This is a genomic window from Mycobacterium sp. NGS22 (assembly GCF_059813095.1).
On sequence record NZ_JCALDY010000004.1, the window covers coordinates 1 to 115343 of the forward strand.

Annotated in this window: 96 protein-coding genes, 2 pseudogenes and 3 riboswitches (1 of these 101 running past the window's edge); of the genes and pseudogenes, 38 read left to right on the forward strand and 60 right to left on the reverse strand. The window is 67.0% G+C overall.

What is annotated here, in order from left to right; all coding sequences use genetic code 11:
* Nucleotides 1-171 precede the first annotated feature (171 nt).
* The 9 genes and pseudogenes from blaI (at nucleotide 172) to AC5Y47_RS04640 (ending at nucleotide 12354) form a co-directional block, all read left to right on the forward strand.
* Nucleotides 172-588, forward strand: a complete 417-nt coding sequence (blaI, locus tag AC5Y47_RS04600; protein ID WP_499942391.1) for a transcriptional repressor BlaI — start codon at nucleotides 172-174, stop codon at nucleotides 586-588.
* A gap of 14 nt (nucleotides 589-602) precedes the next feature.
* Complete coding sequence (locus AC5Y47_RS04605) at nucleotides 603-1547, forward strand: M56 family metallopeptidase (RefSeq protein ID WP_499942393.1); 945 nt, start codon at nucleotides 603-605, stop codon at nucleotides 1545-1547.
* 104 nt (nucleotides 1548-1651) lie between these two features.
* The gene (gene gnd, locus AC5Y47_RS04610; RefSeq protein ID WP_499942394.1) at nucleotides 1652-3109 is read left to right on the forward strand and encodes an NADP-dependent phosphogluconate dehydrogenase; all 1458 of its coding nucleotides are present in this window, start codon (nucleotides 1652-1654) and stop codon (nucleotides 3107-3109) included.
* A 4-nt stretch (nucleotides 3110-3113) separates the two neighbouring features.
* Entirely contained in the window at nucleotides 3114-4550 is a 1437-nt protein-coding gene (locus AC5Y47_RS04615) for a GuaB1 family IMP dehydrogenase-related protein (protein WP_499942396.1), read from the forward strand.
* 7 nt (nucleotides 4551-4557) lie between these two features.
* The gene (locus tag AC5Y47_RS04620; RefSeq protein WP_499942398.1) at nucleotides 4558-5925 is read left to right on the forward strand and encodes a hemolysin family protein; all 1368 of its coding nucleotides are present in this window, start codon (nucleotides 4558-4560) and stop codon (nucleotides 5923-5925) included.
* A complete protein-coding gene (locus AC5Y47_RS04625) occupies nucleotides 5922-6986 on the forward strand; it encodes a hemolysin family protein (protein ID WP_499942399.1) in 1065 nt (354 codons plus the stop codon). The genes AC5Y47_RS04620 and AC5Y47_RS04625 overlap by 4 nt, the downstream gene beginning before the upstream one ends.
* Nucleotides 6987-7226: 240 nt before the next feature.
* Nucleotides 7227-9425, forward strand: a complete 2199-nt coding sequence (locus AC5Y47_RS04630) for a malate synthase G (RefSeq protein ID WP_499942401.1) — start codon at nucleotides 7227-7229, stop codon at nucleotides 9423-9425.
* Nucleotides 9426-9636: 211 nt separating this feature from the next.
* Nucleotides 9637-11493: pseudogene (locus tag AC5Y47_RS04635) on the forward strand (substrate-binding domain-containing protein); the annotation flags it as partial.
* Nucleotides 11494-11496: 3 nt separating this feature from the next.
* Nucleotides 11497-12354, forward strand: coding sequence for a haloalkane dehalogenase (locus tag AC5Y47_RS04640; protein ID WP_499942402.1), 858 nt, complete (start codon nucleotides 11497-11499; stop codon nucleotides 12352-12354).
* Nucleotides 12355-12358: 4 nt separating this feature from the next.
* Here AC5Y47_RS04640 and gcvP read toward each other — a convergent pair whose 3' ends face one another.
* The 12 genes from gcvP to AC5Y47_RS04700 all read right to left on the reverse strand — a co-directional run bounded on the left by gcvP (nucleotide 12359) and on the right by AC5Y47_RS04700 (nucleotide 25580).
* Entirely contained in the window at nucleotides 12359-15181 is a 2823-nt protein-coding gene (gene gcvP, locus AC5Y47_RS04645) for an aminomethyl-transferring glycine dehydrogenase (protein ID WP_499942403.1), read from the reverse strand.
* A 30-nt stretch (nucleotides 15182-15211) separates the two neighbouring features.
* Nucleotides 15212-15331: riboswitch (glycine riboswitch) on the reverse strand.
* Nucleotides 15332-15429: riboswitch (glycine riboswitch) on the reverse strand.
* Nucleotides 15430-15460: 31 nt separating this feature from the next.
* Nucleotides 15461-16084 (reverse strand): MerR family transcriptional regulator, encoded by a 624-nt coding sequence (locus AC5Y47_RS04650; RefSeq protein WP_499942405.1) that lies wholly within the window; start codon nucleotides 16082-16084, stop codon nucleotides 15461-15463.
* Between the two features lie 331 nt (nucleotides 16085-16415).
* Nucleotides 16416-16910, reverse strand: a complete 495-nt coding sequence (locus AC5Y47_RS04655; RefSeq protein WP_499942406.1) for a bifunctional nuclease family protein — start codon at nucleotides 16908-16910, stop codon at nucleotides 16416-16418.
* 51 nt (nucleotides 16911-16961) lie between these two features.
* The gene (ftsR, locus tag AC5Y47_RS04660; RefSeq protein ID WP_499942407.1) at nucleotides 16962-17702 is read right to left on the reverse strand and encodes a transcriptional regulator FtsR; all 741 of its coding nucleotides are present in this window, start codon (nucleotides 17700-17702) and stop codon (nucleotides 16962-16964) included.
* Nucleotides 17702-18163, reverse strand: coding sequence for a glycogen accumulation regulator GarA (gene garA, locus AC5Y47_RS04665; protein WP_499942409.1), 462 nt, complete (start codon nucleotides 18161-18163; stop codon nucleotides 17702-17704). The genes ftsR and garA overlap by 1 nt, the downstream gene beginning before the upstream one ends.
* 224 nt (nucleotides 18164-18387) lie before the next feature.
* Nucleotides 18388-18792, reverse strand: a complete 405-nt coding sequence (gcvH, locus tag AC5Y47_RS04670; RefSeq protein ID WP_499942410.1) for a glycine cleavage system protein GcvH — start codon at nucleotides 18790-18792, stop codon at nucleotides 18388-18390.
* 36 nt (nucleotides 18793-18828) lie between these two features.
* Nucleotides 18829-19611, reverse strand: a complete 783-nt coding sequence (locus AC5Y47_RS04675) for a DUF881 domain-containing protein (protein WP_499942412.1) — start codon at nucleotides 19609-19611, stop codon at nucleotides 18829-18831.
* Between the two features lie 28 nt (nucleotides 19612-19639).
* Entirely contained in the window at nucleotides 19640-19972 is a 333-nt protein-coding gene (locus AC5Y47_RS04680; protein WP_499942414.1) for a small basic family protein, read from the reverse strand.
* Nucleotides 19973-19991: 19 nt separating this feature from the next.
* Nucleotides 19992-20927 carry a DUF881 domain-containing protein gene (locus AC5Y47_RS04685; protein ID WP_499942416.1) on the reverse strand — a complete coding sequence of 312 codons (936 nt, stop codon included), beginning with the start codon at nucleotides 20925-20927 and terminating at the stop codon, nucleotides 19992-19994.
* On the reverse strand, nucleotides 20920-21543 hold the full coding sequence (locus tag AC5Y47_RS04690) for a CDP-alcohol phosphatidyltransferase family protein (RefSeq protein WP_499942417.1): 624 nt from the start codon (nucleotides 21541-21543) through the stop codon (nucleotides 20920-20922). The genes AC5Y47_RS04685 and AC5Y47_RS04690 overlap by 8 nt, the downstream gene beginning before the upstream one ends.
* A gap of 36 nt (nucleotides 21544-21579) precedes the next feature.
* Nucleotides 21580-23913, reverse strand: a complete 2334-nt coding sequence (secA2, locus tag AC5Y47_RS04695) for an accessory Sec system translocase SecA2 (protein ID WP_499942419.1) — start codon at nucleotides 23911-23913, stop codon at nucleotides 21580-21582.
* Between the two features lie 23 nt (nucleotides 23914-23936).
* Nucleotides 23937-25580, reverse strand: a complete 1644-nt coding sequence (locus AC5Y47_RS04700) for an acetolactate synthase (protein ID WP_499942421.1) — start codon at nucleotides 25578-25580, stop codon at nucleotides 23937-23939.
* 68 nt (nucleotides 25581-25648) lie between these two features.
* Between AC5Y47_RS04700 and AC5Y47_RS04705 the strand changes: the two genes are divergently transcribed.
* A complete protein-coding gene (locus AC5Y47_RS04705; protein WP_499942423.1) occupies nucleotides 25649-27574 on the forward strand; it encodes an ABC transporter ATP-binding protein/permease in 1926 nt (641 codons plus the stop codon).
* Nucleotides 27575-27601: 27 nt separating this feature from the next.
* On the opposite strand, the gene AC5Y47_RS04710 is transcribed toward AC5Y47_RS04705, so the two are convergent.
* From AC5Y47_RS04710 to AC5Y47_RS04760, 11 genes are all read right to left on the reverse strand, one after another.
* Complete coding sequence (locus AC5Y47_RS04710; RefSeq protein WP_499942425.1) at nucleotides 27602-28336, reverse strand: hypothetical protein; 735 nt, start codon at nucleotides 28334-28336, stop codon at nucleotides 27602-27604.
* 63 nt (nucleotides 28337-28399) lie between these two features.
* Complete coding sequence (locus AC5Y47_RS04715; protein ID WP_499942426.1) at nucleotides 28400-30139, reverse strand: asparagine synthetase B family protein; 1740 nt, start codon at nucleotides 30137-30139, stop codon at nucleotides 28400-28402.
* 9 nt (nucleotides 30140-30148) lie between these two features.
* Complete coding sequence (locus AC5Y47_RS04720) at nucleotides 30149-30658, reverse strand: hypothetical protein (protein ID WP_499942428.1); 510 nt, start codon at nucleotides 30656-30658, stop codon at nucleotides 30149-30151.
* Between the two features lie 12 nt (nucleotides 30659-30670).
* Nucleotides 30671-31489, reverse strand: coding sequence for a hypothetical protein (locus AC5Y47_RS04725; protein WP_499942430.1), 819 nt, complete (start codon nucleotides 31487-31489; stop codon nucleotides 30671-30673).
* Complete coding sequence (locus AC5Y47_RS04730) at nucleotides 31474-32499, reverse strand: hypothetical protein (protein ID WP_499942431.1); 1026 nt, start codon at nucleotides 32497-32499, stop codon at nucleotides 31474-31476. The genes AC5Y47_RS04725 and AC5Y47_RS04730 overlap by 16 nt, the downstream gene beginning before the upstream one ends.
* Nucleotides 32500-32712: 213 nt before the next feature.
* The gene (locus tag AC5Y47_RS04735; RefSeq protein WP_499942432.1) at nucleotides 32713-34206 is read right to left on the reverse strand and encodes an FAD-binding protein; all 1494 of its coding nucleotides are present in this window, start codon (nucleotides 34204-34206) and stop codon (nucleotides 32713-32715) included.
* Complete coding sequence (locus AC5Y47_RS04740) at nucleotides 34203-34703, reverse strand: VOC family protein (protein WP_499942434.1); 501 nt, start codon at nucleotides 34701-34703, stop codon at nucleotides 34203-34205. The genes AC5Y47_RS04735 and AC5Y47_RS04740 overlap by 4 nt, the downstream gene beginning before the upstream one ends.
* A gap of 112 nt (nucleotides 34704-34815) precedes the next feature.
* The gene (locus AC5Y47_RS04745) at nucleotides 34816-35508 is read right to left on the reverse strand and encodes a TetR/AcrR family transcriptional regulator (RefSeq protein ID WP_499942435.1); all 693 of its coding nucleotides are present in this window, start codon (nucleotides 35506-35508) and stop codon (nucleotides 34816-34818) included.
* A 68-nt stretch (nucleotides 35509-35576) separates the two neighbouring features.
* A complete protein-coding gene (locus AC5Y47_RS04750; protein ID WP_499942437.1) occupies nucleotides 35577-38474 on the reverse strand; it encodes a PE family protein in 2898 nt (965 codons plus the stop codon).
* Between the two features lie 388 nt (nucleotides 38475-38862).
* Nucleotides 38863-39519, reverse strand: a complete 657-nt coding sequence (locus tag AC5Y47_RS04755) for an Rv1815 family serine proteinase (protein WP_499942439.1) — start codon at nucleotides 39517-39519, stop codon at nucleotides 38863-38865.
* 97 nt (nucleotides 39520-39616) lie between these two features.
* Complete coding sequence (locus tag AC5Y47_RS04760; RefSeq protein ID WP_499942440.1) at nucleotides 39617-40573, reverse strand: sterol desaturase family protein; 957 nt, start codon at nucleotides 40571-40573, stop codon at nucleotides 39617-39619.
* A gap of 60 nt (nucleotides 40574-40633) precedes the next feature.
* Here AC5Y47_RS04760 and AC5Y47_RS04765 point away from each other — a divergent pair, with 60 nt between their 5' ends.
* A complete protein-coding gene (locus tag AC5Y47_RS04765) occupies nucleotides 40634-41545 on the forward strand; it encodes an alpha/beta hydrolase fold domain-containing protein (protein WP_499942441.1) in 912 nt (303 codons plus the stop codon).
* Nucleotides 41542-42717, forward strand: coding sequence for an NAD(P)/FAD-dependent oxidoreductase (locus AC5Y47_RS04770; RefSeq protein ID WP_499942443.1), 1176 nt, complete (start codon nucleotides 41542-41544; stop codon nucleotides 42715-42717). The genes AC5Y47_RS04765 and AC5Y47_RS04770 overlap by 4 nt, the downstream gene beginning before the upstream one ends.
* On the opposite strand, the gene AC5Y47_RS04775 is transcribed toward AC5Y47_RS04770, so the two are convergent.
* From AC5Y47_RS04775 to AC5Y47_RS04860, 18 genes are all read right to left on the reverse strand, one after another.
* Entirely contained in the window at nucleotides 42718-43446 is a 729-nt protein-coding gene (locus AC5Y47_RS04775; protein WP_499942445.1) for an MgtC/SapB family protein, read from the reverse strand.
* A gap of 103 nt (nucleotides 43447-43549) precedes the next feature.
* The gene (locus AC5Y47_RS04780) at nucleotides 43550-43840 is read right to left on the reverse strand and encodes a DUF732 domain-containing protein (protein ID WP_499942852.1); all 291 of its coding nucleotides are present in this window, start codon (nucleotides 43838-43840) and stop codon (nucleotides 43550-43552) included.
* 39 nt (nucleotides 43841-43879) lie between these two features.
* On the reverse strand, nucleotides 43880-45280 hold the full coding sequence (locus tag AC5Y47_RS04785; RefSeq protein WP_499942447.1) for a PPE family protein: 1401 nt from the start codon (nucleotides 45278-45280) through the stop codon (nucleotides 43880-43882).
* 32 nt (nucleotides 45281-45312) lie between these two features.
* Nucleotides 45313-46551: a PPE family protein gene (locus AC5Y47_RS04790; RefSeq protein ID WP_499942449.1), complete on the reverse strand. Its 1239-nt coding sequence runs from the start codon at nucleotides 46549-46551 to the stop codon at nucleotides 45313-45315.
* A gap of 329 nt (nucleotides 46552-46880) precedes the next feature.
* A complete protein-coding gene (locus tag AC5Y47_RS04795) occupies nucleotides 46881-47183 on the reverse strand; it encodes a DUF732 domain-containing protein (RefSeq protein ID WP_499942854.1) in 303 nt (100 codons plus the stop codon).
* 48 nt (nucleotides 47184-47231) lie between these two features.
* Nucleotides 47232-48602 carry a PPE family protein gene (locus AC5Y47_RS04800; protein WP_499942451.1) on the reverse strand — a complete coding sequence of 457 codons (1371 nt, stop codon included), beginning with the start codon at nucleotides 48600-48602 and terminating at the stop codon, nucleotides 47232-47234.
* 35 nt (nucleotides 48603-48637) lie between these two features.
* Entirely contained in the window at nucleotides 48638-49801 is a 1164-nt protein-coding gene (locus AC5Y47_RS04805; protein WP_499942452.1) for a PPE family protein, read from the reverse strand.
* A 529-nt stretch (nucleotides 49802-50330) separates the two neighbouring features.
* Nucleotides 50331-51530 (reverse strand): PPE family protein, encoded by a 1200-nt coding sequence (locus tag AC5Y47_RS04810; RefSeq protein ID WP_499942454.1) that lies wholly within the window; start codon nucleotides 51528-51530, stop codon nucleotides 50331-50333.
* A 357-nt stretch (nucleotides 51531-51887) separates the two neighbouring features.
* Nucleotides 51888-52061: riboswitch (M-box (ykoK) riboswitch) on the reverse strand.
* Between the two features lie 153 nt (nucleotides 52062-52214).
* Nucleotides 52215-53384, reverse strand: a complete 1170-nt coding sequence (locus AC5Y47_RS04815) for a PPE family protein (protein ID WP_499942857.1) — start codon at nucleotides 53382-53384, stop codon at nucleotides 52215-52217.
* Between the two features lie 66 nt (nucleotides 53385-53450).
* Nucleotides 53451-54722 (reverse strand): PPE family protein, encoded by a 1272-nt coding sequence (locus tag AC5Y47_RS04820; protein WP_499942456.1) that lies wholly within the window; start codon nucleotides 54720-54722, stop codon nucleotides 53451-53453.
* Between the two features lie 429 nt (nucleotides 54723-55151).
* The gene (gene eccA / locus AC5Y47_RS04825) at nucleotides 55152-56984 is read right to left on the reverse strand and encodes a type VII secretion AAA-ATPase EccA (protein ID WP_499942458.1); all 1833 of its coding nucleotides are present in this window, start codon (nucleotides 56982-56984) and stop codon (nucleotides 55152-55154) included.
* On the reverse strand, nucleotides 56981-58201 hold the full coding sequence (gene eccE / locus AC5Y47_RS04830) for a type VII secretion protein EccE (protein WP_499942460.1): 1221 nt from the start codon (nucleotides 58199-58201) through the stop codon (nucleotides 56981-56983). The genes eccA and eccE overlap by 4 nt, the downstream gene beginning before the upstream one ends.
* Nucleotides 58198-60057: a S8 family serine peptidase gene (locus AC5Y47_RS04835; RefSeq protein WP_499942461.1), complete on the reverse strand. Its 1860-nt coding sequence runs from the start codon at nucleotides 60055-60057 to the stop codon at nucleotides 58198-58200. Before AC5Y47_RS04835 ends, eccE begins: the two co-directional genes overlap by 4 nt.
* The gene (gene eccD, locus AC5Y47_RS04840; RefSeq protein ID WP_499942462.1) at nucleotides 60035-61546 is read right to left on the reverse strand and encodes a type VII secretion integral membrane protein EccD; all 1512 of its coding nucleotides are present in this window, start codon (nucleotides 61544-61546) and stop codon (nucleotides 60035-60037) included. The genes AC5Y47_RS04835 and eccD overlap by 23 nt, the downstream gene beginning before the upstream one ends.
* Before the next feature lie 264 nt (nucleotides 61547-61810).
* The gene (locus tag AC5Y47_RS04845; RefSeq protein WP_499942464.1) at nucleotides 61811-62713 is read right to left on the reverse strand and encodes an ESX secretion-associated protein EspG; all 903 of its coding nucleotides are present in this window, start codon (nucleotides 62711-62713) and stop codon (nucleotides 61811-61813) included.
* A gap of 134 nt (nucleotides 62714-62847) precedes the next feature.
* Complete coding sequence (locus AC5Y47_RS04850) at nucleotides 62848-63132, reverse strand: WXG100 family type VII secretion target (RefSeq protein ID WP_499942466.1); 285 nt, start codon at nucleotides 63130-63132, stop codon at nucleotides 62848-62850.
* 38 nt (nucleotides 63133-63170) lie between these two features.
* Nucleotides 63171-63467, reverse strand: a complete 297-nt coding sequence (locus AC5Y47_RS04855) for a WXG100 family type VII secretion target (protein ID WP_499942468.1) — start codon at nucleotides 63465-63467, stop codon at nucleotides 63171-63173.
* A gap of 320 nt (nucleotides 63468-63787) precedes the next feature.
* Nucleotides 63788-64087 (reverse strand): type VII secretion system ESX-5 target PE19, encoded by a 300-nt coding sequence (locus AC5Y47_RS04860; RefSeq protein ID WP_036361188.1) that lies wholly within the window; start codon nucleotides 64085-64087, stop codon nucleotides 63788-63790.
* Between the two features lie 834 nt (nucleotides 64088-64921).
* Between AC5Y47_RS04860 and AC5Y47_RS04865 the strand changes: the two genes are divergently transcribed.
* From AC5Y47_RS04865 to AC5Y47_RS04880, 4 genes and pseudogenes are all read left to right on the forward strand, one after another.
* On the forward strand, nucleotides 64922-65221 hold the full coding sequence (locus tag AC5Y47_RS04865; RefSeq protein ID WP_499942471.1) for a PE family protein: 300 nt from the start codon (nucleotides 64922-64924) through the stop codon (nucleotides 65219-65221).
* Nucleotides 65222-65265: 44 nt separating this feature from the next.
* Nucleotides 65266-65313: pseudogene (locus AC5Y47_RS04870) on the forward strand (hypothetical protein); the annotation flags it as partial.
* 34 nt (nucleotides 65314-65347) lie between these two features.
* Nucleotides 65348-66457 carry a PPE family protein gene (locus AC5Y47_RS04875; protein ID WP_499942473.1) on the forward strand — a complete coding sequence of 370 codons (1110 nt, stop codon included), beginning with the start codon at nucleotides 65348-65350 and terminating at the stop codon, nucleotides 66455-66457.
* Between the two features lie 27 nt (nucleotides 66458-66484).
* Nucleotides 66485-67633, forward strand: coding sequence for a PPE family protein (locus AC5Y47_RS04880; protein WP_499942474.1), 1149 nt, complete (start codon nucleotides 66485-66487; stop codon nucleotides 67631-67633).
* 29 nt (nucleotides 67634-67662) lie between these two features.
* On the opposite strand, the gene eccCa is transcribed toward AC5Y47_RS04880, so the two are convergent.
* Both eccCa and eccB read right to left on the reverse strand, forming a co-directional pair.
* Complete coding sequence (eccCa, locus tag AC5Y47_RS04885) at nucleotides 67663-71832, reverse strand: type VII secretion protein EccCa (RefSeq protein ID WP_499942478.1); 4170 nt, start codon at nucleotides 71830-71832, stop codon at nucleotides 67663-67665.
* Nucleotides 71829-73352 carry a type VII secretion protein EccB gene (gene eccB / locus AC5Y47_RS04890; RefSeq protein WP_499942482.1) on the reverse strand — a complete coding sequence of 508 codons (1524 nt, stop codon included), beginning with the start codon at nucleotides 73350-73352 and terminating at the stop codon, nucleotides 71829-71831. Before eccB ends, eccCa begins: the two co-directional genes overlap by 4 nt.
* A gap of 263 nt (nucleotides 73353-73615) precedes the next feature.
* On the opposite strand from eccB, the gene malQ reads away from it, so the two are divergent.
* The 3 genes from malQ to AC5Y47_RS04905 all read left to right on the forward strand — a co-directional run bounded on the left by malQ (nucleotide 73616) and on the right by AC5Y47_RS04905 (nucleotide 76612).
* Nucleotides 73616-75739 (forward strand): 4-alpha-glucanotransferase, encoded by a 2124-nt coding sequence (gene malQ, locus AC5Y47_RS04895; RefSeq protein WP_499942484.1) that lies wholly within the window; start codon nucleotides 73616-73618, stop codon nucleotides 75737-75739.
* On the forward strand, nucleotides 75736-76194 hold the full coding sequence (locus AC5Y47_RS04900; protein WP_499942486.1) for a nuclear transport factor 2 family protein: 459 nt from the start codon (nucleotides 75736-75738) through the stop codon (nucleotides 76192-76194). Before malQ ends, AC5Y47_RS04900 begins: the two co-directional genes overlap by 4 nt.
* Nucleotides 76195-76306: 112 nt before the next feature.
* The gene (locus AC5Y47_RS04905) at nucleotides 76307-76612 is read left to right on the forward strand and encodes a LapA family protein (RefSeq protein ID WP_499942487.1); all 306 of its coding nucleotides are present in this window, start codon (nucleotides 76307-76309) and stop codon (nucleotides 76610-76612) included.
* A 16-nt stretch (nucleotides 76613-76628) separates the two neighbouring features.
* Here the strand turns inward: AC5Y47_RS04905 and AC5Y47_RS04910 are convergent, their stop codons facing one another.
* Complete coding sequence (locus tag AC5Y47_RS04910) at nucleotides 76629-77057, reverse strand: type II toxin-antitoxin system Rv0910 family toxin (protein WP_499942488.1); 429 nt, start codon at nucleotides 77055-77057, stop codon at nucleotides 76629-76631.
* 91 nt (nucleotides 77058-77148) lie between these two features.
* Complete coding sequence (locus AC5Y47_RS04915) at nucleotides 77149-77712, reverse strand: hypothetical protein (protein ID WP_499942490.1); 564 nt, start codon at nucleotides 77710-77712, stop codon at nucleotides 77149-77151.
* A 210-nt stretch (nucleotides 77713-77922) separates the two neighbouring features.
* Here AC5Y47_RS04915 and AC5Y47_RS04920 point away from each other — a divergent pair, with 210 nt between their 5' ends.
* Both AC5Y47_RS04920 and AC5Y47_RS04925 read left to right on the forward strand, forming a co-directional pair.
* Nucleotides 77923-79764 carry a DUF4407 domain-containing protein gene (locus tag AC5Y47_RS04920; RefSeq protein ID WP_499942491.1) on the forward strand — a complete coding sequence of 614 codons (1842 nt, stop codon included), beginning with the start codon at nucleotides 77923-77925 and terminating at the stop codon, nucleotides 79762-79764.
* Nucleotides 79765-79924: 160 nt separating this feature from the next.
* The gene (locus tag AC5Y47_RS04925; protein ID WP_499942492.1) at nucleotides 79925-80371 is read left to right on the forward strand and encodes a DUF6941 family protein; all 447 of its coding nucleotides are present in this window, start codon (nucleotides 79925-79927) and stop codon (nucleotides 80369-80371) included.
* Nucleotides 80372-80406: 35 nt separating this feature from the next.
* On the opposite strand, the gene AC5Y47_RS04930 is transcribed toward AC5Y47_RS04925, so the two are convergent.
* On the reverse strand, nucleotides 80407-81621 hold the full coding sequence (locus AC5Y47_RS04930; RefSeq protein ID WP_499942494.1) for a cytochrome P450: 1215 nt from the start codon (nucleotides 81619-81621) through the stop codon (nucleotides 80407-80409).
* A gap of 185 nt (nucleotides 81622-81806) precedes the next feature.
* Here AC5Y47_RS04930 and AC5Y47_RS04935 point away from each other — a divergent pair, with 185 nt between their 5' ends.
* On the forward strand, nucleotides 81807-82370 hold the full coding sequence (locus tag AC5Y47_RS04935; protein ID WP_499942495.1) for a TetR/AcrR family transcriptional regulator: 564 nt from the start codon (nucleotides 81807-81809) through the stop codon (nucleotides 82368-82370).
* 5 nt (nucleotides 82371-82375) lie between these two features.
* On the opposite strand, the gene AC5Y47_RS04940 is transcribed toward AC5Y47_RS04935, so the two are convergent.
* Both AC5Y47_RS04940 and AC5Y47_RS04945 read right to left on the reverse strand, forming a co-directional pair.
* Entirely contained in the window at nucleotides 82376-83185 is an 810-nt protein-coding gene (locus tag AC5Y47_RS04940) for a DAPG hydrolase family protein (RefSeq protein ID WP_499942497.1), read from the reverse strand.
* Between the two features lies 1 nt (nucleotide 83186).
* On the reverse strand, nucleotides 83187-84527 hold the full coding sequence (locus AC5Y47_RS04945; RefSeq protein WP_499942498.1) for an FAD-binding oxidoreductase: 1341 nt from the start codon (nucleotides 84525-84527) through the stop codon (nucleotides 83187-83189).
* Nucleotides 84528-84593: 66 nt separating this feature from the next.
* Here AC5Y47_RS04945 and AC5Y47_RS04950 point away from each other — a divergent pair, with 66 nt between their 5' ends.
* A complete protein-coding gene (locus tag AC5Y47_RS04950) occupies nucleotides 84594-85340 on the forward strand; it encodes an IclR family transcriptional regulator (RefSeq protein ID WP_499942499.1) in 747 nt (248 codons plus the stop codon).
* A gap of 48 nt (nucleotides 85341-85388) precedes the next feature.
* Here AC5Y47_RS04950 and AC5Y47_RS04955 read toward each other — a convergent pair whose 3' ends face one another.
* The 5 genes from AC5Y47_RS04955 to AC5Y47_RS04975 form a co-directional block, all read right to left on the reverse strand.
* The gene (locus AC5Y47_RS04955) at nucleotides 85389-85697 is read right to left on the reverse strand and encodes an ANTAR domain-containing protein (RefSeq protein ID WP_499942501.1); all 309 of its coding nucleotides are present in this window, start codon (nucleotides 85695-85697) and stop codon (nucleotides 85389-85391) included.
* Nucleotides 85698-85862: 165 nt separating this feature from the next.
* Nucleotides 85863-87215 carry a wax ester/triacylglycerol synthase domain-containing protein gene (locus AC5Y47_RS04960; protein ID WP_499942859.1) on the reverse strand — a complete coding sequence of 451 codons (1353 nt, stop codon included), beginning with the start codon at nucleotides 87213-87215 and terminating at the stop codon, nucleotides 85863-85865.
* A gap of 117 nt (nucleotides 87216-87332) precedes the next feature.
* Nucleotides 87333-88625 (reverse strand): D-arabinono-1,4-lactone oxidase, encoded by a 1293-nt coding sequence (locus AC5Y47_RS04965; RefSeq protein WP_499942502.1) that lies wholly within the window; start codon nucleotides 88623-88625, stop codon nucleotides 87333-87335.
* Nucleotides 88622-89845, reverse strand: a complete 1224-nt coding sequence (locus AC5Y47_RS04970; RefSeq protein WP_499942504.1) for an amino acid deaminase/aldolase — start codon at nucleotides 89843-89845, stop codon at nucleotides 88622-88624. The genes AC5Y47_RS04965 and AC5Y47_RS04970 overlap by 4 nt, the downstream gene beginning before the upstream one ends.
* A gap of 25 nt (nucleotides 89846-89870) precedes the next feature.
* Entirely contained in the window at nucleotides 89871-91091 is a 1221-nt protein-coding gene (locus AC5Y47_RS04975; RefSeq protein WP_499942506.1) for a CaiB/BaiF CoA transferase family protein, read from the reverse strand.
* A 261-nt stretch (nucleotides 91092-91352) separates the two neighbouring features.
* Here AC5Y47_RS04975 and AC5Y47_RS04980 point away from each other — a divergent pair, with 261 nt between their 5' ends.
* From AC5Y47_RS04980 to AC5Y47_RS05010, 7 genes are read left to right on the forward strand one after another with little or no spacing between them, the layout of a single operon-like run.
* Nucleotides 91353-92291, forward strand: a complete 939-nt coding sequence (locus tag AC5Y47_RS04980; RefSeq protein ID WP_499942861.1) for a thiamine pyrophosphate-dependent dehydrogenase E1 component subunit alpha — start codon at nucleotides 91353-91355, stop codon at nucleotides 92289-92291.
* A gap of 14 nt (nucleotides 92292-92305) precedes the next feature.
* Nucleotides 92306-93316: an alpha-ketoacid dehydrogenase subunit beta gene (locus AC5Y47_RS04985; RefSeq protein WP_499942508.1), complete on the forward strand. Its 1011-nt coding sequence runs from the start codon at nucleotides 92306-92308 to the stop codon at nucleotides 93314-93316.
* Nucleotides 93309-93545, forward strand: a complete 237-nt coding sequence (locus tag AC5Y47_RS04990; RefSeq protein WP_499942510.1) for a lipoyl domain-containing protein — start codon at nucleotides 93309-93311, stop codon at nucleotides 93543-93545. The genes AC5Y47_RS04985 and AC5Y47_RS04990 overlap by 8 nt, the downstream gene beginning before the upstream one ends.
* 26 nt (nucleotides 93546-93571) lie before the next feature.
* Complete coding sequence (locus tag AC5Y47_RS04995) at nucleotides 93572-94444, forward strand: enoyl-CoA hydratase-related protein (RefSeq protein WP_499942513.1); 873 nt, start codon at nucleotides 93572-93574, stop codon at nucleotides 94442-94444.
* An 8-nt stretch (nucleotides 94445-94452) separates the two neighbouring features.
* Nucleotides 94453-95973, forward strand: a complete 1521-nt coding sequence (locus AC5Y47_RS05000) for an acyl-CoA synthetase (protein WP_499942515.1) — start codon at nucleotides 94453-94455, stop codon at nucleotides 95971-95973.
* A gap of 13 nt (nucleotides 95974-95986) precedes the next feature.
* On the forward strand, nucleotides 95987-97348 hold the full coding sequence (locus AC5Y47_RS05005) for an aromatic ring-hydroxylating oxygenase subunit alpha (RefSeq protein ID WP_499942520.1): 1362 nt from the start codon (nucleotides 95987-95989) through the stop codon (nucleotides 97346-97348).
* Nucleotides 97345-99045 (forward strand): FAD-binding protein, encoded by a 1701-nt coding sequence (locus AC5Y47_RS05010; protein ID WP_499942523.1) that lies wholly within the window; start codon nucleotides 97345-97347, stop codon nucleotides 99043-99045. The genes AC5Y47_RS05005 and AC5Y47_RS05010 overlap by 4 nt, the downstream gene beginning before the upstream one ends.
* Here the strand turns inward: AC5Y47_RS05010 and AC5Y47_RS05015 are convergent.
* From AC5Y47_RS05015 to AC5Y47_RS05025, 3 genes are read right to left on the reverse strand one after another with little or no spacing between them, the layout of a single operon-like run.
* Nucleotides 99042-99881: an enoyl-CoA hydratase-related protein gene (locus tag AC5Y47_RS05015; protein ID WP_499942528.1), complete on the reverse strand. Its 840-nt coding sequence runs from the start codon at nucleotides 99879-99881 to the stop codon at nucleotides 99042-99044. The two genes, AC5Y47_RS05010 and AC5Y47_RS05015, sit on opposite strands and share 4 nt — an antisense overlap.
* A 24-nt stretch (nucleotides 99882-99905) precedes the next feature.
* Complete coding sequence (locus AC5Y47_RS05020) at nucleotides 99906-100445, reverse strand: class I SAM-dependent methyltransferase (protein ID WP_499942533.1); 540 nt, start codon at nucleotides 100443-100445, stop codon at nucleotides 99906-99908.
* A 10-nt stretch (nucleotides 100446-100455) separates the two neighbouring features.
* The gene (locus AC5Y47_RS05025; protein WP_499942536.1) at nucleotides 100456-101553 is read right to left on the reverse strand and encodes an NAD-dependent epimerase/dehydratase family protein; all 1098 of its coding nucleotides are present in this window, start codon (nucleotides 101551-101553) and stop codon (nucleotides 100456-100458) included.
* Nucleotides 101554-101719: 166 nt separating this feature from the next.
* Here AC5Y47_RS05025 and AC5Y47_RS05030 point away from each other — a divergent pair, with 166 nt between their 5' ends.
* Entirely contained in the window at nucleotides 101720-102313 is a 594-nt protein-coding gene (locus AC5Y47_RS05030; protein ID WP_499942539.1) for a TetR/AcrR family transcriptional regulator, read from the forward strand.
* A 33-nt stretch (nucleotides 102314-102346) separates the two neighbouring features.
* On the opposite strand, the gene AC5Y47_RS05035 is transcribed toward AC5Y47_RS05030, so the two are convergent.
* The 3 genes from AC5Y47_RS05035 to AC5Y47_RS05045 all read right to left on the reverse strand — a co-directional run bounded on the left by AC5Y47_RS05035 (nucleotide 102347) and on the right by AC5Y47_RS05045 (nucleotide 108548).
* A complete protein-coding gene (locus AC5Y47_RS05035; RefSeq protein WP_499942541.1) occupies nucleotides 102347-103711 on the reverse strand; it encodes an HNH endonuclease signature motif containing protein in 1365 nt (454 codons plus the stop codon).
* Nucleotides 103712-103804: 93 nt separating this feature from the next.
* Nucleotides 103805-105031 carry a hypothetical protein gene (locus tag AC5Y47_RS05040; RefSeq protein WP_499942544.1) on the reverse strand — a complete coding sequence of 409 codons (1227 nt, stop codon included), beginning with the start codon at nucleotides 105029-105031 and terminating at the stop codon, nucleotides 103805-103807.
* 208 nt (nucleotides 105032-105239) lie between these two features.
* A complete protein-coding gene (locus AC5Y47_RS05045) occupies nucleotides 105240-108548 on the reverse strand; it encodes a LuxR C-terminal-related transcriptional regulator (RefSeq protein WP_499942548.1) in 3309 nt (1102 codons plus the stop codon).
* Nucleotides 108549-108699: 151 nt separating this feature from the next.
* Between AC5Y47_RS05045 and AC5Y47_RS05050 the strand changes: the two genes are divergently transcribed.
* The 6 genes from AC5Y47_RS05050 (at nucleotide 108700) to AC5Y47_RS05075 (ending at nucleotide 113101) form a co-directional block, all read left to right on the forward strand.
* On the forward strand, nucleotides 108700-109923 hold the full coding sequence (locus tag AC5Y47_RS05050) for a cytochrome P450 (RefSeq protein WP_499942551.1): 1224 nt from the start codon (nucleotides 108700-108702) through the stop codon (nucleotides 109921-109923).
* Between the two features lie 116 nt (nucleotides 109924-110039).
* Complete coding sequence (locus AC5Y47_RS05055) at nucleotides 110040-110447, forward strand: hypothetical protein (protein ID WP_499942863.1); 408 nt, start codon at nucleotides 110040-110042, stop codon at nucleotides 110445-110447.
* Between the two features lie 50 nt (nucleotides 110448-110497).
* Nucleotides 110498-111694, forward strand: a complete 1197-nt coding sequence (locus tag AC5Y47_RS05060; protein WP_499942554.1) for a cytochrome P450 — start codon at nucleotides 110498-110500, stop codon at nucleotides 111692-111694.
* Nucleotides 111691-111885, forward strand: coding sequence for a ferredoxin (locus AC5Y47_RS05065; protein WP_499942555.1), 195 nt, complete (start codon nucleotides 111691-111693; stop codon nucleotides 111883-111885). Before AC5Y47_RS05060 ends, AC5Y47_RS05065 begins: the two co-directional genes overlap by 4 nt.
* Nucleotides 111886-111929: 44 nt before the next feature.
* Nucleotides 111930-112718 (forward strand): heavy metal-binding domain-containing protein, encoded by a 789-nt coding sequence (locus AC5Y47_RS05070; RefSeq protein ID WP_499942557.1) that lies wholly within the window; start codon nucleotides 111930-111932, stop codon nucleotides 112716-112718.
* Nucleotides 112718-113101: a DUF5073 family protein gene (locus tag AC5Y47_RS05075; protein WP_499942559.1), complete on the forward strand. Its 384-nt coding sequence runs from the start codon at nucleotides 112718-112720 to the stop codon at nucleotides 113099-113101. The genes AC5Y47_RS05070 and AC5Y47_RS05075 overlap by 1 nt, the downstream gene beginning before the upstream one ends.
* Nucleotides 113102-113127: 26 nt before the next feature.
* Here AC5Y47_RS05075 and AC5Y47_RS05080 read toward each other — a convergent pair whose 3' ends face one another.
* Nucleotides 113128-114531: a WS/DGAT/MGAT family O-acyltransferase gene (locus AC5Y47_RS05080; RefSeq protein WP_499942561.1), complete on the reverse strand. Its 1404-nt coding sequence runs from the start codon at nucleotides 114529-114531 to the stop codon at nucleotides 113128-113130.
* A gap of 192 nt (nucleotides 114532-114723) precedes the next feature.
* On the opposite strand from AC5Y47_RS05080, the gene AC5Y47_RS05085 reads away from it, so the two are divergent.
* Nucleotides 114724-115343 carry the 5' portion of an antibiotic biosynthesis monooxygenase gene (locus tag AC5Y47_RS05085; RefSeq protein ID WP_499942563.1) on the forward strand. It continues 307 nt past the right edge of the window, so the window shows 620 of its 927 coding nt (coding positions 1-620); it begins with the start codon at nucleotides 114724-114726; its stop codon lies off the right edge, out of view.

A 115343-nucleotide genomic window follows, 5' to 3' on the forward strand; every position in this document is an offset into this window, starting at 1 on the left:
CCTTGTTGCTCGACCACAGTTAGCATAGGCAAGGCTGCCCTAATATTGCAAGCATTGATTGCGTAGGGTGTCTGGAAGAGTCGTTCAACGAAATGCCGATTCGCGCAACATCGGGTACGACACTCGGTAGTAAGCCGGAGTACGCTGGTACCAACGCTCAGGAGATGAACTATGGCCAAGCTGACGCGGCTGGGGGATCTGGAACGGGCCGTGATGGATCACCTGTGGTCCATGACCGAACCGCAGACCGTACGCCAGGTGCACGAAGCGTTGTCGGCGCGCCGCGACCTCGCGTACACCACCGTGATGACCGTTTTGCAGCGGCTGGCGAAAAAGAACCTGGTCTCCCAGATCCGCGACGACAGGGCGCACCGCTACGCCCCAGTCCACGGCCGGGACGAACTGGTCGCCGGGCTGATGGTCGACGCGCTCGCCCAGGCGCAGGACTCCGGCAGTCGGCAAGCCGCGCTGGTGCACTTCGTCGAACGTGTCGGGGCCGACGAGGCCGATGCGCTGCGCCGCGCACTCGCCGAATTGGAAGCGCACCACCGCAATTCGCCATCTGCTGGACCTCCGGCCGACGACTGAGGGACAATTACAGCGTGTCCGCGCTGGCCTTCACCATCCTCGCGGTGCTGCTGGCCGGCCCGACACCGGCTGTGTTGGCCCGCGCCGCGTGGCCGTTGCGCGCTCCCCGGGCCGCGATGGTGCTCTGGCAGGCCGTCGCGCTGGCCGCGGTGCTCTCGACATTCAGTGCCGGCATCGCCATCGCCAGCAGGCTGCTGATGCCCGGTCCGGACGGTCGGCCCACTGCCGGGATCCTGGACGCCGAGAGCCGCCTCGGGTGGCCACTGTGGGCCGCCTACCTCACCGTCTTCGCCCTGACCGTCCTGGTCGGGATCCGACTCATGGTGGCGGTGCTCCGGGTCGCCATCGCAACCCGGCGCCGACGGGCGCACCACCGCATGGTGGTGGATCTGGTCGGGCGGGATTCGGTGCGCGCCCAACCGTGTGCGCGCACCCGCGACCTGCGGGTGCTGGACGTCGAGCAACCCCTGGCCTACTGCCTGCCCGGGGTGCGCAGCCGCGTCGTGGTCAGCGAAGGGGCGCTCAACACGCTGACCGACGCCGAAGTCACCGCGATCCTGACCCACGAGCGGGCCCACCTGAGGGCCCGTCACGACCTCGTGCTGGAGGCATTCACCGCCGTACACGCCGCCTTCCCCCGTGTGGTGCGCAGCGCCAACGCGCTCGGAGCGGTGCGACTGCTGGTGGAATTGCTGGCCGACGACACCGCGGTACGGGTCACCGGGCGCACCCCGCTGGCCCGGGCGCTGGTCGCCTGCGCGTCCGGACGGGCGCCGTCGGGGGCGCTGGCCGCGGGCGGACCCAGCACCGTGGTTCGGGTGCGCCGGTTGTCCGGCCGCCCGAACAGTCTGATGTTGTCGGTGGCCGCTTACCTGGCGGCGGCGGCGGTCCTGGTGGTGCCCACCATCGCGCTGGCCGTGCCCTGGCTGACCGAGCTGCACCGATTGGTCAGCGTCTAGGCCGAGCCCACCCGTGTAACGCCGTCAGTCCGTTGTGACAGTGTGTTTCCGAACAGCTTCCGCACATGCTCGAGCAATAGTTCGCCAACCCCGAGAGGCAGGACATGAGTTCGTCGGATTCGCCAACCGCGACCGCGCAGATCGGAGTCACCGGCCTGGCGGTGATGGGCTCGAACCTGGCCCGCAACTTCGCCCGGCACGGCTACACCGTCGCGCTGCACAACCGATCAGTGGCAAAGACCGACGCGCTGCTGCAAGAGCACGGCTCGGACGGCAACTTCGTCCGCACCGAGACGATCCCGGAATTCCTTGCCGCCCTGGAAAAGCCGCGACGCGTCATCATCATGGTGAAGGCCGGTGACCCCACCGACGCCGTCATCAACAAGCTCGCCGACGCGATGGAAGAAGGCGACATCATCATCGACGGCGGCAACGCCCTCTACACCGACACCATCCGTCGGGAGAAGGCAATCCGCGAGCGGGGCCTGCACTTCGTCGGCGCCGGGATCTCCGGCGGCGAGGAGGGGGCGCTGAACGGACCGTCGATCATGCCCGGCGGGCCGGCCGAATCCTACGAATCGCTGGGGCCACTGCTCGAAGAGATCTCCGCGCACGTCGACGGCGTGCCGTGCTGCACGCACATCGGTCCCGACGGCGCCGGGCATTTCGTCAAGATGGTGCACAACGGCATCGAATACTCCGACATGCAACTGATCGGTGAGGCCTACCAGCTGCTGCGCGATGCACTGGACAAATCGGCGGCGGAGATCGCCGACGTCTTCGACGAATGGAACAAGGGCGACCTGGACAGCTTCCTGGTCGAGATCACCGCCAAGGTGTTGCGCCAGACCGATGCCAAGACCGGCAAACCGCTGGTCGACGTCATCGTCGACGAGGCCGAGCAGAAAGGCACCGGCCGGTGGACGGTGAAGTCGGCGCTGGATCTCGGGGTGCCGGTCACCGGCATCGCCGAGGCGGTGTTCGCTCGTGCGCTGTCGGGTTCGGTGGCTCAGCGCAAGGCGACCACCGGACTGGCTTCCGGCGAACTGCGCGACAAACCGGCCGACCCCGAGCAGTTCGTCGAGGACGTCAAGAAAGCCCTGTACGCGTCGAAGATCATCGCCTACGCCCAGGGCTTCAACCAGATCCAGGCCGGCAGCGCCGAATACGGCTGGGACCTCACCCCAGGCGATCTGGCGACCATCTGGCGCGGCGGCTGCATCATCCGGGCCAAGTTCCTCAACCGGATCAAGGACGCGTTCGACGAGGACCCCGACCTGCCGACGTTGATCGTCGCCCCCTATTTCCGCAGCGCGATCGAGGCGGCCATCGACAGTTGGCGTCGGGTGGTGGTGTCTGCCACACAGTTGGGTATTCCGATTCCGGGGTTCTCGTCGGCGTTGTCCTACTACGACGGGTTGCGGACCGAACGGCTGCCCGCCGCGCTCACCCAGGGCCTGCGTGACTTCTTCGGCGCGCACACCTATGGCCGCACCGACGAGGACCGAAGCAAGAAGTTCCACACCCTGTGGAGCGGAGACCGAAGCGAAGTTCCTGCCTGACACGATGAAGTTCCTTGATGGGCACCGCCCGACGTTCGACCTGACCTACAACGACGTGTTCGTGGTGCCGAACCGGTCGGAGGTGGCGTCGCGGTTCGACGTCGACCTGTCCACCGTCGACGGTTCCGGGACCACCATTCCGGTGGTGGTCGCCAACATGACCGCCGTCGCCGGACGCCGCATGGCCGAGACGGTCGCCCGCCGCGGCGGCATCGTGATCCTGCCGCAAGATCTGCCGATCCCCGCGGTGCAGCAGATGGTGCAGTTCGTCAAGAGCCGCGACCTGGTGCTCGATACGCCGGTGATGCTGGCGCCCGACGATTCGGTGTCCGACGCGCTGGCGCTGATCCACAAGCGCGCCCACGGCGTCGCGGTGGTGGTGTTCGAGGGCCGGCCGATCGGCGTGGTGCGCGAGGCATCGTGCGTGGGGGTGGACCGGTTCACCCGGGTGCGCGACGTCGCGGCCACGGACTTCGTCACCGCGCCGGTGGGCACCGAACCGCGCAAGATTTTCGACCTGCTCGAACACGCGCCGATCGACGTGGCGGTGGTGACCGGTCCCGACGGTGCTCTGGCCGGTGTGCTGACCCGCACCGGGGCGATCCGCACCGGCATCTACCACCCGGCCGTCGACGCCGCGGGCCGGCTGCGCATCGGTGCGGCCGTCGGTATCAACGGCGACGCGGCAGCCAAAGCTCAGGCTCTCGCCGAGGCCGGGGTAGACCTGCTGGTGATCGACACCGCACACGGGCACCAGGTCAAGGCCCTTGAGGCGATCAAGGCGATCGCCGCGCTGGATCTGGGTATCCCACTGGCCGCCGGAAACGTGGTGTCCGCCGAGGGCACCCGCGACCTGATCGAAGCCGGTGCCGGCATCGTCAAGGTCGGGGTGGGTCCGGGTGCGATGTGCACCACCCGGATGATGACCGGCGTCGGCCGCCCACAGTTCTCTGCTGTCGTCGAATGTTCTTCTGCTGCAAGGGATTTGGGTGGCCACGTGTGGGCGGACGGCGGTATCCGGCATCCGCGGGACGTGGCCCTGGCGCTGGCCGCCGGAGCGTCCAACGTGATGATCGGGTCCTGGTTCGCCGGCACCTACGAGTCCCCCGGCGATCTGATGCGTGACCGGGAGAACCAGCCGTACAAGGAGAGCTACGGGATGGCGTCCAAGCGGGCGGTCGTCGCCCGCACCGGCGCGGACAGCCCGTTCGACCGCGCCCGCAAAGCGCTGTTCGAAGAGGGTATCTCGACGTCGCGGATGGGACTGGACCCGGACCGCGGCGGCGTCGAGGACCTGATCGATCACATCACATCCGGTGTGCGCAGCACCTGCACCTACGTGGGCGCGGCGAACCTGGAGGAGTTGTACGAGCGGGCGGTGGTCGGCGTGCAGTCGGCCGCGGGGTTTGCGGAGGGGCATCCGCTGCCCACCGGTTGGTGAAACGCTGATGAACCACTCCAGCACCGTGGTCAGCGTGCTGGCCATTCTGGCGCTCACCTTGGGGACCGCGGTGTTCGTCGCCGCGGAGTTCTCGTTGACGGCGTTGGATCGCAGCGTCGTGGAGGCCAATGCCCGCAGCGGCGCCGGTCGGGACCGCTTCATCCGGCGTGCCCACCGCCGGCTGTCGTTCCAGCTGTCGGGCGCGCAGCTGGGTATCTCGATCACCACCCTGGGTACCGGCTATCTGATCGAGCCGCTGGTGGCCGATCTCCCCCACTCGTGGCTGGACCGGCTGGGGACTCCCGATCGGCTGGCCGGTGCCGTCACCGGGTTTCTCGCGCTGGTGGTGGTGACCTCGGTGTCGATGATCTTCGGTGAACTGGTCCCCAAGTATTTGGCGGTGGCCCGACCGCTGCGCACCGCCCGCGCCGTCGTGCTCCCGCAATGGTTGTTCTCGGTGGTGTTCACCCCGGCGATCCGGCTCACCAACGGGGCGGCCAACTGGATCGTGCGCCGACTGGGCATCGAGCCGGCCGAGGAGTTGCGCTCGGCCCGCACGGCACAGGAGCTGGTGTCGCTGGTGCGCACCTCGGCGCGCAGCGGGTCGCTGGATGACGTCACGGCGGCGTTGATGCACCGCTCGCTGCAGTTCGGCGCCCGCACGGCCGAGGAGCTGATGACCCCCCGGCCCAAGATCGTGGCCCTGCAGACCGATGACACCGTCGCCGACCTGATCGCCGTCGTCGCCGACACGGGTTTTTCGCGGTTTCCCGTCGTGCGCGGCGACCTCGACGAGACCGTCGGCATCGTGCACGTCAAGCAGGTGTTCGCGGTCCCGCCGGCCGAGCGGGCGACCAGGCTGTTGACGACGGTCGCGCGACCGGTCGCGGTGGTGCCGTCGACGCTGGACGGCGACGCGGTGCTGGCGGCGATCCGCGCGCATCCGCTGCAGACCGCCATGGTGGTCGACGAGTACGGCGGCACCGCAGGCATGGTCACCGTCGAGGACCTGATCGAGGAGATCGTCGGAGACGTCCGCGACGAACATGACGACGCGACACCCGATGTGGTGGCATCCGGCAGTGGTTGGCGGGTCTCGGGCCTACTGCGGATCGACGAGGTGCAAACCGCGACCGGCTACCGCGCTCCCGAGGGGCCCTACGAGACGATCGGCGGGCTGGTACTGCGGGAGCTCGGACACATTCCGGAGGCCGGCGAATCGGTCGAGTTGCCCTCGCTGGACCGTAACGGCCTGCCCGACGAGTCGGTGCGCTGGCAGGCGAAGGTGGTCGAGTTGGACGGCCGCCGTATCGACCAGCTCGAGCTCACCGAGGTCGGTGCGCCCGATACCGGCTCGCACCGGGGCAGCCGATGAACTCCCTCCTGGCACTGCTGTTGGCGGTCCTGTTGATCGCGCTCAACGGCTACTTCGTGGGTGCCGAGTTCGCCCTCATCTCGGCGCGGCGCGACCGCCTCGAGGCGCTGGCCGAACAGGGCCGGGCCAGCGCCGTGACGGTGATCCGGGCCGGCGAACAGCTGCCGGCGATGCTGGCGGGTGCGCAACTGGGTGTCACGGTGTCCTCGCTGCTGCTCGGACGGATCGCCGAACCGGCGGTGGCCCAGGTGTTGCGAACCTGGCTCGGCCTGGCCGGCATCCACCCGGCGTTGATGCACACGTTGGCGTTCGTGGTCGCGCTGGCGCTCGTGGTGACCCTGCACGTGCTGCTGGGCGAGATGGTGCCCAAGAACATCGCGCTGGCCGGTCCGGAACGCACCGCGATGTTGCTGGTCCCGGCGTACCTGCCTTACGTGCGTGTCGCGCGACCGATCATCGTGTTCTACAACAAGTGCGCCAATGGGATATTGCGGCTGCTGGGCGTTGAGCCCAAGGACGAAATCGACAGCACCGTATCCACGGCGGAACTGTCCGAGCTGATCGCCGAATCGCTGTCCGAAGGTCTGCTCGACCACGAGGAACACGTCCGGCTGACCCGGGCTCTGCAGATCCGCAGCCGGGTGGTCGGTGACGTCGCGGTGCCGCTGGCCAAGGTTCATGCGGTGTCGGTGGCCGAGGCCGGCTCGGGACCCACCATCGGTGCCGTCGAGCAGGCCCTGGCCCAGACCGGCTATTCCCGTTTTCCGGTGGTCGACCGCGACGGCAGTTACATCGGGTACCTGCACATCAAAGACGTGCTCGCGCTCGGCGACGACCCCCAGACCGTGATCGACCGGGCCCTGGTCCGAGCCCTGCCGCAAGTGCCCGAGTCGCTGGGACTGCCCGATGCGCTGTCGCGGATGCGTCGCAGCAACAGCCACCTGGCGCTGGTGACCGCCAGTGACGGCGCGGCCGGGAACGAAGTCGTCGCGCTGGTGGCGCTGGAAGACCTGGTGGAGGACCTGGTGGGAAGCATGCGTGACGTGGCGCCCCGCGATTGAGTGGCCAGTAGCCCCGTATGATTTGGGCGTTCTCATGAGCGTTGCCACAAAGCAATTCACCGTGCTCGCAACCTTGCCGCGGGCCAACCCGTCAGCGCGCCATGACCTGGTACGGCGAATCGGCCAGGCTACGCTCGTCACGCTGCCGCTCGGTAGGCTGACGGTAGCTAACTGGGTCCAGCAGAGGGCGGTGCGAGGGTGCTGAGGGGCCGGTAAAGGCCATTACGGAGGAGAATCATCATGACTGATCGCGGGGCCGAGCGGGTTACCCAGGGCAACTTGCAAGTTGCCAGGGTCCTCTATGACTTCGTGAACAACGAGGCCCTGCCCGGCACCGGCATCGATCCGGACAGCTTCTGGGCGGGCGTGGACAAGGTGGTCACCGACCTCACCCCCCGCAACCAGGAACTGCTGAAGACCCGCGAAGAGCTGCAGGCCCAGATCGACAAGTGGCACCGGCACCGGGTGCTCGAGCCGCTCGATCCGGAGGCCTACCGGCAGTTCCTCACCGAGATCGGATATCTGCAGCCCGAACCGGACGACTTCACGATCACCACCTCCGGCGTCGACGACGAGATCACCAGCACCGCGGGTCCGCAGCTGGTGGTCCCGGTGCTCAACGCGCGCTTCGCATTGAACGCCGCCAACGCGCGGTGGGGCTCGCTGTACGACGCGCTCTACGGCACCGATGTCATCTCCGAAGCGGACGGCGCCGAGAAGGGCACCAGCTACAACCAGGTGCGCGGCGACAAGGTCATCGCCTATGCCCGCCGGTTCCTGGACGGTGCCGTGCCGCTCGCGTCGGGCTCGTGGTCGGACGCGACGGGTATCAGCATCGTCGACGGCCAGTTGCAGATCGACGCCGGCGGCCAGTCCACCGGCCTGGCCAGCCCGGAGAAGTTCGCCGGGTACCGCGGCGAACTCGGGTCACCCAGCTGGTCGGTGCTGCTGGTCAACAACGGGCTGCACATCGAGATCCTGATCGACCCGGAGGACTCGGTCGGCAAGACCGACGCCGCGGGCATCAAGGACGTGGTGCTGGAGTCGGCGATCACCACGATCATGGACTTCGAGGACTCGGTGACCGCGGTCGACGCTGACGACAAGGTGCTGGGCTACCGCAACTGGCTGGGCCTGAACAAGGGTGACCTGGCCGAGGAGATGAACAAGGGCGGCAAGACCTTCACCCGCCGGCTCAACGCCGACCGCACCTACACCAGGCCGGACGGCGGCGAACTAACCCTGCCCGGGCGCAGCCTGTTGTTCGTGCGCAACGTCGGCCACCTGATGACCAACGACGCCATCGTCGACGGTGAGGGCAACGAGTTGCCCGAGGGCATCCAGGATGCGCTGTTCACCGGGCTGGCGGCGATCCACGGCCTGCGCAGCGGCGACCAGAACGGCCCGCTACTCAACAGCCGCACGGGTTCGGTGTACATCGTCAAGCCCAAAATGCACGGACCCGACGAGGTCGCCTTTACGTGCGAGCTGTTCAGCCGCGTCGAGGACGTCCTCGGGTTGCCTCCGGGCACGCTCAAGGTCGGCATCATGGACGAAGAGCGCCGCACCACGGTCAACCTCAAGGCCTGCATCAAGGCGGCCGCCGACCGCGTCGTGTTCATCAACACCGGATTCCTGGACCGCACCGGCGACGAGATCCACACGTCCATGGAAGCCGGCCCGATGATCCGCAAGGGCGCGATGAAGAACAGCGTCTGGATCAAGGCCTACGAGGACGCCAACGTCGACACCGGGCTCGCCGCCGGCTTCAAAGGCAAGGCACAGATCGGTAAGGGCATGTGGGCGATGACCGAGCTGATGGCCGACATGGTCGAGCAGAAGATCGGCCAGCCCAAGGCCGGCGCCACCACCGCGTGGGTGCCCTCGCCGACCGCGGCCACCCTGCACGCCATGCACTACCACCAGGTCGACGTGGGCGAGGTACAGGACGAGCTGCAGGGTCAGAAGCGTACGACGATCGAAGAGTTGCTCACCATCCCGTTGGCCAAAGAGCTGGCCTGGGCGCCGGAGGAGATCCGCGAGGAGGTCGACAACAACTGCCAGTCGATCCTGGGCTACGTGGTGCGCTGGGTCGAGCAGGGCGTCGGCTGCTCCAAGGTGCCCGACATTCACAACACCGCCCTGATGGAGGACCGCGCGACGCTGCGCATCTCCAGCCAGCTGCTCGCGAACTGGTTGCGTCACGGCGTGATCACCAGCGAGGACGTCCGGGCCAGCCTGGAGCGGATGGCGCCGCTGGTCGACAAGCAGAACGAGGGCGACCGGGCTTACCGGCCGATGGCTCCTGACTTCGACGACAGCATCGCGTTCCTGGCCGCCGAGGAATTGATCCTGTCCGGCGGTCAGCAACCCAGCGGGTACACCGAGCCGATCCTGCACCGCCGCCGTCGGGAATTTAAGGCCCGCGCGGGTGGGTAGGCACAGCAAGCCCGATCCCGAAGATTCGGTCCCAGAAGAGGATTCAGAGTTCGGCGCCGAGCCGGCCGCCGGCAGATCCGAGCCCGAGCAGCAGCCGCCGGACCTTGCGCCGTCCCAGGATTTCGGCTACCGGGACGAAAGCGCTTGGTCGCCGTTCTCGACAGAACCCCAGTATCCGGACGAGGACCGCGGCGCCGACGACGCGGATGCGGGTGCCGACGACTATCCCGACTTTGGTTTCCGGGAGCCAGATGCGGAACCGCCGTCGTCGGAGACTTCGGCCGCCACGCCTCCTCCCCCGCTGTTCAGCGCCGGTCAGCGTGGCCAGAACGACTGGCAGGGCGGGCACCGCAGCAGCGGCGGCCGACGTGGGGTGAGCGTCGGGGTGATCGTGGCGCTGGTCACCGTGGTCTTAGTGGTCGCAGGAGTGATCTTGTGGCGGTTCATCGGCGACGCGTTGTCGAATCGGTCGCACTCGGCGGCTGCGCGTTGCGTCGGAGGCAAGGATTCCGTCGCCGTCCTGACCGATCCTTCCATCGTCGACCCGATCAAAGGGCTGGCCGACAGCTACAACGCCCAGGCCGGCCCGATCGGTGACCGCTGCGTCACCGTGACCGTCAAGTCGGCCGGCTCCGACGCGATCCTGAGTGGGTTCGTCGGCAAATGGCCGGGTGACCTGGGAAACCAGCCGGGGTTGTGGATCCCGGGCAGTTCGGTGTCCGCGGCACGGCTGGCCGGGGCCACGGGCAAGCAGACCATCAGTGACAGCCGCTCGTTGGTGACCTCACCGGTAGTGCTGGCCATCCGGCCGGAGTTTCAGCAGGTACTGGCCAAACAGGACTGGGCCGCGCTGCCGGGCCTGCAGTCCAACCCCAATTCGATGGCCGGACTCAATCAGCCGTCGTGGGGGTCGCTGCGCCTGGCGATGCCGATCACCGGCAACAGCGACGCGTCCTTCCTGGCCGGTGAGGCCATAGCGGCCGCGTCGGCGCCCGCGGGGTCCCCACCGGACGCCGGCATGGGTGCGGTACGCACCCTGATGAACGCGCAACCGAAGCTCGCCGACGACTCGTTGAACGAGGCGTTCAACGCGCTGCTCAAAGCCGGGGACGTGGCAGCGGCGCCGGTGCATGCGGTGGTCACCACCGAGCAGCAGCTGTTCCAGCGCGGCCAGTCGACGCCGGATGCCAAGAGCAAACTGGCTTCGTCGACTCCGCCGGGGCCGGTCGCGGTCGCCGACTATCCGACGGTGCTGCTCAGCGGGTCGTGGTTGTCGCAGGTGCAGACGACGGCGGCCAGTGAGTTCGCCCGGTTCCTGCACAAGCCCGAGCAGCTGGCCAAGCTGGGTAAGGCCGGATTCCGGGCGGACGGCGTCAAACCGCCGAGCAGCCCGGTGACCACCTTCCCGGCAATACCGGCGACGCTGTCGGTAGGCGACGAGGCGACCCGGGCCACGCTGGCCGACACCATGGCCTCGCCTTCGGCCGGGGTGGCCGCGACCATCATGCTCGACCAGTCGTTGCCGGTCGATGAAGGCGGCGGCAAGACCCGCCTCGCCAACGTCGTCGCCGCGCTCAGCAACAGGATCAAGGCGTTGCCCCCGACCGCGGTGATCGGCCTGTGGACGTTCGACGGCCACGAGGGCCGCTCGGAGGTGGCAGCCGGTCCGCTGACCGACCAGGTCAACGGCCAGCCGCGTTCGGCGGCGCTGCTTGGGGCACTGGACCGGCAGTACTCGTCCGGTGGAGGCGCGGTGTCGTTTACCACGCTGCGCATGATCTATCAGGAGATGCTGGCCAATTACCGTGCCGGGCAAGACAATTCGATCCTGGTGATCACCGCCGGACCGCACACCGACCAGTCTCTGGACGGGCCCGGGTTGCAGGAGTTCATCAAGAACGCCAACGACCCGGCCAGACCGGTCGCGGTCAACGTCATCGACTTCGGCGGCGACCCGGACCGCGCCACCTGGGAGGCCGTCGCCCGACTCAGCGGCGGCAGTTACCAGAACCTGCCGACGTCGGCGACGCCGGAACTGGCCACCGCGGTCAACAACTTCCTGAGCTGACCGATGGTCGACTTCACGCCGGATCCCGGGCTGTACCCCTTCCGGTCGCGCTGGTTCGACAGTTCCCGCGGGCGCATCCACTACGTCGACGAAGGCGACGGCCCGCCCATCCTGTTCTGCCACGGCAACCCGACCTGGAGCTTTCTGTACCGCGACATCATCGTGGCGCTGCGCGACCGGTTCCGTTGCGTCGCACCGGATTACCTGGGCTTCGGCCTGTCCGAGCGGCCGGCGGGCTTCGGGTACCGCATCGACGAACATGCGCGCGTCGTCGGCGAACTCGTCGACCGGCTCGGACTCGACGGTTACGTCACCATGGGCCAGGACTGGGGAGGTCCGATCAGCATGGCGGTCGCGACCGAGCGCGCCGACCGGGTCCGCGGAATCGTGCTGGGCAATACCTGGTTCTGGCCCACCGACGTGCTGTCCACGAAGATCTTCAGTCGGGTGATGTCGAGTCCGCCGATGCAGTACGCGATCGTGCAACGCAACTTCTTCGTCGAGCGACTGATCCCGGCGGGCACGCAGCGCCACCTCAATACCGCGGTGATGCAGCATTATCGGGCCGTTCAGCCCACGCCGGCCGACCGGTTGGGCGTGGCGCAGATGCCCAGAGAGATCCTGGCCGCCGCTCCCCTGCTGGAGCGGCTGGCCACGGAGGTGCCCGCCAAGCTGGGTGCCCGGCCGGCACTGCTGATCTGGGGCATGAAGGACTTCGCGTTCCGACCGGGCCCGTCGTTGCCACGGATGCGGGCCGCGTTCCCTGATCACGTGCTGGTCGAGTTGCCGACGGCCAAGCACTACATCCAGGAGGACGAGCCCGCTCGGATCGCCGAAGCGATCATCGACCGATTCGGCTGACCGGTCAGGCGAACGCCTCCACCGGCGGGCACGAACACACCAGGTTGCGGTCACCGTAGGCGCCGTCGATGCGCCGCACCGGCGGCCACACCTTGGGGCGGAACGCCTTGCCCAGCGGGTAGGCGGCTTCTTCCCGGGTGTAGGGGTGGTCCCAGTCGGACACCAGCAGGCTCTCGGCGGTGTGCGGCGCGCCGCGCAGCGGATTGTCGTCCACCGGCCACTCCCCGCTGCCGACCCGGTCGATCTCGCCACGGATGCCGATCATCGCTTCGCAGAACGCGTCGACTTCGGCCAGGCTCTCGCTTTCGGTGGGCTCGACCATCAGGGTGCCGGCCACTGGGAAGCTCATGGTCGGCGCGTGAAAACCATAGTCTGCCAAGCGTTTCGCGACGTCGTCGACGGTCACGCCGGTGGCTTTGGTGATGCCGCGCAGATCGAGAATGCACTCGTGGGCGACCATGCCGTTCTCGCCGGTATAAAGCACCGGGAAGTACTCGTCGAGACGGCGGGCGATGTAGTTGGCCGACGCGATCGCGGTCAGCGATGCCGCCCGCAGCCCGTCACCGCCCATCATCCGGATGTAGGCCCAGCTGATCGGCAGGATCGAAGCCGACCCGTAGGGCGCCGCCGACACCGGATGTCCCTGCGGAAGCTCCGGCGCGTGCGGGTGGCCGGGCAGGAAAGGCGCCAGGTGCGAGCGCACCGCGACGGGCCCGACGCCCGGACCGCCACCGCCGTGCGGGATGCAGAACGTCTTGTGCAGGTTCAGGTGACTGACGTCGCCGCCGAACTTGCCGGGGCGGGCCAGCCCGACCAGCGCGTTGAGGTTGGCGCCGTCGACGTACACCTGGCCGCCGGCGTCATGCACGGCGGCGCAGATGTCGGCGATGTCGTGCTCGTACACGCCGTGGGTGGACGGGTAGGTGATCATCAGCGCCGACAGTCGCTCGGCGTGCTCGCCGACCTTGGTGCGCAGGTCGTTCAGGTCGACGTCGCCGTTGGGCAGGCACCCCACCACGACCACCCGCATGCCGGCCAGCGCCGCCGAGGCCGCATTGGTGCCATGCGCGCTGGACGGGATCAGGCAGATGTCGCGGTGCGGTTCCCCGCGGCTGGCGTGGTAGTCGTGGATCGCCAACAGGCCGGCGTACTCCCCCTGCGAGCCGGCGTTGGGCTGCAGCGAGACCGCGTCGTAGCCGGTGATGGCCACCAGCCAGGACTCCAGGTCGGCGATCAGCCGACGCAGTCCCGGGGTGTCGGTGACCGGCGCGAACGGATGCTGCCGTCCGAACTCCGGCCAGGTGATCGGCTCCATCTCGGCGGCCGCGTTGAGTTTCATGGTGCAGGACCCGAGCGGAATCATGCTGCGGTCCAACGCGATGTCCTTGTCGGCCAGCGTGCGTAGGTAGCGCATCATCGACGTCTCGGTGCGGTATCGGGTGAACGCCGGATGGGTCAGGAATTCCGTTGTGCGCGTTGCGATGTCGGTCGCGGTTGCTTCGGTGGCAGACGTGCCGAACGCAGCCAGCACCGCCGCCACGTGAGCGTCCGTGGTGGCTTCGTCGCAGGCCACCGAGACGTGGTCGGCGTCCACCCGCCACAGGTTGACACCGTCGGCCTTGGCCGCGGCAATCACCTCGTCGGCGCGGCCCGGCACCCGGGCCAGCACCGTGTCGAAAAATCGGTTGTGGACCACAGCCTCGCCCAGCGCCCCGGCAATGGTTTCGGCGTGGCCGTGCACGCGCCGCGCGATGGCCGTCAGACCGTCGGCGCCGTGATAGCTGGCGTACATCGCCGCCATCACCGCCAGCAGCACCTGCGCGGTGCAGATGTTGCTGGTCGCCTTGTCGCGGCGGATGTGCTGTTCGCGGGTCTGCAATGCCAGGCGATAGGCGTCACTGCCGTCCGCGTCTTTGGACACTCCGACCAGGCGCCCCGGCAGCTGGCGGGCGTGCTTGGCGTGCACCGCCAGGTAGCCGGCGTGCGGGCCGCCGAATCCCATTGGCACACCGAACCGTTGGGTGGTGCCGAACGCGACGTCGGCGCCGAACTCACCGGGCGGCTTGATCAGGGTCAGCGCCAGCAGGTCGGCGCCGAGCGCCACCAGCGCGCCGCGGTCGTGGGCCTGTGCCGCCAGCGCGCTCCAGTCGGTGATCCGGCCGCTGGCCCCGGGCAGCTGCGCGATGACTCCGAAGAATTCGCCGTCGGGCAGCCCGTCGCGCAGGTCGGCGGTGACGATCTCGATGCCCAGCGGTTTGGCCCGCGTCGCCAGTATCGCCGCGGTCTGGGCGAACACGTCGACGTCGACCGCCAACCGGTTCGACGGTCCCCGGAACGCACGGTGCATCAACGTCATGGCCTCGGCGGCCGCGGTGCCCTCGTCGAGCATCGAGGCGTTGGCGATCTCCAGGCCGGTCAGGTCGGTGACCATGGTCTGGAAGTTCAGCAGCGCTTCCAGCCGACCCTGGCTGATTTCGGGCTGATACGGCGTGTAGGCGGTGTACCAGGCCGGGTTTTCCATGATGTTGCGCAGCAGCACCGGCGGGGTCAGGGTGTCGTAGTAGCCCTGCCCGATCATCGACACCGCAACGGTGTTGCTGTCGGCCAGCGCCCGCAACTCCGCCAGCGCCTCGGACTCAGTGGCCGCCGGCGGCAACCGGTCCAGACCGGGCGCGGCGCCGGAGTTGTCCAGCTTGTCCAGGATGCCGGTCGGGACCGCCTTGGCGGCCAGCGCGTCGAGCGAGTCGACGCCGATAACGGCAAGCATGGTGGCGACGGCGTCGCCGTCGAGTCCGATGTGGCGGTCGGCGAATGTTGGCTCAGACATGGATCTCCCGGTAGAGGACGCGACGACGGGTCCTCTCCCTCTGTCTTTACCCGGGCACCGGGCGCCTGAGAGATTCAGCGCGGTCGAGTGCGCCTTTCCCCATCGGCGGGTGAGGACCAGACCGGTCGTCACCGCTTTCCAGAGGCATCGTTGTCCGGCGCGGTCCGGGTGCCTGAGAGGTTGACGGAGAGGTATTGCTCCTTCGGCGTCCGTAGCTGGCGGCCACAGAACTCTCCCGCGCGGGGGCGATGCGGCAACCAGTTTACTCCGCGGGTGCGGTCAGCCGATCTTGCGGTCGCGGTGCTTGCGCCGCGAAGCCAGCTCGTCCTCGGGAGCCGCGATCGACTCGCCGCCGTCCGCGCGCTCGCCGGGGAAGTCGGCGATCACGCCGGTCAGCTCGCGCATCGCGCCGGAGACGGCGATGCCGAACACGCCCTGGCCGCCCTGCAGCAGGTCGACGACTTCCTCGGCCGAGGTGCATTCATACACGCTGGTGCCGTCGGAGAACAGGGTGATGTTGGCCAGGTCCTCCACACCGCGCTGGCGCAGATGGTCGACCGCGACCCGGATGTTGTGCAGCGAGATCCCGGTGTCGAGGAGGCGCTTGACGATCTTGAGGACCAGGATGTCCTTGAACGAGTAGAGCCGCTGGCTACCCGACCCGGCCGCGCCCCGGATCGAGGGCACCACCAAAGAGGTACGTGCCCAATAGTCCAACTGGCGGTAGGTGATACCGGCAATCTGGCAGGCGCTGGGCCCGCGGTAACCCACCAGTTCGTCGGGCACCGAATCGTCGGGGAACAGGCCGGGCTGGACCGGCTGGGCAGGCACGGCGGCGGGCGTCGACTCGGCGGCCGGGTGATCGGCAAGGTCAAGCTGTCCTTGACGTGGCTGCTCGCTCACGGTGCATCCTCTCGCCGATCGCGCTGTTGTCACAAGCTGCGTCACTGGCTGCCCCCGCAGCCACGTTAGCTCAGGCCCGAGTGTCTGAGAGCATACGCTGTCCGGTGCCTGTCGTGCTGTGGGTCAATCATCAACTCGTCATCAAAGTATGGCTGCCGCCCCGGTGAGCGGGTGACATCCGGTAGGCGTGTCGACAATCCGTTGTGTGATATGAGACGCATCCGTGATGTTCGGTGGGTACCGGTTTCCCCCGGCGAGCAGACGTGAAAGCCCCCATTTCGTGCCCAAATGAGGGGCTTTCACGTCTGCTCGAGCCCACTACTCGCGCCAGCTAGGTGGCCTTGAAGTCGTCCGGCGAGACGCTGTCGAGAAACTCCTTGAACTTCTCCACCTCGTCCTCGCGGACCGCGCCGCCGCCCTCTTCGTCACCCTCGTCCGGAATCAGCAAACCCGCCTGGGCCAGGACCGACTCTTCGACGTAGATCGGCACATTGACCCGCAGCGCGATCGCCACCGAGTCCGATGGCCGGGCGGACACCTTGATGTCGCGATCGAAGATCAGGTCGGCGTAGAAAGTGCCCTCCTGCAGGTCGACGATGCGCACCTCTTTGAGCGAATGCCCAAGCGCGGCAATGAGATCCCGGATCAGGTCATGGGTGAGCGGGCGGGGCGGCTCCACACCTTGCTGCTCCAGCGCGATGGCCGCGGCCTCCGACTGGCCGATCCAGATCGGCAGGTACCGGTCACCGTTTGTCTCGCGCAGCAGCAGCACCGGCTGGTTCTGCGGCTGCTCGACACGAATGCCGACAACACGAACTTCACCCATCAGTGTCTGCCCTCCGCACACGCCCGCTGCCGTCGAACGGAAGTCTAGTCCTCAGCGGTGCAGTACGTCGCGGACGGCGGACTTGATCAGTGAGGTGTGCAACGTGATCGCCAGTGCGGCGACTTCGCGGGCCAAGTCGTCGGCGCGGTCCCGCGCGCCGGCCTTGCCCGCTTTGACCAGCGGTCCGGCGATCTGGGCAATCAGATCCGACTGCCGGTCCGCGGCGGAACGGAAGGCACGCAAATGCCTTGGCTCCACGCCGTAGTCGGCCAGGGCGTGCGCGCACTGCAGGATCACGACGGCGTGTTCGTCGAAGAAGCCGCCCGGACCGGTGGTGATCACCCCCGCCTTCAGCAGGGCCGTCAGCAACGCAGCGTCGACGCCGGAGCGCTTGAGGAGGTCGTCGCGACTGAGCCGGATGCCGGCCGGCGACACCGCAGCCGAATCCGGGGCCGACTCGGCGCCGTTGTCTGCCACCGACACCAATCGTGGTACGCCGTAAGGAGATCCGATGGCCGGCAGCTCGCCGTCGGGTTGAGCATCCAGCTGTGCCCGAATCACCTTCAGCGGCAGGTAGTGGTCGCGCTGGGCGGTCAGGATGAAGCGCAGCCGCGCACAGTCGTACGCGGTGAATCTGCGATAGCCCGACGCCGCACGTTGTGGCGTCACCAGCCCTTCGGCCTCCAGAAACCGGATCTTGGAGATGGTGACATCGGGGAAGTCCGGCCGCAGCAGGTCCAGGACCGCCCCGATCGACATCCCGGACAGTGCCGGGCTATCGGGTGCGCCCACTAGCCTCCGGATCCCCCGTCGTCGTCACCTTTAGGACCGGTCAGGAAGACCAGCCGGAACTTGCCGATCTGGACTTCGTCGCCGTTGGCCAGCACCGCCGAATCCACCGGTTCGCGATTGACGTAGGTGCCGTTGAGGCTGCCGACGTCGACGACGTTGAACTCGCCGCTTTCCAACCGGAATTCGGCGTGCCGGCGGCTCACCGTGACGTCGTCGAGGAAGATGTCGCTGTCGGGATGGCGGCCGGCCGAGGTGATGGCCTGGTCCAACAGGAAGCGGGAGCCGGCGTTCGGCCCGCGTTTGACGACCAGCAACGCCGACCCGGCCGGCAGACCTTCCACGCCCGATACCGAACTCTCGGTACCCGCCTGCGCGGGCGCGTCCAGTTCGTTGAGGAAGTCGGCGCGGAAGACCGAAGTCGTCTCCACCGTGACTTCGTCACTCTGCTCGTTTTCCGTCACCCGCTGCTCCTCACTGGCCGCTGTGGCGTTATCTGAACCGGGCCGAGTTCGGCCGGTTTCCCAATCGATCTACCGCATGTACTGCTGTTTACCGCTTCAAGTACCTGATGCTCGACCGTACCGCGCACGGGTTCGCGATGTGCCAACCCCTGCAGGATCGTAAGCCCGACACCCCGGCTTGTCCTAGCTCCTGCCGCGAAACGCTTTCGGCAGGTTAGCAATCGTCATTCGGCCAACGTGCCGCGGTAGGCCTCGGCGTCGAGCAGGCCGGCGATGGCCGAGTCCAGCGCTCCTACGTCGCCGGCGTCCACCTGCAGTTCCAGCAGCCAGCCCTCGCCGTACGGGTCGGAGTTGAGTAATTGCGGCGAGCCGTCGAGCTCACCGTTGACCGCGGACACTTTGCCCGAAACCGGCGCGTACAGGTCGGACACGGACTTGGTGGACTCCACCTCACCGAAGGGGTCCCCGGCGTTGAGTTCGGTGCCCACGTCGGGCAACTGCACGAAGACCACGTCGCCCAGCGCCGACTGCGCGAAATCGGTGATCCCGACCCGGACGGTGTCTTCCCCGCTGCGGCGAACCCACTCGTGTTCGGCGGTGTAGTGCAGATCGGACGGGATATCGGTCACGGTGTTCCTGTTCTGGTCGGCTCGGAGTCGGTTACTTCACTTGACGGGCTGAGCGTATTGGCGGTTTTTTGGTTGCCGCAAGGTGGTCACCTCCACCTGGTCGGCTTGTTGCACGGACATCCGCCCGCCGACCCGTTTGACGCTGTCCTCCGCGCCGCCGGGGATGTTCATCGCCGCGGCCAGAGTCGGCGGATTGCCAATCGCCAGAATCGAATACGGCGGAGCGAAAACCTTGTTGTCGATCGTCAGCGAACCCGCCGAACCCACCACCCAGGTGTCGACCCCGACCCGCACGGACTGCTGGGCATCGTTGATCTGGATCGCCTCGGCGCCGGCGGCGCGCAGCTCGTTGATCACGTCCAGCATCACTTCCGGAGCGACCCCGGGTGCCGGATCTTCGATCCGCACCGTCACGCCCGGACCGGTCGCGCCCACCGCGCCGACCAGGATGGACAGCGCGGCCAACCGCGCCTGCGCGCTTTCGATGGCCGCCTGGTCGTTGTTGCCCGACGCCTGCAGCGCGTTCAGCGTGTTCTGCAGGTCGGCGACCTCGGTGCTCAGTGTCGCCTCGCGCTGCCGCAACGAGTCCAACAGCACCAACAGGTCTGCGGGACGGGCGGTTTCCAGGGAATCGCCGGACTCGTTCTGGCGCACCTGCGTGACGATCGCAATGCCGAGCACCAGGCACAACAACACGGCCAGCGCCCCGAACACCAAGCGGGACCGACCACGCCGTACGGCGGGGCGCGCCGCGTCCGCGGGCAGCTCGTGGCGTCCGCGGCGCTCGGGCTCGGGCGGTGCCGGTTCGTCCTGGCTCACGCAGACCTCATCTCAGACCTCGCCCCCGTCAGGCCCCGAACAGCCGCCGTCGCAGCGCGGCCGCGTTGCCGAAGATCCGGATTCCCAGCACGACGACGATCGCGGTGGACAACTGCGTGCCGACGCCCAGCTGGTCGCCGACGTACACGATCAACGCGGCCACCAGGACGTTGAACACGAACGAGACGACGAACACCTTCGGATCGAAGATGCGTTCCAGGTACGCCCGCAACCCGCCGAACACCGCATCGAGTGCGGCGACGACGGCGATGGGCAGGTAAGGCTGGATGACCTCGGGAACGCTGGGGTGAAACACCAAGCCCAGCACGATGCCGATGACAAGGGCGGCGATTCCGATCATGCCGGCACACCACTTCTCACTAGTGCCCAATCTCTCTGGCGAACTTGACATCCCGGACAGCTCCGGCCGGCACGGTCAGGCCTTTCCCGCCGGCGGGCTCGACGTTGACGCTGACGCCCACTCCGTAGGAAACCTCCAGCAGCCTAAGCCGACGCAACCCGGGACTGCGATCGAAGGCGTCCCGCATCGCGTTGGGCGGGCCGATCGCGACGACGGTGTACGGGCTGGTGGTGGGGTTGTTGTCGACCAGGATCGCTCCCCCGGCCTGCCTGATGGTGACGTTGGGGCCGATCCGCGCGCCGTCGATCGCGATGGCCTCGGCTCCGCTGGCCCACAACGAATTGACGACCAGTTGCAGGTCGCGGTCCAGGATGATCTGTCGGCTGCCGTTCAGCCGCTGTTTGGACGCATCAGAGAGGTTGGGGCCGGCGCCGGGGTCGGTGACCGTCACGGTCACGCCGGGGCCGATCACCGCGGTACTGGCCGATGCCAGGCTGAGTGCGTCGAGGCGGTTCAACAACCGTTGGCCCTCGGCGTCGTCGGTCAGCGCGAGTCGCTGGACCTCGTCGAGCCTGGCCACCAGTTCGCTGCGCTGCCGGGCCAGTGTGCTGGCGGCGGTCTGGGTCGCGCGCACATTCGCGGCCAGTAGTTGCTGGGCCGACCGCACCCCGGGAGCCACCGAACGGGCCTGTGCCACGGCGGCGGCGAACACGGCCGCCACCAGCGTCGCCGCCAGCGCCTGCCAGATCCAGCCGAAAGCCGTGCTGCGCCGGGTCTCCGGCACACCGTGCTGCGCGCGTTCGGCAGCCGCGGCCGCGTATCCGGGATCCAGATGCTCGGACAGCAAGGCGCGCAGCAGTGACGGCACCGGGATGTGCGTCGGGCGGTCGACGGTGTGGGCGCTGTACCCGGCGTTGGGGTCGTAGCCGCCGAGCCGCCGATCGGGTTCAGTCATGCGCGCTCGACTCCGGGACGGCCGGCTGGCCTCGTCTGACCTTGGGCATCCGGCGCATCACCAGGACCATCTGCACCATGTAGAGCACGAACGCCCAGAGATACATGTACAGACCCCAGATCAGGAACGCCCAGCCGCAAGCTCCCACGACACGACTCCACTGTGCGTCCCACTGGCCGAGCAGCACCAGCGGAAACCCCGACATCAGGGCGAACGTCGCAGCTTTGCCGACGTAGGTCACCGGCAGCGCCGTCAGGCCGCGGCTGCGCAGCAGCGGCAGCGTCGCCGCCAGCGCCGCGTCGCGGGCCAGCAGCGTTACCACGAACCACCAGGGGGCGATCCCGCTCAACGCCAGCACCAGCGGCACGGTCACCATGTAGAGGCGGTCCACGGCCGGGTCCAGCAGCGCACCGAGGCGCGACGACTGACCCATCAGGCGGGCGATCTTGCCGTCGGCCCAGTCCGAGACGCCGCTGAACATCAGGATCGCCACCGCCCAGCCGTGCAGATGGGCGCCCAGCATCAGGTAGACGAAGACCGGGATCAGCACGAGCCGGGCGATGCTGAGCACATTGGGCACCGTCAGCACCCGATTCTGCGCCGGCCCAGGCTCCATGAGCCGTAACCCTAGTGCGAAGCCGGCGCGTCGGCCTCAGCGGAAGACGCCAGGCAGGCTCAGCGTGGACAGCGTGTCGTCGGACAGCGGGTTGTCGTTGACCATGTAGGTCCACGTCGACGTCGGCCTGGCGAGCTTCGACAGGTCCAGCCCCGGTTCGTCCTCGAGGATGTTGGCCGTCTCGAACGTCTGCTGGGCCGCCTCGATCGCGTCGGCGGCCAGTGAGGCGAACGCGTCCACCGCCATCCGGTGGAACTCGTCGAGCGGATTCTGCCGACCCAACGCCCGCAGATGGATGCTTTCGCGGATGTCGGCCAGATATGCGAGATGATCCGCCCAGCCGCGGTCGAGGTGATACAGCATGATCAGCCGGCAGATCTTCTCCAGCCGCTCTTCGGACAGGTCTTCGCTGAGCTCCTTGTACCGTTTGGGCGCCAGTTCCTCTAGCTCCTCGCGCGCTGTTGCATTGCGCAACAACGTGTTTCGCCGATCCACGATGATCGCGCGCTGCTGGGCGATCAGCTGGTTGTAGCGCCAGGTGTTGGCGTGCACGTCCAGCATGCGGCCCTCGGCGACGCGCTGGGCGTGGTCGAGCAGCCCGGCCGCCTTGGGGCTGACGATGCGCCCGTCGGCCTCTTCCGGGTCGGTCTGCATGGGCAGCTTGTTGTGGTCGAGGTTGGCCGCCACCACGTCGTCTTCCCAGCTGGAGAAGAACACCGACGAGCCCGGGTCGCCCTGGCGTCCGGCGCGACCACGCAGCTGGTTGTCCAGCCGTTCGGTGTGATGCCGGCCGGTGCCCACCACGTGCAGGCCGCCGAGTTCGGCGACCCGGTCGTGGTCGGACTCATCGGATCCGCCCAGCCGGATGTCGGTGCCGCGGCCGGCCATCTGGGTGGACACGGTGACCACGCCGTGCTTGCCGGCCTCGGCGATGACCGAGGCCTCTTCGGCGTCGTTCTTCGCGTTGAGCAGCACCGCGGGCACGTCGCGGCGCAGCAGCCGCTCGTGCAGGTCCTCGGATTCGGCGACGTCACGGGTGCCGACCAGCACCGGCTGCCCGGTTTCGTGCACCTCGGCGATGTGCTCGACGATGGCGTCGTTCTTGGCGGCCGCGGTGATGTAGACGCGGTCGGACTCGTCCTCGCGGACGTTGGGGGTGTTCGGCGGTATCGGCGACACCCCCAATTTGTAGAACTGGCGCAACTGCTCACCGGCAGCCAGCGCGGTGCCGGTCATGCCGCATACCGTCGTGTAGCGGTTGATCAACGCCTGCACCGTGATGGTGTCGAGCACCTCCCCGGTCTCGGTGGTCTCGATGCCCTCCTTGGCCTCGACGGCGGCCTGCAGGCCGTCCGGCCAGCGCTGCAGTTGCGCGATGCGGCCGCGGGAAGAGTTGATCAGGTGCACGGCGTCGTCGCGGACGATGTAGTGCACGTCGCGCTGCAGCAACACGTGGGCGTGCAGTGCGACGTTGACTTCGGTCAGGGTGGTGCCGACGTGCTCCTCGGAATACAGATCGATGCCACCGAGCGCCTTCTCCACCTTGCGCGCCCCGGCTTCGGTCAAGTGGACATTGCGGCTGTCGGCATCGGTGTCGTAGTCGGTTTCGGCTTTGAGCCGGCCCACCAGCTTGATGATCTCCAGCCGCGGGGTCTCCCGATGGGTGGTGCCGGCCAGCACCAGCGGCACCAACGCCTCGTCGACCAGCACCGAGTCGGCCTCGTCGATCAGGGCGACGTCCGGGTTCGGGGAAACCAGGTCCTCGACGTCGGTGACCAACTGGTCGCGCAGCACGTCGAAGCCGATCTCGTTGACTGAGGCGTAGGTGACGTCGCAGTCGTAGGCGGCCTTGCGGTCCGCGCTGGTCGATTCCGCGGTGATCCAGCCCACCGTCAGGCCCATCGCCTCGATCAACGGTCCCATCCATTCGGCGTCCCGGCGCGCCAGGTAGTCGTTGATGGTCACCACATGGACGTGCCGGCCGGCCAGCGCGTACCCCGCGGCCGCGATCGCCCCGGCCAGCGTCTTGCCCTCGCCGGTGGCCATCTCGATCACGTCGCCGGCCAGCATGCGCAGCGCGCCGAGCAACTGCACGTCGAAAGGGCGCAGTTCGGTGGTCCGCTCGGCGGCTTCGCGGGCGATCGCCAGAAACTGCGGTATGTCGTCGGAGTCAGCGAGATCGTCGAGGTCGAGCAGTTTCGACGCCTTGCGCAGCTTCTCGTCGCTCAGGTCGGCGGCTTCCTTGTCGTATTTCTCCGACGCGGTCACCACTTCCATGGAGCGGCTGCGGTCTCTTTCGGTGCTGGCGCCCAGCAGACGCCAGAACCGGCCGCTCAGGCGGCCGGGTTGCGAACGGGTGGTCTTTGGCACGCCACAACGGTACGCGGCCGCAGTCAAGCCAGATTGGACCGGCGCGGATAGGCGACGCTGGGGTCGGTCAGGACGTTGACGACGGCGGGCAACCCGCTGGCGAAGGCCCGTTCCAGTGCCGGGCGGAGCTCGACGGGCGCCGCCACCAGCTCACCGTGCGCACCCAGCGCGCGGGCCACCTCGTCGTAGCGGGTGCCGGGCCGCAGCTCGGCCACCACCGAGTAGCCGTACAGCGCCTCCATCGGGTGCTTCTCCAAGCCCCAGATGCCGTTGTTGCCGACCACCGAGACCACCGGCACGTTGTGCCGGACCAAGGTGTCCCATTCCATGCCGCTGAACCCGAACGCGCCGTCGCCCTGCAGCAACACCACCTGACGGCCCGGATACGCCAGCTTGGCCGCCAGGGCATACCCCGGTCCCGACCCCAGGCAACCGAACGGGCCACTGTCCAGCCAGCAGCCCGGCTGGTAACTCTCGATCATCCGTCCGGCGTAGGACCCGAAGTCTCCGGCGTCGATCACCACGACGGCGTCACGGTCCAGCAGCGGCGCCAGTTCGGCGTACACCCGCATCGGGTGCAGCGGGATCCGGTCGTCGGCGAGCTCGGCCTGTTCCAGATCGCGGACGGCGGTCTCGGCGGTGCGGAGTTCGTCGATCCAGTTCTGGTGCTCGGTCGGTTTCGAACCGGCCAGCGCCGAGAGAATCTTGGTGAGATCGCCGTAGAGTTCCGCGGCAACCGGGCGCGGGTGGTTGCGCTGAGGCCGGACGCGGTCCGCCACGACCAGCTCGGTCTGGTCGCCGAAGACGCCGCCGAAACCGAGCCGGAAATCCATCGGCACGCCGACGACGAGCGCGACATCGGCTCCTTTGAGCGCCTTGGAGCGGCCCCGCGAGAACGCCAGCGGGTGGTCGGCGGGCACCACGCCGCGAGCCATCCCGTTCATCAGCACCGGGATCCGCAGCTCCTCGGCCAGCCGCAACAACGCGGTCTCCCCGTGCCCCCACCACACGTTGGTGCCGGCCATGATCACCGGCCGCTGAGCCTTGGACAACAGATCGGCGGCCCGGTCCAGCGCGTCGCCGTCCGGAGCGGGCGCAGCGGGCAGACTGCTCAGCGCGCCCGGACGGCCGTCATCCTCGGCATGGGAGAACACGTGGTCCATCGGGAAGTCGACGAAACCCACCCCCGACGGCGCGCCGACCGCCGCCTGAAGTGCCTGATCGACAAGCCGGCCCGCGTCGTCGGCCGACTGGGCGGTCGCGGCGAACCGGCTCAACGGCGCCACGAACGGCACGTGGTCGATCTCCTGCAACGAGCCCATCCCCCACCTGCCGGCCGGCGCCCGGCCACCGAGCACCAGCAGCGGGGACTGGTTCTGCTGCGCGGCCGCCATCGCGCTCATCCCGTTGGTGATGCCAGGGCCCGCGGTCAACGCGGCCACGCCGGGCACCCGGGTCACCTTGGACCAGCCCTCGGCGGCGAAGGTCGCGGTCTGTTCGTGGCGGGTGTCGATCAACGTCACGCCTTCGTCGCGGCACCCGTCGTAGATGGAGAACAGATGGCCACCGGACAGTGTGAACATGGTGTCGATGCCACTGGCCTTGAGCCGGCGGGCGACGAGACGGCCGGCGTGCACGGTCCGGGCGGGGGCTGCATCGGTGGACATGACCGCAGCTTATCCACCCCCTCGGGTACCTTCGCGAAGGATTTCGTCACGCGGAGGAGACAACGCCTGTGGGCTCTGAGCCGTTCAAACCGTCGAGGGACTGGTCGCAGGAGCTTCCGAATTCGCTGCGCTGGCTGGCCATCGCGTGGCTCATCAGCGCGGTGATCGTGCTGCTTGCACTGGTCCTGCTCAGGTTCTGCACCCCGTGGGGCCGGCAGTTCTGGCACATCACCCGCGGGTACTTCGTCGGACGCGACAGCGTGCGCGTCTGGCTGATGCTCGGCGTGCTGCTGCTCTCGGTGCTGCTGTCAGTACGGCTGGACGTACTGCTGAGCTATTTCACCAACGACATGTACTCGGCGGTCCAGACAGCCGTCCAGGGCATCGCGACCAACGAGAAGGTCCCCCGGGAGACCGGCATTCACGGCTTCTACGTTTCGCTGGGCATCTTCACCCTCCTGGCGGCGCTGTGGATCGCCCGATCGGTGATCGACATCTATCTGCTGCAGCGCTTCGTCATCGCGTGGCGCGTCTGGCTGACGGACCAGGTCTGCGAGGACTGGTTGACGGGCCGCGCCTACTACCGCGACCTGTTCATCGACAACACCATCGACAACCCGGACCAGCGGATTCAGCAGGACATCGACATCTTCACCGCGGCCAACACCACCGGCGTGCAGAACATGCCCGCCAACGGTTCCACCTCCACGTTGCTATTCGGGTCGGTCAACGCCATCGCCTCGGTGGTCTCGTTCTCCGGCATTCTGTGGCATCTGTCCGGACCGTTCGACGTCTTCGGCCTCTTCGTATTGCCGCGCGCAATGTTCTGGGCCGTGCTCGTATTCGTGCTCATCGCTTCGGTGGTTGCGTTCTGGCTGGGCCGCCCGTTCATCGGGCTGAGTTTCAACAACGAGCGACTGACGGCCAGATTCCGGTACGCACTGGTCCGGTTGCGCGATGCTGCGGAGGCGGTCGGGTTCTATCGGGGCGAGCGCGTGGAGCGAGTCCAGTTGTGGCAGCGATTCACCCCGATCATCGCCAACTACCGCCAATATGTCCGCCAGTCCCTCATCTTCCACGGATGGAACTGGTCGATGAGCCAGGTGATCGTTCCGCTGCCCTGGCTCATCCAGGCGCCGCGACTGTTCAACGGCCAGATCAAGTTCGGTGATGTAACCCAGACGGCGTCGGCTTTCAGCCGGGTCTCCGACTCGCTGTCGTTCTTCCGCAACACCTACGACGGCTTCGCCCCGTACCGCGCAGCGATCATCCGCCTGCACGGGCTGGTCACCGCCAACGAGAAGGGCCGCGCTCTTCCATCGGTACTGACCACACCGAGTACCGACGGGTCGGTGGAGTTGCACAACGTCGAAGTCCGAAAGCCCGGCGGCGAGAGCTTGATCGACCCGCTGGACGTTCGGCTGGAACCGGGCCAGTCGCTGGTGATCACCGGACAGTCCGGTTCCGGCAAGACGACGCTGTTGCGGGCCCTCGCCGAACTGTGGCCCTATGCCTCGGGGTCGCTGCGCTGCCCCGGCGGCAGCAACGACACGATGTTCCTGTCCCAGTTGCCCTATATGCCGTTGGGCGATCTGCGTGGCGTGGTGTGTTACCCGAATGACCCGCATGCCGTCTCCGACGCTCAACTGCACGAGGCGCTGAGCAGGGTCGCCCTGGCGCCGTTGAACACCCGCCTCGACGAAGAGCGGGACTGGGCCAAAGTCCTTTCCCCCGGAGAGCAGCAGCGGGTGGCGTTCGCGCGCATCCTGCTGACCAAGCCCAAGGCGGTCTTCCTCGATGAGGCCACCTCGGCGCTGGACCCGGGTCTGGAGTTCGCGCTGTATGAGTTGGTACGTGCCGAGCTTCCCGAGTGCATCGTGGTCAGCGTCAGTCACCGGCCCGCGGTCGAGCAGCATCACCAGCGGCAGCTCGAACTGCTCGGCGAGGGACGGTGGCGGCTCGGGCCGGTCCTGGAGAAGCCCGCCGAGGTCTGATCGCTCGTAGCTGATCGTCGCCTGCGCTCACGGACCGGTGCGCGGGCAGGTGCGGGCCGGAGGTCGTGAGTCGGCCAGGAACACGGTCTGGGCGGTCATTTTGTAGCCGGACATGCGTTCGCGGAAGATCTCGATGGATTCCTCGGGGTGGACAGAGTCGATCACGGCATGAGGGCCGATGGCGTTGAACTGGTGGCTGGTGCCGCGGGGGATCTGCATGTCGACGAACGAGCAGGGCGGGACCACGAGGTTGTAACGGATCCGGCGGATGCCACGCGGGGGTTCGGGCAGGTCGTCCTGAAACTGGTTGGGATGGAACGGGGTTACGCCCGCGATGTCGGTGACGTCGAAAGGTGAGAGGCTACCGACACGGATCTGGGTGTTCGGGCCTGTCATCATGCGGACCAGTCGCAGCCCGGTGTGCAGGTGCATGCGCGAGCAGATGCCGCGGTCCTCAACGTCGTAGAAGTCCATCAAATAGCGGTCGGCGAAGTACCCGTCGAAGGGCTTTTCGATCATGTACACGTCGCCCTCTTCGAATGTCTGCGAGCGCACGATGCCGTCCACATCCGGCGTGGTCGCTGCGCGACTCGACTTGGCACTGCGGACGATTCCCGAGAAAGCCTGCACGACCGCGAGGGCGACGTCGGCCGGGAACTGCGCCACCGGCGTCACGACATTGCGTGCGGGGTCGACGAACTCGGCGACATCGTGGATCTCGTTCTCGTCGTCGGCCGTAGTCTTGATTCTCGGTTCGGGCATGCGACACGAACTCCTCAGTGTGTCAATCGGTTCTGTCGGCAGCGGTGCGAATTCATCACGGCCTCACGGGTCTACCCCGAAGGAACGTAACCACAGCTCCAGCGACAGCAGCAGCCACAACTTGCCGCCCTGGCGCGGCAGCAGCGCACCCTGACCGCGAAGCCAGGCACGGATGGTGTCCTCCCGGAACAGGGCCCTGGCCCGTGTCGAGCGACCGAGCAGCAGGTCGTGGCTGAGGTCGCGCAGCGGACCGGCCAGCCACTGCTGCACCGGAACTCGCATCCCGCTTTTCGGGCGATCCACGATCGTGGCCGGAAGCAGGTCGCGCACCGCCTGTTTGAGGATCCACTTTTCGACTGTTCCGGCCAGTTTGTAGCGCGGAGGCACACAGAAGGCGTGGTCGATCACCGCTCGGTCGAACAGCGGCGCACGCCCCTGGACACCGGCAGCAGTTGTGATGCGTTCCACCTTGGTGAGAATGTGATGGGCACCCTTGGTGCGCAGATTCGCGTGCAGCAGCTGGTTGAGCAGGCTACGCATTGGGCCCTGCCGCAGGTAGGGCATGAAAACCTCGGTGAGCGGCGGCGCATCGGTGAGTGCGGCGAGCGCCTCTGGGCGCAGCAGCACCGGCAGGTCCGCGTAGCACTTGCGGTAACTGTCGAGGTATGCCTGCGCGCGAGCATTCGGGTCGGGATCCTCGCGAGCCAATTCGAAGATCAGCATCGGCAGGTTTTTGGGGCCGCCGAACACCGGATCTCCGCCCTCGCCGTTGAGCACCACCGTAGCGCCGTCTGCCGAAACGGCTTCGGCGAGCATCAGATTCGGGACAGTCAGGGGGTCTCCGACCGGACTGTCCAGCAGCGCAACCGTTTCCGCGAGCCGGGCCGCGACCGCCTCGCCCGAGACCGTGAGCACGCGATGGCGGGTGTTGCAATGCGCGGCAACCAGTCCGGAGTACCCGAGCTCGTTGGGCGCATGACGCCCGAAACTGATGGAGTAGGTGTGCACGGTATGGTCGTGCAGTTTGGCGGCAAGAGCCGTGACCAGGCTGCTGTCGATCCCGCCAGACAGCAACACCCCGACGGGCTCCCCGGGTGGCAGTCGCCGGGCAGTTGCATCCTCGAGCAGCGTGCGCAGTCGTAGCGCGTGAGCGTCGCTCGGCCTGCTGTCAGGGACTTCGCATGGCTCCCAATACGTTTCCTCGGTGGATGAACCGTCTGCGCGCAGCCGGACGCAGCGCCCCGGCAGCACCTCGGCGACATCGCGGAGCAGCGTCTCGCGCCCCGGCAGGTAGGCGAAGCTCAAAAACGACTGCACCGCAGGAAGATTCAGACCCGTCCGAAGCTTAGGCCAGCGCGCGAGCACTCGCAGCGACGTCGAGGCACACCAGCTATCACCCGCCTTCGCATAAAACAACGTGCGAGCACCCACATGGTCGCGGACCAGCAGCAGCTCGGCTCCGTCAACGATGGCCATGGCGAACATGCCCTCCGCGGCAGCGATTCCGTCGAGCCCGAAGCGGGCGTAGGAACGCAGTAAGAGTTCGCCGTCGCTACAGCTGGGCGAGGGCGCGTCGGCACCGAGGCGGGTGCGCAGCCGGTCGATGTTGTGTAGCGTGACCTCTCCGACAGCGACCAGAGCGCCCCGGCCACGAGGATTGGTGCGGTACGGTCCTGCAGCCGCACCCGGGCCGCCGACCAGACCGAAGGCATAGTGCCCGGTCACCGCTATCGGGTCCGCCCCGACAGCGCGAACCTGGCCGTGCAAGTCGTCCGGGCTGAAAAATGCACACCAGCGAGACATCTGAGCACCTCAGCCGAAATCGCAGCCGTCGGCCCAGCAGTCCCCATCGAAGCCGTCGTCGCCCCAGCCGGCAACGCTCGTATCGTCCCAATCCCCTCCGCCCGAATCCCGCGGGTCTTTGGCCCCCTGCGTGCGCAGTTCTTCCTCCTGCGCCGCGGTCAGGCTGTACGGCGGCATCGCCAACCCGCCGAGCAACACCCCGCCCGCCATTGCGGCCAAGATCGTGCCGAGCCGCCCACCGAACGACGAGCGATTCACGGTGAGAATGCCGTCGCCCCAGAGAGTTCGGCCATATCCACCTTCACGTCCGTAGATCACCCTTCCGTCGCGAAGAGTTCGCTTGACCAGCTTATGACCCAGTGGTTCGTCGGTGCCCGAGTTGCCGCTGTGGTCGTGCCACTGCACTGACCCCGCAGCGGATCGCCGCCGCCACTCTTGGCGCCCGTCGGAGTACTGCCGATGCACGGTGCCGTCGCTGAGCAATTCATCGGTGTAGGTGATTTGCCGGTACGGCGGCATCCAAAGCCCCTCTCATGCGGCCGGCCAGGTGAGGAAGCCCGTTCCGCGGACGCGCTGCACCTCGGTGAGAAATGTTGGGGGCGAAGGTACTTCGCGCACCAGACGGTGCACGCTGCGTAGCAGTGATGCCGGGTGCACCGCCTCGAGGTGGGCGAATCGGCCACGTCGCAGCCAAGCACGCTCCCACACGGTGACCGCGACCTCGACGGGCTCCGGACGGCCCCGGCCGTGAAAAACGTGCAGTCGGCCTGCATGGTGCGGCCGCAGACCGAGCGGGACCACCCGCGCGCCTGCGGGAATATCGGTGAGCTCGGGGATTCGGGCGGGGAAGGCGAGTCCCCGCGGGCTGGCGTCGTGCACCACATAGATCGCCGCCCGCTCAGCTCTGGCGAGCATCTTCGCAACCCGCGGATCGAGCGGCAGCTCGGCTGCCCCCAGCACCGGACAGGCCAATTCCATCGCTAACCCGTTGGCGCGCAACATCTGCGCGACCGGGTCGGACTCGCAGACCAGCAGTCGCGACAGACCGTAGTCGAACAGGTCTGGTTCCTGGGTGTGCCGGCCGGCGGGTCCCGTACGGGGCGGCGTTGGCCTGAGCAGCCCGGGCACCTCGCCGTGGCGGTTCAGCACCTCCTGGAACGCGCGGTAACTCACTGGTGGGGCGAGGGTGAACGCAGGCCGGTGTGGCAGTCGTTGCGCCGGAAGCGCCAGTCGGCAAAGTTCGTAGTAGAGCTGACGTTCGGTGAAGCGCAGTCCAGCTGGTGCGCCCGCCCGCTGGGCCGCGATACGCACCAGGCGGCCCAGCACCCGGTCCCTCACGACGCCGGCCACGTGAGAAAGCCGATCGCTTCGGCACGACGCTGGTCGGAATCCGACGCTGCCCCGATTTGCTGCACCGCCCGATCCACGGCGGCGAGCAGTTTGGCCGGTGGAACCGCAGCGATCGGCGACCACCACCCCTTGGCCAGCCAGTCGATTTCAGCCTGCGTTAATCCGTCTCGGCGCAGGCGAGCCAGATCCTCCGGCGCCGGTGCAGCCTCGCGCAGCCGCAGTGAGGACCGGCTGGCCAGCACCGTTCTCGGTGCCAATCCCGCCACAAAAGCTCGCGGTCCCAGGGTTGCGCGGGCGGAGTCCGCGAACAGCAGTCCGTCCAGGCTCGCATCGTGTAACACCACCACCGGGATCTGCGGGGGAATATGTTCGATGCGGCCCGCCAGCATGATGGCCCGAGTGCGTGATACGTCATTGGCGGCAAGGCAGGTGCGCACGGACAAGTCTGGACACAGCAGCGCGAAGCGAGGGCGCTCCACCGGCGGCGGCAGCGGCGCGCGCGAATCCACTTCTCCCCGCGGCGGTCCGCCGTACACCTGCGCCCACCGATCTTCCACTTTCTCTTCAAAGAGTTCGAAGCTGACCGGCATCCGGATCCGCGCGCGGAAGCGGTCCGAGATCGTCGCCCGTATGGTCTCGTCGCCGAGCACCATGACCACGGCGGCGACGAGCGCGATCACGGCGACGGCGATGAGCACGACCAGTGGGCGCAGGCCGGTAACGTCAGCGATCTTGAACGCGATGAGGGCAAGGCACGCGACCACGACCGCCGCGTATCCCAGAGCCTTGGGGACGGCATCGAATCCGGAACAGGTACCACGCACTTTCGTCCGGCCGGCCGCGTACCAGAGTTGCTCCGGCGTGTAGCGCAGACCGCGCCCGGCACTTAACCGCTCGGCCAGCTTGCGAAGCCTCACGTCGTGCAGCCTGAGCGGGCTTGTCTTGGGTTCAAGTGCGAACGACCGACGACACTTCGAACAGCGCCGCCCGGAGCGTTCCTTGTACAACACACTTTGGCGACAGTGCGGACAGATCACGATTCATCGACCCTGGTTGGGGTTGCCTGGCAGGTGTGCCTCAGTGTCGCACGTAGCGACGAGGAATTGTCGAAATCTGTGATCGGGGTGTTTCAGGCGACCTCCGTTTCGGTTGATTCGGAGATGGTTCGAGCAGTTTGCCTTGCTGGCAGCGGCTTGTGCACGCCGCTCCGGCGCTGAGACTGTTTACCGCGCCTGCGAGCTCGCCGCCGCGTGGGCTCCGGCGCGGCGCCCGAAGAACGACCCCTCCCCCAGCTGCGTCCCGCTGGCATATCCCTTACCGTCCTGGGCGATGTTGGCGGCACAGGCCCCGGCGGCGTAGAGACCCGGGATCACGCTGCCGTCGGCGCGTTGCACCTCGCCGTCCAAAGTGACCGCCAGACCACCGATGGTGAAGCCGGAATACATCGCCCGCCCCAACGAGAGATCGAACACCGCCCAGGGTCCCTTGTCTTGTGGCGCAAGGTATTCCGGTTGCTTGTGGAAGTCGGGATCCGCACCGTCGGCGGCGAGCTCGTTGTAGCGCTGCAGGGTCGCCGCGACGCTGCCCGCGGGGATCTCCAGCGCAGTCTCCAGCTCCTCGATCGTCTCGTAACCGTCGAGGAATTTGATCAGCGGCATCTCGGGCATCTGCATGTGCGCTTCGTCGACGATCAGGTACGCCGTTTGCTCGGGCTGTTCCAGCACGAACGCCGACGTACGCGAGTGATAGGAGTCTTCGGCGACGAACCGCTCGCCCTCCTTGTTGACGATCACACCGGTCAGCAGGATTTCCGGCGGGTACGCGGCCGCGGTGATGAACAACTCGTCCATGTGTTTGGTGGCTCCGCCGGCCGAAACACCCATCCGGATGCCCAGGCCGTCGTCGTTCGGGTTGCCCAGGATGTAGGGCGCCACCAAGCCATGGTGTTTGGTGCGACGGGGTTGTCCCAGTGCCGGGGTGTGCTCGGCGACCATGTCGTCGTTCATCGCGAAACCACCGGCGGCGATCACGACCGCCTTCGCTTTTATCGCACCGGTCTCGCCGAAGTGCTTCCACATCACGCCGACCACCGCGCCGTCGTCGTCCACGATCAGGTTGGTCGCGCCGGTTTCGTAACGCAGTTCCACAGCCAGTTCGTCGGCGCGTTTGACCAGCAGATCGATCACCATTGCCGCGCCGCCCAATTCACCGGGCACCGGCACGGAATGCCCGCGCGGTGCGGGCACGGCCCGCTCGCAGAACGGCCACACCTTCTCGTTGCCGGTGTAGCTCAAACCCTCGGTGCCCGGCGGGACGACCACCTTGCCCGGGTAGTAGCTGCGCTCGAACTGAAAGCCAAGGCCCTCAAGCCAATTGAAGTGTTCCACGCTGTCGTCGCAGTACGCCCGAATCTTGTCGAATTCAGGCTCACGGGATACCGCGACCAGATATTTGTACATCTCTTCGGGTGAGTCGGCATGCCCGGTGGCCTCCTGCACCGCCGTTCCGCCGCCCAGGTAGAAGTGACCACCCGCCATCGAAGTGGTACCGCCGGCGGCGGCCGCACGTTCCAGCACCAGCACCCGTGCGCCGACCGCCGCGGCCGACACGGCCGCGCAGCCACCCGAGATGCCGAAACCGATGACCAGCACGTCGGTTTCGTCCGTCCAGGACTCCACCGTGTCCACGTTGACGGTTGCCGGGATGTCGGTACTCACCGCTGCTCCTGTTTGATGTAGTCGTAGAACGCTCTGATTTCGGGCGAGAGATACGCGATCTCCAAGTACGGCACGCCTGCCTGCGGCGCTGCCACATAGGCGAATTGGAGTCCGCCTGCCATCACCCCCTGTTGCACCACCGGGGCGTTCTGGCGGACAGCGTCGGCGAGTGCGGCGTCGAATTGTTGCGGGCTTTCGGCTTCGACGCAGATGTGATGCAGACCCGGGCCGTGATCGCGCAGAAAGTCGCTATAGACGTTCTCTCCGCGGACCGGGGCGATCAACTCCAGCTGCATGTCGCCGAGGTAGCTCAGCGATATGTGCGCCACGAAGTCCGCCGGCTGCCCACGGTAGCTGCAGACGTCCGGGGCGAAATGGACGTCGGGGATGCGGACCCACTTCTTCACGCCTAAAAGCCCGGTGAGAGCCTTTTCGGTGGCGTCGAGGTCCGTCGTGACCCAGGCGATCTGGATAGGCGACTGAACGAGAATGTCCATCGCCTGGAAGGATATCCCAGTGCCCGACTCGCCGGTGCGGCTCGCTCGGGGTACGGAAAGTCTTTGCCGGGATGCGCGCCGGGTGGTGCCCCGGCGCCTAGATGAACATGTTCTAGTTTCGTTCAGCGCTGCCCAGCATGCCGACCAGCAACCGCACCTCGGTGTCGAACACGCTGCGGGGATCGGTCAGCGTGTCGGCGCCGTACTGGCCGAACACCTCCAGGCTGACCGCGCCCACCACCGCGGCCCAGAGCAGGAAACATTTGGCCATCACGCGGTCGTCACCGGGGAATCCGAAACCGTCCCGAATCCGGGCGAAGTCCGCCGACACCGGTTGCGGCGCAGCATCGTTGGTGAGCATGATGTCGCCGGTGGTGATACCTGCGGCGAGCGCGTCGAACAGGTCGGCCACCACCCGCGTGCCGACCGTCGTGGTGCGCGTCGGTGGTGCGTAGCCGGGCGTCGGACTGCCGTAGAGCAAAGCCCACTCCGCCGGGTGCGCTATCGCCCACTCGCGCACCGCATGGGTGATGACGAGGATGTCGTCGCTCCACAGATCGTTGTCGGATTCGCGGCGGGCGCGCTCCACGCTGTCGGCCATCTCGTCGTAGGCATCACCGAGCAGCAACGTCAGCAATTCGTCGCGACTGGATACGTACCGGTAAAGCGCCGAGGACACCATGCCGAGTTCCCGGGCGATCGCCCGCAGCGACAGTCCGGCGACACCATGCGAAGCCAGCTGCCGACGGCCGAGTTCGATGATTCGGGTCTCGGTGTGGTCCCGTGCATCCTGGCGTTTGCCCACCCGGATAAGTCTGACACGACCGAGATCGGTGCTCTCGGCGTTCGCGTGATTCCTGCGAACAACAGGCGTCAGGGGGCAGGCGTTCCGTCGTTGCCGGTGGCGCCCGGGGGACCTCCGAGTGGGCCTCCACTGCCGCCCGCACCGCCGAATCCGCCGGTGGTCACGCTGAAGCCGGATGCGTCACCGCCGTCACCGCCGTTGCCGCCACTGGCCAACGGTGCAGTGCCATCGCCGCCGTCACCTCCATTGCCGCCGGTGGCGGCTGCAAGGGACGGGTCCCACCAGCTGTTTGCATCGCCGCCGCGGCCCCCGGCGCCGCCGCCCGTGCCCCCGTCGCCACCGTCGCCGCCGCGCCCACCGGTCGCCGTCCCCAACGAATCGGGGTCGTCGATCGACGCCTCGCCACCGGCACCCCCGTCCCCGCCGGTACCGCCAGTTCCCCCGTCGCCGGCGGCGCCACCAGCACCGCCGGTGGCGTCACCGGTTCCCGAGCTGCGCGCAGATCCGCCGGCACCGCCGTTTCCACCGCCCGCACCGCCGGTGCCGCCGAGAGCGCCACTGTGGCCGGTGGCGTTCCCGGCGCCCTCGGTCTGCGCGTCACCGCCGGAGCCGCCCGCGCCTCCGCGGCCGTCGACGCTGTTGCCGCCGATGCCTCCGGCGGCGCCGGTCGCGTTTGCCGCCGAGTCGGGGGTCAGGACTTGCGCATGGCCTCCGTCGCCCCCGGCGCCGCCGTCACCGACGGTTCCGGTACCGCCGGCGCCGCCGACGCCGGGACGCACGTTGCCGCGTCCCAGAGTCGCCGCGACACCGCCGTCACCGCCGTCACCGCCGGTGGTGCCGGCGCCACCTGCGCCACCGGCACCCCCAGTCGCCGTCGCGGGGGAATCGGGGTGCCCGGTTCCCGCGCTGCCCCCGTTCCCACCGTGCCCGCCGGTGCCCGTGGTGCCGCCGCCGGTGCCGGCAACACCCGCACCACCGAGGGCACTTCCGGTCCCGTAGGTGACGGCGTCGCCACCGTGACCGCCGGAGCCGCCGCCCGCAGTGCCCGTACCACCGATACCGCCGGCCCCGCCGACGACATCAACGAGCGAGCCGCCGTTGTCCACGTAGGCTGCACCGCCACCTCCGCCGTCACCGCCGGTCCCGGTGGTGCCATTGCCTCCGGCACCTCCGGCGGCGGCAATGACCTCGCCCGTGCCTTGGGTCAATGCGACGCCGGCGGTACCGCCGTGACCGCCGCTGGTCCCTGAACCGCCCGATCCTGCCTTGCCGCCGGTGGCGACGCCCGGCGACTCGGTGTTTTCTATCAGCGCGGATCCGCCGTCGCCGCCATTCCCGCCGACGCCGTCGGTGCCGCCGTCGGTGCCGTTCGCACCGGCACCGCCGGTGGCGTTCCCCGTTCCTTGGTGGTACACGTCGCCGCCGTGACCACCGGCACCGCCACCGGCAAGTCCGCTCCCGCCCTTGCCGCCGGCACCACCGACAGCGGCACCGGCCCCGGAATGGTGGGCCTCACCGCCTCGGCCGCCGGCGCCACCGGTACCCGTGGTACCGGCGCCCCCCTCGCCTCCGGTACCGCCGGTGGCCTTACCGGTGCCGTCGCTCTCCGAGACGCCGCCGGTCCCGCCGTCGCCGCCGCCGGTACCCGTTCCGCCGGTGCCGCCGGTCCCACCGGTTCCGGAATCACCCGCGGTGCCACCGCTACCGCCGCTGCCCGCCGCACCTCCCCGGCCGGCGGTCCCGCCGTCTCCGCCACGACCGCCGATGCCGGCGTCGACGCCGTCGCCGCCCTTGCCGCCGGTGCCGCCGATACCTCCGGTGCCGCCGTTTCCGTTGGTGCCTCCGTTGCCGGCGCCGCCGACGCCGCCCACACCCCCGATGCCGCCCTGGGTGCCGGCTCCGCCGTCGCCGCCAAATTCCGTCCCGGTGCCGCCGTCCATTCCGGTGCCGCCGGTGCCACCGGTGCCGCCGCTCCCGCCGGCGCCCATGCCGCCGGGCACCGCACCGCTACCGCCGATGCCGGCTGCACCTCCCTGACCGCCCTGGCCGCCGGTGCCCGCTCCGGATCCGGTGTCGGAAACACCCTGGCCGCCTTGGCCGCCCGTTCCGCCGGTGCCGCCGATCCCGCCGTCGCCGGCGCCGCCGCTCGCTCCGGCACCTCCGCCGAACAACCCTGAGGCACCACCGGCACCGCCGGCCCCGCCGACTCCGCCGGTACCGCCCTGACCGCCGGCTTTTCCGACGCCCCCGGTGCCGTTCTCGATACCGGCGACACCCGCTGCCCCGGCCGCGCCGGCACCCCCGGTGCCTCCGACACCGCCCAGCCCGCCCGCACCGCCAGCCCCGCCGGCACCCCACAGCATCCCGCCGTTACCGCCTGCGCCGCCGGTCCCTCCGGCGCCGCCCGTGCCGCCCAGGCTGCCTGTGGCGCCCAGCGCGCCGGTCAGGCCCGTCCCACCGGTGCCCCCGCGACCACCGTTGCCGAACAACCCGGCGTCGCCACCGCGTCCGCCGGCCTGCCCGGGGGCGCCGGACCCCCCGTCGCCGCCGTTACCCCACAGAATCCCGCCGGCTCCGCCGTTGGCTCCGGTCCCCGATGCGCCGTTGCTGCCGTTGCCCAGCAGCGGGCGTCCCAACAATGCCTGGGTGGGCGCGTTGATCACTCCGAGCACCAGCTGTTCCACGCCAAGCGTCTCGGCCGTCGCGTAAGCATCCGCGCTGCTGGTCAGCGTCCGCACGAATTGGTCGTGCAGTGCTGCGGCCTGGTTGCTCAGTGACTGATAACTCTGTCCGTGGACGGAGAAGAGGGCCGCGATCGCTGCTGATACCTCATCTTCGGCCGCGGCCAGCACCCCCGTGGTGGCTCCGGCGACCGCTCGATTGGCCGTGCTGACCGCCGAGCCGATCCCGGCCACGTCCGTAGCTGCCGCCGCAACGAACTCGGGGAATGCGATCACATATGACATGAAGAGAACCTGACTTTCTCTGGGTCGAAAACGTGTCAATAGGGACGGGGAACCGCTACCGCATTACACGGACAAACACGTGCTGAGTTGGTGTGGGAAACGACGAAACCTGGGTCGAGACGAAGACCGGTACATCTGGAGAATTGCGTATCGGATCGTAACTCCGCGACTCGGTACGCACTAGGTTTACCCGGAGATTGTTGCCCCTTGATTTGACCGTTGAAATGGTCTAAAGCAGGGTTTTTGAACTGCAGTTTCTTGCTCAAGACGCAAAAGAATGTTTTGCGGGTGGCGTGGCGATTCAAATATATCTCGCCTATGAATCACGCAGGTATTCAATATGGCCAAGAATGGCGCAGCCAGCAGCGTCAATCCGCTGATTCGATACCTAGCTGGGGTTGACGCCCATGTCCTCGCGTGCCTGTTGCGACGCGGCCTGCCAGGACACCGCCGCAGGCAGCGTGCCCCAGACACTGTTGAAGATTCCGACGATCTGACTGCTGGACTCCAGGAAAACCGGTCCGCCGGAGTCACCCTGCTGCGTCTGCACGCTGTTGGTCATGGTGAACCAGCCGTTGTTGATGCTCTCCACGGTTCCGCAGGTCTCCCCGGTGGTGATGCCGAAATGGCAGACCGCCTGCCCGGGCGACACCGCACCGGCGCCGGAGCGCAGCGCACGCCCACCCGGCAAGATGTCGCTTGCCGCAACACCTTCGGCCAACGCAATCGCCTCGTAGTCGGCGATCAACTGGTCAGTCGCCACCGTGGAACCGGTAGGGGTGTTGTCCCGGAACGTCGTCATGCGCCCGATGATGTTGTTGTCTTTGTCGTAGACGAGTCCGCTGCCCCGGCAATGCCCGGCCGTGAACGCCGTTCGCGACCGGGTATCGACGAAACCCAACGTGCACACGTGATTGTCCTGATGGATCTCCATGCCGGGGTACGCCGTCACGGGATTGGCGTGGCCGGTTGCCGGGGTGAGACCCCAGCTCAGTCCCGCAAGAATCACCGGTGCGATCAGCGTGCGCAATGCCAGGCGGCTCACGACCGTTCCCTCCCTCTGTGACAAAGCGCCGACCGGTAGGTGCGGTCACCGCGTTATATCCCCGACACTGAAGCTTTCGTGAAAAGTGGCCGCCGCGTTACCGAGATGTGGCCAGCGGCGCGGCCGCATCGGGCTGCTCGGCCCGGCGCGGCGCCCAACCGGGCGGGCCGAAAACGTAACCGAGCCGGTCCCGCAGCCGTCGCGCCGATCGCCAGTCCCGCGCGATCGCCGCATATTCGTGCGTCTGCAGCTTCCAGATGTTGAACGTGTCAACCTGTTTGGTCAGACCGTAGTGCGGACGGAACAGCTCCTTCTGAAAGGTGCCGAACAGCCGGTCCCAGATGATGAAGATCCCGCCGTAGTTCTTGTCCAGATACGGCTGGTCCATGCCATGGTGCACCCGGTGGTGGGACGGGGTGTTGAAGACGAACTCGAACCACCGCGGCATCCTGCCGATGCGTTCGGTGTGCACCCAGAACTGGTAGATCAGGTTCAGCGACCAGCTGAAGAACACCATCCAGGGCGGCAGGCCCAGCAACGGCAACGGCAGCCACATCAGGATCTCGCCGCTGTTGTTCCACTTCTGGCGCAACGCGGTGGCAAAGTTGAAGTATTGGCTTGAGTGATGAGCCTGGTGGGTAGCCCAAATCAGCCGGACACGGTGGGCGACACGGTGATAGAGGTAGTAGAGCAGGTCGACACCCAGAAAGGCGACGACCCACGTGTACCACTTGGTCGCAGGGAGGTGCCATGGAGCGACATAGGCATAGATCGCTGCGTATCCGAACAGCGCCAGGGCTTTCCAGGCGGCGGTCGTCGCGATCGACACCAATCCCATCGAGATGCTCGCCATCGAATCCCGGGTGAGGTACGACCCGGAGGACGGCCTCGGATCCGCTGGGATTGCACCGGTCTCTTCCGACTCGAGCTTCTCCAACTTGCGGGCCGCGGCCCACTCCAGCGTCAGCAGCAGCAGGAAGAAAGGAATCGCAAACAACACCGGATCCCGCATCTCCGCAGGCAGTGCCGAGAAAAAGCCCGTCAAACCACTCACAATGGACAGATTACTTAACGCCATGGCCCCTCACGAAAAGACGACGAACTGAAGGCGAGGATGATCCGCCCGATACCCAAACCTCGCGTCGCCGAGCGGCTGCTGCGCGCGTCCGGCGTCCGCAACCGGCTGTTCCCGACGGCCAAGCTGGAATATTGGGCGGCCCATCCGCGTCCGCCCTACTGTGGGCGGCCGTCGAAGCTGGTGCTGAACAAAGTCGAGGTCACCCGCACTGACCTCAGCGGTCGCCCGGTCTATCAGGTGACCCCCCGACACATCGCTCCCGACGAGCTGGCCGGCCACGTGCTCTACCTACACGGCGGCGCATACGTGCTCGATCTGCTGCCACACTTTCATTGGCCGGCCATCGCCAGGCTGGCCCACACGCTGCGCCGCACCATCACCGTGCCGATCTATCCGATCGCCCCCGAACACAGCTACCGCCAGGTATTCCCGTTCCTGCTGCAGGTCTACCGTCGCCTGCTGGATGCGCAGGATCCGAATTCCATTGCTTTCATAGGAGATTCGGCTGGCGGCGGGATGGCGTTCGCGCTGTGCCATGCGGTGCGTGATGCCGGGTTGCCGCAACCCACCGACGCGCTACTGCTCTCCCCCTGGATGCACCTGGGGCTGCCGGACCCCGAGGTGCTGACGGTCGCCAAGATCGACCCGTTCCTCAACGTCGACGACCTGCGCGCGGCCGGCCTCCGCTACGCTGCCGGCGACCCCCTCGATCACCCCCTGCTCAGCCCGAGCATGGGACCGCTGGACGGGCTGCCGCGCCTGTCGGTCTTCACCGGCACCCACGACGTGCTCAACCCCGATGCGCGGGCCTTCCGCAAGCGCGCGATCGGCGAGGGTCTCGACATCGGCTGGTACGAACTCGAGGGTGGCATGCACACGTGGATGTTGCTGCCCGGCCATAAGGCCAAAGTGACCCTGGGCCAGATCCGCACGGTGTTGTCCGGTTGATCCGGGTCGTGGTGATCGGCTCCGGTTTCGCGGGGTTGTGGGCGGCGCTGGGGGCTGCGCGCCGCCTCGACGAACTCGGCGTCGCGCCGGGGACTGTGGACGTCACGATGCTCAGCGCCACAGCATTTCACGACATCCGGGTGCGCAACTACGAGGCGGACCTGAGTGCTTGCCGCATCCCGCTCGGCGATCTACTGGAACCCGTGGGTGTCGGGCACGTCCCCGCGGAGGTGACCGCGATCGACACCGACGCCCAGACCGTGACCACCGCTGCCGGCGCGACCTATCCGTATGACCGTCTGGTTCTTGCTTCGGGCAGCCGACTGAGCAAGCCCGACCTGCCTGGACTGCGGGAGTTCGCCTTCGACGTCGACACCTACGACGCAGCACTGCGACTGCAACACCACCTGCAGGAGCTGGCCGGCCGCCAGGCGACGGCCACGGTGGTCGTGGTCGGCGCCGGGCTGACGGGGATCGAGGTCGCCTGCGAACTGCCGGGCCGATTGCGTGCCCTGGGACTGACGCCGCGGGTGCTGCTGGTCGACCACAACGTGATCGGCTCCGACATGGGCGCCTCGGCGCAGCCAGTCATTGCTCACGCGTTGTCGGACAACGGTGTCGAGACCAGGGCAGGAGTAGGGGTATCGGCGATCAGCCCGCACGGGGCGTTGCTGTCCTCGGGTGAGCAACTCGCCGCGGAGACGGTGGTGTGGTGCGCGGGGATGCGCGCCAGCCCGCTCACCGAGCAGTTACCCGTGACCCGCGACCGGCTGGGGCGGGTGGCCGTAGACGATCACCTGCGGGTCATCGGGGTACCGTCAATGTTCGCCGCCGGCGACGTGGCTGCCGCCCGGATGGACGAGGACCATCTGTCGGTGATGTCGTGTCAACATGGGCGGCCAATGGGGCGCTATGCCGGTTACAACGTGATCAGCGATCTGTTCGACCAACCGTTGCTGACACTGCGGATCCCTTGGTACGTAACGGTTCTCGACCTCGGAGCCGCCGGGGCGGTCTACACCGAGGGCTGGGATCGCACGTTAGCGGCCCAGGGCGCGCAGGCCAAGGCGACCAAGCAGACGATCAATACCCGGCGGATCTATCCCCCGCTGACGGGACGTCGCGACGAGTTGCTGGCCGCCGCCGCCCCCGACCTCCAGGCCCGGCCCTGATCAGTCGGACTGCGGATTGGGCAGCGTGGGACTGCTCTGCTCGCCGGCATACCAGTGCACCGCGTACACCCCCGGCTGCAACGACAGTTCGCCCACCAGCCGCTCCAGCTTGGCGGGCGAATGACCGTCGACCAGCACGTGGGCGGTCAGTGCGATGTTGTCGTCACCGCCCTGGCCGGTGTGGATCCCGCGCAGGATGATGTCGTTGCTGCTGGTGTGCTGCACGATCTGGGCCCGGGCATATTTCGCGGACTTGGGACGACAGATCACCTGCACCTGATAGGGCTCGAGACTTTCGTCTTCCTGGCCGGAGTTGTCGTGATCGATGAGCCGTCCCAGCGGGCGGCCCAGCAGGTGGATGACGACGACGCTGCCGGTGGCGATCAACGCGAATACCAGATGCCCGGATGCGGCCAGCACCCCGACCGCCGCGGAGCACCACAAGGTGGCGGCGGTGTTGAGCCCGCGGACGTTGGCTCCCTCGCGCAAAATCACCCCGCCACCGAGGAATCCGATGCCGGATACCACGTAGGAGGCGACCCGGGTCGGGCTGCTGTCCTCGGTGGCCGCGGCGTACAGCACGAACAGCGTCGCACCGGCGGCCACCAGCGCATTGGTGCGCAACCCCGCCATCCGGGCGCGCCATTGGCGTTCGAGTCCGATGAGCGCGCCGCACCCGACTCCCACGGACAGCCGGAGTGCGAAATCGGCAATGCTCAACGTCTGCACCGCACCACCCCTGTGTTGATCGAAACGGACTGCTACATCACCGACCGGCAGCCAATCAGCTTCGGGTTAACACCAGGTGGAGCCCAGGCGAACCGGGGTCTCGCTAGAAGTAGCCGCCCTCGGGTTGTCCCAGATGTTCGGGACAGTAGGTGTTCGACGCAATGGCGGTGAACAGCGCCGCGCCATCCAGAGTGAGGGCCGGATTCTGGTTCTTCACGTCGGTCAGCACCTGCAGACCGGTTTCACCGTTGCGCATCAATCCGCACACCGCTTGGGCGGACGTGATGGCCTGGGCCGGATTGGGAACGCTGATGCCGGCATCTCGCAGGGCGGCCAGGAACGACGCGTCGTCGCCTCCGGGGTCGGCATGGGCCGGTGCGGCGACAGCGACCATCGCGACCACGCCGAAAACCGCTGACAGAAGTCTCAACAGCTACCCCTGCCCCTCGGGCAACATGATCTTGGGTTTGTCCCCGTTGGAAACGTGCACCGCGTGAATGCCGGGCTTCTTCGACAACCTCTCCAGCAGACCGTCCAGCCCGGCCTTGTCGACGTTCCAATGCTGCACGGCCTCGGGCTCCTGTTGGAGCTTCGCGATCACGCTGTCCAGCTTGACCGGCTCTACGGGTCCCTTTCCGCCGTTGGCCCGGGCCCTTGCCCCGCTGCCGCTGAAGACCTGGGCCGCCACGCTGCCTGCGGCACCACCGGTCAGGCTGCCCAAAGCCATCTGGTTGACGAGGTCGGCCGGGATCGCTGCTGCCGGTGCCGCGGCCATGCTCGTGGTCGGCAACACGTCGGACACCATCCGGATCGCTGGTGTGGCCGATGCCCAGCTCGGTGGCACCGACAACTTCCCCACCACGTTGGCCTGGCCGGTACCCGCCGATACCGCGTTGGTCAGGCCGGCCGACGGCGACATTCCCAGTCCCGCTCCCAGAGCCGACTTCGGGATGTCCTCCAACGGCGGCTTCCAGAACAGCTTGAACTCGGTCATGCCGAGGTTGGGGATGCTCATGATGTCGTTGGCCACCGTGCTGAACCGGCCGATGTCGGCGAAGGTCCCGAAGATGTTTTCCCATGTCGTGGCGGCCACCGGGGTGCCCGTCAGGGCATTGAGGAGCTGGCCCATGGCTTGCATGTACGAGCTGCCGCCGCTGCCCAGAGCTTCGAAGACCTGCAGGACGATGTCGAACGGAAAAACCGGTGCGGCGGTCGGCGCGGCCGTCGCAGCCGCGGTCGCGGCCGCGGTGCCGGCGGCCAGGGCGCTGGACTGACCGACCGCAGCCTGCTGGTTGGCGAGGCCGACCGGGTCGGCGACTTGTGGTGGGTTGGTGTAGGGCTCGAGTCTGGCGGCGGCCGCCGACGCACTCGTGTAGGCGAACATCGCCGCGGTGTCCTGCGCCCACATCTCCCCGTACTGCGCCTCCAGGGCGGCGATGGCAGCGGTGTTCTGGCCGAAAATGTTCGTTGCGACCAGCAACGCCACCTCGCTGCGGTTGAGCGCGATCTCCGCCGGCGGTACCACCGCGGCGAAGACTGCCTCGTACGCGCTGACGGCCGCTTTCGCCTGGTCGGCCGCCACCTTGGCCTGCGCCGCCGTCGCTGCCATCCACGCCACATAGGGGGTAGCGGCCGCCGCCATCGCAGCTGACGACGGGCCGGTCCACGACTCGTTGGCCAATCCGTCGACGACCAGACCGTAGGAAGCCGCGGTGGACTGCAGTTCGGTCGCCAGCGCGTCCCAGGCCGTGGCGGCCGCGAGCATCGGGCCCGCGCCGGGGCCGGTGTAAATCTGCCAGGAGATGATCTCCGGTGGCCGCACCGCGAAACTCATCAGCTGCGCCTTTCGTGTGCTGAGGTCATCGGTCAGTCCGCCGGTATCACGATGATGGTCGCCGTGGTGGCGACGTCCTCACCGGCGGCAACGCCGCCGGTGATGCTCGAGGCGCCACTACTGGTGGTGCGGATGCTGGCGCCGGCCAGCGCGCGTCCAGCCAGGCTCGCCATGGCCATTTCACCGAACAGGCCGCCCTCGGCCGCAGCGGGGATTGCCGGAAGCGCACCCGCGCTCGCGCCGGGCAGCATCGATGCCATGGTCCGCATCACCGGTGCCGCAGTCACCCAGCCTTGCGGCACCGAGAGCGACCCGACCAGCGTGGACTGCCCCATCGCGCCGGACACGCCCGCCGGCACCGACGCGACGTAGCCGCCGCGCAGCGGCGACAGACCCGCCAGCGGCTTCCCGCCGGAGTTCAGGAGTGAAGCGACCCCGGGCGCATTCTGCGACAGCCCCAGAATCTGCCCGGCGAACAACCACCAGCCGCCGAACAGGACGAACCCGATGATGGGACTGTAGGCGCCGGTGATCGCAGCGAAGAACGGCCGGATCCCGACGGCGAACGGGTAGATCGCTTCGATCACCGAGCCGACGGGGGTCGTCGCCGCCGGAGCGGCTGCCGCCGGACCCACGTCTTGCAGTGCGTTGGGCACCGCGGTCATCAGTTGGGACAATCCCGACTGGATCTCGGAGGCAGCGGCGGCCTCGGATACCGCCGCGGTTTGCCTGGCCGCGCCGGAAGGGTCGGTGGTCTCCGGTGGTTCGGTGAACGGCGTCAACTGCGTAGCGGCCGCCGAGGACGCCGCGTAGGCGTACATGGCGGCGGCGTCCTGCGCCCACATCTCTGCGTACTGCGCTTCGGTGGCGGCGATCGCGGCGGTGTTCTGCCCGAGGATGTTGGTGGCGATCAACGTCATCAGCAGCGCGCGGTTGGCCTCGATGACGGGCGGGGGCACGGTCGCCGCGAACGCGGCCTCGTATGCGCCCGCGGCGAGTTTGGCCTGGGCGCCCGTGTGCTCCGCTTGCGTCGCTGTCGCAGTCATCCACGCGATATACGGCGCGGCCGCCGTCGCCATCGACATAGCTGCCGGCCCGTGCCACGAGCCGACGGCCAACCCGTCGACCGTCGAGCTGTAGGCCGCTGCGCTGGAGTGCAACTCGGCCGCCAATGCGTCCCACGCGGCGGCCGCAGCCAGCATCGGTCCGGATCCTGCCCCCAGATACATTCGTCCAGAGTTGATTTCTGGCGGCAGCGCCCCGAAGTCCATCTATTCCCCTCCGGTCCCTCTGTGCCAGCCATCGTAATCACGGGTTTGCCACTGCGCCGGGGGGCTTGCCGAACTCATACGAAACTCACCAGCTATCCCAATAGCGCTCCGCATGATTCCACGCCTGAAGCAGCAACCGCATGGCCCGGGAGGCATCGAATATCCTCGGTACAACGGCAATTGCCGACCGTATATAGCGGGCAATTCCGGCCGGCGATTCGACGCGTGCGGTTCCTTTTCCGAGTTAATTCGGCGAAGAAATATCCATTGACGCCAGCAAAGCCGCGCCGGGTCTCTTACAGATAGATGTGGGAAATGCCGATTACCGGTCAGCTGCGGACGAGCTGTTGTGGGCAATAGTATCTGGCCGAAATGACGGCGAACTCGGCCGCAGCGTCCAGACTGAAGCCCGGGTTGCGCTTTTTGACGTCATGTACCAGCTCGAAGCCCGACTCCCCGTTGTTCAAGCAGGTGCACACCGCTTGGGCGGACCCGATCACCTGTCCGGGATTGCTGTAGCCGATGTCGGCGTCACGCAACGCGCCCAGGAAGCCCGCGTCGTCGCCTGGATCGCCGTATGCCGGTGCAGCAAGGCCGATCATGAGGCATGCCAGCACCGGCGCCATCACCATTCGCGACACGAGTTCTCCTCTTCGTCAGCCTGACCGGGCGTTCGGCGGTCAGAGTTTGGCTCTGTCACCATTCGTCAGATGCACGGCATGGATGCCGGGCATTTTCGCCAGATGTTCCAGAAGGCTGTCCAGACCCTCCTTGTCCACGGTGTGGTGCTGGACGCTGTCCGGACGCTCGGAGATCCGCGCAACCATGCGCCTGAGCATCTCCGGCGATTTCAGATCGTCTGTGACCGGCTTGAGGCGACTGCGCGCACTCGTCGCCGGACGCAAAGCGCCGGCGCCCCAGGCGCTTCCGGCCATACCCGCCGCCGACATCGAACTCAACAAGGTGCCCTGCCCGAGTTCGGCGGCCGGCACAGCTTGCGGTCCGGCGGCAGACAGAGCCGCGGCAACCGTTCTGATGGCCGGGGTGTTGGCGGTCCAACTGGGCGGCACCGTCAGCGCTCCCACCAGGGTGCCGCGTCCGAAATTGGCTGTAGCGCTAGGAGATATGCCGCCGGTGAGCCAGCCGCGACCCCAGTGCGGCGTCAAGCCGCCGCCCAGCGCGTCCTTGGGCAGTTCGCCGAGTGCGGACGCCGACTTCGGGCCGAATTTGAGGAACTGCGATGCCGGAAAGTTGGCCAGCAACCCCACGTTGTTGAACTGGGTGCTGAAACTCAGCGGAACCTTCACCGCGGAGTACAGCGTCGTGAAAGTCGATGCGCCACTTGACCCGAAGAGGCCGTTGAGCAGTCCGGTGACCGTGGTGGTGTAGTCGGTGCTGAGGTCGGCCAGCACTTCCAGGATCCCCGATACCGGATTACCGGCCGACAGGATCGTTTGCGCGGCCGTGCCTGCCGAGGTACCCGCGGCCCGCCCGGTCGCCGCGGCCTGGTTCGCCAGCCCCGACGCGTCGACTATCTGCGGTGGCTCGACGAACGGGGTCACTTCGCTCGCTGTCGCGGACGAGGCCGCATAGCCGTCCATCGCGACGGCGTCCTGTGCCCACATGTCGCCGTACTGCGCCTCGGCCGCGGCGATCGCCGCGGTGTTCTGCCCGAATATGTTCGTCGCCACCAGCGAGGCGAGTTGACTGCGGTTGGCGGTGATCTCGGCCGGCGGCACGTGTCCGGCGAAGGCCGTCTCGTAGGCGGCGACGGCGGCGTTGGCCTGGCGCGCGGCCTGGGCGGCCTGGGCGGCGGTGCCGCTCATCCAGGTCACATACGGTGTCGCCGCGGCGGCCATGGCCACCGACGACGGGCCCACCCAGGGACCGCTGGTCAGATTCGCGATCACCGCCGCATACGACGCGGCGGTGGCCTGCAGGTCGGCGGCCAGGCCGTCCCAGGCGGCCGCGGCGGCGAGCAGGGGTCCCGATCCCGGCCCGGTGTACATGCGGCCCGAATTGACCTCCGGCGGAAACGCTGCGTAGAACATCCCCGGTCACCCCCTGCCTGGAAGCTGCATCGAAATCAGTCCTCGAGCGGCGGGAGCACGAAGATCATGGCTGCCGCCGGGTCGGCCTCCGCGATGACACCGTCCAGCGACGTCGCCACGGCAGCACTGCCGCCGCGCGAGCCGCTGATCGCAGCCGCGAGCCCGCGCCCGGCAAGGCTGGACAGGGCCATCTGTCCGAACACGCCGGCCTCCGCGGCCGGCGCGGCGGCGGGTACTGCGGTCAAGGTGCTGGACAGTGCTGCGGTAACGGCTCTCATCGCCGGTGCCGCCGTCGTCCAGCCCTGGGGCACCGACATGCCGCCCACCAGGGCCGCGCGGCCCATGGTGGCCGCGGCCGGGCTTGCTGCCGACGACAGATGCGGACTGATCGACTCTGCGATCGGTGCCAGTGCGCCGGTGACTGGTTGTGCCGGTGCGAAGAAGGATTGCAGTCCCTGCACGTTCTGCGCGGAGGCGTAGAGCTGACCGAATGACAAGAACGGGCCACCCGGAATGGAAGTCCAGCCCTGCAGCGAGAACGGGCCGGTGAGGGTCCCCATGATGGTGTTCCAGTTCGCCAGATCGTCACCGAGCGCCGCGGGCAGCGACACCGCGGCCGCGGAGTTACCGGTGATCTGAGCGGTCGTCGCCGCCTGCGCCGCGGTGCCCGACGCGTTGGTGGTTTGCGGCGGCTCGGTGAACGGTGTCAATTGGCTGGCGGCAACCGACGTGGCGGCGTAGTCGTACATGGCCATGGCGTCCTGGGCCCACATCTGCAGATAGTGGGCTTCGGTCGCGGCGATGGCGGGGGTGTTCTGTCCGAAGATATTGGTGGCGATCAGAACCGACAGCTGCGCGCGGTTGGCGGCGATCACCGGGGGCGGAACGGTTGCCACAAAAGCGGTTTCGTATGCCGAGGCGGCGGCGTTGGCTTGTGCGGACGCCTCCCCGGCGCGGACGGCGGTGGCGTGGATCCATGACACGAAGGGTCCGGCCGCGGCGGCCATCGCCATCGCCGTCGGGCCCTGCCACGACCCGACGACCAATCCGTCGATCACCGATGCGTAATTGACTGCGGTGGTGTGCAATTCGGCACCCAGCTCGTCCCAGGCCAGTGCCGCTGCCAGCATCGGACCGGCGCCGGGACCGGTGTACATGCGCCCGGAGTTGATCTCGGGCGGCAGCGCTCCGTAGTCCATGCGTAGCACCCCCGTATGTCTTGCCGGCTGTGTTCGTGTCGGTGCGCTGCAGCGTCGCCGCGCCGGTAAGGGTTCGACCCCGTGAAATTCGCTTCAGGCTTGGGCCTGGCAAAAGATATGCTCACGGAGAGTTATTTTCGCGGCGTTCCGCTGACGTAATCGCGAGGTAAACGAGGGATCTCCGCGCCGCCTGACTGGTTGTGAACTCACCGCAACGTTTGTTAACCGGCAAATACAAAGTCTGCGACGGAACCAATTTTTACCGGGATAAATGCACCGAATGTGTGCACGGAAATCAAGAAACGTCGACGACCACGAAAATCCGTTTAGACGAGATCGGTTCGAGCGTCGTGCTCTGCATTCGGCGTCAACGCCGCCGATCACATCAAGGCAGTCGTGATCGCTCGGTTTCACCGGTGAAGTGATGGTGGTCACTGCCCTGACGCGCCGGCACGCCGAAGGCAACGACAACGGCAAACCACCGTTTGCTGGGAAGGGCGCTACGGGTCGAGGTAGCGCCCGCGCCGCGTCATCCCGCAGCCGGCGAGCGGGCCACCACGGTGGGCCGGAACCCGTACTGTGGGACGGCCCGACCGAAGGACTGGCCCGCGACGTTGCCCAGCGGAACCCCGGGCATACCTGGGGTGCCTGCCGGCGGTGGGGCGATCATGGGCGTCCCCCCGAGAGCCGAATGCAGCGGGCCGGCCACCGGAGCGGTCGCGGTCCACCCTGGCGGCACCGAGAGCCTGCCTATGCTGCCGGCATTGCCGGCCGCCGCCGTGGCCATCGGGCTGATCCCGCGTACGGATTCGAGCGATGCAGTCTCACCGACCGCCGCAGGAAAGACGTCCGCGGCGGTGCCGGCCACGTCGGACATCGCCGAGGCACCGAACAAGCTCGACAGGGTCCCGACGGTGGAGCCCGGCGTGAAAATGCCCGTCGACGTGATCGTGTTCCAGATGTTGGCGTTGGGACCCCACACCTCCAGAAGGTCGCCCCAGCTCGAGGACCCGGTTCCGGTCAGCAGCGTGTTCGCGACGTCCGACAAGCCCGCACCGCCGTCGGCGCCGGACAGTCCCTGCAGTGCGCCCGGTACGGCAGACATCAGCTGTGAGAGCGTGCTGTGCGCTGAGACGGCTGACCCGCCGACCGCTTGGTCGACCGCCGCGGCCTGCGCCGCGAGTCCGCTGGCGCTGGTGGCCTGCTGGGGTTCGACGAACGGGCTCAGCTCGGTGGCTGCCGCCGCCGAGGCTGCGTAGCCGTACATCGCGGCGGCATCCTGCGCCCACATCTCGAGGTAGAGGGCTTCGGTCGCGGCGATCGCGGGAGTGTTCTGACCGATGACGTTCGTGGCGATCAGTGCCGCCAGCTGAGCCCGGTTGGCCGCGATCAGCGGTGGGGGCACGGTGGCGGCGAATGCTGCTTCGTAGGCCGCCATCGCGGCTTCGGCTTGCGCGGCGGTCTGCTCGGCCTGCGCCGCGGCGGAGCTCAACCAGGCCACGTACGGCATTGCCGCGGCGGCCATCGATGCCGATGCCGGGCCGAACCATTCTTCCCCGGTCAGCGCGGACAGCACCGCGTCATAGGCCAGCGCGGTGGCACGCAGCTCAGCAGCCAACCCGTTCCACGCCGACGCAGCAGCCAGCATCGGCGCCGACCCGGCCCCGGCATACATGCGCGCGGAATTCACTTCGGGCGGCAACGCGGCAAAATCCAGTGCGGCGGTCATCGGTGCCTCCTCGGCCGGTCGAGGGACGCCCGGGCGCGGTGACGGCACCGGGCGACCCGAGATGTCGATTAACGGGGCCGACTCGGGTCGCCGAAATAGCAATTCTGCGGTTATTTCCGCGCGCACCAATTAAGCGCATCGCAAAGACGGCGAGCGCTCGTCGCGTTTATCGGAAACAGCGATCAGATTGCGAAAACAATGCCCGGGTCGGATCGAAACGAAATGGTCTTCGATCTCGGATAGGGACTATCGTCGGGACTCACTCCGCTCTCACCTCCTCTGGGTCGTGGCATGCGGGGATGCCGGGCGCACGACACGCAGGGATGAGGTCCGGCGGGCAGACGAGCCCAGCCGGACCAAGCACCCCTCTCGACAGAGCTTTGGCACCACACGGCGTATCCAGCGGAAACGCTGGAAGCCACTTGGGCTCAACCCTTAAGCCGGGAAGAGCTGTCCTGACCCTGGGCGTCTTTCGACGTTCGAGGTCAGTGGCCTGTGTCCGTGCAGACGCCTCACCTAGCGAGGTGCATGCGAAAGCCATAGTGGCACTCCAAGCGCGTCGAGTCAACTCAAAACTCCGGGCATTGTGCAATTCGGCTGAGGAATTCCATACCCCGCCCGAATATGGCTTACGGGTACCCGAATATGCCGGGACTCGGGATGCCGTCGTCGGCGAAAAAATCGTTATCCGGCGGCCGGTGGACGCGGCATTATCGTCAGCTTCGCGCCGTAGCGGGGTCCGTTGCCGTAGTGGCGTGCGTAGGGACTGGCTACCGGCATGCCCGGCATGCCGGGGACGCCGGTTGCGGCCGCGGCAGCCGTGCCGGACGGGCCGGGCACTGACCCGATGCCGCTGCGATTGCCGGCCTCGACGGCCGAAGTCCAACTCGGTGGCACCGACAGCCGCCCGACCAACGACGCCTGGTTGGCTCCGGCCGCGACGCTGCCCGTAGCCGATCGGGCGACCGTCGCGCTCGACCAGGTCGCGTTGCCGGCATCGGGACCCGCCGGCGGGATCGAGTTGGCCGCCTCTTGGGCCAGTGTCACCGCGTTGACGTCTGCTATCGCGTCGGTGACCACGGGCACGAGCAGAGCCGGCGCCGGGTAGCCGGCTGAGAAGATCCCGTTGAACAGAGTGGAGTTGAGGAAGATCCCGTAGGGATTCCCATCGTTGCCGTCCAGGAAGTTCAGGACGTCGACGAGTAGGCCCGACTGGGGAAGGATGTCCAGGGGTGCGGCCGGCGCGGCGAGTTCCTGCAGCAGTTGGCCAACGGGATCGTTCGCCGCGGCTCGGGCCACCGCGACGGCCTGGTCGGCCGGTCCCGACGGGCTGGTGGTCTCGTCGGGTGCGCCGAACGGTGTGAGCACGGCAGCGGCTGCGGCGCTGGCGGCGTAGCCGTACATCGCCGTGGCGTCCTGTGCCCACATCTCGGCGTATTCCGCCTCGGTGGCCGCGATCGCCGGCGCGTTGATGCCCAGAAAGTTGGTGGCGACCAGTGCGATCAGGCGCGCCCGGTTGGCCGCCACGACGCCCGGTGGCACCGTCAAGGCGAATGCCGTCTCGAACGCGGCCGCTGCCGCCGCGGCCTGACTGGCCGTCTGCGCGGCCCGCCACCCGGTCACGCTCATCCAGGTCAGATAGGGCGCGACCGCGGCCGCCATCGTCGCGGCAGTCGGGCCCAGCCAGCCTTCGCTGATCAAGCCCGAGACCACCGACTCGTATGCTGTTGCGCTGGAATGCAGTTCGGCGGCAATCGCGTCCCAGGCCTGCATCGCGGCCAGCATCGGCGCCGAGCCGGGCCCGGTGTACATACGTAGAGAGTTGACTTCAGGTGGGAGTGCTCCGAAATCCAATACCGGCACCTCCTTCGACCAACCGTTGGACGACTGTCGGTCCAACTTCGCGGTTGCTCCCTCCTGTCATCCAGCAGCCGGCGGGCGCCCCATGATCGTCGGCCGGAATCCGTACCGCGGCGGATTACCGAAGTTGTTGCCGTACATGCCCCCGATCGGCACACCGGGTACTCCGGGCATGCCCGCCGCGGCCTCGGGAGCGACCGCATTGCTCGTCCAGCCCCCGCCCGGGTCGGCGGTGCCGGCGTAATTGGCCACGGCGGTCGCGGCCGTCCAGGTTTGCGGAACGGACAAACGACCCACCACTGCCGACTGATTGGTCGCCGCCGTCACCCCGGCGCCGGTGGTCATCGACACCGTCGCGGCGTCGGTCAACGGCGGAAGGCTGATGGGGTTGCCAGGAGCATCCGCGGGAATCGGCAGCGCGTTTCCCGCACCCGACCCCATCCCCGGCACCTCCGCACCTTCTTGCGCACCGAGCGCTACCGCGTTGATATCGGCCAACCCGGCGAACACCGCGGGAGCGACGATGGCGGGGCTGATGTAGCCGGCCGACACGAACCCGTTCACCAGGCTGGAGTTCAGGAAGATCCCGTACGGGTTCCCGTCGTTGCCGTCCAGGAAGTTCAGGATGTCGGCCAGCAGATCGGCGCCCGGGAAAGGCTCGGCCGTCGCGGCAGCGGGTGCCGAAAAGCTTTGCAGCGCAGCCGGAACCGACGACATCAGCTGCGGTAGCTCCGATTGCGTCAGAGAAGCCGCGTCGCTACCGGCGGCCGCCGTGACCGCCGACGCCTGGTTGGCCAGGCCGGCCACGTCGGCGACCGGCGCCGGCTGGGCGAACGGGCTCAGGGTCGCGGCCGAGGCGGAGTTGACGGCATAGCCATACATCGCCGCAGCATCCTGGGCCCACATCTCGCCGTAGGCGGCCTCGGTCGCCGCGATCGCGGAGGTGTTCTGCCCGATCAAGTTGGTCGCGACCAGCAGCTGTAGCTGCGCGCGGTTGGCCGCGACCTCGGCGGGCGGCACCGTCATGGCGTAGGCGGCTTCGTAGGCCCCCGCGGCCGCCGCCGCCTGCGTGGCGGCCTCCTCGGCCTGCGTTCCGGTGCTGAGCATCCACGCCATATACGGTGTGGCCGCGGCCAGCATCGCCTCCGACGCCGGCCCGAGCCAGCCGTCACCGGTGAGCACCGACAGCACCGTGTCGTACGCGGCGGCCGTCGCATGCAGTTCGGCGGCGAGCTGATCCCAGGCCGCCGCGGCCCCGAGCATCGGCGCCGAGCCCGGCCCGCAGTACATGCGCAGTGAGTTGACTTCCGGTGGTAATGCTGCGAAATCCATTGCCCACACCGTCCCTCAGCCGACCGCGGCGTCTGCCGGGGTGGCGAAAACTATTGCGGCGCAGCGGAATAATGGCATAGCCAGAAACATCGGACTTCTCCTTTTGGAGGATGATCCGACCCAGCTACGGGCCCTTGGCCGTTCTGGCGGTATCGGGATGGTGCCGATAGCCCGTGCGCCGCGACCGGATCGGGAAACAAAGGGTCATCGAATTACAGACAGGATTGGATCAGCGCGGCCCCACCTCCCGTCACCGTCCGGGCACGGGAGCGCCACCAGGGTTGCTCAATCGGGATGAAGCCGCCCGGCGAGATTTGCCGGACGCGACGACCCCGCCAGTTCTGGCCCGAATTTCACACAGCGTATCGGGCCGGGGCGGTGCCGGCAGGAAGTTAGCCGAACCCGAATTTCGGCGCGCCGCGTGCTAGCTCAGTTGCTCTTTTTCTCCGCAACCGCGGCGCTGAGTCCCTCGGCCAGGTCGTCGCGCGTCAATTCCCGGAACCGGCGCAACTGCGCCTCGCTGAAATCGGTGAGGTCGCTGTTGAGCACCGCGTCCAGGTCTTCGTCGTCGAGCCGGAAATTGCGGTGATCACGAGCCTTCTCCACCACATTTCGCACGAAACCGGCGTTACCCAGCATGTCGATGCCCCGGATCAGGTCGCCGTCCTCGGAGTACGTCTCGTCGAGGTAGAACTTGGTGTACGACGGCAGCAGGATCGCGACCTCTTCGTCGGTGATGACGTCTTCGTTCTCGTTACCCATCAGCTGGGTCAGCGCTATCAACTCAGCCGGCGTGTAGCTGTAGAACTCGATGACCGTCGAAAAGCGCCGCCGCAGACCCTGATTCACTTCGAGCATCTTTTCCATGGCCTTGGCGTAACCGGCACCGAACACCACCAGCTCGTCGCGGTGGTTCTCCATGTACAGCAGCAGCGTGTTGATGATCGCGTTGCCGTACGGGTCGCCCTGCGAGTAGCCCTTCTCGTGCAGCGTGTGCATCTCGTCGAAGAAGACCGCGCCGCCGAGCGCACCCTCGAGCATCTCTTCGGCGTTTTTCTCGGCGTCGGCCATGTAGCGGCCCAGCAGCTTGGTGCGGCTGGTTTCCACCACCAGCGGCTTGCGCAGCACTGTCAATCCACACAGTTGCTTGGTGAAAGCCCTTGCGACCGAAGTCTTTCCGGTACCCGGCGGTCCCAGCAGCAAGGTGTGGCGCGAGGTCACGGGGACCGGAAGTCCCATCTTGGCGCGCGCCATATTCACCTTGGTGGTGGACTTGATGAGTTTGATTTCCTTCTTGGCCTGCGCCATGCCCAGCATCGCGTCCAGCTCGGCGTCACCCTCGGCGAGGTACCGCGCGGCTTCCTCGGCGTGCCGGGCGGCTTCGGCCTGTGCCCGGGTCGGCGCGCTGTCCGGATCCCAGGGATCCGTTCGGGCCTCGATCGTTTCCGGGTCGGTGAGGACCAGGCGAAAGTTCGGATTGTCCAGAGCCTCACGGGCAGGAGTGAACTTCGCGTCGCGCGAATACACGCGGCGCAACAGTTCGACTGCTTCCTCTTCGCGGCCGACATGCCGCAGACACATGCCCTGGGTGTACAGGGCGATGTTGGCCGCACCGGGCACCCGGTCCCCTTCGATGGCTTCCTGACCGCGGCGGAAAGCCTCCTCGAAGACGCCGAGCGAGGCCAGCGCCGTGGTGGCCATCGCCGCACCGGCCGCCTTCAACTCCGGATGCCGCCACGGGGTCGCCTCGGGGAACTGCACCAGCACATCCGGCCAGCGTTTGGTGCGGAAATACAGCACCCCCCGCACGTAGCTGACCAGCTCGGTGTCGAACGGGTGCCGCGGTTCGGTGGCGTCGAGCAGATCGGCCGCCTCCTTGTACCGCTTGTTCTCGGCCAGCACGGCCGCGTACGCGCAAGCCAGCGAATCGACACTGGTGACGGCTAGGCGCAGGAACAGGCCGTCGGACACCTCGGGGCGAAACTGCAGGTCGGTGACGCCGAGCCGGCGGGTTTCCCAGCCGAAAGTCCGCACCGCCGCCCAGGCGCCGGCAAGCACCTCGATGCTCTGGTCCCCGGACAGGATCCGCGCCAGCCACGCGTCGCACATCGCGGGATCCAGCGTGGTGGCGGTGGTGAACATCTGCGATGCCACCTGCGGATTGTGACTGGGCTGCAGTCCGTTGACGGAGATTCCCGATGCCAGCAATCCGGCGACCATCGCGTTGCGGGCATCTTCGGCAGTCGACTGCGCGCGTGTCATTGTGCTGCTGAGCTGGTGACGTGCTCCGCGTCAGGACCGAGTGGCAACTCCAGCTCGTCGTGGTCTCGAAGGTCGCGGCTCGGTACGACCAGTTGCGCCCGGGTGGACGGCGCCGGCAGGCTGCCCCGCACGGCCGCCAACTGGCGACCCGTGAGTCGGTTGAGTCCGGCCGTGAGCTCCCTCGGCAGTCGGGACTCGCTGTGATAGCGCACCCATGCCGACAATTGAGGCCGGCCCGCCCGTGTAGTCAGTCGCACAGTAACCACCGTAGCCCCCACTTCGGGTGCGTCGGACAGCCACAGTTGGTTCAGCGTCTCGGTGTCGATGTAGGCCGGGCTCACCCAGAAGCTGGTCACGAAGCCGTTGAAGTGCTTGAGGTGCCGCCACCCGGGCCGGCTCCAGGTCGGTTCCAGGTCGGCAAGCACTGCGCTGTCGACCTCGGCCAGCTCGTCGGCGGTCAACGGACGCGCTGCGCAGCTCTGTCCGTCCAGATCCTGGACCAGCCGCTCGGCGGCCGCCACCAGAGTCGCTGCCAGGGAGTCGCGACACAACACCGCACCCACGTTGCGCTGCGGGTCCATTCGCAACACCAACCAGGTGCGGCGACGGTCGGTGCCGGGCCGCTCGCCGGTCGCCTCGTTCGCGCCCCACCCTTCCGGGCCCCACTCCTCCAGCGAGGCCGACGCCCGGGCGGCTTCCGCGCCGCCACGCACCTCCACGGAGACGATGTCGATAGCGTCGAGATGGACATCGAACTGCTGCAACCCATCCGCGACCGCTGCCACCGGCAGGATCGCCGCCGATCCCGACGCACGGTGGCGATGGCGACCGGGGTGATCGCTGTCGGCGCCGTCGACCTCGATCACGGCGACCAACTGGCCGCGGTACTCGCGCACCCCGACCGTGTCGCGCCCGAAGCGGCGCTTGAAGTCGGTCGCCGGCGTACAACCCGCGCCCAGGGCGGTGCCGGGGTCCGCGGACCAGTCCCACAGCCAGTTCGCCACCGCCGATGTCACCGTGATGCCGTGGTAGGTGACGATCGACAACAGCGTCACCAGCACCGCAAGGCCCACGCCGACCCACCAGGCCACCCGGTTGGGTCCCTGCCACGACTCGGGGGCGTGACTGGCGAGCACCAGGATGAGCACCACGACCAGGAACACCGCGGTCACGCGCGGCCACGACAGGGACAACCCGAGCTTGCGCTGAGCCTTCATCGTTGTTTCCGCGATCGTCGCATCAATGTCGCTGTACCGAACACTGCTCCGCCTATCAGTAATGCCGCGGCCAGGCCCCCGGTGGCCACCCACACCGGCGCCATGTTGCGCGGAGGAGGCGCTTTCGGCAGCGACAGCGGCGCCGAGAGTTGTTTGGGTGCTTGGGGCGGTCCTTGGGGGACATCCCATGTCAACGCCGCGACCGGGTCGATGACACCGTATCCGACCTGGTTGTCCACCCCGCGGGCGGGCGGCCGGGCCGTGTGGATGAGTCGTTGCATGACCTGATACGCCGACAGCTCGGGGAACTTGGCACGCACCAGCGCGGCGACCCCCGACACGATCGCCGTGGAAAAGCCGCTGCCCTGCGGCGGCAGCAAATTGTTTTCCTGACCGACGATGGCGTTGACCAGAGCGTCGTCGCGATTCGAGAAACCCATGACGTCGTCTCCCGGCGCTGAGATCGAGACCCAGGGACCGGCGATGCTCACTTGCGGCAACGGCTGACCGCCGGGGGTACTACCGTTTGGGCTGGTGACGGCGCCGACGGTGAGGACGTCGTCGCTGAACCACGAGGGCGTCACGACCGTGCTCACGCCGCTCCAGTTGCGTGGGTCCTGGGGCGAGAGCGGATCGAAGGCCGGGTTCTCTCCCTTGCAGTCTTTCCCACCCTTGTCTCCAGCGGCAGAGACGATCAGCGCGTTCTTTTCGACCGCCGCATAGTGCACGGCGGCTCCCAGGGCCCGTTGATCGATCGGATTGCGGGCGCTGATGCAGATCACTTCGGAAATGTTGATCACCGAAGCACCCATGTTGGCAGCATGAACGATCGCGCGTGCCATCGTCTGGATGTCGTCGATCTTGGCCGCGGTCTGCGGGTCCGCATCGCCGGTGTAGGCATCCTTCAGCGAGAACGCCTGGCTGGACTGCCGAATCGAAATGATTTCAACATCAGGCGCGATTCCGCTGAAGGCGTCGGAAGCTGCCCCGGTCGACTCCGGAGGCGGTGCCGCCGCGGGTGTGGGTGATGCCGGCGACGGCGACGCTGAGGTGGAGGTCGACGGTGACGGCGAGGCCGAGGCCGTCGGCGACGGGGAGGCCGAGGTCGTCGGTGCCAGCGGGCGCGGATGATCGACGGGTTGCACCCTTCCGCCGCCGGAGTAACCCGGAATTGTCACGGTACCGCCGCCCCGGTTGGCCGACGGCGCCTGGCCTGGCCCGGGTGCCGGGCCGGGCGGAGCCCCATCCGACGGCGACGGCGGGGGTGCCGGGATCATCGTGATGGTCGGGCCGGGCACCGGAGAAAGTGTCACAGTCTGCGGTGGTGGCGGTTTTTCCTGCGTGGGTACAGTGACCGGCCGGCGCGGTGCCGCTGGCGGAAGCGCTGCCCCACTGGCGGTCGCCCCGCCGATCATGGATGCCACCAAGGTGCCGTGCGCGTCACAGTCCGAAAGCCCATCGCCGCCGGCCATCACATAGTCGCCACCCGCAACGAGCCGCGGCAACCTCGGGTGCGGAGTCACGCCGGTGTCGATGACCGCGACCTTCACCCCTTCGCCGCGGCCGAATCGCCACGCCTCGGTGAGATTCAGCATCTCCATGTATCTCGGCGGCACTTTGAAGTTCGTACCGGGCAGCACCCCGACCTCGTTGCAGTACTTGTCCTGCTTCATCGGCGCGACCGGCCCGGGCGGGCTGTCGGGCGGGATGGCCCCGGGGTCGAACGGCGGCGGTGTGATCGCGTATGCGGGCGGCAATCCGGCGAGTGCCCCGCCCGCAAGGACCATCGCGGCGAGCGCCGCGCTAGTCGCACGGCGCCGCCACCGCCGACCGCTACCGGTAGCGAATTGCTGCATAGACGTTCATCAACCACAACGCCAGCGGGAAGATCGGTATCAGGCACAGATACTCGATCCATTCCACGAACTTGCGGAACAGCGGACTGTAGACGGTGTTGGGCACCACCGCGGCAGCGGTCAGACCCGCCGTCGGGAGCGCCACCAGGACCGCGGCGGCGATCGACACCGACAACGGCGACGACAGCACCAACGCGTATCGCACCGCCACGGCCGCGATGATGATCACCCCGGTGGCGGCCAAGGTGATGGCCTGCCAGCGGTCGACGTACGAGCGGCCCCGCAGCAACAGGAACCCGGCGGTGAATCCCGCCAGCAACAGCGGCAGCCAACGTTCGTGGGTGTGCGGGTTGCTCAGTGCGGTGAGGCAGACGACCGTCAGGACGCCCAGACCGATCAGCAGGCCAGAAAGGAACGACCGGGCCCGCTCGGCCTGCAGCAGCACGTCCCGCACCGAGGCCGGTCCTTCCAGGGTCGGCGGGCCGCCCTCGGACCGGACCACCGTCGTCGGCAGGTCGGGCCGCGCCTCGAACACCCACCGGCTGGTGGCCGACGGGAACACCGGCAGCCGGATACCGGCCAGCCGCCGGGCCAGCGCCGGCGCCGCGTGGTACAGCAGGACGCTGGCCAGGACCAGGCAGCTCATCAGCGTCACCGCACTGGTGGCAGCAACCATCCGGGACAGGCTGGCCAGGGTCGTCAGCGCGCTGATGGTCACTATCGCGGTGTAGATCGCCAGTCGGCGACCGGTGAACCGCAGCGCCAAAGCCGCCGCGACGGTCAGGACACCGAAGCCCAACACCGCCTGCGGCGAGCCGACCGGCCCGGGTGGTGCCGCCGCGGACGCGATCGTGAGCGGCACCAGCCCGCTCATCAGCAGAATGTCCGCGACGCGACGCTCGGCGTCGGTCTTGGCACGCATCAACAGCAGCACGGACACCGCGAGCACCAGCACGCCGACGATTCCGGCGAAGATCGTGGTCAACCACGTGTTGTGGTGCCAGCGCCACCAACCCAGCACGCCGGATGCCAGCACCACGCCGGTCGCCACCATCGACGCGCCGACCTGAAGGGCCATGACCGGGTCGATCGCGGCGAATCGCTTGCTCAGGTTCGCCGAGACCGCGGTGGAGATGTGCTCGATGACCTGCGAGCGGTGCTCGGCGTCCGGGATGAACCGGATCCACAGCCGGTCACCGTCGAAGACGTCCTGCTCAGTCAGCGACTGGGTGGCGCGCAGGGGCGTGCCGTCCACCAGGCACAGTGCCCAGCGGCCGCGGCCGGCCGCTTCCAACGGCGTCTCCCCCAGCTCCCGCAGCCGGCTGTTGACGACCTTGAGCAAGGGGTCGGTCATCACCGAGACCGGCGCGTTGGCATCCAGCAAGACCCCGATCTGGACGCCCTCGCCGGCCATGATGCCGATGACGACCGCCCTGGGCGACGAGACGCCCTCAATGTCAGTCTGTGGCGCATCAGCTACTGCGGTCATCGTCCTGCACCCCCTGTCATGGCGATTGTGTTGGCCCGTGAGTTGCACCGAGTCGGTGTCGTCCCCGAGGCGCCCGCGACGCCACTCCCTTGGAGCTGCGGCCGGAGTGAATCCGTTTTCATTTGCCTCGCCTCGCGCCTATCAGTTGTTGACGTCGTTGTTTTCAATTTTGCAGCCTGTTCGAAAGCAGTATGCCGTGTTGGCATCCAGCTCGCATTTTATGTTGAAAAATGTTGTCAGACTGCGTGTTTCGTAACGGCGTTGTTAAACCCTGCTGTGCGTTTTCCATTCGCCATACGGCAAAGTGTCCAAAACGGTCTTGACCCCGACCTGGACCAGTTGTGGGGTGGCCGGGCAGATGGCCAACCAAGCCTCACCGGATCCGGCCGTCCGGGCCTGCTGGTAGAGGGCGATGCGTCCGCCGGATCCGTCCTTCAAGGACAGCACCGACGCGCTGGGACCCTTCGCGTCGTCGCGGTACTGACGTGCGTAGACGGCCACCTCAGCCGCGGGATCGGACAATGCCTGACCCAGTGCGGCCACGGTGGAGGCACTGATACCCATGCGGCGCAGGTCGCCGCCGGAGAACACGTTGAAGCCTGATTCCTGCCACGACTTGGTGGCCTCGAGCATCTCTTCCAGCGGCACGTTGACGGCGTTGATCGCCGCCGGATCCGCGTGGTGGATCGATTCGAGGCCGTCCATCACCAGCGCGGCGATCGAGGCGGTGTCGGAGACGGTGACGTCGTCGACGGTGATGTCGTTGCCGACTCGAACGGCCGACACCCAATGCTGCCCGCGACGGGCCAATACCACCCGGAACTCGTTGTCGGGGATGTCGCGCGATCCCGGCGGCTGATTCTCGTTGTCGACGACCCCGTAGAGCAGCTTGCCGCGGGAGAGCAACGCGACGACTTCGAGGTCGGGCGCCGCGAGCACCTTCATCCGCGCGGCCACATTCTCGTTGACCGTGTCGCCGACCACGATCCCCTGCTCGCGCATCACCGCCATGCCTGGATGCTCGTTGAGCCAATCGTTGTTGTCCGTGGAGACATACGGCCGGCACCGCAACTCCGGCGCTACGTGCCGGATATCCAGCAACGCTTGCAGCATCCAGAAGCCGTCGACATTGACGGTGATGTCGGTGCGGGTGCTCTGTTGATCCATCCCTACCTCAGTGGTCCGTGAGCGGTCCGAAAGCTGTCCTAGCCATCTTCATCAGCCATCTTCATCCAGTAAACCGCAGGACACGGCAGCACACCGTTTCGCTTGGTGTGCTGCCGTGCCTGTGGTTTCGGTTATCAGGCCCAGCTGGACCCGACGGCGCTGTCGGTCTGCGCCATGTTCTGACCGGCGCTCTGGACCTTCTGGCCGTGGGCGTTGGCCTGCTCGTAGATCACCTGGAAGTTGCGGCCCAGCTGGGCGATGAACTCCTGGCAAGCCACCGAACCGGCGCCGCCCCAGAAGTCACCGGCAGCCAGCACATCGCGAACGATGGCCTGGTGCTCGGCCTCCAGGTTGGCGGCCTGGGCGCGAATCAGCGCGCCGTGCGCGTCGACGTCGCCGAACTGGTAATTGATGGTCATGTCTGTTGTCCTCCTGGATTAGAAGCTGATGGGCTGGACTAGCTGGACAGGATCTGCTGCGACGCCTGCTCTTGCTGCTCGTAATTGTTGGCGTCACGGATCAGACCATCGCGCACCCCGTGCAGCATGTTCACGATGTTGCGGAACGCGGTGTTCATCTGGCCCATGGTGTCCAGCGAGGTGGCCGAAGCCAGACCGCTCCAACCCGCGCCCGAGATGTTCTGCGAGGACGCCCACATACGACGGGCCTCGTCCTCGACGGTCTGCGCGTGAGTCTCGAAACGGCCCGCCATGGCACGCATTGCGTGCGGGTCGGTCATAAAGCGAGTTGCCACTTTAATTCTCCTTGCGATGAATGTCTTACGACTGAATGGTGTTGTTACAACGCGATGGCCGATCAGCGCTACACGCGGGCGTGACCGCCGACCGGGAAATTACGGAGGACCCCCTATTCCGTCAGCCGGCGGCCACCGGGCTGCGTCACGGCCGGAAAGGTGTCGAACCCGAACCCCGTTGTCCGAGTTGACGGCGAATGCAGGTGATCCGAAGTGACGGCCTCCGACCGAGCCGTTCAACCCCGAAATCACCGCCTGCGGAGAGATCGCTGTGATGATTGCGTTCATAGCTGCTCCCTCCTGTCGATGTGTCAGTTCGGTCAGCCTGCGGCTGCCGCGTTGGCGGCCTCGGTGGCCGCGTACGAACCCGAACTGGTGGTCAATGTGTTCACGAACATCTCGTGGATCGCGGCGGCCTGCGCACTGACGGCCTGGTACATCTGCGCGTGGGCCGCGAACTGGGCCGCGGTGAGCGCCGACACCTCATCGGCGGCTGCCGGCACCACCCCGGTGGTGGGAGCCGCCGCGGCCGCATTCTGCGCGCTCATCGTGGTGCCGATACCCTGCAGATTTCCGGCCGCCGCCGCCAGCGCCTCCGGCTGTGTGGTCACGAACGACATGCTGTTTCCTCCCTCAATTCGTCCCAGCAACCGCTCTCTCGCAAGAGAGTAGATGACTGTGTGGCGCCAAGTCGTCTCCGACGGTACCTGTTTGCAGTTGTTCACTTGCCGGTAAAACGAATTCACCAGTCGTAACGACACAGTAACAGCGTCTGACCTGGTTCGGCAGGTGCTCGCGGGAAGCCGTGGCGACCTTCCGGCGCTGATCGGGGCGGACTTCGCTGACCTGAGCTTTTCCTGGCACTCTCACGGCGCGGGGCGAGCTACGCCAGCGTGCCTGCCTCCGGCAATTCCCGTCGACGAATCCGCGCCGGGACAACGGACGGATCGCATCCCGAGCACGGACAATTCAGCGGTCCGAGACGGCACTTTCCGGACTTAGTATTTTGTCCATCCCCGATTATCTTTTCGTTTACTGTCGCGCCATCATTTGTCCATAGTCCGATTTTGTGAACTCGCATATAACTCGTGGCGACATACTGAACTCATACACTTCTTCTGCCGCGAGCGCGGTCGATCCGCAGCCGGAAGCGACAGCATAGTCGCAGCTCAGGACGTTATCTGAAGCCACGCGGTGTACGAAAGTTTAACGATAGTTAGCGAATAGTGAATTGTTCGCGTCATGGGTATCACCGACTCCCGAGGGCGATCTAATGTGTTTCATGTGAATCAGTTCTGCGCTTGACCACCCTCGTGAATCACAGTGATACGATGCCCGACTTTTTCGGACTTCGGCCGATCGACAATTGATCGTTGTCGTTTCCGGACGGTCGGCGATAGACGCGACACACCGATGTGTGCAGCCACCATTCATAACTCACCGGAGGAGTTCTCATGTCGTTCGTACGTACCTATCCCGAGCACCTTGCCGCCGCCGCCAGCAACCTGCAGTCACTTGGCGCGGCGTTGAACGCCGGCAATGCGGCGGCCGCCGGCCCCATCAGCGGCGTGATCCCGGCTGCCATCGACGAGGTGTCGGTGTTGACGGCGGCCCATTTTGCGCTGCGCGGTCAGCGCTTTCAGGAGCTGAGCGCCCAGGCCGCCAGGATCCAGGCTGCGCTGGCCGCGACGCTGGCAACCAGCGGGGGTTCCTACGCCGCGACCGAAGCGGCCAACGCCGTTGCGGCGCTCTGAGCCCCTCGCAGCGTAAGGACTACGGAGCAGTGGTGGATTACGGAGTGTTGCCGCCGGAGATCAACTCGGCGCGCATCTACGGCGGACCGGGTGCTGGTTCCCTGATCGCCGCGTCGACGGCGTGGAGTGACCTGGCCGGGGGAGTTCGCGGCCGCGGCCAGTGGACATCGTTCGGTGATCGAGGCACTGACCAGCGGGCCATGGCTGGGACCGGCGTCGGCGAAGTTGGTGTCGGCGGTATCACCGTTCATCACCTGGCTGAGCAACAGTGCCGAGCAGGCAGCCGAGACTGCGACCGGGACGAGCGCGGCGGCCAGTGCCTACGAGAGGGCGTTCGCGGCCAGCGTCCCGCCGCCGCTGATCGCGTCCAACCGTGCCTTGGTGCAGGAGTTGACCGCCACCAACGTCCTGGGGCAGAACAGCGCGGCGATTTCGCAGCTCGAAGCCCTGTACGCCGAGTATTGGGCGCAGGATGCGGGGGCGATGTACACCTATGCGGGCAGCGCAGCGGCGTCGACCCAGTCGACCGAGTTGACGGCGCCGGCCGACGTAGCCGAGCCGTCGGGGGCTGCCGATCAAGCCATCGCCGTAGCCAGCGCCGCGGGTCAGGGCGTGCAGAACCAACTCGACAGCCTGAGCGCGCAGCTGACCCCGAGGGTCAGCGAAGTGGTGAAGACGCTGTCCTCGCCGCTCAACGGCCAAGGCCCCGCGATCGACGCGTGGATCATCGCCAACACCCCGTTCGACGACATCGTGCCGCTGTACAGCAAGTACCTCTCGGCCTACATCAACTCATTCGCGGCCCTGATTCAGTCGACGCAGACTGTCGGGCAGAACACCAGCGGTTGGTCGGGCATCGGCAACCTCGCGAACACCCTCGGCAAGGACGCCGCCAGTGCGGCGAAGGCCGCCGCCGGAGCCGCGCCCGCGGCCGCGGCGGCGGGCAATGCCGCGGCCAGTGCCGCGCCGGCCGGCCTGGGCGGGATAACCGGAGCCGCCGCGAGCCTGGGTAAAGCGGTGCCGATCGGCGGGTTGTCGGCGCCGGCGAGCTGGATGCCGTGGCATGCCACCACCAACCCGGGTGTGGCCGGCGCGATCCCGGCCGCCGCGGAAAGCGCCAACAGTTTCCCGATGGCTCCGCCGTTCGGCCAGTTCGTCAATGGCGGCTACGGGCGAAATCAGCCGATTTACGGCTTCAAGCCCTCCGTGATGGCCAAGCCGCCGGCCGCCGGTTGACGGCGACCGGATCCAGGGGACAACGCAATGCTCGACTACGGGCTGTTGCCGCCCGAGATCAACTCCGGGCGCATGTACACCGGTCCCGGCTCGGGTCCGATGCTTGCCGCTGCGGCGGCGTGGAGCGGGTTGGCCGCAGATGTGCAATCCGCGGCGGATGGCCATCGGTCGGTGATCACCGAGCTCACCGGCGGGCCGTGGCTCGGGCCGGCGTCAGAGTCACTGGTCGTGGCGGCCACTCCGTTCATTGCCTGGCTGGATGCCAGGGCGGTGGACGCCGGCGAGACGGCAAGCCAGGCGTACGCCGCCGCGACCGCCTACGAGGCGGCTTTCGCGGCCACCGTCCCACCTCCGGTGATCGCCGCCAACCGTGCGCTACTGGCGGCGTTGGTGGCCACCAACTTTCTGGGCCAGAACACCCCGGCGATCGCAGCGACGGAGGCCCTGTACATGGAGTTCTGGGCTCAAGACGCCGCGGCGATGTACAGCTACGCCGATGGTTCGACGGCGGCGTCCGAGTTCACCGAGCTGCCCGAACCGGCCGAAGTGACCGACCCGGCCGGGGTCGTCGACCTCAATGGTGTTGGGACGCAACTAAGTTCGCGAGTCGGCGAGGTGTTGCAGATGCTGTCGTCACCCTTGAACGGGCAAGGCACCGCGATCGACCAGTGGATCATCGCCAACACGCCGTTCGACGACATCGTCCCGCTCTACACCAAGTACATTTCGCCGTACCTGAGCGCTTTTGCGCAGGGTCTGCAAGACACTCTGTTCGTCGGTGACGAGACGGCCGGTTTCGCCAAGCTCGGCAGTCTTGCGAATGATTTCGTCAAGGATGCGGCCACGGCGGCCGAGCAGGCGACGCGGGCGGCCGGACAGGCTGCAGCGGCCGCCGGCAGAAGTCTGGGCGGCGTCACTGCGAACCTGGGCAATGCGCTTCCGATCGGAAAGTTGTCCGCACCGGCGAGCTGGACCATGTCCACTACCCCCACCGCCGCCGGGGCGAGCGCTGTCGGCAACGCCACCGCAGTTCCGGCCGCCGCCGAAGGTGCAGTCCGCGGCGGTGTCCCGATGACCGGACCGCTCGGGCAGTTCGTCAACGGTGGCAACGGCCGAAAGACCCCGGCCTATGGGCACCGGCTGACCTTCATGACCAGGCCACCGGCGGCCGGCTAGACGGGCGGCGCTTTCGTACTGCGCTACACCTACTTGCGCACCTCGGTGGCCGCCACCTGCACGAAGACGCCGGTGTCCTCGGCCATCAACAGTCCTCGACCGCGAGGCAGCGGGCCGCCCTTCATCTTGCCGCGGATGAAGCCTTCGTCCGGGTCGGCATCCATCACCAGCAGTGGCGCATTCGCCTGATGCAGGGCCCGCAGCATCGGGTCGCTGCCCGCCGACGACCAACCGCCGAAGGTACGGGTCACGATGACGTGCAGACCGACGTCGGCAGCCCGGTTCACGAACGGAACGGCCTTGTGCAACGGCGAGTCGAAGCCCGGCGGCAGCTGCTGGATGTCGTCGACGATCAGGAAGATCTCCGGACCGCTCCACCACGATCGCGACAACAGCTCCTCGGCGGACAGACCCGGCGGCGGCTCGCGGCCGGCCAGTGCCGCCGACAACTCGCCCATCATCGCCACCACACCGTCGAGGTTGTAGGCGAACTTCTCCACGTACTCGGAACCCAGTGTGGTCAGCAGCTGACGGCGCGGATCGACCAGCCACACCTGAGCGGACCGGCGTCCGGGCGGCGGGGGCGGCGCGCTGGTCGCGCCGGGCGCGTACAGCCGTCCGATTTCGGACATGATCGTCGCGAGCGTGGTCGTCCGGCCACATTCGCGACGCCCGGTAACCATCAGATGCGAGTTCTCGGCGAAGTTGAGGTAGACCGGCTGCAGGTCCAATTCCGATATCGCCCAAGCGATTCCGCCGGCACCGACACCCTGGCGGGTGTCCCGCGCCGCCAGCTCGCGCACCTGCTCGACACCGAACCGCGCCGGCAGGCGACGCACCGGCGGTGCGGCGGCCGTGGTGAGCCGGCTGACCGCCTCGACAACACTGTTGCTCTCGAAGACGTTGTCGGGGGTCGCCGACAGCGCCGGGCGAGCCACCAGAGTGTGCAGACCCGCTTGCGGGTCGCTGTCCAACCGCACGTAGTTGACCGCCACCATGCCGCGGCCCGGCTTCACCGGGACGTCCTTGGCGAACCGGGAGCGGACCAGCTTCGCGTCTTCGACCGCGGCCAGACGCAGCTCCACCCGCGAACCGAAACCGCTGCGCACCGGTGGCCGCAATTCGGATTCCCGGTCGGCGGTGACCACCACGTGCACACCGAACGAGGGACCCTGGTTGATGATCACGTTGACCTGGTCGATCAACACCTCGTTTTCCTCGGCCAGCGCCCGGTAGTTGTCGATCACCAGGTAGACGTCACCGAACCCGTCGTTGGGCACCGGACCGACTTCCCCGCCGAACTTGCGGCGCCGGAACATCTCCATCGAGGCGATGCCGTATTCGAGGAAGCTGCGCTTGCGCTCGCGCACCAGCGCCAGCAGCTCTGCCACCGTCCGGCGTACCCCGTACGGGTCGGTGGGACCGGCTACCTCACCGACGTGCGGCAACTGCGCCACCGTGGTCAGCGCCGTGCTGCTGTAGGCCAGGCAGTAGAACTGCACCTGCTCGGGGGTGTGGGTAAGCGCCGCCGAGCAGATCAGGGTCTGCAGGGCGGTGGTCTTGCCGGATCCACCGGCGCCCAGGATCAGCACGTTGGAGCCGGGGCCCGAGGTGTCGACCGTCCACGGCGGTTGGTCGTGCTTGAACGGGCGGTCGATGATCCCGATCGGGAACACCAGGTTGCGGACCGAACCGTAGTCCTTGTGCCACGGGTGACCGAGGAAGCGGTTGACCAGCTCGTCGATGGGGACGGGCTGGGTCAGCGGCGGCTGCCACAACCGGTAGGGCTCGAACTTGATCTTGCGCAGCTGATCGATGATCACCGTGCCGACCTTCGGTGTCCGGATCGCTTCTTCTTCCTCGTCGGGTTCCTCAGTCCCGATGCCGATCACCTCGCCGTTGGAGAAACCGTTCACCGATTCCACGGTGGGACCGCCGACGCTGACTTCCATCGGCGTGAACGAGTTGGTGAACAGTTGCGGGCGGACGTAGTCGATGTTGTGCACCAACACCGGCGCTTCCTCGCCGTCGACGCTCGAGATGCGGAAATAGTCCCGCCACAGGAACTCGGCCTGGAAGCGGATGACGTCTTCCAGGCTCTTGCGGAAGTAGCCCAGTCCGGCCTGTGCGGGCAGGTTCACGGCGTTGGGCACACCGGCCGCCTGTGCGGCACCGGCGGTACGGGCTTTCAGCACCAGCCGGTAACCCATGTTCTCCATGAGCTTCTCGGCGCGGCTCTCGATGGTCTGCGAGGCCATCATCAGATGGATCCAGTACGCGCGGCCCTGCCGGCCGATCGAGTCGAGCACGTCGACCGCGGTCGGCATGATCCGGAACCACTCGTAGAACTCGTCGATCACCACGACCAGCATCGGCAGCGGTGCCATGTCCTGGCCACGGGCGCGCATCCTGGTTCGCACCGAGTTGTATTCCTTGGCGTCGTCCACGCCGGCGCTGTCGCAGATGGCTTTGCGGCGCGCAATCTCACCCCACAACGCGTCCAGGAAACGCTCCATCAGCGCCTGGTCTTCTTCCAGGTCGGTGATGATGCGCGAGACGTGCGGGACCCCGGCGAACGGCTTGACCGCCGATCCACCCTTGAGGTCGGCCAGCACGAACTGCAGCTCTTCGGGCGGGTGGCCGAGCATCAGCGACTCGATCACCGTCCGCACCAGCGTCGACTTACCGGAACCGGTGGTACCCGACATGACGCCGTGCGGACCGTCGCCGCCTTCGTCCAGCGATTTCATGTCCAGGAACAGCAGCTCGCCGTTGTCCGAGCGGTTTCCGAACGGTACGCGCAGCCTGGAGCGGCCCATCGTGTCGGTGCGGCTACCCCACAGGTCTTCGAAGTCGATCCCGGAGGGATCGCTGATCCCGTAGTAGGACAAGATGTCGCGGGCACCGATGTGCGCCACCCGCTGGCCGATCTCCTCGTAGGCCTCGGCCAGCCGCCATTGGGCCAGCTTCTGGCCGAACTCTTCGGCCTCGGCGATGCTCATCTGGTCGGTGAGCGCGAAGAACCACGCCTTGTCGTCGATGACCATCCAGGTGTCACGGTCGCGGGGCAGCGCCTCGATCACGCCGATCTTGTCGAACTGCAGCTTGCGCTCGGGCACTCCGGTCCACATCGGCGAGCCGGTCAGGTCGAAGAACGTCACGCCGTCCACGCCCTCGGCGCTGATCACGTACTCCCATTGCGGGTCGTCGACGTCGGCGATGATCACGTGGTGCGGGGTGGGGGTCTGCGCCGAAGAACTCGCGTGCCGGGGCGTGAACGAGCCCCGGCCGGCGAACAGTTCGGCCTGTTCGGCGGCGAATTCGCGAACCGAGCTGTACACCATGCGCGCGTTGCCCGCGGCGTCGTGGCGTCGTGCGTCGCCGAAGTGCGGCAGCCACTTGACCCAGTCCCACTCCTCCAGATCGGAGCTGACGATGATGAACTGCATGTGGTCGGGGCCGTGCGAGAAGGTCAGCTGACAGATGATCGACCGCATCAGCGCCAGGACCTGTTCGCGGTCGCCGACCAGCGCGTACCAGGGCTCGACGAGCACCGAGATCATCTTCGGCAGGTTGTAGACGACGCTCTGGTAGCGACCGAACTCCTGCAGCGCCTTGCCGGTCACCGGCTCCAGCTCGATGTCGGTCGGCATGTTCTGCGGCTCGCCCCAGGTCACCTCGGGACGGGTCATGCCGACGCCGACCCGGACCACCCCGAAGTTGAGGTCTTTGCCGTCCGGCTTGCGCTCCCACATCCGGGACGAACCCACCGCGGCGGACAGGGTGTCGGGCGCGGGATGGAACCACCGGTAGTTGGCGTCCATGCTGTCGGCGGACTCCTGGGCGGTCTCCCGCAGCATGTCCAGCATCAGCATGAACTGGGCCCGCATGGCGTCCAGCTTCGGCCGGCTCATCTGCTGCCCGCCGCCGCCGAACCGGCCGCCGAACATCATCATCATCATGCCGCCGACCATGAAGATCGGGAAGATCGAGCCGACACCACCGAACACGTGCGAGCCGCTGGCAAAGGTCATCGCCACCATGCCGCCGAGCAGGCCGATCACCACGACGCCGACCACGATCAACCACCATGGTTTGCCCTCGGGCGGCGGAATGCTCAACGGCGTCGGAAGAACGATGTTCTCCGGCTTGATTACCGGCGGCTTCTCCGGGGTCGGTCGGGCAAAACCACGTTTCACTTCGGTACCACCAACTCTGCAGGGGTCATGTCAATCGGTAGCGTGTCGTGCTCCACCAGGGCGTCCGCACGGGACAGTGTCGGACCCTGCGGCAACAACCGCAGCGCCACCCACGGCGCCAGGCTCGGCTGCAGGGTCAGGCCCAGCGCCTCGCGTGCTTCCTTGGTGTCGTCCACCCCGAATCGCGCACCCGCATTGGTCAGCCACCACAACGACTCGGTGGTCTGGGCTCCCGGGTGGTTGCCGGTGACGGCCACGAAGTTCGCATAGTTGGGGCCGAAGTAGACCTGGTCGGCCTCACGTCCGCTCATGTCCGCCTTCACCAGGCTGACCAGATGGTTCATCTCGCTGGCCTTGATCGGCAGGGTCGGCCCGGACACCACCTGTACGCGCGCGCGGGTCTCACCGGCGGTCCGTTCCCACCACCAGCAGGTGGACGGGTTCTCCCGGATGTCCAGCACGTTCAACGGCTCGTTCGGGTACGCCGACAGGTCGATCCGGTTGACCACCGGCATCTTGGCCAGTGCCGATGGTTCGACCGTCACGGGCTTGGTGTTGCCCGGGTGCCCGGCGTTCTGCAGGATCTGGGCCACCAGCGACGGCATGGTCTGCACACCGTCCTCCAACACCAGCGAATATTGTTGCGGCCCACTGATTTGCGGCGTGACCAGAATCGTCCCGACCGGGCCGGGCGCGCCGGGGAAGGTCGCCGGGGCACCCGCCTTGGGCACCTCGGGAACCAACAACTCCGGGCCGACGGGCAGGGCGTCGTAAAGGGCGTGACTCATCGGTCGCGCCTGACTGACCTGCTCCGGGGTCACGCCGAGCGGCAACAACACCGACCGGTCGGTGGCGTCGATCTTGGAGCGGCGTCCCTCACGGATCACCCAGGTGCTGCCGCCATAGCTGAGCACCACGGCATCCGACCCGTTGAGTATCCGGCGGTGACCGCTCATGTCCGGGGTGCCGTCGATGACGGTCACGGTCACGCCGGCCGGGGAAGCCATACCGCCGGACGTGCCGCCCACCGTGTCGCAGACCAGCCACGACGAGGCGGACGGGTTCTTGGGCGTGAACGAAGACGGAGCGCCGGGGATCCCGACCAGCGGTCCGTGCGGCATGCCCGCGATCTGGCTGCTCCGGACCTGGTGCGGATTGTCCGGTCGACCGGCGATCAGTCGTGCCGACGCCAGGTTCAGCGCCGGGTACAGCCGGTCCCCGACCTTCACGTACAGCGCCCCCGAGTCACGGTCTGCGATGATCGGCGCGTCGTTGATCTGGCCCGCGGGACTGATGAACGAGTACAGCAAGGCGCCCAGGCAGATGACAAGGGCGGCGGAGACGGAGGCGACGACGGCCAGCGTCTGACGGCGGCCGGGCTCGATCTCCATGCGCACCCGCCACCGGGTCAGCGCCATCGCGGTGCGGCGGGCCAGGAATTGGTAACCCGTTACCTGGGTCCGCGTCGACAATCCCAGGCCGTACCCCGACCCTCGCTGTCCGCGGCTATGTTCAGCCACGTTCGATCACCTTTCGGTTGTGCAAAACACCTGGATACAGGCCCTCGCGGTGAGATTCATCGATAACCGTAGGGCACCCGCAGAGACCTCGCACGCGGGCAGTGGCGTCCGAAGACCCGCGTTGCTTCCCCCACGGTATTGATCGTGTCTTCATTGGGCATCGCTTCTTCACTGGCATGGTAGCCGCGAATGGTCGTGTCGGCGCGCTAAGTCGCGGACTGCCGGGTTCTCCGCGATGAGCTGCGGGTAGCAAGATTGCCGACATGACTGAGCTCGCGCCATCTCTTGTCGAACTCGCTCGGCGCTTCGGTATCGCCACCAGTTACCAGGACTGGTCCAACCGGCAGGTGAGCGTCTCCGAAGGCACGTTGGTGGCGGTGCTCGGGGCCCTGGGCGTCCCCGCGAGTACCGAGCAGGAACGCAACGCCGCCCTGGACGCCGAACGGCGCGCGTACTGGCAACGACCGCTGCCGCCGACCATCGTCGGGCGTGCCGGCGCCCAGACGCGGTTCTGGGTGCACGTCACCCACGGGGCTCCCGCGGAGGTGTGGGTGCAACTCGAGGACGGAACCGAACGCCGCGGGATCGTGCAGCTGGACAATTTCACTCCGCCGTTCGACCTGGACGGGCGTTTGGTCGGCGAGGCCAGTTTCGCGTTGCCCGGCGACATTCCGCTCGGCTACCACCGCGTGCATCTGCGATCCGGCGAGTATGAGGCCAGCACCGCTCTCATCGTGACTCCGGACTGGCTGGGACTGCCGGAGACGCTCGGCACCCGTCGGGCCTGGGGACTGGCCACGCAGCTGTACAGCGTGCGCTCGCGGCGGTCCTGGGGCGTCGGCGACCTGACCGACCTGGCGGATCTGGCGTTGTGGTCGGCTTCGGCGCACGGCGCCGACTACCTATTGGTCAATCCGCTGCACGCGGCGGCGCCCGGGCACCCCATGGAGCCATCCCCCTATCTGCCCACCTCGCGGCGCTACGTCAACCCCCTCTACCTGCGCGTCGAGGCGATACCGGAGTTCGCCGACCTGCCCAAGCACCGCCGGGTGCGGGAGCTGCGCACCCAGGTGCAGCAGCGCACCGCCGGGCTCGACGCCATCGACCGCGACAGCGCGTGGGCCGCCAAGCAGGAGGCGCTGCGACTTGTGCACCGGGTGCCGCGATCGGCCGGCCGTGAACTGTCCTACGCCGCCTTCTGCGCCCGGGAGGGCCGCGCCCTGGACGACTTCGCCACCTGGTGCGCACTTGCCGAAAAACACGGCGGCGACTGGCATCGCTGGCCAAAGGCGCTGAGGCACCCGAGCGGCGACGGCGTCGCCAAGTTCGTCAAGAAGAACGGGCAGGCGGTGGACTTCCACCGCTGGCTGCAGTGGCAACTGGACGAGCAACTGGCCGCGGCTCAGTCCCAGGCCGTACGGGCCGGCATGGCGCTGGGCATCATGCACGACCTGGCGGTCGGGGTGCATCCCGACGGTGCCGACGCGTGGGCCCTGCAGGACGTGCTGGCGCTGGGCGTGACCGCGGGCGCGCCGCCGGACGAGTTCAATCAGCTCGGCCAGGACTGGTCGCAGCCGCCGTGGCGGCCCGACCGGCTCGAAGAGTCGGAGTACCGGCCGTTCCGGTCGCTGATCCGCGCGGTGCTGCGGCACGCCGGCGGCGTCCGGATCGACCACATCATCGGACTGTTCCGGCTGTGGTGGATCCCGAGCGGCGCACCGCCCACCGACGGAACGTACATCCGCTACGACCACGAAGCGATGATCGGCATCGTGGCGCTGGAGGCCCGACGGGCCGGGGCGGTCGTCGTCGGCGAGGATCTGGGCACCGTAGAACCGTGGGTGCGTGACTACTTATTACTGCGCGGGCTGCTGGGCACCTCGATCCTGTGGTTCGAGCAGGACGAGTCGACGGGTGGACCGCTGCCCGCCGAGCGCTGGCGAGAATGCTGCCTGTCGTCGGTCACCACGCACGACCTGCCGCCGACCGCCGGCTATCTGGCCGGCGACCACGTCCGGTTGCGGGAATCCCTGGCGTTGCTGACCCGCCCGGTCGAGGCGGAGCTGGAAGCCGCGGCGACCGAACGGGCGGCGTGGTTGGCCGAGTTGCGCCGCGTCGGTCTCCTCGCCGACGGTGAAGATCGTCCCGAAGAGCTGATCCTGGCGCTGTACCGCTACCTGGGCCGCACCCCGTCGCGGCTACTGGGCGTGGCCCTCACGGATGCGATCGGCGATCGGCGCACCCAGAATCAGCCCGGCACCACCGACGAGTACCCGAACTGGCGGATTCCACTGGCCGACCCGGACGGCCGTCCGGTGCTGCTCGAAGACGTCTTCACCGACGGCAGGGCAGCCCGGCTGCTCGAGGCGGTGCGCGCCGGGCTATGACCTCCCCGACAGCCGACCGGGCGGCGCTGAGCGACCTGGTGCACCGCTACGCCGCCTACGTCGACGACCGCCAGTTCGATTCGATAGCAACACTTTTCACCGATAGCGCCGAGCTGGCGGTGCCGGATCCGCCGACCTCACTGCAGCCGATTCACTTCCATCGGGGCCATAGCGCCATCGTCGAGGCGGTGACGGCCGTGGCCCGGGTGGACCGCACCGAACATGCGATCGTCGGCGAGGTCTATCACCAAGAACAGCCCGGCCACGCGCGGGGACGCATCACCTGCATCGCGCACCACTGGAGTCGGCGCGCAGACGAGGTGGTCGATGTCGTGTGGCATCTGCGCTACGACGACCACTACGTACTCACCGACGCCGGATGGCGGATGAGCCACCGGGCCTTGACGATCAACGCGATCGAGAGCCGTCCGGTGCGCCGGTTGCTCCCTCCATGATGGTGCCAGGACCGCTGAACCCGTTTGTGCAAAACGCATTTCGGGTATTTTCTCGATGCTGCCACCTTGATGAACGGGGCGGTCGCCGGCCAAAACTGCAGAGGAGATGCGCATGGACGATGCCGCAGCCGACTCCGCCGGTCGGCAACCCCACGACTCGATGCAGGCGCTGGACGAGTTCGAAGACGACGTCGAACGGGCACCCGCACTGGTCGTGATCGCAGGTGGCGTCTTGGCGTTCGTGGTATCGGTAGCGACATTCGCCCTGGGACATGTCAGCATCGGGATCGCCGCGGCCAGCGGCGGAATGTTGATCTTGAGCGCCGGGCTATCCTGGCTCGCCATGGAACGCCGGCGGGTTCGCGACGCCGAACGGGACATGCACTTCGACGACCCCGCGCACCCGGAACGGGCGTGACGGAAAGCTAAGTGCGCTAACGCAATTCGGCCAGATTGTCCACCGACTTGCGTACGTCGGAGCGCAACACCCGGGCCACCACCCGTCCGACGGGTCCGCTCAGCACTCCCCCGCTCAGATCCGCGGTGAGATCGAACTTCGAACCCGGGTCCTTCGGTGTCACCTGCATGGCGACCGTGATGCGGATCCCGCCTCGGCCGCGCCCTTTGAGCTCAATGGATTTCGGCTCGTCGTACTCCGTCACTTCCCAGTGCACGACGTTGCGGAAGCCCTTGACCTTGATGCACGACGAGACGCAGGTGCCCTTTTCGATGGTGTCCGGGACCTCGCCTCGCCAGCCGTTGAAAATGGTCATCCATTCGTCGAAGCGCTGCAGATCGGAAGCCAGCTTCCAGGCGGCTTCGGGGTCTACCTCCGAGGTCGTCGAAACATCTACGCGTGCCAACTGATCCGCTCCTCATCTGCCGTCGACGTCCGGGGTTGCATACCCGGGCGCGCTGGGCCGAAAACCCCGGCGGACCCCCGCGCCGGGTTTCCTAGATACCGGTCCAGGCGCTGGCCACTTCGGTCGCCACGTCGATCACCTGCGCGGCCTGCGACTCTGGCTTGTCGATCTCCTCTTTGACGTACTGAGCGATGAAGCGCCGGATTTCGCCGTCCACACCGGCCAGGATGCGCAGCACCTCGCCGCGGATCGACTTGGACGACACATTGACCGTGATGTCGGAAGGCCGCGGCTTGGAGACGTCGACGATGAGCAGCAGCGGCTCGGCGGCCCGCGCGGTGGCCCGCAACGCGATATCCCCGGCGACCACGAACCGCTGCTTGTCCAGGCGCAGGTCCAACAGCAGGTCGATGGACAGCGGGATGTGGATGACGAAGGTGATCAGATCGCCGAGTTTGCGCGTCACCCGAGGCTCTTGGATCTTGACTTTCGCGCTGACCTTGGCGATTCCGCCCGGCCCCTGCGCGATCGGTTCCATCTCGAACTCGCTGCCGGCGATCTGGGCGAATGCGGCGGCCACCCGGTCCGGCGTGACGGCGACCTCGAAGAATCTGCGGCCGAACTCTTCGTAGCTGAGGAACTCGTGATTCTGCATAGATTGAACGGTCTCATGACACCAGTGCTCTCGGTCGTTGATCCGTTCGCGTCGCCGAAAATCGCGCTGCGGATCGTCATCTCGGGTCGCTACCAGCGTGATCCAGGCCACTCCCGCCGGATTTGTGAACAACGCCACAAGGGGCCGATCTGATTCGGTGTGTCGCCGCTGACCCTGCCACCCTGGAAACCATTGGAGGTGTTAGGTCTCATGCGCGCGCACGAATCAACCGAGCAGCGCTCGATAGCAGGGCTGCTGACCTGGCTCGGCGGCGGACACCGGCGCGAACTCACCGAACGCCATGAGCGATCCACCCACGCCGTCTCCGGCGCGGTGGTGGTGCTGGGCGCGGTGCTGGCCTGGCTGGTCGCCGCACTGGCCGTGCGGACGTCGGTGCACGCCGCTCCCCTGTGGGCGGTCCTCGCGCCGGCCGTCGTCTTCGGGCTGCTGGTCGGCGCGGTAACCCGCGCCATCGCAAGCGGCCCGGCGCGGGGGTGGGCGGATGTCGCGGGTCGTGCGGCCGTTGCCGTCGCCATCGGCGTGCTGGTCGGCGAGCTGGCCGCACTCGTCGTCTTCTCCGCGGCCATCGACGACCGCCTGAACGAGCGGGCGCTGCACGACGCCGACTCGTCGCCCGCGGTCGCCCACGCCTCGGCCGACCTGCGGCAGGCTCAGGCGGCACGTGCGGCGCTGGATACCACCGTCGATCAGGCGCGCGAACACCGGGATCAAGCCTTGGTGGTGGCACGCTGCGAGTACAACCCCAGCCCGGCATGCCCCCAGACCCGCATCACCGGCGTTCCCGGTCAGGGCCCGGAGACGCGGACGGCCAACGAGTTGCTCGCCGACACCCAGCGCGAACTGGACAACGCGCTGGCCACGCGGGACCGTCAAGCACCTGACCTGGACGCACGGGTCGCGCGCACGGAGGGGGCCGTCGCCGAGGCCCGGCACGGGGTGGTCGTCGACGCGGGCCGAGGCCTCGGCGGGCGCTGGGTCGCGATGAACGACCTGACCATGTCGAATATCGGCGCACTGCTGTTGCGGGTGCTGACCATCGCGTTCTTCGCGCTGTTGTACCTGTTGCCGCTGATCCTGCGCGGCTGGCGCGGTGAGACCACCCATGATCGTCACGCGACGGCGCGCGCGGAGCGGGAACGGGCCGAGTTGGATGCCGACACCGCGATCGCGATCAAGCGGGCCGAGGTCCGCCGTGCCGCCGAGATCATGTGGGCCGAACACCAGCTGACCCAAACCCGCCTGGCCATCGAGGCCCAGGCCGAGATCGACCGGGAACACCAGCGCCGCCGGGTCGTGGAAGCGATTCAGGCCCCGGTGCACGCGACGTCCGAACGCACCTTCGAACCCGTGGAGGAAGACATGTACCTGCCGATCGCCGCCGAGGCGGAGGCGGCCAGCCGCGCGGTGGCGCAGTTGCCTGCCGGCGACGAGGCCGACGCCGCGCCGATCGACGTGCCGAAAAACCTGCCGGCACCCGTCGAGCCCGTCCAGCAGCAGACTCTCGAGCAGTACGAAGAACCCCAGGAACGGACCCCGTTGATCCCGTCCATCCCCGACGCCACCAAGGCGGCCGCCCGGTGGATTCGTCCGTTGGTGCCGCCGTTCGTCGCGCGCGTCATCGACAACACGACCCAGCCCTTGCGCAGCGCCCGTCAGGTGTTCGAGGAGGTCGAGGAGATCGCGTTCTCGCTCAAGCGCACCCGCAAGGTGACATTCGGCTCGGAGAGCACCGAAGGCGCCGGGCGTGAGCAGGTGCAGGCCGCGAGCCCCGACATCACCGAACGCCAGGACCCCGCCGCGAGCAACCGGATCGAATCCTCGCGCGGCTGGGCCGCCGGCCCGCCTCCTCCCGGCGCACACCACGAGCAGGTCGACACCGGCGCGGAATACGCCCGCCTGGGTGGGGTCTCCCGGTCCGACCTCGCCGGCCTGACCGTCGGTCCGGATGGTCGGCGAGAACTGGTCGAGCGCAAGGGTCCGCGTGAGTTGCGTGCACCCGAGGGTCCGCGTCAGCTGCCGCCCGGCAAATAGGGAGACGTGAGGCCCCAGAGCGGTCGGCTCGGCACACCGGTCGCGGCGTAGTATCGGGCCGGCAACAGCACATTGACGGGGAACGGGACGGGAGTGGATTCGTGACGGCAGCGATCGCGGATCGGCAACGCGCGGTGTCGACCGGGGCGCCGGCCGCCGCATGAAGGTCAGCCTTTTTCTCGCCGACGCGGCACAGGCCGACGCCCAGTCGGGGAAGGTCCACACCCTCGGATTGGGCTGGCGGCAGTGCCAAACACCAACGCCCCCTTTCGCTTTGGTGATGTTTCTGGACATCGACTGGGACGAGACCAACAAACGGCACAAGCTGACCTGCCAGCTGCTCAACACCGACGGCCAGCCGGTGATGGTGCCCGGACCGCAAGGGCCGCAGCGGATCTCGTTCGAGGCCGCGGCCGAAGCGGGGCGCCTGCCGGGAGCGATTCACGGCACCGCCGTGCGCATGCCGCTCACCCTCAATATCCCGGGCGGCATTCCGCTGGATCCGGGCATCTACGAATGGCGGGTAGAGGTGGAAGGTTTCGAACACGCCACCACCGTCGAAGCATTCATCGTGCTGCCGGGGATGCTCACGCCGAACCCGGGATAAACCGCACCGAACCGCGAGAGCCGTTGAGCTGGAGGCTAATCGACGGCGAGTTCCAGACGCTGCAAACGACGCACCAGGATGCTGGGCAGCCATCCTCCGACCTCGGCGGCCTCGATGCGCGAAGTCCGGTCCAGCAGCAGCCGCAACACGATCTGCGCTTCCAGCCGGGCCAGCGCGGCGCCGACGCAGAAGTGCGCTCCGCGACCGAAACTCACGTGGTTCTTGCCCGTTGCCCGGTCCAGTCGGAACTCGTCCGGCGTCTCGAAGTGGGCCGGATCGCGGTTGGCCGACCCCCACAACAACAGCAGCCGCGTATCGGCGGCCAAGTCGACGCCGGCCAGGGTGGTGTCGCGCAGGACGTGGCGGTAATGACCGCGGAACGGCGGCTCGAAGCGCAGGGTTTCCTCGACGAATGCCCCGAGCAGCTCCGGGTTTTCCCGGACACGGCTCGCGATGTCGGGCCGGACGGCAAGTATGCGCGCCGCGCTGCCCAGCAGGGACGCGGTCGACTCCCCCGCGGCGGCGAACAGCGTGATCATCATGACCTGGGCGGTGAGCGGGTCCAGCTCGCCGCCATGGCAAGCCCGCGCCAGTTCACCCAGCAAGTCGTCGCGCGGGTGGCCGGCCGCTCGGGCAAACTGCTCGGTGATGTAGCCGCTGAGTCCCAGGACGGCCCCTCCGGCGGCGGCCAACTGTTCCTGGCTGCCCAGGCCTTCCAGCAATTGAGTTGCCGCGCAACCCCATTGCACCAACTGGTCGACGTCGGTGTCGGGAAGTCCGATCAGTTCGGCCACCACCATCATCGGCAACCGGTTGGCCACGGCGCTCATCCATTCGATGCGTCCATCCACCATGCCGTCGTCCCACAACCGTTCCGCGGTCCGGGTCGCGAAGCGTTCGACGGCACGGATCCGCTTGGCTGCCAGGTAGCGCACCATCAGCTTGCGGTGCACCGCGTGGGCGGGGTCGTCGGCAGTGGCCAGCACATGGGTCGGCCCACCGAGCGGATCCATCTGAAACGGCACGACGGTGCCGTCGGCGGTGTACAGCATCGTCGCGGTCAGGTTCGACGAGAAATCTTCGGTCCGCAGGACGGCTTCGTTCACCGCGTCCCAGCCGCCGACCGCGTAGAAGCCGGAGTCGCCGATCCGGTGGACCGGGCCCGCGGCCCGCATCCGTTCGTACAACGGGTACGGGTCCTGGATGGCGGCGGCGCCGAACAGTTCGACCGCATCGAGGGTTACGTTCATCGTCCCAGGTTGATGAACCGGTAATCGCAGGTCAATGGCATCGGTCGAGGTTGATATCCGGACTCGCCGGGCCCGGCGGCCGGATGTCTCAGCGAATCCGGCCGACAAGCGACTATGCTGAGAAAATTCTTGATGTTCGTCTCAAACCTGAGATGTTCGGCAGAGGTGATCTCGATCGGAGGCGGATGCCGGCGCGTCGCGACGACTGGCTGGTCGGCGGTGATCGCCGCACGGTTGCGGCCGAACGCATCTACGACGCGGCGATGCAGCTGATCGCCCGCGAGGGTTCGGACGCACTGGACATCGACCGGCTGGCCGAGCAGGTGCACTGTTCGCGGGCGACCGTCTACCGCTACGCCGGGGGCAAGGCCGAGATACGCGATGCCGTCCTGAACCGGGCCGCGGCCGGCATCGTCGAAAGCGTCCGTGTCGGCGTCGACGGCCTGACCGGCCGGGAACGTGTCGTCACCGCGGTCCTGGTGGCGCTCAGGCAGATTCGCGCCGATCCCCTGAGCAGGTTGATGGTCGGCTCGATCCGCCGGCCTGAGGCGATGACGTGGCTTACCGATTCACCGCTGCCGGCCGCCCTGGCCACCGACCTGTCCGGCCTGACCGACGGCGATCCCGTTGCCGCGCAATGGATTGTCCGCACGGTGCTGTCCCTGCTGTACTGGCCGGTCGAGGACGACGAGCTCGAACGCGAACTGGTGCGGCGCTTCGTCGGTCCTGCGTTCGACGAAAAGCTCTGAGCCGCTTACTCGTTGCCGAACGACTCGTACAGTTCGGGCAGAAACCCGGCCAGGTGGTTCATTTCTTGCGCGCAGTGCACCAACAGGTTGCGTGCCGTGGACTCGGAGACCCCGATGACTTTCGCGGCGACCGGGCGCACCGCCCTGGAAGCCAGATCGGGCGCGTTGCGGACGGCGATGTGCGGTCCGCCCATCCAGAACCGGGAGCGCATCTCCGATCCCGTCGCGGTGGAACGGATGTGGTGGACGAACCAGCCGGCGTCCACCGGCGCGTCCCCGGAGCCCAGTCGAGCGCAGATCGCGACCGCGTCATCGCTGTCGGGCGGCAGGCCCATGGTCGACGGATCCGCGAATTGTATTGCGGCACTGAGCAACGTGGAGCCGATGTACTCACTGATCATCGACCAGCGACCGACGTAGCGCGGGGCGCCGCGGCGTCCCCCGTCCGTGCCGTCCTTCCAGCGCGCCGACAGGTGCGCCCGCGGGTGCCACAGCTTGTAGCGGCGGCTGTCGCTGCCGTGCCAGCCGAACCACCACGACCACATCGCCGGCGTGACGCCGGGCATGTCGGTCAGCACCGAAACCTGCATGCTGCCGTCCTGGAGCAGGCCGTAGCCGTTCTCGGTCTGCTGGTAACCCTCGTCGGCGACACTGGCCGCGTCATCCAGGGCCAACAGCGTCGGTCCGGCCTGCGGACCGTGTTGCAGCGCCGTCACGACATGCGCTGGCAGCGGTGCCATTTCGGGCCTGAAGAACTTGGCCCACGGCGTGTCCACGTCGTCACCCCGATAGCCGAGGTAGGCGTCATCGGCCATCTCAGATCCGTCCCATCCAACTGTTGAACAGCCCGTCCGGGTCGTACTCGGAGCGCACCCGGTCCAATCTGGTCATCGCAGCGTCGCTGGCGAACCTCGCCGGGCGCTGGCCGAGATTCTCGTCGGCCAACTGGATCCCGGTTGCCAGGTGGGACATGGCAGCCATGTTCGACCGCGCCCAGTCGCCGTAGCGGTCATCGTCGGCGGGGTCCTTCCATGCCCCGTACAACGCCAGGTACACCTCGTCCTCGATGCTGTAGGCCATGTCGGGCCGCTGCGGCGACGGCCCCCAGTTCAGCCACAGGAAGTGCGACGGGTGATCGGGGATCGTGTCGATGATGGTACGAATCCCCGGCAGCAGGTCCTCGGCCGCCGCCGAGGTCCACATGTTGTCTGCGGCGTAGCGGTAGTCGGACAGGTAGTTGCTCATGACCGCGTCGAACCAGGTCGGCATATCGGTCGGCATATAGGGCACTTTGACGAGTGCCTTGTCGAGCACCGGGACGGTGCCGAAGATGGACAACGCCTGTTCGGCTTCCTTCTCGGTGTCGGCGAACGCGGGCGAGGCGAACACGATGGCGGGTTCGTCGAGTCCCATGTTCGGCACGCTCCGCGTTGCGACGATCTGCATCTCGACGCGCCGGTCCACTTCGGCGCTGACGTTGCGCGCCCAGGTGTAGATCTCGTCGGCGTAGCCGATCGGGTAGACGTACACGCTGGTTCCGCAAGCACCCGGGCGCGGGTACAGCTTGAGATAGAACGACGTGACGACCGCGAAGAAACCGGGTCCCGCACCGCGCGCCGCCCAGTAAAGATCGGCGTGATTGTCTGCGTCGCAATGGATCTTGTCGCCGTCGGCGGTGACCACGTCAAGTCCGACGACGCTTTCACAAGCCAGGCCCCACACCCGGCTGTTCCAGCCATACCCACCCTGCAGCAGATATCCGCCGACGCACACGCCCCGACAGTGGCCGCCCGGGAAGAACAGATTCTGGGCTTCGAGTTCGCCGAGCAGGATGCTGCCGCCCTTGCCCGGACCGACGACGGCCATCCCTTTCTCCGCGTCGATCGTGGCGTGGTCGAGGCGGTGCAGGTCGAGCAGTAGGGCGTCGTCGCGCAGGTGGTTCGCCGCCCAACTGTGCCCACCCGATCGAATGCTGACTTTGAGGCCGTTGGCTTTGGCGTAGCGGATCGCGCCCACCACCTCGTCGGCATCCACCGCCTGCACGATCACTTCCGGGTAGCGGTCCGGGACGCGCTGATTCCACACCGTTTCGCGGCGGGCCGCCTCGTATCCGTCGTGGTTGCGAAAGAAGTGCCGTCCGGCGGGCAGACCATCCATGAATCAGCTCCTTGATCCACATAACGGATCTATATAGTCCGTGATGCGGCCGACTATAGTGGACTCGTGGGGCAAACGGAACGGAAATCGCCGACGAATCGCGACGAGGGAATCCAGGTGTTGCGGCGCGCCGCGGCCGCGTTGGACGAGATCGCGGCGGAGCCGGGCCAACTGCGCCTGGTCGATCTCGGCGAGCGCCTCGGGCTGGCCAAATCGACCGTCCGACGACTGTTGGTGGGGCTGGTCGAGGTCGGTCTGGTCGGCGTCGACGCCGGCGGCCGGTTTTCCCTCGGTGAGCGGTTGCTGGGATTCGGCAGCGCGACCGGCGCACACATCGCGGCACGGTTCCGCCCGGTCATGGAACGCGTCGCGGCCGAGACGGACGGTGAAACGGTCGATCTGTCGCTGTTGCGCGGCCAGCGGATGTGGTTCGTCGACCAGATCGAGTCGTCCCATCGGCTCCGCGCGGTCTCGGCGGTCGGCGTCCGGTTTCCACTGTTCGGGACGGCCAACGGCAAGGCCGCGCTGGCGGCACTCGACGACCTGGACGCCGAGGCGGCGCTCACCAAGATGCCCGCCGTCGAGGCGGACGCGCTACGCCGACAGCTCATCGAGATACGGTCCAGCGGAATAGCTTTCGATTACGACGAGCACACCCCCGGAATCTCCGCAGCGGCTGTCGCACGCCGCACGGCCGGCGGCACGGTGGTCGCGATCTCGGTACCGACTCCCAGCGAGCGCTTCGCCGACAAGCGGGAACGCATCGTGGCCGCGCTGCTGGCGGCGGCAGACTCATCGGTCTGGACGCGCTGAGGGCCGCGGCACTTCCCCGTTGCCGCGGCCGAACTCAACCTGTCGTGGCTATCGGGCCACCCGCTCCGCCAGCGACCGCAGATGGTCGGCCACGAACAACTCACCCCACTCGTGACGCGCGGCGGACTGCGCCTCGACGAAGCTGGGTGTTTTTTCTCCGTCGCCGGCCAGGTGCACCAACGCCCATGCCATCGCGAACACCGGAACCCGGTGACGCTGTGCAGCACTGTGCAACTCGTCGAATGCGGTGTCCGACCTACACCGGCGCAGACCGATGAGGATGCCTTGCGCGGTGTCCAGAATGCGGCCCGAACTCGGGCTGTGCGAGGTCTGGGTGGGCGCCCAGCTTGCCGTCATGCCTTGGTACCTCCTGCTACTGCTACCCAAGTACGCCCGGCGGCGCGCGCCGCGATTGGCATACCGTGCCATGATTTGCGGGTCTTTCCCGTCGCGCCAGACGTGCGCCGACATCGATACGCTCCTGTGAGCGTGCTGATATCGGCCGGATGCCGCGCCGGTGAATCAGTCTGCGAGAGCCAGGACTTCGTCGAAACCGGCGACCAGGGCGTCGTGGAAGACCTGGTAGTCGGGTATGGCGGCGCTGTCCACGTTGATGCCCAATGCGCAGGTGTCGCAATAGGACAGCAGTGTGACGTTGACCGACGCGCCGATCGTCGGGCCGAAGGCGTACTGCCCGCGCACGGCGGCACCGCCCAGAAAGACCGGGATCGGCACGCCGGGCACGTCGCTGGCCACGAAGTCGACGTGGCGCAGCACCGACCCGATGTACCAGCGCGGCATCAGGTTCAGCACGCCGGCGATCAATTGCGTGTAGGGCAGAGACTTCTCGTCGCGTACCGCGCTGACACGCCGGTGTATTTCCTGGATCCGCCGGGCCGGATCGGGTTCGCCCACCGGCACGTCGAACCGCATCAACGTGATCCGGTTACCGCCCATGTCGTCGTTCTCGGTGCGCAGGCTGATGGGCATCGACAGATGCAGTTCGCCGATGCTCGCCCCGTGCTTTTCGTGGTAGCGACGCAACCCGCCGGTCACCCCGGCGACGAATGCGTCGTTCAGCGCGCCACCACAGTTGTGGGCAGCCGCACGCAACTGCAGACGCGACACCTCGTGCACCGCCAGATGACGAATCAGGCTGCGTTCCTTGGTCAGATCGGAACCGGTGCGGTTCAGTGGCCGCACGGTGCGGTACACCGAAGCCGCGTTGTCCGCGGCCGAACGGACGGTGTCCAGCGGGCGTCGGGCGCCGTCGTACATCAGTCGCGGCATCCACCTGGCCGCCCCGGCCACCGCATTACCCACCAGGGAAGCGTTGTAGCGCAACGTGTCACGATAGCCGCCCAGCCGGGGTGGCCCGGGAACCTGCGGCAACGCGGGGAGTTCCTCGACCTCGAAATGTTCGGCGGAGAGATCGAACAGCGTCATCGCGATCTGGACACCGCCGACTCCGTCGGTCAGCGCATGGTGGAACTTACAGATCACGGCGGCGCCGCCGTCCTGCAGACCCTCGACCAACGTGATTTCCCACAGCGCGCGGGCCCGGTCGAAGTCCTGCATGTGGGCCAGCCGGGCCATTTCCAGGACGTCGTCGAGCGTGCCCGACCCCGAAACGGCGGTCCGGCGCAGGTGATAGTCCAGGTCGAAGTCGCGGTCGTATTCCCACCGCGGTGGGGCGGGCGGCGGCGATTCCACCACTCGCTGGCGAAAGATCGGCAGCTTGCGACTCAGTAGGTCGAACCGGCCGCGGACGGCGTCCCAGTCCGGAGAACCGTCCAGCACGACGACACTGACCACGGTCGAGCGCAACCGTGGATCGGTCTCCATCGCCCACGTGAAAGCGTCACTGTTGCGCATGAATTCGGTCACGATCGGTTCCACGATTCAAACCTACGACCACCGGCTGCCGATGTCGCTGGGTTGTTGGCAGCCAATGACTTTGGTCCCTGGAAGTCGGGCCCTTCGTCTCGCAGGTCAGGGGCCGAGCACGCGGCGGGTGTAGTCGTTGCGGAAGACGCGATCGGGGTCGAGTCGATCGCGGACGGCGACGAACCGGTCCCAGTCGGGGTAACGCGGGCGTAGCGTGGCGGCGCTCTGATAGTGCCGCTTGCCCCAATGCGGCCGTCCCGCATACTCGTCCATGATCTCCTCGACGGCACGGAAGTAGCTTTCGAACTCCATACCGGTGAACTGGTGCACCGCTATGTAGCAGGTGTCGCGGCCGTACGCGGTCGACAGAAAAGCGTCGTCGGACGCGGCGAAGCGCACCTCGAGGGGGAACATGATCGGCAGCCGGCGCCGGCGCACGACGTCGATCACCCGCTGGACGGCGAGCTGCGCGTGTTCGCGCGGAATCGCGTACTCCATCTCGGTGAATTTCACGTTGCGCTCGCTGGCATAGACCTTCCAGCCGTGGTCCTGGACTTGCGCCGGCGACATCAGGCCGGTGAGCAACCGGTTCAGCGCGGGCGCGGCGTGCGGAAACCGCCGTCCGGCGCGGCAGATGACGTTCAGGCCGATGTTCTCGAACTCTTCGCCGAGTTTTTTCCGCCACCGCGGCTGTGGTCGGGGTTCCTCGTTGCTGCGCCGCGTGCTGCGGGTCAAGGCGGTGTCGCCGTAGGGAAAGACGAAGAATTCGAAGTGGTCGTTGCCGTCGACATGTTCGTCGAGCTGCTCCAGCGTCTGGCTCAGCGGTCGCAACTCGTCCTGGCGGTGCAAGGTGAACAGCGGAACCACCTTGAACGTGACCTGGGAGATCACGCCCAGCGCCCCGAGCGACACCCGCGCGGCCAGATAAGCCTCCTCGTCTGACCGAGCGGACACCTGCAGGACGTCACCGCCGGCGGTGACCAGCCGCGCCCCGACGAGCTGGGCGGACACGTTCTGGAACCGGGCGCCGGTGCCGTGCGTAGCGGTCGCCGTCGCTCCGGTGATCGACTGCTTGTCGATATCGCCCTGATTTTCAATCCCGAACCCGCGTCGGGCCAGCTGCCCGAACAGCGAATGCAGTTGTGCGCCACCCTCTACCGTAGCCAGCCCGTTGGCCGCATCGAGGTCGACGATGCGCTGCAGACCGGTCATGTCGATCATGACGCCGTCAGTGCAGGCGCAGTCGGTGAACGAGTGCCCGGTCCCCACCGCACGAACCGGTTCGCCGCGTTGCGCCGCGCGGGCGACGATCTCGACCAGTTCGGCTTCCGAGGTCGGGCGTTCGATCGCCGCCGGCGCGCAGATCTGATCGCCGGCCCAGTTGATCCATGTCGTCATAGGAACGTCTGCCCCTCCCCGCGGTACGTCGGGACGGTGTCGACGATCGCCGCGCCACGTATCAGGTACAGCCGGTCGAACCGCTCGCACAACTCGCCGGCCTTGGTGTGGCGGAAGTACACCTTCTCCCCGACTTTCAGCCGGCGCGCGGCTTCGCCGGTCAGGGGTGTCTGGACTTCGCCGGTGCCTTCCAGCGCATTCAGCTTCAGACCGGTCGGCAGGTACGGCGTCGGCATCCGGTCTTTGGCGCCCACCCCGCTGGCCAGATAGCCACCACCGAGCGCGGTCACCGTCTTGTCGTCGGGACGGCGCGATACCGGCAGCGCGAACATCGCCGCCGGCTGCAGGGTGAAAGTGGAATAGGAGTCGAACAGTGTCGGAGCGTAGAACCCCGAGCCCGCGGTCGCCTCCGTCATCGCCGGTTCCCGGGCGACCAGTTGCAAGTCTCCGGTGCCGCCGGCGTTGACGATTTCGAGATCGGCGACTTCGCGCACGAGATCCACTGCGCGGGCGCGACGTTCACTCAATTCGGCGATCGAACGGCGCTGCATCCAGCCCACGACCGCATTCTGCGCGCGTTTTCCGGAAACCTGGTCACCCAGCCCGGCGATGTGCCCCTCGTAGGACATCAGCGCGACGAGCTTGAGCGCCGGGCGTCCGACGATCTCCTCGGCGAGCGCGCGGGCCTGTTCGGGAGTGTGCAACGGCGAGCGTTTGGGCCCGATCTTCAGCCGCCCGCCGGCCCACCAGAGACCGGCGTCCAAGTCCAGGCATAACCGGATGGGCTGGTCGGTCACGGCCTGGATCAGGTCGAGATGTTCGACGCTGTCGACCATCACGATCGGTGCTCCCGTGGGATCCGCGGCGGTGAGCTCGCCGAGTTCGCGCAGCGCCGCGCGGTCTGTCGTCGGGTAGGCGAGCAGCAGGTTGCCGAAACCGTGACCGGCCAACCACAGTGTCTCGCGCAGGGTAAAGGTCATCAGGCCATCGAAGCGCGGGCTGGACTCGAGGATCTGACGCTGTAACGGCCTGCACCGCAACGACTTCGACGCCACCCGGATCGGCTTGTCGCCCGCCCGGCGCAGCATCTGCCCCGCGTTGTGCCACATCGCGTCGAGGTCTACGAACGCAAACGGCGCATCGAGATCGGCGAAGGCCTGCTCGTAGCGTTGCAACCGGCCGGGTGAATCCAGCCCGACCTGCTCGTCACCGGCATGCACGCCGTCACCCTAGACGAAATCGCGGTCAAAGGATCGCTTTGGCGTCCTTCGCGGCCGCGATCTCGTCCCAACCCAGGTCGAGTTCGAGCAGTATCTCTTCGGTGTGCTGGCCGTGTTCGGGCGCACGCGTGGGGCCGGGCGGGGTCTCGTCGAATTGGACCGGCGCGGCCACGGTCCGGTACTTCTCGCCCCGGTCGTCGACATTGGTGATCACGTAGCCGTTGGGTTCCACCTGCGGATCGTCGAGGGTTTCCCGCGGCGTGGCCAACGCGCCCCATACCCCTGGCTCGTCCTCCAGCACCTGGCGCCAATGCGCAAGGTCTTGGGCGGCAAAAGCTTTGGCGAAGATGTCCGTCGCTTCGGTGGCGTTGGCGATCAGATTACTCGACGGCACGAACCGCTCGTCGTCGACGAGCTCGGGCAGACCCATGCGACGGCAGAAGTCGGCCCAGAACTTGTCGGGTTGCAGGAAGACCAGCTGAATCCACCTGTCGTCCTTGGTTTTATACCGGGCTACCAACGGATTGATCGCCAACCCTGGTGGTGCCCCCGGGATGCCGTCCATGTCGAACAGGTCGGCCACCGAAATGGACGGCGCGATGGCCCACATCGCCTGCGCCAGCAACGACGAGTCGACGATGCTGGGCGCACCGGTGCGTTCCCGGTGGAACAACGCCGCACACACGCCGCCGGCCAGCGTCGCGCCGCCCTGCAGGTCACCGAACGCCGGACCCTGGACCGCCGGGTTCTCGGTGCCGAACGGAGTGAGCGTGTAGGCCACCCCGCCCCGGGCCAGGTAGGTGGCGGCGTCGAATCCGCCACGGTCCCGATCCGGACCGCGCACGCCCAGGCCGGTGCCCCGGGCAATGATGATGTCCGGGTTGAACGCCCGAATGTCGTCGACCGTCAACCGGGCCCGCTCCAGCGCGCCGGGCAGCCAATTCGTCAGAAACACATCCGCCGAAGCCAGCAACCGGCCGAGCAGCTCTCGGCCGGTGTCGGACTTGATGTCGATGGCGACGCTGCGTTTGCCCCGGTTGCTCAGCTCCAGGATGAAGTCGACGTCAGCGCGTGCCGCCGCACGGGTGAAGCCGCCTACCACCAGCGCGCGCCCCGGGTCTCCGGAGGCAACGCCTTCGACCTTGATGACGTCGGCGCCCCAGTCGGCGAGGGCGACTCCGGCCGACGGCACGTACGTCCAGGACGCCAGTTCGACCACCCGCACCCCGGAGAGCATGCCCGCCATCGCCTACCCCTTTAGTGACGTACGTCATTTCTTGCTATTTTAGATATTCTAGCTACTGTAAGGAATGAGTTGGCCCGGCTGGCCGGACCACGTGCACACGGAGCCGGACATGGGGGCAGCGCTGACGACGAAAGACTCTGCGAGGCAAGCAGTTTGCATGCTGGGCGCCGAGGGTGCCGGCAGCCCCAAAAGTCCAGCCGGGTCGTTGACGTGAACGACGGCAACGCACAGTCGTCGGTCGAGCGGCGCTTGTATGAGTTGATGGCGCTGATGAAGGCGGCCGACGACCGGTTGTCCAAGGGCATCGGCACCGGCGAGTTCATGTGCGTGTACTGGCCGTCGCGCGGTCAGGAAGCCATCGCCGCCGCCATGGCAGTGGCTTTGCGCCCCGGCGATCAGTTGGTGACGACCTATCGCGGTTTGCACGATCTGATCGGCAAGGGCGTGCCCCTCGAGGAGATCTACGGCGAGATGATGGGCCGGGTCGTCGGCGCTGCCCGGGGCAAGGGCGGAACCATGCACATCGCCAATCCTGGTGTGGGAGTGATGTTCTCGACCGGTATCGTCGGAGCCGGGCCGCCCGTGGCGGTGGGCCTGGCGATGGCGGGCAAACGCAGGGGACTCGACCGCGTCACGGTGGTCAGCTTCGGCGACGGCGCCACCAACACCGGCTCGTTTCACGAGGCGGCCAACATGGCCGCGTTGTGGGATCTGCCGCTGGTCTTCGTCTGCCAGAACAACCTGTACGCCGAGATGACGCCGACGTCGGACACGATGAAGCTCGAGCACGTCGCCGACCGCGCCGCCGGGTACGGGATGCCGGGCGTGCGGGTCGACGGCAACGACCCGCTCGCGGTGAAGGCGGCGCTGGACGAGGCACTGGACCGGGCGCGCCGCGGCGAGGGACCCACCTTCGTCGAGTGCGTGACGTTCCGGTTCCGCGGTCACTATTTCGGGGACCGGATGCCCTACATCCCGAAGGATCAGCTCGCCGCGGCGATGGCCGCCGACCCGGTGCCGCGGTTCCGCGCGCATCTGGTCGATGCCGCAATATGCGGAAGCGACGAACTCGACCGCATCGACACCAACGCCGCGGCGAGGGTCGAGGCGGCGCTGCGCACGGTGCTCAGCGCCGACCCGCCGTCCACCGAGGAACTCGACCAGGACGTGTACGCGACGCCGATCAGATTCCCGGCATGAGGCTGGAAAACCGCATGGCAGAACAAGAAATGACGATGCGCGAGGCGCTCAACCTCGCGCTGGACCAGGCGCTGGCAGCCGACGATCGGGTGTTCCTGCTCGGCGAGGACATCGCCGACCCGGGTGCGTCCGGCCCCACCGCGGGACTGTCGTCGAAGTATGGTCACGAGCGGGTGCTGGACACGCCGATCTCCGAAGCGGCCATCGTCGGAGCCGCGATAGGTGCCGCGATAGACGGGCTGATCCCGGTGGCCGAGATCATGATCATGGACTTCATCGGTATCGCCGCCGACCAGCTGATCAACAGCGCCGCCAAACTGCGGTTCATGACGGCGGGTCGCACCACCGCGCCGATCACCATCCGCACCCAGGTCTACGCCGGCCTGGCGACCGGGGCGACGCATTCCCAGTCCCTGGAGGCCTGGTTCATGCATATCCCAGGGATGAAGGTCATCGTCCCGTCCACCCCGCGTGACGGCAAAGGCCTGCTGACCGCGGCGATCTTCGACCCGGACCCGTGCCTGTTCGTCGAGACGATCCGGTTGCAGAGCCGCAAGGGACCGGTCCCGCTCGACGCCGGCTTCGCAATCCCGTTGGGACAGGCCGATATCAAACGTCCGGGCACCGACGTGAGCCTGATCGGCTACGGCCGGGCGGTGCACGACGCGCTCGCGGCGGCGGCCACGCTGGCCGAACAGGGCGTCAGCGCCGAAGTCGTCGACCTGCGCACCCTGGTGCCGCTGGACGTCGAGACCATCGTCGAATCTGGCCGCCGCACAAAGCGAGTCGTGATCGTGCACGATGCCGTCCAGTTCGCCGGGCCGGGAGCCGAGATCGCTGCGATCCTGCACTCCGAACTGTTCGGCGAACTGGCCGCACCGATCGAACGGGTGGCCGCCCGGTTCGTGCCCAATCCGGCCGCGCCGGCATTGGAAGCACAGATGTATCCCTCGCCGGCGCGGATCGTCGCAGCGGCCCGACGCACTCTGGAGAAGTCCCGTGAGAAAGCCAGAGTGCGTGGCTGACTTCATCATTCGGATCCCCCGGGTGTCGGTGGCCGTCTCGGAAGCCGAACTCACCGACCTGCTCGTCGACGCCGGCGACTACGTCGACGAGGGCACCCCGATCTACGTGATCGCCACCGAGAAGGTGGAGCAGGAAATCGAGGCCGGCGCCGCGGGAACCGTGCACTGGACCGGCCAGATCGGGACGACCTACGACATCGGCGCCCAAATCGGCGTCATCACTTCATAACCGGACTAGCGAAAGGTACTCCCCCGATGGACCTCAACGAGACCCGCGAGCGAATCATCTACGAAAAGGAGGGCGCGATCGCGCGGGTGATTCTGAACTGGCCGGAGAAGGCCAACGCCCAGGACCAGAAACTGGCCGAGGAGGTCGACGCCGCACTGTTGGACGCGGACCGCGATTACGACATCAAGGTGCTGATCCTGAAGGCGAACGGCAAAGGCTTCTGCTCGGGTCACGCGATCGGCAACAACGCCGTCGATTACCCGGATTTCGTCACCGCCGCCGGGGTGATGGGCACGCCGTGGAAGCCGCAGACCGACCTGTTCGTCAAGCCGATCCTGAACTTGTGGGAATTCTCCAAGCCGACCATCGCGCAGGTACACGGTTACTGCGTCGGCGGCGGCACGCATTACGGGCTGACCACCGACATCGTGATCGCCGCCGAGGACGCCTACTTCTCCTACCCGCCGCTGCAGGGCTTCGGCATGCCATCGGGCGAATGCTCCATCGAGCCTTGGGTTTTCATGAACTGGCGCCGTGCGGCGTATTACCTGTACCTGGCCGAGGTGATCGACGCCAAGAAGGCGCTGGAAGTCGGTCTGGTCAACGAAGTGGTTCCCCGCGACCAGCTGGACACGCGGGTGGAGGCGATCGCCCGCCACATCGCGCAGGCCCCGATGACGACGCTGCTGGCCACCAAGGCCAATCTCAAGCGTGCCTGGGAACTGATGGGCATGCGGGTGCACTGGCAGAGTTCCAACGACCTCGTCGCGCTCGCCTCGATCAGCAAGGACGTGCAGCAATTGATCCAGACCGTGTTCAAGGACAAGGTGCTGCCGTCTGAGCAGGCCCGGCGCCAGGCCGCCGCCGCCGCTTCGACCGATGGCGCCGCCACTTCCTGAGTCAGCCGATGAACATCGCCGACCATGCGAGCACAGCGCCGGACTCGCCGGCACTGCTCACCGATGACGGCGTGATCACGTTCGGTCAGTTGTACGCCCGCAGCCAGCGGGTCGCCGCGGCGCTGCACAATGCCGGGCTGCGCCGGGGCGACGGGGTGGCGCTGATCCTGCCGAATCGACCCGAGTTCTTCGAGATCACCTGGGGGTGCCAGCTTTCCGGGTTGTACTACACCGCGGTCAACACTCATTTCACTGCCGACGAAATCGCTTACGTCATCGACGATTCCGACGCCAAGGCGGTCTTCGTGGATGCATCCCTGCAGGGACTTGTGCGAGACCTCCGGAAAGTCGATGTGCAGGTGACTGTCGGGGATCGCCTGCCTACCCCGAATGGATACGAGGACCTGCTGGCGGCGGCCGGCGCGGCGCCCCCGGTGTCGGACGGGTCAGAGATGCTGTACTCCTCGGGCACCACCGGGCGGCCCAAAGCGGTACGTCGCCCACTTCCGGTCGACGGCAACGGATCCTGGGCGCAAGCGGTCCTGCAACTGGCGCTGACCCACAAGTACGGGATGGACCCGTCCAGTGTGTATCTCTCCCCCGCCCCGCTGTATCACGCCGCCGGCGTGAACTACACGATGGCCGTCAACCGGGTCGGGGCCGCCTCGGTGATCATGGAGAAGTTCGATGCCGAAACGGTGTTGCGCCTGATCGAGGAACATCGGGTCACCCACGCGCAGTTCGTGCCGACGATGTTCGTGCGGATGCTCAAGTTGCCTGCGACGGTCCGGGCGAAGTACGACGTATCCAGCCTGCAGTGCGTGATTCATGCGGCCGCACCGTGCCCGGTGGACGTCAAGCACCGGATGATGAACTGGTTCGGTCCGATCATTCACGAATATTACGGCGGCACTGAGGGTTTCGCCGGCACCACGATCGGGCCCGAGGAGTGGCTGGCGCACCCGGGTTCGGTCGGCATCCCGATGACGGCCGTCCACGTCGTCGGTGAGGACGGCAGCGAGTTACCGGTAGGCGAATCCGGCGAGTTGTACTTCGAGGGCGGCCCCGACTTCGAGTATTTCAAGGACCCCGCCAAGACCGCCTCGGTCTACAACGAACGCGGCTGGCGCACACTGGGCGACGTCGGCCGGGTCGACGCGGACGGCTATCTCTACCTCACCGACCGTGCCACGTTCATGATCGTCTCCGGCGGGGTCAACATCTACCCGCAGGAAGTGGAGAACCTGTTGGTGATGCATCCCAAACTCATCGACGCGGCGGTGTTCGGCGTGCCCAACGAGGAGTACGGCGAGGAGGTCAAGGCTGTCGTACAGCCGGTAGCCGGCATCACACCCGGCGCCGACCTGGAGGCCGAGCTGATCGACTACTGCCGGACGCACCTGGCGACCTATAAATGTCCGCGCACCATCGAATTCGATGTCGAACTGCCGCGGGACCCGAACGGCAAGCTCTACAAGAGGCGCATCCGCGAACGCTACTGGCAGGGACGGATGTCGCGGATCTTATGAACGAGGACGAGGCATGGATGTGAACTGGACGCCGCTTCCGGTGCCGTGGGCGGTGCAGTCGCCGGATCGGATCCCCAAGCAGCGGTACTACGACCCGGACTTCTACGCGCTGGAGAACGAGAAGTTCTGGCCACGGGTGTGGCAGATGGCCTGCCGGCTCGAGGAGATCCCGAAGACCGGTGATTTCGTGGAGTACGAGATCCTCGATCAGTCCGTCATCGTGGTGCGGGTGGACGCCGAGACGGTGCGGGCCTACCACAACGCGTGCCGGCATCGCGGCGTGAAATTGGTGGAAGGCTCCGGGTCTCTGCCTGGATCCCGGCGCACCTTCGTCTGCCCGTTTCACGGCTGGTGCTGGAACATCGAGGGACGCAACACGTTTGTCCTCCGCCCGGACGCGTTCGACGAGTCCAACTTGGACCCGCAGGATCTCGCCCTGGTGCCGGTGCGATGCGAAGTGTGGGGCGGGTGCGCGTGGATCAACCTCGACGACGACGCGCCGGGGCTGCGGGACTGCTTCGAACCTTTCGCGACGATCTACGACGCGTGGCGGGTCGAATCGCTGCGCACCGAATGGTGGCAGTCGTGCCGGCTCCCGGTGAACTGGAAGCTCGCGACGGCCGCGTTCATGGAGGGATACCATGTCCCGCAGACTCATCCGCAGCTGCTGCCGTCGGCGCAGCCCAGTGCCACACCTCCCGGGCTGATCGGAACCAGCCTGTATTTCATGCGCACGCTGGGCGAAGGCATGGCCGGCATGACCCACGCGAACGACATCCGCATTGCCGAGGGCCTGCAGGACATCGACCTGCCCGCCGACCCCGCCCAGGCGATGGCGGTGTGGAAGCGCACTTTGAACGACGCTGTGGTGCACTGGCATCGGGCCCGCGGCTGCGACATCCCCGACCTGAACGAACTGCAGCGCCGCGGCATCGTCGATGCGATCGGCTTCTGCTTCCCGCACTATTTCCTGTTGCCGCAGTACAGCAGTGCCTCGTCGTACCGCATTCGTCCACTCGGCCCGGAGGAGACGTTGTTCGAGATCTGGTCGCTGACCCGCATCCCGCCCGATCAGGTCACCGGCAAACCGACGCCACCCGAGCCCATGGCACCCGACGATCCGCGCTGGCCCCCGATTCCGGCTCAAGACTTCTCCAACCTGCCCAAGCAGCAGAAAGGCCTGCACTCCAAGGGATTCGAGTTCATGCGGTTGTCCAGCCAGATCGAGGGGTTGATCTCCAACTTCGAACGCGTCATCGACGGCTTTCTGGCCGATCTGCCCTATCCGGCGCTGGTGCCGGCGATCCAGAAGACCAACACCACCATCGACGTCCCGATCGCCGATCTCGGCTTCCAGGCAGGTGTCCGCCGATGAGCACCGTCAACTGGGACCGCTCCGTCGACCTGGTGATCGCGGGCAGCGGTGGCGGCGGCATGGTCGCCGGCCTGGCCGCCCTGGACGCCGGCCTGGAACCGCTGATCGTCGAGAAACAAGGGTTGGTCGGTGGTTCGACGGGATTGTCCGGCGGCATCGTCTGGCTGCCGAACAATCCGCTGATGCGCGCCGACGGTATCGCCGATTCGCACGAGGACGGGTTGGCCTACCTGGCGGACGTGGTAGGCGACATCGGAGCGGCCTCCTCCCCCGCACGGCGCGAGATGTTCCTCACCGCCGGCTATGAGATGATCAACTTCCTGTTGCGCAAGGGAGTTCGGCTCATCCGCTGCGCCGGCTGGAGCGACTATTACCCGAACCACAAGGGCGGCAACGAGTCCGGCCGAGCGGTCGAAGGCATCCCGTTCGACGCCGCCGAACTCGGTTCGTGGCGCGACAAAGTGCAACCTTCGCTGGCGAAGAATTACGGGTACGTGGTGCTGACCAACGAGTTGCGTTCGGTGCAGTACTACAACCGTGCGCCGCGCGCATTCGCGGTCGCGACCAAGGTATTCGCCCGGACCAGAGCCGCGCGCATCGCCCGTCGCCAGATCCTGACCAACGGTGCGTCGCTGATCGGGCAGCTGCTCAAGGTGCTGATCGAACTCAGCGACGGTCAGCCTCCGCTGTGGATCAACGCCGCCATGGACGATCTGATCGTCGAGGACGGCCGCGTGGTGGGCGCACGCATCATCCGCGACGGCACCCCGGTGAATGTCGAAGCGCGCAAGGGAATTCTGTTGGCTGCAGGGGGTTTCGGCCACAATGCGGATATGCGGCGGCAGTACAGCGGTGACCAGCCGAACGACGGCAAGTGGTCGATCGCCAACGCTGGTGACACCGGCGAGGTGCTGCAGGCCGCGATGCGCCTTGGTGCCAAGACCGATCTGCTCGACGAAGCGTGGTGGCTGCCCTCGGTTTTCATCGCCAACGGCGGCGCGGCCGCGGCATCACTGGGTTCCGGGCGTCAACGTCCCGGGGCCATCTACATCGACTCCACCGGCCGGCGGTTCTGCAACGAGTCGAATTCCTATGTCGAGGTGGGCAAGGCGATGTACGCCAACAAGGCGGTGCCGTGCTGGATGGTCTTCGACGACGGGTACGTGCGCCGGTATGTCGCAGGGACCAATCCGCTCAATCGTCAGCACCTGCCGCCGGAGCTGATCGAAAGCGGTGCGGTCAAACGCGCCAACACGCTGAGCGACCTGGCCCGCCAAATCGACCTGCCCGCTGACGAATTGACCCGAACCGTGCAGCGGTTCAACTCCTTCGCCGCCAAGGGACTGGACCCCGACTTCGGCCGGGGGCAGTCGGCCTACAACGACTGCCTCGGCGATCCCGGTCACCGACCCAACGCCGCGGTGGGGCCACTGGACCGGGCGCCCTACTACGCCACCCGAGTCCTGCCGGCCGACGTCGGCACCTGCGGCGGGGTGATCACCAACGAGCACGCCCAGGTTCTCGACGAGCAGGACCGGGTGATCGAGGGACTGTACGCCACCGGGAATACCACGGCGACGGTGATGGGCCGAACCTATCCGGGGGCCGGGGCGAGCATCGCCAGCTCGATGGTGTTCGGCTACGTCGCCGCACGACACGCCGCGGGCCGCAAAGTCGCCGGCCAGATGAGCCGTTAGCCGGGGGCCTCGTCCCGGCCGAGGAAGTCGCGGGGCTTCATGCCCGACTGCATCAATTCGGCCCGGCGGGCCTGCACGTCGGACGCGGCGCCGACCATATTGGTCAGGATGTGACTGACCTGCAGGTGCACCCGCATGCCCATCAGTTCCCAGGCCCGCTTGACGTTGTTCTTGACCGCCATCAGGGTGGTCAGCGGAATCTGGGCGATCTTGCGCGCCATCTCCTCGACGGTGTCCTCGAGCTGATCGCGCGGCACCACCTTGTTGAGCAGACCCCATTCGAGTGCCTGTTCGGCCGTCAGTGTCGGCGCCAGCAGCAACCAGTCCATGGTGCGGTGCCAGTTCATCAGCAGCCACGGCTCGATCATCGTGTGACCGCCGGGCTCGCCGAGGCTTTGGGCAAGGGGCATCTGGAAATAGGCGTCTTCGGAGGCGACGCAGAAGTCGGTCAGCAGGCCCAGATAGATCCCGCCGCCCATGCAGTAACCGTGGATCTGCGAGATCGTCGGCTTCGGGAACTCCCACAAGTACAGCGTCGGCCACAGGAACAGGTCGGCGGTGCCTTTGTAGAGATCCTCGAAGTTGTTGCCGAAGTCGGGATAAGGGTTTTCGTCCGGGCCCCAGCGTGCGACGTGGCCGCCGCAGAAGCCCTTGCCGTTCGCCTTGAGGATGACGACCTTGATCTCCCGGTCGCGATCCGCCTCGTGCAGACAGGTGTCGACTTCGGTGACCAGCACGGCGTCCTTGGTGTTGGCCTTGCCGACCCGGTTGAGAATGATTCGCGCGATTGGTGGTTCGCGCTCGTAGATGACCGCTTCGAGGACGCGCCGCTCCATCTTCGTGACACTACATCTCGCACGTCAGGCACGTGCCAAAAGCCACGCGTGACCGTCACCCTCGCCGCTCGCCACTACGTCCAGTTGGGCGAACACAGCCGGTAGTTCACCGGCTGCTGCCCGGAACTCGCCCGGTGCGGCGTCGACCTCGCTGAGCGTCGCGATCGCCAGGAGTCCGCCCGGTGCCAGCCGACCGATCAGGTCTTGATCGAGGCGACGGTCACGAAACTTGTTGCACAGGATCAGGTCCACCGGTTCGCCGGCCGGCAGCCCCTCGTCGAGGTCGACGACGTCGAAGCGGCAGCGACCGTCAACACCGTTGCGCCGAGCCAGATCTCGGGCGTGCCGGATGGCGACGTCGGAAACGTCCAGTCCCCACACGTGCAACCCCCGGATCGCCAACCAGACCGACGCCAGTCCCTGGCCGCAGGCGATATCCAACGCCCGTCCTGTCTCGGGTAGTAGATCGACATGAGCGGCAAGGACTTTCGGTGCAGCGACGGTCTGCGCGGGCCCCCGCCGGGTATAGCGTTCGTCCCAGCGGTGACGGTCCTGCGCGGTCATGGTGCCGACGTTACCGGCGCGCCGCCCCGGATTCCGCGGTCTCCGACGGGCGTGGGTCGCCGAATCGCTGGTGGATCGCGCGCATCGGATCGGCGGTGGTGCCGGGAAATCCGCGATAGGGCGACCGCCTGCGCAGATACCAGCGGACAACGGGAGCCGCCAAGCGCAGCGGGAAGCGCAACCAGCCGACCGCGGCGCGGGTCTCGTCCAGCATGCTGGAGAGTGAATGATGCTGGAACGCAAGCGCTTGCTGCGCGGGGCCGGTGTCCAGCCAGTCGGTGGCATACCAGGTCAGATCGTCGTCGGGATCGCCTGGCCGGCCCGCCGGGATGGCACCGGGCAGACCCATCGCTGCCGCGTAGTCGGATCCGATCTCGGCCTGGGTGATCCGGTGAGTGTGATCGCCGCCGATCAGGAAGATCTGCCGCACCTCGTCGGTGACGGTGGCCGCGCAGCACGCGTGGGCGACGTCGCGGACGTCGACGGTGTGGATGCGCCCGTCGGACGGCAGTACAGCCTCGAAGAACACCAGGTCGCGGTCAATTTCAAAGCGCGGTTTGGCGGTGAGCACGCCGCCCAGACGCAGCACCACCCAGTCCAGGTCGGACGTCACGACGCACTGCTCGGCCAACGACTTGTGCTGTCCGTACAGATCGGTCGGCCGCACCGGCGTGGTCGCCGTCAGCAGCGAGTCGTCACGATGGGGGTTGCGCGCACCGTAGACCGCGATACTGGATACCTGCACGAATCGCGGAGGGACCGTCAACTGCGACGCGGCCCTGACCAGGGTCGCGGTCGCGCTGACGTTGACGGCGAACGCAAGTTCAGGACGGGCATAGCAGAACGGCGGGATGATCGCCGCGAGATGAACGATGGCGGTTGGGGCGACAGTCTCGAGCAGAGCGGTGACGTCGTCGGGCGACGTGAGGTCGGCCCACCGGATCTGTACCGACGGATGTGCGGCGAGTTGCTGTGCGCGCTTGCGGTGCGCGGGCGCGTCGAGATCAGTGGCGATTACCTGACGGCCCCGCTCGGCCAGGGCGGCCACCACCGCGGAGCCGACCAGACCGAAGGCGCCGGTCACCAGTACCCGCTCGGCCGCACTCATACTGCCCCCACTCGTTTCTGGACACCTGTCTAGGTATTGCTTGTACGGTATCAATCGTCACCGCGGTACGGCAAGCGAGGACGATCTGGTCCGCAATCAACACGTGACGGTCCACTGTCTTCCGATGTGCTTGTCCCGAACGTTCCGCTTTTCCTACACTGGACGGGTGTCTAGAGAAGCGACGTCGCCTGCGACGAGCGACGTCAGCACTGCGCGTCGATCCGACCGGCGGCCGGGTCAGACCATCCGCAAAGTGCTCGACGCCGGGTTGGAGGAACTACGCCAGTCCTCGTACGCCAACCTCACGATGCGCGCCGTGGCTCAGCGCGCGGGCGTGTCGCCGGCCAGCGCTTACACCTACTTTTCCTCCAAGAGCGCTCTGGTCGCGGCCGTGTATCTGCGCTTCCTGCGTGAGCTGCCGTTGCACACCGACGTCAACGACACCACCAAGACCCGGGTCAGCGCGACGATGCGGGACATGGCGCTGGTCGTGGCTGACGAGCCAGAGTTGACTGCCGGGTGCGGCGCTGCCCTGATGGCCGACGACCCCGCCGTCGCACCCTTGCGGAATGAGATCGCGGTCGAGGTGGCGCGGCGGATCGGTGCCGCGCTCGGCCCCGGCTGGCCCGGCGCAGTGAAGTCGACGCTGCAGATGACCTTTGCCGGTGCTCTGATGAGCGCGCGGTTCACCACCTATCAGGAAATTTCCGGGCAACTCGACGAGGCGGTGAATCTGATACTCGGGGCTTCCGTCGCGTAGGAATCCAAATCGGTTGTCTGACAGCAGTTCTGGCTACGGCCCGTCGTCGTCCTCGGGTATCAGCAGTTTCTCCGGGTGGTGGAATGTGTTGATTCGCGGTTGGCCGTGGTCGAGGTGTGCTGGTGGGATCCATTCGGTGTGGCCTTGGGTGTTGGTGCGGGTGGTCCAGCCTTTTTCGGCCAGTCTGTTATCGGGGCCACAGGCCAGGGTGAGGTCGTTGATGTCGGTGCGGCCGGTTTTGCGCCAGGCGGTGACGTGGTGGACTTCGCTGTGGTAGGCCGGGGCATCACAGCCGGGCCTGGTGCAGCCGAGGTCTTTGGCGCACAGCATGATCCGTTGGGCCGGGGAGGCCAACCGCTTGGTGTGATAGAGGGCTTGGGGTTTGGCGGCGTCGAAGATCGCCAAATAGTGGTTGGCGCCGCCGCCGGCCATGCGGATCAGATCGTTCATGGGTAGGCGGGAGCTGCCGCCGGTGCGCGCCCACCCGGCGGCGGCTTCGAGTTCTGCCACGGTGGTGGTGGCGATGATGGTGACCGGCAGCCCGCGATGGCGGCCCAGCTCGCCAGAGGCCAGCAGTGCGCGTAGCCCGGCCAGCAGCGCGTCGTGCTGGCGTTGGGGTCCCGAGCGGGTATCGCGCTGCGCCTCCTCGGCGTCGGGTTCGCGGTCCACGCGTGGTGCCTCGTTTTCCGGGTTGCACATCCCCGGTGCGGCCAACTTCGTCCACGCCGCTTCGATCGCGGCCCGTAGTTCGGGGGTGACCAGCCCGCTCAGGCGCGACATCCCGTCGAACTCCTGCTTGCCCAGCATCAGGCCGCGTCGGCGGGCGCGTTCGTCGTCGCTGTAGTTGCCGTCGGGGTGCAGATAGGCCATCACTTCCTGGGCATAGGTCTGCACTTGTTCGGGGCGAAAGTGGGTGGCTTTGTCGACCAGGTCGGCTTCGGCGTCCAGGCGGGTCAACGCGTCGACCGTGTCGGGAAGATGCGCCAGGAATTTGCGGATCAAGCGGATGTGTTCATCACCGATGAGCCCGGCGCCTTGGGCGGTCGCGGTCGCGGTGAGCAGCGGCGCCAGCGCCTCCCCGGACAGCGCCCGGCGCGCGCCGAGGTCTTTGGCGTCGGCGATGCGCCGGCCGGCTTCGGCTTTAGAGATCCGCAACCGATCCGCCAACGCGCTGCGCAGCTTGCCGCCCAACTCCTCCTCGGCGGCTTGGGCGGCAAGTTGGTTGATCACCGCGTGCTGGGGTGTGCGCAGTTGGCGGGCTGCCCGTTCCAGGCGCTCCAGAGCCCGCATCCGCTCCGGGGTGGTGAACACCTCAAAAGACAACGCGCACAAACGATGCACATCCGCATCGAGCGCGTCAAAGACCTCCACGATCTCTTCACGCGTGCTCGCTGACATACCTCAAATTCTAAGAACCGGCACCGACAACTCCCCGGCCCCGAGGGCGCACCTGTGCATAAACCTGCAACTGTGAATAAGTCGCGGCAGTGATCACACGGGCGTGAGCGGCAACGACTTTCGTGGCTGGAAGACGAACGTCGAGCCGCCACTGAACTTGGCCACCGCGACTTCGGAGAATTCCTCTGCAGCAGTGTCGGTTTCGTGCACGATCGCAGTCCAGTCATCGGACGTGCCGCTGACTTCGACGGTCAGATGCGGATCGACCGCGGCGACGATCGCCTGCAACGGCCCGACCGACTCGGGCGAGACCAGCGCCGGCCACGCAGCGTCGTCGTGTGCCGGGGACCGATGCAGGTGCACGCGGTCGTCTTCGAACGAAGCCGATACGTACAGCGCGGGATTGAACAATGGATGCAACTCCAACACGCGCACCGCACCTTCGACGCCACCCGGCAGACCCAATGCCCGATGAATTCGCTCGGCGGCCAGACCCGCAAGGCCGATGAGCTGTTTGGTGCAGATCATGCGGGTCTTGTCCGCGTCGCCCTGCGCGTGCTTGTCGACCGCCAGGACGAAGGAGAGGTAGAGCAGATGCATCTGCAGGCACACTTCATCGGCGATCCGCACCAACGCGGAGTGCGAGAACGCAGCAAAGTCGAAGTCGGACACCAGCGGACCGGAGTAGTTCGATTGCCCTGGCTCGCTCTCGTCGATCGGGTCGAGTTCGGCTGTCGCTGCGCGGGTTCGGCCGATGATCTCGAGGGCTGGTATGAAACCGACCTCCGGGTACGACTCGTCGATGATCACCGTCCAGGCGCAGTGCGGGTGCCGATCCGCCGGCGTCCTGGGCGGCCGGTGGATCGGACGAACCTGAGCCCTGCGGTTGGTGGCCAGCGCGGTGGCGTCGAACGTCGGGTCCTCGATGTCATGGCACATGCCGCGCACGTACTCCTCGCCCATCGGTTCGACATCCAGCAGCGCACCGCAGTGATCGAGCTGGAACTCGCCGTGCCAACGATCGTGCACCGTGTAGCGGAAGTCCATGAACTGCGGCGGGGCGCCGATGTCGAGTTGCAGGCCCTTGAAGATGGTGATGACGTCGACACCTTCGTACTTCAGCGCTCGCTGCATGCGCTTGGTGTAGATCGGGCTCGCGCCGGCCCATTCGTCAATAGCGATCTGCACCATGGCTTCGCGGCCGAATTGCTGTATGCACCAAGCCATTCCGGATCGGTCGATCATCTGGCCGATCAGCAGCAACTCCGGCACCAGGATGGTGAGTTGGTCACGGGTGAGGGCGGCGTACCTGCTGGTCATACGCGATCCTTCGGTCTGCGTCGTGTGGCGGTCCGGCGGTGACCGCGGGTTCGCGCCTAGTTGCCCAGTTCGACGGCTCGAGCGGGCTGCACTCGGCCCCAATTATGGACAGGTGTCTGATTATCCTTCGAACTCTAGCCGACCGCTTTCCCAACGGCAAGGACGATCGATCCGTCGAAAGCCCCATCCGAACCACCATATGGACTGCTCATTCTGGACAGGTGTCCATCAGCCCCTGGCGGGACGCTTCCTGCGCCAGCTGAATGCGGGAGGCGATACCGAGCTTGGTGTAGATATGCGAGAGATGGGCCTGCACCGTTCGCGGAGATACGAACAACCGGGCCGCGATCTCCTTGTTCGCCAATCCTTCGCAGACCAGACGCGCCACGTCGCGCTCGGCCGGTGTCAGCGACGCCCAACCGGACGCCGGCCGTCTGCGTTGGCCGCGGCCGCGCAGCGCGTAGGCGATCGCTTCGTCCAGCGACAACGCGGCACCCTGCGACCATACCCCGTCAAAATCGTTTGTACCCATCGCATTTCGGAGATCGACAACCGCCGACTGGTAACCGGACTCGTGAATCTTGAAACGGACCAGGCCCATGCCATCGCGGATGTTATCTGCCGCACCGAACAGGCGGGCCGCTCCGGCCGGGTTGCCATTGATGGTGGCTATGGCGGCCAGACATTCCAAAATGTCGGGTATGTGCAGGCGCAGATCTTTGTCGGCCGCCCCAGCCAACGCCAGTTGGGCATCCTGTTCGGCGGCTTCGAGTAGCCCTTCCGCCGTCGCGATGCGAGCGCGGACCGATAGCAACGCCACCCGGTGCCAGCCCACTGCAACCGCGAGTCCCTCGTCGGCCCATTCTCGGGCGCGCGCAACCTCGCCACGCGCCAATGCTGCCTCAATGGAATTGAAAGCACGCTGCGCGATCGCCACCTGGGGTTGGCCGGTGTGCAGGCCCTCGTAGGCGGCCTCGCCGTTGACCTGTGCGGCATCCAGTTCGCCGGCGGCAACATTGGCTTGAGCCAACTGGGCATAGGCCATACCGTGGAAGTATTCGCTCAAATCGGCTGCACCTGCCACTGCGGTATCGGCTACCGCGTGGGCGGCATCCAATTCTCCGTGGTACGTCAGCGTCAACCCCAGGCCCATCCGGGCACTTGCCCTATAGACCTCGTCATGAGTCGCCTCACACTCATTTACTACATCCCGAAATTCACAGATCGCCGCGGCTAGTTCGCCTCGCAACAGATGGGCGTAGCCGATCATGATCCGGCTCTGTCGTGAGCATGGGCGATTACCGATCGCGTCGGCGATGTCGCGCCCCTGCGTCCCCGCCTCGCCCGCAGCAACCGGATCGCCCGTGGTCAATGCGCTATTAGCCTGCCACGCAAGGATCTGGCTCATGGTCCACTGGTCATCCACCGCCCGGGCCAACTCCATTGCCTCGGCGTGGCAGGACTGAGCTGTTTCCGCGTCGTAGTGCTGCGCTCCTGCGATCAATCCGCACGCGGATAGTGTGCGGGCAAGCAATGCCGGATCATCGACTTCGCGGGCAATCTCCACTGCACGCTGTGCTCGGTCCATGGGCTGGCCGATGTGCATGTTCAGGACGGCCTCGTCGGCAAGAGCCCGTGCCCGCACTGCGGGCGCAACGTCGACGTATTGGTCGAAGTCAGCCAGGATGGTGTGGAACCACGCCAAACCTTCCACAATGCGTCCGCGCGACATCCACACCGGTTGTAGCGAGGATGCCAACGCCAAAGCCCGCTCGGTCTCACCGTTTTCCAGATCCCAGCCCAAAGCATTGCGCAGATTGTCCATCTCGAGTTCAACCTGCTCGAGCCGCTGCTCGTAATCGGTGCGCGCCGGGGCGTCGAGTAATGCCGCGATGGACGTGTAGTGGTCGCGGTGACGCGACCGCACCGCGTCGGCTTCGCCGGACTCCCCCAGTTTTTCCAGCGCATACTGCCGCACTGTTTCCAGTAGTCGATACCGGGTGCGACCGCTACTTCCGTCCGCGACCACTAGCGACTTGTCAACCAGCAGACTCAACTGATCCAGCACCTGATACCGCTCGATCTCACCGTCACCGCACACGAATTGTGCTGCCGCCAGATCAAATCCCCCGAAGAACACCGCGAGCCGACGGAACAGGATGCGCTCGGTCTCGGTGAGCAGGGCGTGTGACCAGTCCACTGATGCGCGCAGTGTCTGCTGTCGGCGGACCGCGGTGCGGGAGCCGCCGGTCAACAGTCGGAACCGGTCGTGCAGGCTGTCGACGATTTCGGTCAGCGACAGCGCGCGCACGCGTGCCGCGGCGAGTTCGATCGCCAGCGGCATACCGTCGAGCCGTCGGCAGATCTCGGTTACCGCAGCACCATTGGCGTCGGTGACCGCGAAATCCGGCCGGGCCAGCCGGGCGCGCTGAGCGAACAGTTCGACGGCCTCGTCAGCCAGCGACAGGGATGGCACCTGCCACGTCGCTTCGCCGGTCACGCTGATGGGTTCGCGGCTGGTGGCCAGGACGATCACTCGCGGTGCAGCGCCTAAGATTTCGGATACCAGTGTCGCGCACGCATCGAGTAGGTGCTCACAATTGTCCAGCACGATCAGCAGGTGGCGGTCGCGGAAAAACCGCACCAACGTCTCCATGGTGGAACGCCCCGGATGGTCAGGCAGACCGAACGCGCGCGCGACCGTCACCGGGACCACCTCGGCGGCGGTGATCGGCGCCAGGTCGACGTACCACACCCCGTCGTCGAACTTACCGGCTACCGAGGCGGCCACTTGGACCGCCAGGCGGGTCTTACCCACGCCGCCGGTCCCGGTCAGGGTGACCAGCCGGTTGAGCGTCAAAGCCGTTCGTATGTCGGCGATTTCGGACTGGCGGCCGACAAAAGCCGTCAACTGAGTGGGAAGATGTTGTACAGCAACGTTACTGGAAGTGCGCAACGGCGGAAAGTCGTTGCGCAGATCCGGGTGGCATAGCTGCACCACCCGTTGGGGACGGGCCAGATCCCGCAGCGTGTGAGCGCCGAGATCGGTCAGCCACGCATCGTCCGGGAGTGTCTCGGCGACAAGGTCTTCGGTGGTGCCGGACAGCACGGTCTGACCACCGTGGGCCAGGTCCCGCAACCGCCCCGTGCGGTTGATGGTCGGTCCGACGTAGTTGCCCTCGTCACGAAGACGTACCTCGCCGGTATGCAATCCGATGCGTAACCGGATGGGAGTCAGCGCCGCCCGTTGCAAGTCCAGCGCGCAGGCAACCGCGTCGGACGCGCGGGAGAACGCGATCACGAAGCTGTCACCCTCGCCCTGCTCGACGGGACGAACCCCGTCGTGCGCTTCTACCGCAACCGTCAGCGTCTGATCCAAACGCGCGATGGCGGCCGCCATTTCGACGGGCTGTGTCTCCCACAGCCGCGTCGATCCCTCGACATCAGCCAGCAGCAGGGTCACTGTGCCGGTCGGAAGCCCATTCACCCCAACGTCGCTCCACTCGGTCGTGCTCATGCTAACCAGGATGCGGTGACCGAGATCGCAGAACATCAGCGAAATGGCCTACCTACGCAGTTACGCACGTCCGGCCAATAGGCACGTTGGCCGATGGTCGCCGGCCGTTTCCCCCGGAGAGTGAATCCATTCCGATCCGAGGAGCGACGCCATGCCCACCGATATTTTCGATCTCGCCCTGCCGGCCATCACCTATCACGACGCCCGTGACCCCGACGAGATCCACCGTCTGATCGGGCAGGCACGCCGGCAGTCCCCGATTGCTCAGGGACCGTATGGACCCGAGGTGCTGAGCTATGAGTTGGTCCGCGCGATGTTGCGCGACCCCCGGTTCGCGATGCCTCGCGGGATCGGACTGGCGGTCCAGGGAATCGAGTCCGGGCCCGTCTGGGACCGGGTCTGTCGGCTGCTCATCAGCCTCGACGGTGCCGAGCATCATCGGCTGCGGCGCCTGGTGTCGCGGGCATTCACTCCCCGCGCGGCAGCGCGGATGCGCAACGCGTGCACGAAGGTCATCACCGAACTGATCGACACGTACGCCGCCGAAGGGCACTGCGATCTGGTCACCGACATCGCGCGGCCGTATCCGGTCCCGATCATCTGCGAGCTGTTGGGCGCGCCCCGGCAGGACTGGGAGTTGTTCTCGACCTGGGCCACCGACATCAGCAAAGCGTTCGGGGCCAACGTCGCCGCCGAAGAAGACGCGATCGTGCGGGCCTGGCAACAACTCGAAAACTATGTCGAGCAGCTGATCGCGCGCCGACGGGACTGTCTGGCTGAGGATCTGATCTCCGAACTGATTCGCGCCGAGGAAGACGGCGACCGCCTCACCCATGACGAGATGGTGAATCTCGTTGCCATCCTGCTCAACGCCGGAACCGACACGACCCGGAACCAGTTGGCGGCTGCGGTGCAGGTGTTGTGCGAGCATCCCGACCAATGGGCGAAACTTGCCGCGCATCCCGAACTGGCCGCGCAGGCCGTGGAGGAGTTGATCCGCCACACGCCCATCGTCGTCGGCGCAATACGGCTGGCCACCCAGGACATCGAGCTCGGCGGTTTTCTGGTGCCGGCCGGCACTGTCGTGGTCGCCAACACGGCTTCCGGAAATCGCGACGAGACGGTTTACGACAGTCCAGACCGGCTGGATATCACCCGGGCGGCACCACCGCCCATGCTGAGTCTCGGTGGCGGCGTGCATTACTGCCTGGGCGCACACCTCGCCAAAGTGGAACTCGCCGAGGCACTTCGAGTGATCACCCAGCGCTTGACCAACCCACGGCGCGTCGGTCCGGCCCCGTGGAAAGCGCCGACCGAACTCAGCGGACCGATATCACTACCGATGGCGTTTGACACCCGACACCCCGCATCTTGATCGGCTTCCCCGGTTCGGCAATCCTCATCGAAGGATTCGTGGACGAGCCGAAGGAGGCCGACGTGGCCGGTGTGGGGCAGATCGCGTTGAACAGCGCGCCGGTCTTGGGTGGCGTGATGCTCGCCGTCGCGGCCGGGCAATTCCGGGGGCCGGACTTTCGCGGCCTGATCAAGCAGGACATGGATCTGCTCGACCGGCTCCCTCCGGAAGCCACCGAGCGTCGCGCCGAACTGCAACGCACGATCGACGCCCGCATCGACGACCTGGTCGAGGCGGCGGACCGCGGACGCGCCATGCGCAAGGCAGCGGTGTCGTACCACGGCAATTGGCGCGACATCGTGCTGCTGGTGTGTGTCCTGTTGTTCATCGTGATCTGGTGGGACGTCGACCACAGCCGCAGCAACTGGATGGTGACGTTCATCCTGCTGATCCTGCTGTCGATCGTGACGGCGGCGTACGCGTTGCGCGGTGTGCTGCGGGCGATTGCTTCGTTGCTGCATCGACCAAGCAGCGACGCCGGCTGAGAAATGAAAAGGTAATTGCCCCCCGTCGGCGGCGGTGCCAGGCTGACAACATGACCGAAGCCGAGGGGTTCGTCGACCAGGAGTATGTAGACCAGTCCATCGTCGGTCTCGCCGAGCCGCAACCGATGTACAAAGCGCTGCGCGAGTCGGCCCCGGTGTTCCGGTCCCCGCAGGCGGTGGTGCTGAGCCGGCTTGCCGACATCGAGATGGCGCTCAAGCGGACCGATCTGTTCTCGTCGAACATGGACGCGGTCGATCTCGGCACCATACGTCCGCTGATCCCGCTGCAGATCGACCCGCCCGATCATGCCAAGTACCGGCGCATCCTGGATCCGCTGTTCACGCCACGGGAAATGGCCAGACGCGAACCGCAGGTCACGGCGCTGGTCAACGAGCTGATCGACAACTTCGCCGGTCGCGGCGAATGCGATTTCCACACCGAGTTCGCGGTGCCGCTGCCCTGCACGGTTTTCCTGCAGTTGCTCGGCCTGCCGCTGGACGATCTCGACCAGTTCCTGGAGTGGAAGGACGGCGTCATCCGGCCGGACGGCGCGGCCGACTGGGACGAACGGCATGCGGCCTCAGCGCCAGTGGCGCAACAGATCTACGAATATTTCGACCGCGCCATCGACGACCATATCGCCAGTCCTCGCGACGACGTCCTGTCCGCGATGATCGCGACCCGCTTCAAAGACGACAAGGGCGCAACCCTCACCCGCGAAGAGTTGCTCGACATCTGCTTCCTGTTCCTCATCGCCGGACTGGACACCGTCACCGATTCGCTGGACTGCTTCTTCGTGTATCTGGCCCGACACCCCGAACACCGGCATCAACTCGTCGAACAGCCCGACATCCTGCCGCATGCCGTCGAGGAGTTACTCCGCTGGGAGACACCGGTCCCCGGCGTCGTCCGCGTGGCCATGCAGGACGTCGAGGTCGGCGGCTGCCCCATCAGCAAGGGCGACCGGGTCAGCCCGCTGCTGGGCGCGGCCAACACCGACCCGGCCGAGTTCCCCGATCCCGAATCGGTGAACTTCAACCGCAACCCGAATCGGCACCGCGCCTTCGGAGGCGGCCCACACCGCTGCCTCGGATCCCACCTGGCGCGCATGGAGTTGCGGGTGGCACTACGCGAATTCCACCGCCGCATACCCGATTACGAGATTCCGCGGGGTACCGAACTGAAGTACACCGCCGCGCTGCGCTCGGTCGAGGCGCTCCCGCTGACGTTCCCGGTGGCGCGGTGAAGCACATCGCGGTCGATGCCGACCGCTGCGTGGGCCATGGCCGGTGTTATTCGCTCGCCCCCGACGTCTTCGACGCCGACGACGCTGGGCATTCGATCGTGCGGGTCGAGCAGGTGTCGGGCGAGCTGGAGCAGCACGCGCTGGCGGGTGCGCAGAACTGTCCCGAAGAGGCGATCACCCTCACTCCGTGAGCCCCTCGCTACGCTGACGCAAACCAGAGAAGGGACGCCTGCCCATGGAGCCAACCTCGCTCGATCCGGTCGCCAGCGAACGGTTGTCGCATGCCGAGAAGTCGTTCACGTCGGATCTGTCGATCAACGAGTTCGCGCTGCTGCACGGCGCCGGGTTCGAGCCGATCGAGCTGGTGATGGGTGTCTCCGTTTATCACGTCGGGTTCCAGTTCACCGGCATGCGGCAGCAACAGGAGTTGGGCGTGCTCACCGAAGCGACCTACCGGGCGCGCTGGAATGCGATGGCGCGCATGCAGGCCGAGGCCGACGCGCTCAAGGCGGACGGCATTGTCGGGGTCCGACTGAACTGGCGCCACCACGGCGAGGGCGGCGAACACCTGGAGTTCATGGCGGTCGGCACCGCGGTGCGCTACACCGACAAGCCGGGAGCGTTCCGGCGACCCAATGGTCAGGCTTTCTCCAGCCACCTGTCCGGTCAGGACATGGTGACGTTGCTGCGTTCCGGGTTCACGCCGGTGGCCTTTGTGATGGGCAACTGCGTGTTTCACATCGCCGTGCAGGGTTTCATGCAGACGTTGCGGCAGATCGGCCGCAACATGGAGATGCCGCAGTGGACGCAGGGGAACTATCAAGCACGCGAGCTGGCGATGTCACGCATGCAGACCGAGGCGGAGCGCGACGGCGCGACCGGTGTGGTCGGGGTGCATTTCGCGGTCTCCAACTACGCCTGGGGTCACCACACGGTGGAGTTCTACACCGCGGGAACTGCGGTGCGGCGCACCGGAAGTGGCGAGACCATCAAGCCCACCTTCGTGCTGCCGATGGACAAGTGATGAGTGACCTGGACACCGAACGGGTCAGCCGCACCATCGCGGGCGCGCTGGCCGGTCCCGGCGGGGTCGCGTTGGTGGTCAAGGTGTTCGCCGGGCTGCCCGGAGTGATACATACACCGGCCAAACGTGGCATCTTCTCGTCCAATCCGGAGCGCATCCAGATCGGCGACTGGCGCTACGAAGTCGTCCGGGACGGACGACTGCTCGCCGGTCACATCGTGAACGGGATCGTCATCGCCGAAGACACCCTGCTGGCCGACGCCGTCGGTCCGCACATCACCCGTTCGCTCAGTCAGATCGTGGCACGCTACGGCGCATCGGTCATCCCGAACATCAATGCGGCCGTCGAGGTGCTGGGCACCAGCACCGGATACCGGTACTGAGATCCGGAAAAGGCTGCGCTGCAACCCTATTCGTCACCGTCCACCGGCCGGGCGCGGCGGTCGGGGCACTCGAGCAGTTCTTTGAGCGCATCCGGGAACGCGTCGGCTATCTCCCAGAGATCGGGCAGCAGGTCGGGACAGGACAGGATGCCGATACCGAGTTCGCCGTTGAGCGACATGACGGTGATGTTGAGACCGGCGCCGCCCAGCAGCGGGCCGACCGGGATCATCGAGTCGATCTTGCTACCCAAGAAATACAGCTGCCCTTGCGGTCCCGGCACGTTGGACAGGATCAAGTTGTAGACGGGGCTGGTGCTCAACGGAATTCGCGGCAGTATCCGCATGGCGGCGCCGAACATCGTCTGCCCGCCGAACTCGGTCCAGTCGTGCAACAGGGTCGGGCCCATGGCCGCGGTGTGGTCTTTGGCGGCGTTGTTTCCCGCAGCGATCGCACGAATACGTTCGGCCGGGTCGCTGATCTGACTCTCCATCCGGCAGAACATCCACGTCGTCTGATTGCGTCCGGGACGGTCGGACTTCTCCCGCACCGACACCGGCACGGTGGCGACCAACGGAATGTCCGGCAGTTCGTTCCGCTCTAAGAGGAAGCGGCGTAACACCCCGGCGCACAACGCCACCACCACGTCGTTGACCGTCACCCCGAACCTGTTCTTCACCCGTTTGACGTCTCGCATGTCGAGTTGGGTGTAAGCGATGTTGCGGTAACGCGTCAGCGTGCCGTTGAACGGCGTCGACGGAGCGCTGAACGGTGCGGCCATGGTGCGGCCTTCACGCGCTCGCAGCACCGTCTGCAAAAGCGTCAGCACCGTCGCCGGCACCACCGTCGCCAGTCGCAGCGGTCGCTTCGCGAAGTTCCACAACCCGCTACCGGCAATCTGCAGCGCAGTTGCCGGCCCGGCTCCGCGGACCGGCAAGGGTTCGGGCGCCTCGGGCTGCAAACTGCACAGCTGCGCCAGCAGGTTCGCTCCGGCGACTCCGTCGACCACGGCGTGATGGACTTTGAGCACCACGGTCAATTTCTCCGGGTGTGCGGCGCCTTCGATCACCCACATCTGCCACAGCGGGCGATCGCGGTCCAGCGGCAGCCCCGCGACGTGTCCGCAGATCTCGGAAAGTTCCCGGCGGCCTCCCGGCGCTGGCACCGCGACCCGGTGCAGGTGGCGTCGCAACGAGAAGTCCTCGTCGTCGACCCACACCGGGTGATCCGGATTCAGCTGTGTATCAGCCAGTTTCATGCGGAACTCCGGGACTGCCTTGACCTGCTTGGTCAGCGCAGCCCGCAACCGGGCATAGCTGTAGCCGCGCGGCATCGTCGACGTATCGAGTTCCAGGACGCAGCACACGTTCAACGGTTGCGTCGGTGTCTCCATATAGAGGAAAAATGCATCAAGTCCGCTTAAACGTTCCATTTAGTCGCCTGCTCAATAGATGGCGTGCAGATTTCGCCCGAAGTCCCCGGCTCCCCGTCGAGTCCGCGCCCCGGGGTCCCGCGACGCTTACCCGCTTGATCGATTCACTAAACCGATGGCCCGCGGCCGGCGAGCTGTTCGACTGCCGAGTCGGTCCGGATCCTCGTACGACGGCGGTGGTAGACAACTGACATGACAGCTGGTGCCACCGCGATTTCCATCTTCCACCCACCAACCGATCCCGGCGCTTTCGACCGGTGGGTGGATGGCTACCGCGCATCGGCTCGTCGCGCTGCGGGCTTCGTCGGCGCGCGCCAATCCGTGCGGCATGGCGAAGAGCTGGATCACGCCGTCGCGGTCTCGTTCGACAGCACCGACAGGCTGGACGCCTGGCTGGACGGGGCCGACCGTCGCGATGTCCTCGCCGAAGGTCGGACCCAGGGTTTCGGAAGGTCGGCGGCCGACCTGGTGTTGGCACACGGCGAGCTTCCGCCGGACAGCGCGGCCGTCTTCCTGCACGACGTGGCTGCGGGTAAGGACGCCGAATTCGTAGCCGCGCAACATGATCTGACGCTGGTGAGTTCGGCGTTTCCCGGTTACGAAGGAACCGCGCTGTTTCCGGCGGACGCGTCCGGGCAATGGATGTCGCTGCTCCGCTTCCGCTCCGCCCGGCACTTGAGCGGATGGATGCGCTCCCAGGAACGTCGCCAAGCGTTGCCGCGCCTGCGCGACGAGTTGACCCGCGACTTCGCCGAATTGCCGCGCAGTGCGCCGTTCGGTTCGACCGTCCGCATCGCCGACGGCCAGACGAA

Coding starts and splice junctions, on each gene's coding strand:
- blaI (WP_499942391.1), top strand. CDS start 172: ATGGCCAAGCTGACGCGGCTGGGGGATCTGGAACGGGCCGTGATGGAT.
- gnd (WP_499942394.1), top strand. CDS start 1,652: ATGAGTTCGTCGGATTCGCCAACCGCGACCGCGCAGATCGGAGTCACC.
- AC5Y47_RS04615 (WP_499942396.1), top strand. CDS start 3,114: ATGAAGTTCCTTGATGGGCACCGCCCGACGTTCGACCTGACCTACAAC.
- AC5Y47_RS04620 (WP_499942398.1), top strand. CDS start 4,558: ATGAACCACTCCAGCACCGTGGTCAGCGTGCTGGCCATTCTGGCGCTC.
- AC5Y47_RS04625 (WP_499942399.1), top strand. CDS start 5,922: ATGAACTCCCTCCTGGCACTGCTGTTGGCGGTCCTGTTGATCGCGCTC.
- AC5Y47_RS04630 (WP_499942401.1), top strand. CDS start 7,227: ATGACTGATCGCGGGGCCGAGCGGGTTACCCAGGGCAACTTGCAAGTT.
- AC5Y47_RS04640 (WP_499942402.1), top strand. CDS start 11,497: ATGGTCGACTTCACGCCGGATCCCGGGCTGTACCCCTTCCGGTCGCGC.
- gcvP (WP_499942403.1), bottom strand. CDS start 15,181: ATGTCTGAGCCAACATTCGCCGACCGCCACATCGGACTCGACGGCGAC.
- AC5Y47_RS04655 (WP_499942406.1), bottom strand. CDS start 16,910: ATGGGTGAAGTTCGTGTTGTCGGCATTCGTGTCGAGCAGCCGCAGAAC.
- AC5Y47_RS04680 (WP_499942414.1), bottom strand. CDS start 19,972: ATGATCGGAATCGCCGCCCTTGTCATCGGCATCGTGCTGGGCTTGGTG.
- AC5Y47_RS04685 (WP_499942416.1), bottom strand. CDS start 20,927: ATGACTGAACCCGATCGGCGGCTCGGCGGCTACGACCCCAACGCCGGG.
- AC5Y47_RS04690 (WP_499942417.1), bottom strand. CDS start 21,543: ATGGAGCCTGGGCCGGCGCAGAATCGGGTGCTGACGGTGCCCAATGTG.
- AC5Y47_RS04700 (WP_499942421.1), bottom strand. CDS start 25,580: ATGTCCACCGATGCAGCCCCCGCCCGGACCGTGCACGCCGGCCGTCTC.
- AC5Y47_RS04710 (WP_499942425.1), bottom strand. CDS start 28,336: ATGCCCGAACCGAGAATCAAGACTACGGCCGACGACGAGAACGAGATC.
- AC5Y47_RS04715 (WP_499942426.1), bottom strand. CDS start 30,139: ATGTCTCGCTGGTGTGCATTTTTCAGCCCGGACGACTTGCACGGCCAG.
- AC5Y47_RS04720 (WP_499942428.1), bottom strand. CDS start 30,658: ATGCCGCCGTACCGGCAAATCACCTACACCGATGAATTGCTCAGCGAC.
- AC5Y47_RS04740 (WP_499942434.1), bottom strand. CDS start 34,703: ATGGACATTCTCGTTCAGTCGCCTATCCAGATCGCCTGGGTCACGACG.
- AC5Y47_RS04750 (WP_499942437.1), bottom strand. CDS start 38,474: ATGTCATATGTGATCGCATTCCCCGAGTTCGTTGCGGCGGCAGCTACG.
- AC5Y47_RS04765 (WP_499942441.1), top strand. CDS start 40,634: ATGATCCGCCCGATACCCAAACCTCGCGTCGCCGAGCGGCTGCTGCGC.
- AC5Y47_RS04780 (WP_499942852.1), bottom strand. CDS start 43,840: ATGGTCGCTGTCGCCGCACCGGCCCATGCCGACCCCGGAGGCGACGAC.
- AC5Y47_RS04785 (WP_499942447.1), bottom strand. CDS start 45,280: ATGAGTTTCGCGGTGCGGCCACCGGAGATCATCTCCTGGCAGATTTAC.
- AC5Y47_RS04790 (WP_499942449.1), bottom strand. CDS start 46,551: ATGGACTTCGGGGCGCTGCCGCCAGAAATCAACTCTGGACGAATGTAT.
- AC5Y47_RS04795 (WP_499942854.1), bottom strand. CDS start 47,183: ATGGTGATGGCGCCGGTGCTGGCATGCCTCATGATCGGCCTTGCTGCA.
- AC5Y47_RS04800 (WP_499942451.1), bottom strand. CDS start 48,602: ATGTTCTACGCAGCGTTTCCGCCGGAGGTCAATTCGGGCCGCATGTAC.
- AC5Y47_RS04805 (WP_499942452.1), bottom strand. CDS start 49,801: ATGGACTACGGAGCGCTGCCGCCCGAGATCAACTCCGGGCGCATGTAC.
- AC5Y47_RS04810 (WP_499942454.1), bottom strand. CDS start 51,530: ATGACCGCCGCACTGGATTTTGCCGCGTTGCCGCCCGAAGTGAATTCC.
- AC5Y47_RS04820 (WP_499942456.1), bottom strand. CDS start 54,722: ATGGATTTCGCAGCATTACCACCGGAAGTCAACTCACTGCGCATGTAC.
- eccA (WP_499942458.1), bottom strand. CDS start 56,984: ATGACACGCGCGCAGTCGACTGCCGAAGATGCCCGCAACGCGATGGTC.
- eccE (WP_499942460.1), bottom strand. CDS start 58,201: ATGAAGGCTCAGCGCAAGCTCGGGTTGTCCCTGTCGTGGCCGCGCGTG.
- AC5Y47_RS04835 (WP_499942461.1), bottom strand. CDS start 60,057: ATGCAGCAATTCGCTACCGGTAGCGGTCGGCGGTGGCGGCGCCGTGCG.
- eccD (WP_499942462.1), bottom strand. CDS start 61,546: ATGACCGCAGTAGCTGATGCGCCACAGACTGACATTGAGGGCGTCTCG.
- AC5Y47_RS04845 (WP_499942464.1), bottom strand. CDS start 62,713: ATGGATCAACAGAGCACCCGCACCGACATCACCGTCAATGTCGACGGC.
- AC5Y47_RS04850 (WP_499942466.1), bottom strand. CDS start 63,132: ATGACCATCAATTACCAGTTCGGCGACGTCGACGCGCACGGCGCGCTG.
- AC5Y47_RS04860 (WP_036361188.1), bottom strand. CDS start 64,087: ATGTCGTTCGTGACCACACAGCCGGAGGCGCTGGCGGCGGCGGCCGGA.
- AC5Y47_RS04865 (WP_499942471.1), top strand. CDS start 64,922: ATGTCGTTCGTACGTACCTATCCCGAGCACCTTGCCGCCGCCGCCAGC.
- AC5Y47_RS04880 (WP_499942474.1), top strand. CDS start 66,485: ATGCTCGACTACGGGCTGTTGCCGCCCGAGATCAACTCCGGGCGCATG.
- malQ (WP_499942484.1), top strand. CDS start 73,616: ATGACTGAGCTCGCGCCATCTCTTGTCGAACTCGCTCGGCGCTTCGGT.
- AC5Y47_RS04900 (WP_499942486.1), top strand. CDS start 75,736: ATGACCTCCCCGACAGCCGACCGGGCGGCGCTGAGCGACCTGGTGCAC.
- AC5Y47_RS04905 (WP_499942487.1), top strand. CDS start 76,307: ATGGACGATGCCGCAGCCGACTCCGCCGGTCGGCAACCCCACGACTCG.
- AC5Y47_RS04915 (WP_499942490.1), bottom strand. CDS start 77,712: ATGCAGAATCACGAGTTCCTCAGCTACGAAGAGTTCGGCCGCAGATTC.
- AC5Y47_RS04920 (WP_499942491.1), top strand. CDS start 77,923: ATGCGCGCGCACGAATCAACCGAGCAGCGCTCGATAGCAGGGCTGCTG.
- AC5Y47_RS04925 (WP_499942492.1), top strand. CDS start 79,925: ATGAAGGTCAGCCTTTTTCTCGCCGACGCGGCACAGGCCGACGCCCAG.
- AC5Y47_RS04930 (WP_499942494.1), bottom strand. CDS start 81,621: ATGAACGTAACCCTCGATGCGGTCGAACTGTTCGGCGCCGCCGCCATC.
- AC5Y47_RS04935 (WP_499942495.1), top strand. CDS start 81,807: ATGCCGGCGCGTCGCGACGACTGGCTGGTCGGCGGTGATCGCCGCACG.
- AC5Y47_RS04940 (WP_499942497.1), bottom strand. CDS start 83,185: ATGGCCGATGACGCCTACCTCGGCTATCGGGGTGACGACGTGGACACG.
- AC5Y47_RS04945 (WP_499942498.1), bottom strand. CDS start 84,527: ATGGATGGTCTGCCCGCCGGACGGCACTTCTTTCGCAACCACGACGGA.
- AC5Y47_RS04955 (WP_499942501.1), bottom strand. CDS start 85,697: ATGACGGCAAGCTGGGCGCCCACCCAGACCTCGCACAGCCCGAGTTCG.
- AC5Y47_RS04960 (WP_499942859.1), bottom strand. CDS start 87,215: ATGCGCAACAGTGACGCTTTCACGTGGGCGATGGAGACCGATCCACGG.
- AC5Y47_RS04965 (WP_499942502.1), bottom strand. CDS start 88,625: ATGACGACATGGATCAACTGGGCCGGCGATCAGATCTGCGCGCCGGCG.
- AC5Y47_RS04975 (WP_499942506.1), bottom strand. CDS start 91,091: ATGGCGGGCATGCTCTCCGGGGTGCGGGTGGTCGAACTGGCGTCCTGG.
- AC5Y47_RS04980 (WP_499942861.1), top strand. CDS start 91,353: ATGGCGCTGATGAAGGCGGCCGACGACCGGTTGTCCAAGGGCATCGGC.
- AC5Y47_RS04985 (WP_499942508.1), top strand. CDS start 92,306: ATGGCAGAACAAGAAATGACGATGCGCGAGGCGCTCAACCTCGCGCTG.
- AC5Y47_RS04995 (WP_499942513.1), top strand. CDS start 93,572: ATGGACCTCAACGAGACCCGCGAGCGAATCATCTACGAAAAGGAGGGC.
- AC5Y47_RS05000 (WP_499942515.1), top strand. CDS start 94,453: ATGAACATCGCCGACCATGCGAGCACAGCGCCGGACTCGCCGGCACTG.
- AC5Y47_RS05005 (WP_499942520.1), top strand. CDS start 95,987: ATGGATGTGAACTGGACGCCGCTTCCGGTGCCGTGGGCGGTGCAGTCG.
- AC5Y47_RS05010 (WP_499942523.1), top strand. CDS start 97,345: ATGAGCACCGTCAACTGGGACCGCTCCGTCGACCTGGTGATCGCGGGC.
- AC5Y47_RS05015 (WP_499942528.1), bottom strand. CDS start 99,881: ATGGAGCGGCGCGTCCTCGAAGCGGTCATCTACGAGCGCGAACCACCA.
- AC5Y47_RS05020 (WP_499942533.1), bottom strand. CDS start 100,445: ATGACCGCGCAGGACCGTCACCGCTGGGACGAACGCTATACCCGGCGG.
- AC5Y47_RS05025 (WP_499942536.1), bottom strand. CDS start 101,553: ATGAGTGCGGCCGAGCGGGTACTGGTGACCGGCGCCTTCGGTCTGGTC.
- AC5Y47_RS05035 (WP_499942541.1), bottom strand. CDS start 103,711: ATGTCAGCGAGCACGCGTGAAGAGATCGTGGAGGTCTTTGACGCGCTC.
- AC5Y47_RS05040 (WP_499942544.1), bottom strand. CDS start 105,031: ATGACCAGCAGGTACGCCGCCCTCACCCGTGACCAACTCACCATCCTG.
- AC5Y47_RS05045 (WP_499942548.1), bottom strand. CDS start 108,548: ATGAGCACGACCGAGTGGAGCGACGTTGGGGTGAATGGGCTTCCGACC.
- AC5Y47_RS05050 (WP_499942551.1), top strand. CDS start 108,700: ATGCCCACCGATATTTTCGATCTCGCCCTGCCGGCCATCACCTATCAC.
- AC5Y47_RS05055 (WP_499942863.1), top strand. CDS start 110,040: ATGCTCGCCGTCGCGGCCGGGCAATTCCGGGGGCCGGACTTTCGCGGC.
- AC5Y47_RS05060 (WP_499942554.1), top strand. CDS start 110,498: ATGACCGAAGCCGAGGGGTTCGTCGACCAGGAGTATGTAGACCAGTCC.
- AC5Y47_RS05070 (WP_499942557.1), top strand. CDS start 111,930: ATGGAGCCAACCTCGCTCGATCCGGTCGCCAGCGAACGGTTGTCGCAT.
- AC5Y47_RS05075 (WP_499942559.1), top strand. CDS start 112,718: ATGAGTGACCTGGACACCGAACGGGTCAGCCGCACCATCGCGGGCGCG.
- AC5Y47_RS05080 (WP_499942561.1), bottom strand. CDS start 114,531: ATGGAACGTTTAAGCGGACTTGATGCATTTTTCCTCTATATGGAGACA.